This window comes from Aeromicrobium sp. SORGH_AS_0981 (assembly GCF_031453195.1).
Lineage (GTDB): Bacteria > Actinomycetota > Actinomycetes > Propionibacteriales > Nocardioidaceae > Aeromicrobium.
Window position 1 is genome coordinate 56407 of record NZ_JAVIZD010000001.1, and the last position, 112126, is coordinate 168532.

Here is a 112126-nt window from a genome sequence, read left to right on the forward strand (position 1 = left end):
GCGGACGCGACGCCGACCGTGCCGTCGCCACGCTCTCGGGGGGCGAGCGCCTGCGGGCCGCCCTGGCCTGCGTGCTGCTCGCAGAGCCCGCACCGCAGCTCCTGCTGCTCGACGAGCCCACCAACGACCTCGACCTGGTCAGCGTCGGGCACCTGGTCGACGCGCTGCGCGGCTACGAGGGCGCCCTGCTGGTGGTGAGCCACGACGAGCGGTTCCTCGACGACCTCGACCTCCACCGTCGCCTGGAGCTTCCCTCACCCGGCGAGGTGGTCCCCCTGGCCTGACACTGGACCCGTGGACCCCGACGGACCTGCCCTGCACGGACCCCGCCTCATGCGACAGACGTGGGCGGACATCGCGTTCGTCCACTGGGCGGTCGACCCCGCCGTCGTCGCGCCGTTCATGCCGGCCGGGGTCCGGCCCGACGTGCTCGACGACAGGTCGTACGTGGGCCTGATCCCGTTCCGCATGCAGCACGCGGGCTTCGGGCGCGGGCCGGCGGTCCCGTGGCTCGGCACGTTCCACGAGACGAACGTGCGCATGTACTCCGTGGACGACGCCGGACGTCACGGCGTCGTGTTCCTGTCGCTGGAGTCGACCCGGCTGCTCGTCTCGGCGCTCGCCCGACTCGTCTTCGGCACGCCGTACACCTGGGCGCGGATGCGGGTCGACGAGCACGACGGCGTGCACCGCTACACGACGTCGCGACGCTGGCCCGGGCCGCGCGGCGCGGGCGGTCGGATCGAGGTGCGGCCGGGCGAGCCCCTGGAGGAGCCGAGCGAGCTCGAGCACTTCGTCACGGCCCGCTTCGGGCTGCACACCCGGGTGCTCGGACGCACCTGGTGGGTGCCGAACACGCACACCGCCTGGCCGCTGCACCGCGCCGAGCTGACCTCGCTCGACGACACGCTGCTGGAGGCCGCCGGCTTCCCCGGCCTGGCCGGCACGACGCCGACGTCGGTGCTGTGGTCGCCCGGGACGTTCACGACGTTCGGGCTCCCGCGCCGTGGCGTGCCGGAGCGGGCAGCAGCCGTCGGGTGAGCAGCACGCCCCAGAGCGCCGCGAGCGGGAACATCAGCACGCCGTAGACCGCGCCCGGCACCGAGATCGCCGTCTCGCCGAGCACCTCCACCGCGACGTAGATGGCGAGGGTCGCGTTGTGCACGCCGATCTCGAAGGAGCTGGCCACCGCCTGCGCTGGGCCGAGCCCGACGAGGCGGGGCACCGCGAACCCGACCACGAGACTCATCACGCAGAACAGCGCGGCGGGGAGGCCGACCTGGCGCAGGTAGTCGCCCGCGTCGGACCCGGTGCTCGCGAGGATCCCGAGGACGAGCACGAGCAGGATGACGGCCGACGCGGTGCGCACCGGACGGTCGGCGCGGGCCGCGAACGCCGGTCGCCGGCGCCGCACGAGCATCCCGAGCAGCACGGGCGCCAGGACGACCACGAAGACCTCGACGACCTTCCGGAACTGCAGCGAGACCTCGTCGTCGAGGCCGTAGTGCGCGATCGCGAGGTTGGTGATGAGCGGCAGCGTGCCGATCGCGACGACGGAGTTGATCGCCGTCAGCGAGACGTTGAGCGCGACGTCGCCGCGGAAGAGGTGGCTGTAGAGGTTCGCCGACGTCCCGCCGGGCGACGCCGCCAGCAGGAGCATGCCCACGGCGAGCAGGGGATCGAGGTCGAAGGCGGTGACGAGGCCGAAGCAGAGCAGAGGAAGGAGGAGCAGCTGGCACGCCAGCGCGACCACCACCGCCCTCGGGTGGCGCCCGACCCGACGGAAGTCGTCGGGCGTGAGCGAGAGGCCGAGCCCCAGCATGATGATGCCGAGGGCGACGGGCAGACCGACGGTGGAGAGCGCGGAGTCCATGCCTCACCCTAGGGTGACGCAGGTCACTTTCCCACTCCCGACGCCGCGCGCCGGACGGCCGACTACGGCAGGGCGTCGAGGATGGCCGGGACGCGCTCGCGGAAGGCGGCGACGCGGTCGCGGGTGCGCTGCGGCTCGCCCACCTTCTGCAGGTTCGCGATGCCCGCGTCGCCACGGGCGATGCCGGCCGCGATCCGCTCGCTCGCCGTCGTCATGCGCTCGACCACGGCGTCCAGCAACGTCATCGGACCCCACTCGCCGTAGGCCTCCACGACGAGGTCGAGGCGACGTGCGGTCTCCTCCACGCCGATGTCGCGGTAGAGCGGGACACCCGTCCACGCCAGGAACGCGAGGTCGTCGATCGGCCGCCCGGGTCCGGCCATGTCCCAGTCGATCATCGCCACGAAGTGGCCACTCTGGACGATCCAGTTGTAGGCGCCGGGATCGTGGTGGCAGACGACCTGGTCGGGCGCGAGCGTCACCGGCTCCTCCCCCGTGCCCCGCCACCGCAACGGCTCGTCGGGCCGGAAGCCCTCGACGACGTCGTGGTACTCGCGCAGCCAGGTCACCGCCTCGACGAGCACGGTGTCGAGCACCACCTCGTCGTCGACCGGCACGCCGCGACCCTCGACGTAGCTCAGGACCTCCCGGCCCTCGTCGTCGAGTCCCTCGACCCGCGGCACGCCGCCGAGCCCCTCGTCGGCGAGGAAGGTGAGCAGGCGGGTGCACGGCCGGCGTCCAGGGACCCGTCGGTCGGCGGACCGTCCGGCCGATGCGCAGCGCGCCCCCCACCGCGCCCGGGAGGTGCTCGACATCGGGGCCGTCGGCGTCTGGTGCGTCGTCCACGTGGGTCATCGTGGCACGCTATCCCCCGTGGCTCACGGACACGCACACTCCCACGACGACCTCGACGCCGGACCGCCGCGGCAGGGCCTCGCCGCCACGCTCGCCGTCGTGGTCGGGGCCATCTCGGTGGCCGCGATCGTCGCGATGGTCGTGCTCTGGCCGTCGTCGTCGCAGGTGCCCAAGGCACCCAACCCGCTCAGCGGCGAGGGCGTGACCCTGCTCGACGGCACCGTCACCGCGGTCAAGCCGTTCGACTGCGGGTCCGGCGGCGTGGGACCGGACAACCAGCCCACCGTCGACGGCGACTGCGCCAAGGTGACCGCCGAGACCGACGACGGCGACGCCACGTTCACGCTCGACTCCGCGCGCTACCAGGCCGGCATCGACGAGGGCGACGAGATCGAGGTGCTGCGCATCGCGCCCCAGGGCCAGCCGGCGACCTTCGAGTTCTACGACTTCCAGCGCACCTTCCCGCTGCAGGCGCTGGCGATCGCGTTCGCGATCCTCGTGGTGGCCGTCGCCCGGTGGCGCGGCCTGTTCGCGCTCGTCGGCATCGGCGTCACGCTGGTCGCGCTGATGCAGTTCATCCTGCCCGCCCTGCTCGCGGGGAAGTCGGCGCTGCCGGTGGCGATCGTCGGGTCGACCGTGATCATGACGCTCGTGCTCTACCTGGCCCACGGCGTGAGTATCCGCACCACCAGTGCCCTCTTCGGCACCTACTTCGGCATCATCGGCACCGCCGTGATGGGGGCGCTCGCCACCGACTGGGCCAGTCTCACCGGCATCGGGTCCGAGGACGACCGCACGCTCGTGGCGACCGTGCCGACCCTGTCGATGTCGGGCGTCGTGGCCGCGACCATGGTGATCGCCGGGCTCGGCGTCCTGAACGACGTCACCGTCACGCAGGCGAGCGCCGTCTGGGAGATGCGGGCCCTGCAGCCCACCGCGCGGGCCCGTGAGCTGTTCATGTCGGCCATGCGGATCGGCCGCGACCACATCGCCTCAAGCGTCTACACGCTCGTGTTCGCCTACGCCGGCTCCGCCATGACCGTGCTGCTGCTGATCTCGGCCTACTCGCGACCGCTCGGGGAGATGGCGACCACCGAGGAGCTCGGCCAGGAGATCGTCCGCACGCTCGTCGGCGCGATCGGGCTCGTCCTCGCGGTCCCCGTGACCACGGCCATCGCCGTCGCCCTGGCCCCGCCGGCGGAGGACGAGCCCCTGCCCCAGAGCCGGCCCGCCGGGCGACGCCGCGCGACGTCGTGACCGTCGGGACGCCTGCCGTGCTCGCCGCCCCCGCGTAGGCTCGCGCCATGGAGTGGGTCGGCGTGGTGCTGTTCGGGGTGGGCGTGCTGGTCGCGCTCGTCGTGGCGCTGTGGCTGTTCCAGCGCTCCCTCGACCAGCCCGGCGGTCGCGACGGTCTCGGCACCATGGGCAACGGCATGGGCGTCATGGACAACTTCTTCAGCCCGTCGCGCGCCGACGCCGCCGAGGAGCTCGAGCGCCAGAAGCGGGCCGCCCACGTCATGCCCTCCCCGGACGAGGACGACGAGCTGCGGCACGGCCAGGTACGGCGCAACCCCGACGGATCACCGCGCTCGATCCGGCTCACCCGGCCACCCGAGGACGGCTGAGCGACCTCGGCTCCCCGGGCGTCCGGGTGGCGCGGACGCCCGGCGGCGGGGCGCTCGAGAGGCGCAGGTCACGAAACCGGCCTACCGTCGGTGCATGACCACCGCCCGCACGATCGTCGCCAGCACGCTCGGTTTCTACGTGTTCGTCGGTGCGCAGGCGCTGGACGCGCTGCGCGCCAACGGCCGTCGTCGCTGACGCCTGCCCCTCCTCAGGCGCGCATGGCCTCGCGCAGGCCACGCGTCGCGAGCTGGTCGGCCAGCTCGTTGTCGGGCACGCCCGAGTGCCCCTTGACCCAGAACCACTCCACCTCGTGCCGCTCGCAGGCCTGCTTGAGCCGCTTCCAGAGGTCGACGTTCTTGACCGGCTGCTTCGCTGAGGTGCGCCACCCGTTGCGCTCCCAACTGGTCATCCACGACGTGATGCCACCCCGCACGTAGGAGCTGTCGGTGAACAGGTGCACCATGGAGGGCCGGTTCAGCGTCTCCAGCGCCATGATCGGCGCCATCAGCTCCATGCGGTTGTTGGTCGTGCTCTCGCGCTCGCCACCGCACATCTCCCGCACGTGCGAGCCGTAGCGCAGCACGGCACCCCAGCCTCCCGGGCCCGGGTTCGGCTTGCAGCCGCCGTCGGTGTGGATGAGGACGGGGACGGTGGAGGATGCGGTCGTCATGGCGTCGCCCATCCTCGCACCTGGTCGCCGGGCCCTCGACGGTCGTACCGTGGCGCCATGAGCCTGCACACCGCCGACGAACGTTCCGTGCTCGAGGGGCTGCTCGACGTGCAGCGGGCGGAGATCGCGCTGCTGCTGGACGAGGTCGACGACGCCGAGGCGCGCACCCGGCTGGTGCCGTCGGCGACCACGGTGCTCGGGCTGGTCAAGCACGCGGTGTTCGTCGAGCGGGTCTGGTTCCACGCCCGCGTGGCCGGCGTCCCGCGCGAGCGTCTCGGCCTCCCTGCCTCGCCGGCCGACAGCTTCGTGCTCACCGACGCCGACACGGTCGCGTCGGTCCGCGCCGACTTCGACGAGGCCTGCGACATCTCGCGTGCCGTCGCGGCCGACCACGACCTCGACGAGGCCTGGCCGTGGCACGACGGGCCGGTGTCGTTGCGCTACGTCTACGGCCACATGATCGCCGAGCTGGCCCGCCACGCAGGGCACGGCGACATCCTCGTGGAGCAGCTGCTGGCGCGACGGACGTCCGGCGAGGTCTGAGGTCGTTCGTCGAGCGCGCCGGGTCGCGCCCTGGCTAGCGTCGGGTCCAGACCTCTGGAGGACCCGTGCCCGACGCCGTCGTCGCCCTGGCCGTGGTGGGTGCTGCGCACGCAGCGTTCCAGCTGACGGTGTCGGTGGTGGTCTACCCGGCGCTCGCATCGGTGGGCGCCGACCAGTTCGCGCTGGCGCACGACGCGCACTCGCGCCGGATCGTGGTGCTGGTCGGTCCGCTCCACGCGGCACTGGTGGTGGTGTGCGGGTGGGCCGTCGTCACCGAGCCACGTCCGCTGGTGCTCGCCGCGGTCGCCGCGCACAGCTTGGCGATGGTCACCACCGCACTCGTCGCCGCCCCCACGCACGGGCGGCTCGGCACGTCCGGCCCCTCCCCCGTGCTCCTGCGCCGGCTCGCGGTCTCCGACGGGGTGCGCACCCTCGCCGCGGTCGCCGGTCTGGTGCTCGCCCTGCTCGCCATCGCGTGACCCACGATTCTCCTTCTGCGCGGGCAGCGCTTCTCCCTTCTCGTGGACCGTGCCTCGCGAAGGGAGAATCTCTGCCCCTCAGGTCGCCGTCGCCACCCGTACCCGATTGCCGTCGGGGTCGGTGACCTCGCACTCCCGCGCCCACGGCACCTGCTCGACGTCGGCGCCCAGGTCGGCGGCGATCCGGTCGACGTCGGGCACCCACAGGTAGACCAACGCCGGGCCGGGCGCGTCACCCGTGTGCTCGGACAGGTACACCCGGCACCCTTCGCGCACGACGCCGACGAACCGCGGCAGACCCGGTTCGAACACGTGGCGGAACTCCTCGGCGAAACCGAGCCTCGTCCACCAGGGCAACGATGCGTCGACGTCGAGGACGCGCAGGATCGGGACGGCCTGGACCGGTGGGCGGCTCATGGGACGAGCGTCGCACCGCTGAGTCAGGCAGTCCAGGGGTCGAGGAGCCGGATTCCGGTGCCGTCGAAGTCGGCGACGTTCCGCGTCGCGCAGGTGGCGCTCGCGACGCGGCAGATCGCGGCGATCTGCGCATCCGCCGTGTGGATGGGGCGACCGTCGCGCTCGCGCGTCGCCAGCACCTCCGCGTACTCGCCGGCAGCGGCGTCGTCGAACGGCAGGATCGCCCGCGTCTCGCGGTACGGCTCGACCGCGGCGTCGATCGCGACCGAGAGACTCGTGCTGCGCCGACCGGCCGGCAGCCTGCGCACACCTGCCAGCAGCTCGGCGAGGGTGACCGCCGTGATGGCGACGTCGTCGGTCAGCGACTCCAGCCACGCGAGCACGCGCTCGTCGGGCTCACGCCGCAGGGCCTCGGAGACGACGTTGGTGTCGAGGACGATCACTCGAGGTCCGCCGCGCGGGCCTCGTCGGTGCGACCCGGCAGCCCGACGTCGTCGAACCCGCCTGCCTCCTGCCCCGCCTGCAGCAGGGCGAGCCCGATGTGGGGGCGCCGGGTGGCTCTCGTCAGGATGTCGCGCGCCTCGGCCTCCATCGACCTGCCGTTCTCCCGCGCCTGCTCGGCGAGACGCTTCTTGACGGACTCCTCGAGCCCGCGGACCACGATCGAGGTCACGACGACCACCTCCCCTCGTTGATATCACGAATGATAGCAACGAGGCGAGGACGTGCGGTCCGCCGACCCGAGCCCGGTCGGCTGGGCTTCACGTCGGCCGTCCCCGGCTCAGACGTTGAAGCGGAACTCCACCACGTCGCCGTCGGCCATCACGTAGTCCTTGCCCTCCATCCGGACCTTGCCGGCGGCCTTGGCGTCGTTCATCGACCCGGCCGCGACGAGGTCGTCGAAGGAGACGATCTCGGCCTTGATGAAGCCCTTCTGGAAGTCGGTGTGGATGACGCCGGCGGCCTCGGGAGCGGTGGCGCCCTGCTTGATCGTCCAGGCGCGCGCCTCCTTCGGGCCCGCGGTCAGGTAGGTCTGCAGGCCGAGGGTCGCGAAGCCGACACGGGCCAGCGCGTCCAGGCCCGGCTCCTCGACGCCCATCTCGGCGAGCATCTCCGCCCGCATCGCCTCCGCCTCCTCGTCGTCGCCGAGCTCGACCAGCTCGGCCTCGCTCTTCGCGTCGAGGAACACGGCCTCGGCGGGGGCGACCAGGTCGCGCATCTTCTGCTTGAGGGCCTCGTCGGCCAGCTCGTCGGCGTCGCAGTTGAACACGAACAGGAACCGCTTCGCCGTCAGCAGGTGCAGGTCGCGCAGGAGCGCGAGGTCGAGGCCCGCCTTGAGCACGCCCGTGCCCGACTCCAGCGCGGCCTGGGCCTTGCGGGCCTCCTCCAGCTGCGCCACGAGCTCCTTGTCCTTGCGCGACTCCTTCTCCAGGCGCGGCACCGCCTTCTCGACGGTCTGGAGGTCGGCGAGGATCAGCTCGGTCGAGATGGTCTCGATGTCGCTGCCCGGGTCGACCTTGCCGTCGACGTGCGTGACGTCCTCGTCGCGGAACACGCGGGTCACCTGGCAGATCGCGTCGGACTCGCGGATGTGCGACAGGAACGCGTTGCCCATGCCCTCGCCCTCCGACGCACCGCGCACGATGCCGGCGATGTCGACGAACTGGACCGTCGCGGGCAGGATCTTGGCCGACCCGAAGATCTCCGCGAGCTTGTCGAGCCGGGAGTCGGGGACACCGACCACGCCGACGTTCGGCTCGATCGTCGCGAACGGGTAGTTCGCCGCGAGGACGTCGTTCTTGGTCAGGGCGTTGAAGAGGGTCGACTTGCCCGCGTTGGGGAGTCCGACGATGCCGATGCTGAGTGCCACGAGGCACCAGCCTACTGGTGCGGGGCGCGGGTCCCGACCGCCGGGAGAGGCAGGACGAAGGCACGCAGCATGCGGTCGTACCAGTCGTCGCGCAGCCCGAGGTCGGTCATGCCGAGCCGGCGGCAGACGGCCTGCGACGGTGCGTTGTCCGGATGCGTCACGGCGACCACGTGGGGCAGCCCAGCCGACGTGGCCCGCTCCAGGAGCGCCGACGCCGCCTCGGTCGCGTAGCCCCTGCCCCAGGAGCGCGGGTGCAGGTGCCAGCCGACCTCCCAGTCGCCGACACCGCCGCCACGCTCCACGCCCGCCGACGCGGGGATCGGCACGAGCATCACCATGCCCACGGGCGGGGCAGACGCGTCGGGACAGACTGCGAGGATCGCGGCGGCCGGGTGCGTCCCCCTCCGTTCAGGCATGCGCGCGATCCGCGCCTCGGCCTCCTCGACGTCGCGCATGGGCTCGCCGGTACCGCTCCACCGCGCCACCTCCGGCAGCGAGAACCAGCCGAACAGCGCACGGGCGTCGTCCGGCTCGAACGGCCTCAGCAGCAGCCGCTCCGTCTCGATGACGTCGGGAAGCATGCGTCGACCCTATCCGCGCCCGGTGGGCGTGGACTCCGGTGCGACGATGGGCCCATGACCGTCATCAAGATCAACGCGATCACCGTCCCCGCCGAGAACGGCGACGAGCTGGCGCACCGGTTCGCCGCCCGCGCCGGCGCCGTGGACGGGTCGGAGGGGTTCGAGGGCTTCGAGCTGCTGAAGCCGACCGACGACCGCGAGCAGTGGCTCGTCGTCACCCGCTGGCGCGACGAGGAGTCGTTCCAGGCCTGGCTGCAGTCCCCGGCGTTCGCGCACGGGCACCGGTCGGAGTCCGAGCGCGCCGGCGGCGAGGAGCCCAAGCCGGTCGCCTCGCACAGCGAGCTCTGGAGCTACACCGTCGCGGGCGGCTCGCCCGGACACGCCTGACGCCCGTCGTTCCAGCGCGTTGCCACGGTTCTGTCGGCGTCATGGCCTAGCGTCGGGTCCATGGCCGCCACCGTGGCAACCGCACGCGTCGGGCTGGCCCCCAACGACGTCGGGGCCCGCCGGACGATCCTGCTCGCGTTCGTGGCGCTCCTGCTCGTCACGCTGCTCGACGTGAGCACCGACGGTCGCCTCGGCGCCGTGTTCTCGGTGGGCTTCGTGCTCACCGCGGTCACCGTGCCGCTCGCGATCGACGTCCGCTCGCTGCTGCCCGCAGGCGTGCTGCCGCCGATCCTGCTGGTTGTGTGCGTGGGGCTCGCGGCCGCGCTGTCGCCCGACGCGGTCGAGGTCGCGGGGCTGCCGGAGGGCACCGGCTGGTTCGGACGCACCCTCACCGGCACGATCGACCGGGGCGTCACGCTCCTCGTGGGCCACGGGCTCGCGCTGCTGACCATCGTCGCGCGCATCCTCCTCGACCCGCACCACCCACGTCGCACCCGCCGGGTGCGCTGACGTGGAGGAGTACCAGCGGCTCAACCGAGCCATGTGGGACAGCCGCGCCGCGCGGCACGCCGCCTCGACGTCCTACGACCTCGACCGGTACCGCCGCGACCCGTCCGTCCTCAGCGACGTCGTGCGCTTCGACCAGCCGCGGCTCGGCGACCTCACCGGACTCGACGTCGTGCACCTGCAGTGCCACATCGGCACCGACACCCTCAGCCTGCACCGCCTCGGCGGACGCGTCACCGGTCTCGACCTCTCCCCCGCCTCCCTCGCCGAGGCCCGACGTCTCGCGGCCGACGTGGGGGCCGAGATCACCTACGTCGAGTCCGACGTCCACGCCGCGCCCGACGTCCTCGGCCGAGGAGCCTTCGACGTCGTCTACACGGGCATCGGCGCGGTGTGCTGGCTGCCGAGCATCGACCGCTGGGCGGCCACCGTCGCGGCGCTGCTGCGCCCCGGTGGACGCCTGGTCTTCCGCGACTGCCACCCGATGCTCGGCACGCTCGAGGTCGTCGACGGGCGGATCGAGCTCGTCTACCCGTACGCCGAGCACGAGCAGCCGCTGGTCTTCACCGACACGGCCTCCTACGTCGACCCCGACGACCACTCGCTCCCCGGGCTGCCGTCGCACGAGTGGTCGCACGGCCTGGCGGAGATCCTCATGGCCCTCCTGGCGCACGGGATGCGGCTCGAGACCGTCCTCGAGCACGACTCCGTCCCCTGGGTCCCCCTGCCGGGCTTCATGTCGCCCCACCCCGACCTGCCGGGCGAGCACCGGCTCACCGACCGACCGGAGCGGTTGGCCGCCAGCTTCACGATCGTCGCGACGCTCAGCCGCTGAGGGCGTCGAGCACCTTCTGCACGCGGCGCGCCCTCGTGTCGTCGCCCTTCGCGTCGGCCACGCTGCGGGCGTGCTCCTTGCGTCGCGAGGGCGCGAGCGCGTCGAAGGCGGCTCGCACGCCGGCGGCGTCCAGCGCCTCGGCGAGCGCCACAGGGACCTCCACCTCGCGCGGCGCGGCGTCGGCCCGCAGCACGACGTCGACGACCTGCCCCACCTCCACACCGAGCTCGGCGCGCGCGGCCTTGCTCAGTCCGACGAGGTTCTCCCCACCCATGCGAGCCAGCCGCAGTCGAGCGGTCGAGGCGCCGATCGTCACGGTGACGGGGAAGGCCTTCGCATCGCCGAGCACGGCGACCTGGTCGTCGGACAGGACGATCGCGGCGGCGGGCCCCCGCGGCTCCACGGTGGTGGTCAGCTGCAGCTCGTCCACGATCTCCTCCTGGGGTCGGCGCCAGCCTAGGACCGCCACAGGACCACGGGGACCAGTTGCCCGTGTCCGACCTGCTGCCTACCGTGGGGCGGACCGGGCCCGCACCGGGCCGTCCTCGGGGGAAGAGGCTGCACCATGACCGCACGACCGACCGTCCGCGCCGTGACCGGGCTCGCCGCGGGGGCTCTCGCGGCCAGCGCGCTCGTCGCCACCACGACGTCCGCCGACGCCGGACCGCGACCGTCCCGACCACCCGCCGCCTCGCCGACCGCCTACGGGTCGGGCGGCGCCGTGGCCTCCGTCGACGCGGAGGCCTCGAAGGTGGGACTGGAGGTGCTGCGTCGCGGCGGCAACGCGGCCGACGCCGCGGTCGCCACCGCGTCCGCCCTCGGCGTGACGGAGCCGTACAGCGCCGGGATCGGCGGGGGCGGCTACTTCGTCTACTACGACGCGAAGCGCGGGAAGGTCAGCACCATCGACGGTCGCGAGACCGCACCCGCCGGCATCACGCGCGACGCGTTCATCGACCCGTCCACCGGCAAGCCGTACCGGTTCACGCCCGAGCTCGTCTCGTCCGGCGTCGCGGTCGGCGTCCCGGGGACGCCGGCCACCTGGGAGGCGGCCCTGCGCGACCACGGTCGCTGGTCGCTGCGCCAGGCCCTCGCCCCGTCCATCAAGCTCGCCGAGCGCGGGTTCACGGTCGACCGGACGTTCCGCAGCCAGACGCTCGACAACAAGGACAGGTTCGCGGCCTTCCCCGACACCGCCCGGCTGTTCCTGCCCGGCGGCGACGCGCCCCAGGTCGGCAGCACCTTCCGCAACCCCGAGCTGGCCCGCACGCTGTCGCTGATCGCGGCGAAGGGGCCGCGCGCCTTCTACACCGGGTCCGTCGCCCGCGACGTCGCGCGCACGGTCCAGGCGCCGCCGAAGGACCCCGCGTCCGACCTGCCGGCCCCGCCCGGCTCCATGACCGAGCGTGACCTCGCCACCTACCGGGTCGACCGCCAGGCACCGACCCGCGCGCCGGTACCGCGGTCTCGACGTGTACGGCATGGCTCCGTCGTCGTCGGGCGGCATCGCGGTCGGCGAGGCGCTGAACATCCTCGAGGGCTACCGCCTGGGCGGGGGCGCCCGCCTCGGCTCCTCGCTGCACCTGTTCCTCGAGGCGTCGGCACGGGCGTTCGCCGACCGCGCGGCGTACGTGGGCGACGTCCCCGACGTCCCCGTCCGCACCCTGCTCAGCCAGCGCTTCGCCGACTCACGGGCCTGCACCATCGACCCCACGCAGGCGTCGCAGCGGCCGGTGGCGGCGGGCGCGCTCGACGGCGCCCCCTGCACCACCCGGGCCGCCGAGGAGAAGCCGGACACCGAGAACATCTCCACGACCCACCTCTCGGTCGTCGACCGCTGGGGCAACGCCGCCTCCTACACGTTGACCATCGAGCAGACCGGCGGCTCGGCGATCACGGTGCCGGGGCGCGGATTCCTGCTCAACAACGAGCTCACCGACTTCACGGCCGTGTACGACCCGAAGGACCCGAACCGGATCGAGCCCGGGAAGCGGCCGCGCTCGTCGATGTCGCCGATGATCGTGCTCGACCGCGGCCGGGTGAAGTACGTGGTCGGCTCGCCCGGTGGCGCCACCATCATCACGACGGTGCTGCAGGTGCTCCTCAACCGCATCGACCTCGGCATGACGCTGCCGCAGGCGGTCGCCGCGCCGCGCGCGTCGCAGCGCAACGCGGCCGTCACGCCGGCCGAGCCGGCCTTCATCGAGCAGTACGGCGGCCTGCTCGCCCCCTTCGGCCAGCAGCTGACGCCGTCGGGCGACGCGTTCACGTCGCAGGCCGAGATCGGCGCGGTGGCCGCGATCGAGCAGGACCGCCGTGGCCGCCTCACCGCCGTCGCCGAGCCGCAACGTCGCGGTGGCGGCACCGCCCTGGTGGTGCGACCCGACCGCCGATAGCCACGTTCTGGAACCTCATCGCCCATCTCACGAGTCAGAATGGGCGATGAGGTTCCGAATCTGCGGGATGGTGCCGGGGTCCTCCAGCACGCGCCGCAGCATGGTGCGCGCCTCCTCCTGGTCCTCGGCGGGGTACCCGCTCCCGGTGTGGCCGTCGAGGAGCAGCAGCGCATCGGTGCCGTCGGCATGGACGATGCGTGCCGCCACCTCGACCGACGCCAGGGTGCTGCCCCAGCCTGTGGCCTCGGCTGCCGCAGCCCTGAGAAAGGCCCAGAGTCCGGGCTTCGACGTGCGACTCGTCGGCGCGGACACGAGCAGGTCGGTGACGTCGGCCCACGACCACGTCGCCTCGTCGACCATCGCCTCGGCATCGACGTCGAGCCGTCGGTGCACGAGCCCCTCGGTCGTGAGCATCAGGTGATCGCGCCACGGGTCGCCGACCGCCACCGCGTCGTCGGTGGTCACCAGCCAGGCCATGCGGTGCTCGCTCATGACATCTCCCCCTCCTCAGGCGCCGCTGCGGACGCCAGCTGGTCCAGCACGTCCGCGGCCCGTCGATCGGCGAAGGCCGCCCGTCCGCCGACGGCGCTGGCCACCCCCACGATCCCTGTGGCGGGACGCCACGCCACCACCGCCCCGCAGCGCATGAGAGCGCCGTGGTGGACGGCCAGGCCGTCGTCCACCCGCCAGGCGTGGGGCTGCCGAGAGGGATCGAGCAGGCCGCCGTCGGCCGAGGCCCGCACGAGCGCCGCCATGTCGTCGAGGGTGGCCACGAGACCCGCCGCCCCGACGAACGGGCCGTCGCCGATGACCCACTCGTCGAGGGGGCGGCCCCAGATGCTCAGCGCCTCGACGACGTCGTCACGCTCGCCGGTCCTCCGGGCGATGTCGAACGCGCTCGGGTCGAGACCGGCCGGCTCGACGAGCGTGCTCCGCACCTGCTCGATCCACGGCCCGCCGACCTCCTCCAGCATCCGCGTCAGCACCGCGTAGCCGAGGTTGGAGTACTCGCCCACCACCCGACGGTGCTGGTCGACGAGCGCGTCGAGCTCGGGCAGCACGTCGTGGTCGAAGCGCTCTCGCGTCCACCGCCGGTAAGGATCGAGGAGCTCGCGGCGCTGACCTGGGGCAGTGCGCGGCAGCCCCGACCGGTGCCGGACGAGCTCGGCCACGGTGATCGGCGACGTCGAGTCGAGCACCTCCTCGACCGTCGTGTCCCACCTCCACGTGCCGCGCTCGACCATCGCGTGGGCCAGCCCGGCCGTCAGGATCTTCGACACCGAGCCCCACCGGACCGGCTGCCCCGGCCGGTGCCAGCCCGAGCCTTCGCGCCGCTCCCCGTCCTTGGTCAGCAGAAGGGCCGCGACGCTCGTCCGGAGGCTCATCGCTCCACCTCCAGGGTCCGATCGGCGAGCATGAGGAGCCCCTCCGCGTCGCCGACGTCGCTGGTCGTGCGACCGGCGAACTGGGCCACCGCGACGGTGGCACCGCTGTCGTCGAACGTCCACCGCAGCTCCGCGACGACGCCGGGCGCCCCGCCCGGCTTCGTGAAGTCGTCGTCTAGGACGGCGCGGGCCTGCGGGCCGAACAACCCGCGATGCTCCAGCAACCATGCGCCCAGGGCAGCGATGTCGGTGGACCGCGCCGTCCAGTCCAGGCCGTCCTGCCATCGGGGCGTCGTCACGGCGCGCGGATCGACGTCGACCGTCGCCGCGGCGACCCGCCTCAGCACCTCACGAGTCTCCGCGTCCCCGAGATCCGCACCAGCGGGCAGGGGTTCGGCGCCCCATCCCGCCTGCAACACCTGCTTCGTCGAGAGGAACGGGCCGGACCAGCGGCGCCCGGTGGCTTCCTCCCAGGCCGCCGTCACGCCGTCCGGACCGACGACGCGGAGCAGGGCGTCCGTCGCGGTGTTGTCGCTGGTCTGCAGCATCAGGGCGACCAGTTCGTCGATCGTGCGGCGCTCACCGGCGGCAGGCGTGCGGGCAGTGACGGGGGCCGACTGGTCGCGGGCTCCCACGCGCACCGCCTGTCGCGGCGACAGGCGACCATCGTCGATCCCGCGAGCCACGCCCGCTGCGACCACCACCTTGGCCACCGAGGCCATGGGCAACAGGTCCTCCGGCGACGCGCCGACGACCTCAGCCCGGTCCTCGCCGACCCGCAGCGCGGCTGCGGACCACCGCACGGGCAGCGTGGAAGACACACGACGGACGTCCTGCACGTCGGCCGCGGCGACACTGCGGTCGACCGCTGGACCGAACCAGAGCACGTCGATCGCTCCTCCTTCGCCTCGCTCGAGGTGTAGCAGGAGCGTCCGGCCGGCGCTCGATCGCAGCACTCGGCGAGCCACCGGTCCCTTCGTCTCCTCGTCGACGACCTCCCACGGACCGTCGTCGACGACGGCCCGGACCGCACGGGTCACCTCCGGCCACTGAGCCCCGTCGGACAACGCACTGGAGAAGTACCGCCGGTCGGCAGTGGAGAGCCCCTCGCCGTTGAGACCGTCGACGAGCCACCTCGCTGCACTCGACGCGCTAGCGCCAGGGCGCGGTGCCGGGTCCGGGCTCTCGGAGCAGCCCGCAAGCACCAGGACGGTGGCGACCGCCAGCACCAGCGACGTCCTCATGCGTCGATCTCCACAGCCGATGGCCGCCCGTCCTCGGACCGCGGCCCGTCGTCCGCCCCAGCTCCGCCCCGGCCGCGCAGCCAGGCCACGAACCGTTCCAGGTGGGAGGACACGAAGATCGTGTCGCAGGCGATCATCACCAGCGCAAAGCTCGTCAGACCCATGAACAGCGCGATCGAGAGGTGGAACGTCACCATCATCAAGACGGCCCACGGCCGCACCGACCTGGAGACGACCAGGAACGGGAACCCGATGAGCGCCAGCATGGCTCCGTAGGTGCCGAGGACGACGACGTGGTCATGCTCAAGCACCAGCGGCGACAGGGCCGGGTGGAAGTACTCCGGCGTACGCATCACGTAGTAGAGCGCCGTGCCGTCGATCCACATGTCACCCTGGGCCTTGTACAGCCCGCTCATCAGGTAGACGAGACAGATCTGCAGTGCGATCGCCAGAGCCGCGGCGTTGCTGAGCATGGTCGCCCACCACGTGTGACCGACCCGCCGGACCCGCGCGATCGGCGGCCAGTTGCTGCGCACGGACAGCCGGTCCGTGCACCGGCTGACGGCCAGCAACGGCATGACGATCATCGACAGGTTGTCGCCGCCGTCGATGAGGAACGGATTGGCCCCCCACATCGTCCAACAGACCGCCCACGCTCCAGCGATCACGAGCCGACCGCCGACACCGACGACCATCGCTACGCAGAGCACGATCCCGAGGTGATAGAGGAGCTCGAAGGCGACCGACCCGTCACCGAGCGCTACGAACAGGTTGAAGCCGCCTGCGTGACCGACGTCCTCACGCGGGTAGAACGACTCCGCGCCGAACAACACGCGCCGGTCTCCGTAGTCGGACAGGAAGAGCGACAGCTGGGCGACGCCCACGCCGATCCGAGCGGCGGCCAACCCCACGAGCGCCCGGGGCCGGTCACCGACCGACTGCAGGATGCGATCCGTGGCCGAGATCAGAGGCGCGCCCATGCGGTCTCCAGTACGTCGACGTCGCCTGTCTCACTCCACCGGTCCCGCTCGGACCACCGCGGAAAGCGGTGGATCACGTACCTCAGGCGGACCTGCGAAACTTCGCCGGCCTCGGCACAGCGGTCGGCCAATGCCCATGCGGCGAAGCGGTGCAGAGTCCGCTCGCCCCGCGCACGGCTCTCGCGCTCCTGCGGCGAGAGCTGCTCGGCACGTGGCAGCGCTTCCGGAGCGTCGCTGTCGGGTGCGTCCTCGCGGAACCGCAGGAGGAAAGGGTCCTGCAGGAAGACGTGCATGATGCCGTTGCTGACCACACGCGACATCCGGGATGGGAAGAAGCGGCTACGGTGCACCGCCTCCACCGTCGGGGTCGTGACGTCGACGAAGGGTGACTCGGCTCCGTCGGCGCACCGCACTTGTGCGGCGATGCCGCGGTCCTCGCTGATCGGGTCGGGGCGCGAACAGCTGCCAGTTCTGCGAGACATATGGACTCAGCACCCGGTTCGCGCGCTCACCGTGCACGAGTGTGAGGGGGGTGATGGGCGCAGTCGTCAGGACGGCGCTTGCGAAGTACACGAAGCCCGCCACGACGACCGTAGCGAGCGCGAGGCCCCGCGTCAGGCGCGATCGCGCCGTCAACGGGGCCGCGCCGTCCTCCTGGACGTCCACGCGAGACGTCAGTCGAAGATGACGTCGACGGACGTGCCCGGCGCCGACGTCCTGGCGTAGCTGCTTCCGCCCAGGACTCCCTGGATGAAGCTGGCAGCGCGCGCCACCTCGCCGGCGTAGCGCGGAGCCTGCGCCGCGGTAAAGCCCCGACCAGCGGCGGTTGCCGCGGCGACGATGCCAGGGATGGCCTGCGGCCGAGCCTCCACGACGTCGTCCGGCTGGGCCTCGACTGCGGCCACGTAGGGCGACGCGATCACCTCGGAGTCGGCGGTGGCTGCCGACCCGAAGGTGGCGCCCGCTACGACAGTGGCGGCAGCAGCGGCCGTCACGACGATCCTCTTCTTCATCTTTCTCCCCCTCGTCCAGGGCCCCACTCCAGGACCCGCTGGGGAGAGAAACTAGCGAGACTTCCAGAACTCCTCAAGGAAAGTTGCACGTCACACCCACTTGCGGGACGCGCCGGCAGGTTCGCCTGCTTCGCGCCTCTCGCAGATCGCGCCGTCTGCCCTTCTCAGACCTGGCCGGCAGCCTTCATGTCGCGGCGCAGCTCGGGCGGGAGGGCGAAGGTGAGCGTCTCGTCGGCGGTGCGGACGGCGGCCGCGTCGGGGTGGCCGTGCTCGGCGAGGTAGGTGAGGACGTCCTGGACGAGGTCGTCGGGCACCGAGGCACCCGACGTCACGCCGACGGTCTCGACACCGTCGAGCCACTCCTCCTGGAGCTCGCTGACGTCGTCGATGCGGTAGGACGCCGACGCGCCCGCCTCGAGCGCGACCTCGACCAGGCGCACCGAGTTCGAGGAGTTCGAGGAGCCGACGACGATGACCAGGTCGGCGTCCTTCGCGATCTCCTTGACCGCGACCTGACGGTTCTGGGTGGCGTAGCAGATGTCGTCGGACGGCGGGTCCTCCAGCTGCGGGAACTTCTCGCGCAGCCGGCGGACGGTCTCCATCGTCTCGTCGACGCTCAGGGTGGTCTGCGAGAGCCACGACAGCCGGGTGCCCTCGGGGAACTCGAGGGAGTCGACGTCGTCCGGGCTCTCGACGAGGGTGATGTGCTCGGGCGCCTCGCCCGCAGTGCCCTCGACCTCCTCGTGGCCCGCGTGTCCGATGAGCAGGATGCGGTAGTCCTCGGCGGCGAAGCGGCGGGCCTCGTGGTGGACCTTGGTGACGAGCGGGCACGTGGCGTCGATCGTCTTGAGCCCACGCTCGGCGGCCTGCTCGTGCACCATCGGCGAGACACCGTGGGCGGAGAACACGACCGTCGCGCCCTCGGGCACCTCGTCGAGCTCCTCGACGAACACGGCTCCGCGCTCGGCCAGCGTGTTGACGACGTGCTTGTTGTGCACGATCTGCTTGCGGACGTACACCGGCGCCCCGTAGAGGTCGAGCGCCTTCTCGACGGTGATGACCGCGCGGTCGACGCCGGCGCAGTAGCCGCGCGGGTCGGCGAGGAGCACGCTCCCGCCGACGGGGGGCATGCCGAGGTCCACGTGGGTCGTCATAGGTGCATCGTACCGACCGGCGACAGACCGCGAGCCCGTCGGCGCGACCCCGCCAGCCGCCGACCGCCCGGTCGAGGCACGGGAATCTCAACGGAGCACGGAGAGCATTCCGTGCTTCGCTGAGGAAACCGTGCCCGGCGGGAGATTCCCAGGGCGACCTGGGAATCTCCCACCTCCTAGGCTGAGGCGCATGGCGCTCGACACGACGGCGGACTCCCCCGCGCCCCTGCGGCAGGTGTCGACGCTGATCGGGCAGTGGGTGGGGCGGCTGGGGGCGATCTGGGTCGAGGCCGAGGTGGCGCAGCTGACCCGACGTCCCGGCGTCTGCTTCCTCGTGCTCCGCGACCTGCGGGCCACCCTCTCGATCCGCGCCACCTGCCACGTGTCCGTCCTCGACGCGTCGGCCGCGCCCGTCACCGAGGGCGCGCGCGTGGTGGTCCACGCCCGGCCGGAGTTCTACGAGCCGAACGGCTCGCTCACCCTGCAGGTGCGGGAGATCCGTCCTGCCGGCGAGGGCGAGCTGCTCGCCCAGCTCGAACGACGCAAGCAGCTGCTCGCGGCCGAGGGGTTCTTCGACGCCCGGCTCAAGAAGCCGCTGCCGTTCCTGCCCGGCACCGTCGGGCTGGTCACCGGACGCGCCTCGGCCGCCGAGCGCGACGTGCTCGAGAACGCCCGCCTGCGGTGGCCGGGCGTCCGGTTCGTCGTCCGGCACGCGCTCATGCAGGGAGCCGGCTCGGCGCGCGACGTCGTGGCCGCCGTGCAGGAGCTCGCTCCGCAGGTCGACGTGCTCGTCGTCGCCCGCGGCGGAGGGTCGCTGGAGGACCTCCTGCCCTTCTCCGACGAGTCGCTCGTGCGCGCGGTGCACGCCTGCCGGGTGCCCGTGGTCAGCGCCATCGGGCACGAGCAGGACACGCCCCTGCTCGACCTCGTCGCCGACGTCCGCGCCTCCACCCCCACCGACGCCGCCAAGCGCGTGGTCCCCGACGCCGCCGAGGAGCAGGACCGGATCGCCCACGCGCGCTCCCGACTGCGCCGCGCCGTCACGACCTTCGTCGAGCGCGAGGCGCACGGACTGGCGCAGCTGCGCTCACGCCCCGTCCTCGCCGCGCCGCACGTGCTCGTGGACACGCAGCACGACGCCCTCACCCACCTGCGCGAGCGCGCCGACCGCGCCCTGCGGCACCGGCTCGACCGCGAGCACGACGCCGTCGGGCACCACCTGGCGCGCGTGCGGGCGCTGTCGCCGCTCGCCACCCTCGAGCGCGGCTACGCGGTTGCGCAGACCCCCGACGGGCACGTGCTGACCTCCGTGGCCGACGTGCCCGCCGCCTTCGTGGTGCGCCTCGCCGACGGCAGCGCCCACGTCACGACCGACCGCACCGAGGAGACCCCGCATGCCGACTGAGCCCGACCCCGCCCCCGACCTCTCCTACGAGCAGGCCCGCGAGGAGCTGGTGTCCGTCGTGCAGCGGCTCGAGACCGGCGGCGTCGGTCTCGAGGAGTCGCTCGCCCTCTGGGAGCGCGGCGAGCAGCTCGCCACGGTGTGCCAACGCTGGCTCGACGGCGCGCGTGAACGTCTCGACCGGGCCGCCCGAGGCGACGACGAGGCTCAGGACAGCGACGCGACGTAGCGTTCGAGCGTCGTCCGGTCGACGTCGCTCGTCACGACCGCCGTCGTGTCCTCCCGCGGTCCCGGGACCACGCGCGAGTACGTGGTCTCGTCGTCCGGCGACGACCAACGCGTCCACGTCTGGTCGCCGATCTCGACCTCGTCGACGCGCTCGCTGCCCGGCACCAGCTCCTCGACCGTGGCCTCCTCGGCCCCCGGGGCCTGCTGGATACCGATGAAGCGCTGGTCGTCGGTGAGCGTGCCGAGGCTCCACACCTTCTCGCGCACCCGCGACGAGGTCACCTTCCAGCCCTCGGGCAGCGACGTGGGCGCCAGCAGGTCGGCGCCCGTCTCACGCTCTGCCCCGGGCAGCACCGCCGCGTAGTCGACGGCCGGCACCCGCGGCTCCTTCGGGGCGTTGCCGTAGAAGAGGTGCGCCACCCCCCAGACGACGAGCAGGCCGACACCGAGCACGCCGACCGACCGGATGATGTCGCCGAGCTTCGGGTTGCCGCGGCTCGAGCCGGCCATGCGTCCTCCAGGATGTGATCTCGCCGCAGACGCGGCCCGTTCGTCGGCACACCGCCGCGAGTGCGGCTACGCTCCGCAGCATGGTCGTGCACAAGCTCTCCGACGCCGCAGCATTGATCGGCGTCAGCGATGACACCCTACGTCGCTGGCAGCAGCAGGGCCGGTTCAGCCCGGTCGACGTCGACGGCCGGGCGGGCATCGAGGGCACCGAGCTCGCGCGCCTCGCGGCGGAGCACGCGGCCACGCCCGACCACGGGCCGGAGCACATCAGCGCCCGCAACCAGCTGCGCGGGATCGTCACCCGCATCACCAGCGACACCGTGATGGCGCAGGTCGAGCTGGTCTGCGGTCCGTACCGCGTCGTCTCCCTCGTCAGCCGGGAGTCCGTCGACGCGCTCGGGCTCGAGCCCGGCAGCGTCGCCTGGGCGACCGTCAAGTCCACGAACGTCTCCCTGGAGGTCCCATCATGAAGAAGCTTGCGACCGCCGCGGCCGCCGCCGCGCTGCTGCTCCCCCTCGCCGCGTGCGGAAACGACGACGCCGTCGACCCGCGGGCCGACGTCGACAGCACGCTCGTCGTCTACGCCGCCGCATCGCTGAAGGGCACCTTCACCGAGCTGGCGAAGGAGTTCGAGGCCGCGAACGAGGGCGTCACCGTGCAGCTGAGCTTCGGCGGCTCCTCCGACCTCGTCTCGCAGATCAGCGAGGGGGCGCCCGCGGACGTCTTCGCCTCCGCCGACGAGAAGAACATGGACACGCTCGTGGGTGACGACCTGGTGTCCGGCGACCCCCAGGACTTCGCGTCCAACACGCTCGTCATCGTCACGCCTCCCGACAACCCGGGCGACGTCACGTCCCTCGACGACCTCGCGGACCCCGACCTCGACGTCGTGGTCTGCGCACCGCAGGTGCCCTGCGGCAGTGCCGCGCAGAAGCTCGCCACCGCCGCCGGCGTCACCCTCGCGCCCGACAGCGAGGAGCAGTCCGTCACGGACGTGCTCACGAAGGTGACGTCAGGCGAGGCCGACGCCGGACTCGTCTACGTGACCGACGCGAAGGGTGCCGGCGACAGCGTCCGCACCGTCGAGGTGCCGCAGGCCTCGCAGGTCGTCAACACCTATCCGATCGCGGTGCTCTCGGACGCCAAGCAGCCCGGACTGGCCCGCGACTGGGTCGAGCTGGTCACCGGCTCGCAGGGCCAGAAGGTGCTGCGCGCCGCCGGCTTCGCCCGACCGTGAGCCCTGGGGGCGCGCCGCTCGCACCCGAGGTGCCGCAGGGGACGAGTACCCGACGCACCCAGCGCACGGCCGGGGACCTCCCCCGGTGGGTCTGGCTGCCCGCGGCGCTCGGTGCCGCGCTCGTGGTCGTGCCCGTCGTCGCGCTGCTCACCCGCGTCGACTGGTCGGACCTCCCGGCGCTGCTGACGTCGGAGTCGTCGCGCGCGGCGCTCTGGCTCAGCCTGCGCACCGCCGCAGCGTCCACCGTGCTGTGCGTGCTGCTGGGCGTGCCCATGGCGTTCGTGCTCGCCCGCACCCGGTTCCCGGGCCAGGCCCTGCTGCGCGCGTTCGTCCTGCTGCCCCTCGTCCTGCCACCCGTGGTCGGCGGCATCGCCCTGCTCGCGACCTTCGGGCGCCGCGGACTGCTCGGCTCGAGCCTCGAGGTGCTCGGCGTGCAGGTGGCCTTCTCGACCACGGCCGTGGTCCTCGCCCAGACGTTCGTGGCGCTGCCCTTCCTGGTCATCAGCCTCGAGGGCAGCTTGCGCACCGCCGGGCACCGCTACGAGACCGTCGCCGCCACGCTCGGGGCGCGACCCTCGACCGTGCTGCGCCGAGTCAGCCTGCCGCTCGTCCTGCCCGGACTGGTGTCCGGCGCGGTCCTCGCGTTCGCGCGGGCACTCGGGGAGTTCGGTGCCACCATCACCTTCGCGGGCAGCCTGCAGGGGGTCACGCGGACGCTGCCGCTCGAGATCTACCTGCAGCGCGAGACGGACCCCGACGCCGCCGTCGCGCTCTCCCTGCTGCTCGTCGTGGTGGCCGTGCTCGTCATCGTGCTCGTGCGCGGCCGGGAGGGTCGCTCGTGAGCATCGCGCTGCGCCTCCAGGTGCCGGAACGCGACGTCGACCTCGCGCTCGACGTCGCCGCAGGCAGCACGCTGGGGCTGGTCGGGCCCAACGGCGCGGGCAAGTCGACCGTGCTCGCGGCGCTCGCAGGGACGCTGCGACCCCCTCACGCGCGCCTGGAGGTCGACGACCAGGTGCTCGTGGACACCGCGACGGGCCGGTGGACACCGCCGCACGTGCGCGGGGTCGGGTTGCTGGCCCAGGAGCCGCTGCTGTTCCCCCACCTCGACGTCGTCGCGAACGTCGCCTTCGGACCACGCAGCCGGGGGGCCTCGCGCGGCGAGGCGGAGAGGATCGCCCGCGACCGGTTGGCCGAGCTCGGGTGCACCGATCTCGCCGACCGGCGGCCCGGCACCCTCTCGGGCGGGCAGGCGGCCCGCGTCGCACTCGCGCGCGCCCTCGCCCCCGACCCTGGCGTGCTGCTGCTCGACGAGCCGATGGCCGCGCTCGACGCGGCCGTCGTGCCGCAGCTGCGCACGACCCTCGCACAGGTGCTGCGCCGACGTCGCGACGCCGGCCGCACCGCCGTGCTGGTCACCCACGACGTGCTGGACGCCCTGCTGCTCACCGACACGCTGGCCGTCGTCGAGCACGGCCGCGTCGTCGACGTCGGCCCCACCCAGCGCGTGCTCGAGCAACCGCGCAGCGTGTTCGCGGCCGAGCTCGCGGGGCTCAACCTGCTGCGGGGCACGGCGACGGCGCCGGGTCTGCACACGCCCGAGGGGCTCGTCGTCCACGCCTCCGGCACCACGCCCCCCGCCGGGGTCCCCGCGGTCGCCGTGCTCGACCCGGCCGCCGTCGCCGTGCACCTGGAGGCGCCCGCCGGCAGCCCTCGCAACGTCTGGCCCGCCACGGTCACGGCCGTCGAGCCACGCGGTCGCCGGGCCCTCGTCCGGACCGACGTCGTCAGCGCCGACGTCACGGTCGACGCCGTCGCCGACCTGCTCCTGGAGCCCGGTCGACGTGTCCACCTGGTGGTCAAGGCGAGCGAAGTGCAGGTGCACGGCCTCTGACCGGCGCCGACGCCGGTAGGGTGCGGAGCGTGGAAAGCCTGCAGCCCGCCGCCCAAGCCCCGGACCGCAACCTCGCCCTGGACCTCGTCCGCGTCACGGAGGCCGGTGCCATGGCCGCCGGTCGCTGGGTCGGGCGCGGCGACAAGAACGGCGCCGACGGCGTCGCCGTCAACGCGATGCGGAGCCTCATCAACACCGTCACGATGGACGGCGTCGTCGTCATCGGCGAGGGCGAGAAGGACGAGGCGCCCATGCTGTTCAACGGCGAGCAGGTCGGCGACGGCTCCGGCGCCGAGTGCGACGTCGCGGTCGACCCGATCGACGGCACGACCCTGTGCGCCAAGGGCATGCCCAACGCGATCTCGGTCATGGCCGTCGCGCCCCGCGGGTCGATGTACGACCCCTCGGCCGTCTTCTACATGGAGAAGCTGGTGGCCGGCCCGGAGGCCGCCGACCAGGTCGACATCCGCCTCCCGGTGTCCAAGAACATCGCCCTCGTCGCCAAGGCGAAGGGCATCAGCAACAGCGACGTCACCGTCTGCGTGCTCGACCGACCCCGCCACGCCGCCCTGGTGCAGGAGATCCGCGACGCAGGTGCACGCATCAAGTTCATCAGCGACGGCGACGTGGCCGGTGCCATCGTCGCGGCCCGCCCCGACACCGGCGTCGACCTGCTCGTCGGCACGGGCGGCACGCCCGAGGGGATCATCACGGCCTGCGCCATCAAGGCGATCGGCGGCGTCATCCAGGGTCGGCTCGCGCCCACCGACGACGACGAGCGCCAGCGCGCCATCGACGCCGGGCACGACCTCGACCGGGTGCTGCTCACCGACGACCTCGTCGTCGCCGACGACTGCTTCTTCGTCGCCACCGGCATCACTGACGGCGAGCTGCTCGACGGGGTCCGCTACGCCAAGGGCAAGGCGTTCACCGAGTCGCTCGTGATGCGCTCGCGCAGCGGCACGATCCGCAAGATCACGAGCGAGCACCAGCTGACGAAGCTCAAGGCCTACTCGGCCATCGACTACGAGCGCTGAGCCGACGTCGGGGGACGAGGTGCAGGAGCGACCACGGGCGCGGCACGTGCGCAGCGTCGACGACGTGCTCGCGCTCATGGACGACCTGTTCACGTCGACCGCCGACCGCTGGACCGACGGCGCCGGCGCGGCCTGGTGGGACGACTTCTACACCGACCGCTCCCGACCCGTGCCGTTCTTCGTCGACGCCCCTGACGAGAACCTGGCCGCCTGGGTCGAGTCGGGCGAGGTGCGGCCACGACACGCCCTCGACCTCGGCTGCGGAACGGGCCGCAACGCGCGCTACCTGATGTCCGTCGGCGCCGAGGTCGATGCCGTCGACCTCTCGGCGACCGCGGTCGCGTGGGCGCGGGAGCAGGAGGCCCACGCCGACGCGGCGCCGCGCTACCACGTGGGCGACGCCTTCGGCGGCGTCGGCGAGGAGCTCGCCGGGCCCTACGACCTCGTCTACGACTCGGGCTGCCTGCACCACCTGCCGCCGCACCGGCGCGTCGCGTACCGTCGCCTGCTCGACCGCGTGCTCGCACCCGGGGGCTGGTTCGGTGTCGTGTGCTTCCACGACGGCCTCATGGGCACGGGCGCCCCCGACGAGCAGCTCTACCTGCGAGGCGGGCTCGAGGGCGGGATCGCGTTCACGGCCGACGACCTGCGGTGGATCTTCGACGACCTCGAGCCCGTCGACGTCCGCCCCATGCGCGAGCAGCGCAGCACGGGTCGCTTCGGCGAGGCGTTCCTCCTCACCGCGCTGTTCCGCAGACCTGCCTGAGCGCGGGCGTCAGACGGGGTACCCGAGCGCCGCGAACATGCGGGCGTGGATCGCACGCACCACGTCCTGCTTGCGGGCGTTGTACTGCATGACGTGCTCGCCGGCGTCGCGCGCCGCGGCCGACGCGGCGCGCTTGGCGTCGGCGTAGAGGTCACGGTCGTCCGGGTGGGTGCGCAGCCAGTCGCGGAACATCCGCATGCGCGCGACCTCCGCCCCGTCCGCGTGGAAGACGTGCAGGTTCGTGCGCGGGTCGTGGTGGCGCAGCAGCCGGTGGCCCTCCCACCAGGGCTCACGGACGACGTGCCGGAAGCCCTGCGCCTCGAGCGCCGGCACGTAGGCGCCCTCGTCGTCAGGGTCGGGCACCACGAGCAGCAGGTCGAGCAGCGGCTTGGCCGCGAGGCCCGGCACCGACGTCGACCCGACGTGCTCGACGCTCACGGCAGCCCCGCCGAGCGCCGTCCCCACGGTGTCGACGAGCCAAGCCGCCTGCTCCGTCCAGGCCGGGTCGGGATCGACCACGACGACGTCGCGTCCGGGTCCGGCCCCGTGGACCCACGGCGACGCACCGGGCGGCGGCTCGACGTCGTCGAACCGCACGATCTCCTCGGGCGTGGCCATGTCGACGACCGTATCCGGTCTCGTCCGGCCTGCCCCAGCCCCCGACTCCTCGTACCATCACCTGCATGGCCGGCTCCGGAGAACAGTTCGCGCACCTGCCGTCGGGCATCGACCTCTGCTACGAGACGTTCGGCGACCCCACCGACCCTCCCGTGCTGCTGGTCATGGGCCTCGGCGGCCCGATGGGCTGGTGGGACGTGGCGTTCTGCGAGCAGCTCGTCGCCCGCGGCCTGTTCGTGGTGCGCTACGACAACCGCGACACCGGCCGTTCCACCAAGCTGCGCCAGCACCGCGTGAGCCGGATCGACCTCGCGAAGGCGCTGGTCGGCCTCACCACGCCGCCGTACACGATCGGCGACCTCGCCGACGACGCCTTCGGGCTGCTGGACCACCTCGAGATCGACGCCGCGCACGTCGTGGGCGTCTCGATGGGCGGCATGATCGCGCAGACGATGGCCGTGGCGCACCCCGAGCGGGTGCGCTCGCTGGTGTCGATCATGTCGACCACGGGCCGGCGCACCGTCGGCTACCAGAATCCCAAGCTGCTGCCCGCCCTGCTCAGCAAGGCCGGCCACACGCGCGACGAGTACGTGGAGCGGTCGCTGCGGGGCACGCAGATGATCGCGTCGCCGGACTACCCGACCGACCCCGAGTTCGCGCGCGACCGGGCCTACGAGACCTACGACCGCGGCTGGTCGGCGGGCGGCGTGACGCGGCAGGTGATGGCGATCCTGACCCAGCCCGACCGCACGGCCGACCTGGCCAGGCTCGACGTCCCCGCCACCGTCATCCACGGCACGCGCGACCCGCTGGTCCACCGGTCCGGCGGCAAGGCGACGGCCGCGGCGCTCCGGGGCTCCGAGCACGTCGAGATCGAGGGCATGGCCCACGACCTGCCGAGCCAGCTCTACGACCAGATCGTCGAGGCCATCGTCCGCACCGTCGAGCGCGCCCAGCACGCCTGACCACGCCTTCCCCCCGTTTCGGAACGTCATCGCCCGTTCCGGGCGAAGAAACGGGCGATGACGTCCCGAATCGTGGGGACTAGGCGTCGCTCCAGACGCCGAGCCGATTGCCCGCGGGGTCGGTGAAGTGGAAGCGGCGGCCGCCGGGGAACGCGAACACGTCGTCGACGACCGTGCCCCCGGCCTCGACGACGGCGTCGCGCGTGGCCTCGAGGTCGGCGGACCAGAGCTGGACGAGGGGCCCGGTGGTCGACGGCGTGCCGGTGGGGTCGAGGCCGCCCGCCTCGCCCTCCCCCTCGACACGCTGGATGCCGACGTAGTCCGGTCCGTAGTCGGTGAAGCGCCAGCCGAACGCGCCGCCGTAGAACTGCTGCGCGGCGGCGAGGTCGGGTGCCGGGATCTCGATGTAGTCGATGCCGTGGTGGGTGTGTGCCATGACCCGACGCTATGCCTCTCCCCCGACGTTTCGGCACGTCGTCGCCCGTTCTCCTGCCCGGAACGGGCGATGGTGTTCCGAATCGTGGGGACTGGCTAGGGTCCTGACGTGGACGAACCAGGCGAGGTGGTGGTGCGGGTCCGGGCCGACGGGGCCACGGAGCTGCGGGTCAACGGCGTGTTCGTCATGGACGACGTCGAGACCTCCAGCGAGCGGCTCCTGGCCGACCTCGTCCTCGACCTCGGCGCCCGCGAGGTGCTCGTCGGCGGGCTCGGCCTGGGCTACACGGCCCAGGCGCTCCTGGCCGGCGACGTCGAGCGCCTGGTGGTCGCCGAGCTGCACGCCGACGTCGTCGCTGCCGTGCGCGCCGGAGCCGGAGCCGGCCCGTCCGTCCTCGACGACCCGCGCTGCACGGTCGAGGTCGGCGACGTGCGCGACGTCGTCGCCGCCCAGCCCGACGCCTCCCTCGACGCCGTCCTGCTCGACGTCGACAACGGCCCCGACTTCCTCGTGCACGAGACGAACGCCGCCGTCTACGCCGCCGACGGTCTCGCCGACGCCGCCCGCGTGCTGCGGCCCGGCGGGACCCTGGCCGTGTGGTCGATGGCCGACTCCGCGCCCCTGCGCGCACGGCTCGCGGGCCTGCTCGACGACGTCGGGGCGGTCGCCGTCCCCGTCGACCTCCAGGGACGCTCCGAGCACTACTGGGTGCTGACCGGCCGCGCGCGCTGAGCGCGGACGCTATCGTCTGCCCGTGGCCGACGCAGACTTCCTGTACTCCGACCTGCTCCCGACGGGTCCTGACGAGACCCCGTACCGCCTCGTCACGACCGAGGGCGTCTCGACCTCCGAGGTCGTGCTCCCCGACGGCAGCACCCGCACCTTCCTGCACGTCGAGCCCGAGGCGCTGCGCCGGCTCACGGCCGAGGCGATGCACGACATCAGCCACTACCTGCGGCCCGCGCACCTCGCACAGCTCCGGAAGATCATCGACGACCCCGAGGCGTCGGGCAACGACCGCTTCGTCGCGCTCGACCTGCTGAAGAACGTCAACATCTCCGCCGGCGGCGTGCTGCCCATGTGCCAGGACACCGGCACCGCCATCGTCATGGGCAAGAAGTCCGAGGGCGTGCTCACGGGCGCCGACGACGCCGAGGCCATCAGTCGCGGTGTGCACGACGCGTACACGCAGCTCAACCTGCGCTACAGCCAGCTCGCGCCGCTCACCACCTACGAGGAGAAGAACACCGGCACCAATCTGCCGGCCCAGATCGAGCTCTACTCCGCCCCCGGCACCAAGCCGACGCCGGAGTACTCGTTCCTCTTCATGGCCAAGGGTGGCGGGTCGGCCAACAAGTCCTTCCTCTACCAGGAGACGAAGGCGATCCTCAACCCGAAGCGGCTGCTGGAGTTCCTCGACGAGAAGATCAAGGGCCTCGGCACCGCGGCGTGCCCGCCGTACCACCTGGCCGTCGTCATCGGCGGCACGTCGGCGGAGTTCGCCCTCAAGACCGCCAAGTACGCCTCCGCGCACTACCTCGACGAGCTGCCCACGGAGGGCTCGATGAGCGCGCACGGGTTCCGCGACCTCGAGCTCGAGCAGCAGGTCTTCGAGCTCACCCAGTCCTTCGGCATCGGCGCCCAGTTCGGCGGCAAGTACTTCTGCCACGACGTCCGCGTCGTGCGCCTGCCGCGCCACGGTGCGTCGTGCCCGGTGGCGATCGCGGTGTCGTGCTCGGCCGACCGTCAGGCGCGCGCGAAGATCACGCCCGAGGGAGTGTTCCTCGAGCAGCTCGAGACCGACCCCGCGCAGTACATGCCCGACGCCGGCACGGCCGAGGACATCAGCGGCGGCGAGGTCGTGCAGGTCGACCTGACCCGGCCGATGGACGAGATCCGGGCGCAGCTGTCGCAGTACCCGGTCAAGACGCGGCTGTCGCTCACCGGCCCGCTCGTCGTCGCCCGCGACATCGCCCACGCCAAGATCGCCGAGCGGCTCGAGGCCGGCGAGCCGATGCCGCAGTACCTCAAGGACCACCCCGTCTACTACGCCGGACCGGCCAAGACGCCCGAGGGCATGGCGTCGGGCTCGTTCGGGCCCACCACCGCCGGCCGCATGGACTCCTACGTGCGGCGCTTCCAGGAGGCGGGCGGGTCGCTGGTCATGCTCGCCAAGGGCAACCGCAGCAAGCAGGTCACCGAAGCGTGCGGCGCCTACGGCGGCTTCTACCTCGGCTCGATCGGCGGTCCCGCCGCGCGCCTCGCGCAGGACTGCATCCGCAGCCAGGAGGTCATCGAGTACCCCGAGCTCGGCATGGAGGCGGTCTGGCGGATCGAGGTCGAGGACTTCCCGGCGTTCATCGTCGTCGACGACAAGGGCAACGACTTCTTCACCGACCCGTCCGGCACGGTCACCGTGCCCGTCACCGGCCTGCGGGTGCGCTCAGCCGAGTAGCCCCGCGCCGCCCCTCCCCCTGCGCGACCTCCCCCCTCCACCCCGCTGAGCGTGACGTTCGCGGGGTGGATGGCCCGGATCCGGCCCGCGAACGTCACGCTCAGCGGGTGGGCGGCCGGGTCGCCGTCCGGCCGGCTCGCGCTAGCGTGGGGGCATGAGCGAGAACGACACGGCCTGGCGCATCGAGCACGACACCATGGGCGAGGTGAGGGTCCCTGCCGACGCTCTCTGGCGGGCCCAGACGCAGCGCGCGGTCGAGAACTTCCCCATCTCCGGCACCCCGATCGAGCCGGCCCAGATCAAGGCGCTCGCGCAGATCAAGGCCGCCTGCGCCCGCGCGAACGCCGAGCTCGGCATCCTCGACGGCGACCTCGCCGACGCGATCGTCGCGGCCGCGCAGGAGGTGGCGACCGGCGCCCACGACGCGCACTTCCCCATCGACGTCTTCCAGACCGGCTCCGGCACGTCGAGCAACATGAACACCAACGAGGTCATCGCCACGCTCGCGACCCGCTCGCTCGGTCGCGACGTGCACCCGAACGACCACGTCAACGCGTCGCAGTCGAGCAACGACGTGTTCCCGACGTCGATCCACGTGGCCGCCACCGCCTCCACCGTCAACCAGCTGCTGCCCGACCTCGACCACCTCGCGCAGTCGCTCGAGCGCAAGGCCGAGGAGTTCGCCGAGGTCGTCAAGTCGGGCCGCACGCACCTGATGGACGCCACGCCCGTGACGCTCGGCCAGGAGTTCGCCGGGTACGCCGCGCAGGTGCGCAAGGGCATCGCCCGCGTCGAGCGTGCGCTGCCGTCGGCGGCCGAGGTCCCGCTCGGCGGCACGGCCGTCGGCACCGGCATCAACACGCCTTCCGGCTTCCCGCAGCGCGTCATCGAGATCCTCGCCGCCGACACCGGCCTGCCGATCACCGAGGCCACCGACCACTTCGAGGCACAGGGCGCGCGCGACGGGATCGTCGAGCTGTCCGGTGCGCTGCGCACGGTCGCGGTCAGCCTCACGAAGATCTGCAACGACCTGCGCTGGATGGGCTCGGGGCCGCGCACCGGCCTGGGCGAGATCAACCTGCCCGACCTGCAGCCCGGGTCGAGCATCATGCCCGGCAAGGTGAACCCCGTCCTGCCGGAGGCGACGCTCATGGTCTGCGCGCAGGTCATCGGCAACGACGCGACCATCACCTACGCCGGCGCGTCGGGGTCGTTCGAGCTGAACGTCCAGCTGCCGGTCATCGGCCGCAACGTCCTGGAGTCGATCCGGCTGCTCGGCAACACGTCGCGCGTGCTCGCCGACCGGTGCGTCGACGGCATCACCGCCAACGTCGAGCGCTGCCTCGAGCTGGCGGAGTCGAGCCCCTCGGTCGTGACGCCCCTCAACCGCCACATCGGCTACGAGAACGCCGCGAAGGTGGCCAAGAAGGCCGTCAAGGAGCGCAAGACGATCCGCGAGGTCGTGGTCGAGGACGGCTACGTCGAGCGCGGCGACCTCACCGAGGCCGAGCTCGACGCCGCCCTCGACGTCATGAGCATGACCCACCCCTGACCAGCGAAGGGTTCCCGCTGGTCGAGTAGGCGCCGCGCGTGAGGAACGAACGCCGCGGCTGCGATGGAGCCGTCGCAGTGGGGGCGTAGCCGCGACGGAGCGAGACCACCCGGCAACGGACCGGCGCAGGCCGACTCCAGCGACGCAGCGCTCAGGCGCGGCGGGCGAGCTGGTAGCCGTCGGCGTCCCAGACCGTCACCCACGTGCCGCCGAAGGTCTGCTCGGCCCAGGTGCGGGCGTCCGGGGGCGAGCCGACGCCGGCCCACTGGTCGAGGAGGACGTAGTTCGGGTCGCCCTCGGGGAGCGGGGCGGTGCCGACCGTGCCGAGCCAGTACACGTCGTGGTCCGTGGCGAGGTGGGTGATGACGCCGATGTCGGTCACGACCGACGCGCCCTCGGGAACCATGTCGACCACCCGCTGCGCGACCGCTGCCCGGTCGGGCACCTCGTACGTCTCCCCCTGGATCAGCGCCCACAGCGGCGTCGACGGGAGCAGGGCGAGCGACACGACGAGGGCGGGCACCGCCGTCCACCGCACGGGCGGGTAGCGCCGCATGGTGTCGACGGCCGCGACGAACACGATCGGCATGAGGAGCAGCGAGTAGTGCCAGTCGGTGCCCCAGTAGTACGGGTTGTCGCCGACGAAGCGCCAGGCGAACGTCGGCAGGACGAGCAGGACCCAGGGCGAACCGAGCGCCGCGAGACCCGTCACCGCGAGCGTCACCAGCACCGTGAGGGCCTTGCGACCCGGCTCGTCGAAGAGGGTCGCGACCACGCCGCGGTCTCCCCCGACGCTGGACGCGTAGTCGTAGACGCCGCCGGGGTTCACCGACGGCAGCACGACGAGCACGACGAGCGCCGCACCGACCACGCCCGCCGCCGCGAGCAGGGTGCCGCGGCGACGCTCGCCGGCGAGCATCAGCACGAGCCCGATGACGAGCACCGTGGCGCCCATGTCCTCCTTGACGAGCAGGAGCGGCAACGACCAGCCGACGACGGCGTTCCACCGGCGGTCGAGGTACGCCGAGCCGGCCAGCGCGAGCAGCGGGGCGCCGAACGCGACCTCGTGGAAGTCCGACTGCACGGCCGAGGAGATGCCGAAGGAGATGCCGTAGGCGACGGAGAGCATCGCCCCCGCCCACGGACCGGCGTGCCGCACCGCGAGCCGGGAGACCACCAGCACCGACAGCCCGATCAGGACAGCCTGCGCGACGAGCAGGGTCTGCGCCGACGGCCACAGCCGGTAGAACGGCGCCACGAGCGCCGTGATCGGCGAGAAGTGGTCGCCGAGGATGTTGAAGCCCGGACCCTTGATGTCGACGATCGGCAGCCCGAGGTGCGCGTAGCCGCGGATCGCCTGCTCGAAGATCGCGTTGTCCCAGGAGGTGGGGTCGAAGCGGCGGAACCGCAGCAGCGACAGCGTCGTGTAGGCGGCCGTGCACAGCAGGGCCCAGAGGAACGGGAGGGAGCGCGCGACGGCCCCGAGGCGCGCGGTCACGACGTGCGCAGGCGCGCGCCGGTCGCGACGTCGAACACGAGCACCTGCGACCGCGGAACGGCCAGGCCCACCGTGTCGCCCGCCCGGCGGCGGTCGGCTGCCGGCAGCTCGGCGACGAAGAAGTTCTGGAAGAGGTCGAAGTCGAGCTCGTCCTCGACGTCCTCGAGCATCGCCTGGACGTCGTCGTCGAGGTCGTAGCCGACGTAGACGAGCTGCGTGCCTCCGCGCCACTCGACGTCGTCGACCTCTCCGACGACCTCGACCTTGCTCTCGGCCTCGGCCTGGGCCGCGATCGCTCCGGCGGTCAGGGGTGCGTCGGTCGGGGCCGCAGCGGCAGCGGGAGCCGCCTCCTCGCAGTGCTCGGGGCGCACCCCCACGACGACGTGGCTGCGCTCGCCCAGGGCCTGCCGCGACGCGGCGTCGAGCGGGATGCTCAGGACCGGCGTCACGAGACGGTCGTCCTCCACGGAGGCCGGCAGCAGGTTCATCGCGGGCTGTCCGAGGAAGGCGGCGACGAAGAGGTCGGCCGGGTCGGCATAGACCTCGTCGGGCGTCCCCGTCTGGTGGACGACGCCGCGGTGCATGACGGCCACGCGGTCGGCGAGGGTGAGCGCCTCGTCGGGGCGCGACGTCGTGAACAGCGACGTCCGACCCTCGTCGCGCTGCCACTGCAGGGTGACCGAGCGGACGTGGGTGCGCACCCGGTCGGCCTGCGCGCTGAACGGGTCGTCGAAGAGGTAGCCCAGGGCGTCGCGCACGAGCGCACGGCCGATGGCGACGCGCTGACGCTGCGCCGGCTCGAGCTCGGCGGGCTTGGCGTCGAGGAGCGAGTCGAGCGCGAGGAAGGCGGCGACCTCGTCGATCCGTTCCGCGAGCGCCACCTTGTCGTGCCCGCGGCGCAGCCGGGTGGCGAAGGCCAGGTTGTCGTGGACGTCGAGGTGGGGGTGGAGCACGTAGTCCTGGAGCACGAGCGCGAGGTCGCGGTCGCGCGGACCGACCGCGTTGACGACGATGTCGTCGAGCAGCACGTCGCCCTCGGTCTGCTCCTCCAGGCCCACGAGCACCCGGAGCACGGCCGACTTGCCGGCACCGGCCGGGCCGCAGAGCGCGGTCGTGCTGCCGTCGGGCACCACGAGGTCGAGCCCGTCGAGCAGCGGCGTGCCGTCGAGGGCGTCCAGGCGCACGCCCCTCAGCTCCATCGAGGTCATGGGTGGTCCCTTCCGATCAGGCGGCGGACGCGGCGGGGCGCGACCGCGACGAGGACGATCACGGGCAGCAGCCACAGCAGTCCGACCGCCGCGGCCTGCGCGGGCGGCACCTGGCCGAGCAGCAGGGTGGCGGGCAGCGTGCGGGCGTCGGGCGTGGGCCCGAGGGCGGCCCCGAGCACCACGTCCTGGGCCGACAGCACCCACACGAGCGCGCCGACGACGAGCAGGTCGGGCAGCAGCACCGGCACGGCGAACGCGCGCAGCTCCTGCCGACGGTCGGCGCCGTCGCTGCGGATCGAGTCGCGCAGCGACCACGGGGCGTCGCGCAGGACGGGGATGCTGAGGAACACGGCCAGTGGCACGGCGACGAGCAGCAGGACGGGTGCGACCGCCCAGCGGGAGCCGAGCAGACCGAGGGCGTCGGCCGTGTCCGACCACGGTCCGGCGAACGCGACCAGGGGCAGGAGCAGGACCCCCACCACGACGACGGGCACCGCCCGCCCGCCGCGCACCCGACGACGCGCCAGTGCGTACGCCGCCGGCACGGCGACGAGCATGGCGACGACGGTGGCCGCGGTGGCGACGACGACGCTGGTCAGCGCGGCCTCGCGCACGTCGTCGCGCCGCAGAGCGTCGCCGAGGACGGACCAGCGCGGGCTCGACGGCAGCATCGACGTCGCCGTCGTGCCCGACGGGGTGAGGGCGACGGCCGCGGTCCACCACAGAGGCGCGACGGTGCCGACCACGGCCAGCTCGAGCCCGAGAACCGCCCAGAGCGACAGCCGACGACGCGTGTCGGCGACGAGCACGCCGACGGCGCCCGTGCCCATGAGGACGGCCGCGACGGCGACCCAGAGCCAGCGGTCGGCGCCCGTGACGACGAGGACGCCGACGTTGGCCAGCACGAAGCCGACGACGAACGCGGTGCCAGCGGCCCACAGCCGGGAGCGGACGGTGGGGTTCATGCCCGCCTCCCCGGTCGGAGGACGGCGACGAGGACGGCCGCCACGACGCCCGCCAGCACCAGCAGCAGCACGCCGGAGGCTGCTCCGAGACCTCGTTCGAAGCTCTCGAACGTCGTCTCCCACGTCAGCACGGGCACGGTGCGCACCCCGCCGGAGGGCGCCGCGAGCAGCGGACCCTCCAGCGCCCGGAGCGCGTCCGTCGCGCGGTACAGGACGGCGACCGCCACGGCCGGCGCAGCGGCGGGCCAGGTGACGCGCAGGAGTCGCTGCCACGAGGTGGCACCGTCGGCCACGGCCGAGTCGATGAGCCGACGGTCGACCCGCGTCAGTCCGACGAGCAGGATCACTGCCGTCACGCCCGTGCCGCGCCACACCTCGGCCGACACCACGGCGAACGCCGCCGCCGCGCTCGACCCGCCGTCGTAGCCGAACCACGCGGGACCGACACCCGAGGTGACGGCGTCGCGCCACACCGAGGCCGTCACGACGGGCAGCAGCGCGAACGGTGCGAGCAGCAGGACCGACACCACGGCCAGCGGCAGGCGGAGTCGGCGGATGCTGGCCGCCACGACGGAGGCGAGGACCAGCTGCAGGACGACGGCGACCACGACGAGCAGCAGGGTCACCGAGACGGCGACCCACCACGCGCGGTCGCCGAGCAGACCCGTCAGGTTGTCGAGGCCGACGAAGGTGTCGTCGCCGACGGTGCTCGACGAGCGGCGCAGGGAGGTCCAGAGCAGGAGCCCGAGCGGCCAGAGCGTCAGGGCCGCGAGGACCAGCACCGTCGGCGCCAGCAGCGGCCAGCCCGAGCGGCGACGTCCGGGCGACGCCGCCGCACGCCGACGGCGCCGACGCCGCGTGGGCGCCGGGCCGATCGGGGCGAGGTCGTGCTCGTCGTCCACCGTGACGGCCGTCGACGCCTCGACCACGTCGGCCTGGTCCGGCTGCCCAGGGTGCCCAGAGCGCCCAGAGTTCTCAGGGTTCTCGGGGTCCTCGGGGCGCTCGGCGCTCACGGCAGCCTCCCGGCGACGGCGTCGCGGACCGCGGCCTGCGAGCGACGTGGAGTGGCCGACCCGACCGACGAGATCGGGGTCCAGGTCTGCACCAGCGCGGCGCGGGCCTGCATCCAGTACGGCGTGGACGGCAGCGTGACGGCCGTGTCGACGGCCGGACGGGTGACGTCCGCGAGCGGGTACCCGGCCTTCACGGCATCGAGGTCGTACGCGCTCAGCCGCGCTGCGCTGTGCCCCGAGCCGGTCATGACGGAGGCGAGGAGGTCGTCGGACGTCAGGCAGGAGATCGCCTCGTACGAGAGCGACGTGTCGGGCGCGAACAGCGGCACCGCCAGCGCGACACCGGTGCTCGGGGCCGCAGCCGTGCCGTCGACCTCCGGGAACGCCGCCCACTGCAGGTCGCTGGCCACGGGGGCGACGGCGGGGTCGGAGACGAAGGAAGTGGGGGCGAGCACGAACCCGCCGCGACGGGCGAGCCCCTCCGCAGCGTCGGCCGACGGGTCGGCGCCGAGGCCGGACCGGCCCAACCGGCCCACGATGCGGGCGGCCGTACGACCGGCCGCGGTGTCCAGACCCACCTCCGGGCTGCGTCCACCGCCCTTCAGCAGGGTGCCCCCCGCACCGGCGACGAGCGCGTCCACCCACGCCGGCAGGCCCTCGCCGTCGGGGTCGTCGACCAGCACCTGGCGCCCGGTGCGCTCGGCACCCGTGAGCAGGTCGTCCCACGACACCGGCTCGGTCGTGTCGAGCCCGGCCCGCTCGGCCGTGTTGCCCCGCCACCACAGCAGCCAGGGGTCGAAGGTCCAGGGTGCGGCGACGACCAGGCCGTCGACCGTCACCGAGCGCAGCGCGGCCGGCGCGACGTCCTGCGCGAAGGGCGTCTTGAGGTCCTCCGGGACGGGCGCGAGCACCTGCGCGGCCGCCATCTCCGCGCTCCACGCGGTGTCCATGCTGAACAGGTCGATCGAGTCGTCCTTGGCGAGCAGCCGTCGCATCAGCGTCGCGTGCCGCTCCTCGGCGTCGTCGGGCAGCCGCTCCACCTCGATGCGGTAGTCGCCGCCCGAGCCCTCGCTGCAGGTCTGCGCGAGCGCCTCGACGTCGGCTCGCTCGGGGCCGACGTACCAGTGGAGCACGGGCACGTCGTCGACGGCGCTCTCGTCGGGTGACCCGCCGCAGGCGGCCGCGAGCAGCATCGAGGCAGCGACGAACGCCGCGGACACGCCCCTCCTGGTCACGGGGTCACTCTGCCACAGCAGACCGCGTGCCGGACGTCGTTGCGACGTCCGGCACGCGGTGTCCGCGTCCGCCTCCGGGCGGGCGTCAGATGCCGATGTCCTCCAGCATCTCGGTCACGAGCGCGGCGACCGGCGACCGCTCGGACCGGGTGAGGGTGACGTGCGCGAACAGCGGGTGGCCCTTGAGCTTCTCGACCACCGCGACGACACCGTCGTGGCGCCCCACGCGCAGGTTGTCGCGCTGCGCGACGTCGTGGGTCAGGACCACCTTGGAGTTCGCGCCGATGCGCGAGAGCACCGTCAGGAGCACGTTGCGCTCCAGCGACTGCGCCTCGTCGACGATGACGTACGCGTCGTGCAGCGACCGACCACGGATGTGCGTCAGCGGCAGCACCTCGAGCATCCCCCGGTCGAGGATCTCGTCGACGACGTGCGGCGACGCGACGGCGCCGAGGGTGTCGAACACCGCCTGCGCCCAGGGCCCCATCTTCTCGTCGGAGCTGCCCGGCAGGTAGCCGAGCTCCTGCCCGCCGACCGCGTACAGCGGACGGAACACGACGACCTTCTTGTGCTGTCGACGCTCCATCACCGCCTCGAGACCCGCACAGATCGCCAGCGCCGACTTGCCGGTGCCGGCGCGACCACCGAGCGACACGATGCCGACCTCGGGGTCGAGCAGCAGGTCGAGCGCGACACGCTGCTCGGCCGAGCGGCCGTGCAGCCCGAACGCGTCGCGGTCGCCGCGGACGAGCTGGACCCGCTTGTCGGGCGTGATCCGGCCGAGCCCGCTGCCCTTGTCCGACAGCAGCACCAGACCGGTGTGGCACGGCAGGTCGCGCACGGTCTCGTCGTCCAGGAGCGCGACGTCGAGGCTGCCCTCCTCGTACAGCGCGTCGAGGTCGGCGGAGTCGACCTCGAGCTCGCGCATGCCGGTCCAGCCGGACTCCAGGGCCAGCTCGGCGCGGTACTCCTCCGCCGACAGGCCGACCGCCGACGCCTTGACCCGCATCGGCAGGTCCTTCGAGACGAGCGTGACGTGGCGCCCCTCGTCGGCGAGGTTCTTCGCGACGGCGAGGATGCGGGTGTCGTTGTCGCCGAGGCGGAAGCCGGCAGGCAGGGCCTCGGGGTTGGTGTGGTTCAGCTCGACACGGATGGTGCCGCCCTCCGTCCCGATGGGCAGGGGGACGTCGAGCATGCCGTGCTGCACCCGCAGGTCGTCGAGGAAGCGCAGGGCCGTGCGGGCGAAGTAGCCGAGCTCGGGGTGGTGCCGCTTGCCCTCGAGCTCGGTGATGACGACGACCGGGATGACGACCTCGTGCTCGTGGAAGCGATGCACCGCGCCTGGGTCGGCCAGCAGGACGCTGGTGTCGAGGACGTAGGTGCGGACCGCCTCGGCAGAGGCGGCGGCGGCGCTGACGGGCTGCTTGACAGTCATGTCTGACTCCCTGCGAAGAACCCGCGCGCCCCTGCGCCGGCCCTTCCCTACTCGGTGGGTGTGGGGCGGCTGGGCTCCGGGGCGAGCATCAACACCCTCGCAACGTACGTCCGCCCCCGGGCCCGGGCGCGGCGACACGCTGCGCGTCATGTAACGCCGAGATGAACTCTGCACGGCCCGCTCTCCCCCGAGCGAGACATTCCGCTGGTCGAGTAGCGGCACGCGCGACGAAGGAGCGCCGTGCTGCGTATCGAGACCACCCGGCAACGGATCAGCGCGAACCAACCCCCAGCGACAGCGCAGAGTGGTCTCGATACGTCGGCCCCAGGCTCGTACCTCGCCAGGCCCGACTACTCGACCAGCGAGACGTTCCGCTGGTCGAGTAGCGGCACGCGCGACGAAGGAGCGCCGTGCTGCGCATCGAGACCACCCGGCAACAGCCCAGCGCGAACCAACCCCCAGCGACAGCCCGGAGTGGTCTCGATACACCTCCCCTCGCTGGCGCTCGTGGAGGCACTCGACCAGCGAGACACTCCGCTGGTCGAGTAGCGGCACGCGCGACGAAGGAGCGCCGTGCCGCGTATCGAGACCACCCGGCAACAGCCCAGCGCGAACCAACCCCCAGCGACAGCCCGGAGTGGTCTCGATACACCTCCCCTCGCTGGCGCTCGTGGAGGCACTCGACCAGCGAGACGTTCCGCTGGTCGAGTAGCGGCACGCGCGACGAAGGAGCGCCGTGCCGCGTATCGAGACCACCCGGCAACAGCCCAGCGCGAACCAACCCCCAGCGACAGCCCGGAGTGGTCTCGATACACCTCCCCTCGCTGGCGCTCGTGGAGGCACTCGACCAGCGAGACGTTCCGCTGGTCGAGTAGCGGCACGCGCGACGAAGGAGCGCCGTGCCGCGTATCGAGACCACCCGGCAACAGCCCAGCGCGAACCAACCCCCAGCGACAGCCCGGAGTGGTCTCGATACACCTCCCCTCGCTGGCGCTCGTGGAGGCACTCGACCAGCGAGACGTTCCGCTGGTCGAGTAGCGGCACGCGCGACGAAGGAGCGCTGTGCCGCGCTGGAGCCGTCGCAGTGGGGCGTAGCCGCGACGGAGCGAGACCACTCCGCAACGGACCAGCGTCGCCACCTCACGGCCGGCCGGTCTTGGACACCCACCCGGTCTCGATACAGAGAGACGCCTCCGGCGTGCACCACTCGTCCGTCGCGGCTACGCCCCGTGGCGACGGCTCCACATGCCTGGACCGCTCCCTCGCTGCGCTCGGTCGGGTTCAGGCACCGAAGCGGCGCTCGCGGGCGGCGTAGGAGCGCATCGCGCGGAGGAGGTCGACGCGGCGGAAGGCCGGCCAGAGGACGTCGGAGAAGTAGAACTCGCTGTGCACGCTCTGCCACAGCAGGAAGCCGGACAGGCGCTGCTCGCCCGACGTGCGGATAACGAGGTCGGGGTCAGGCTGACCCTTCGTGTACAGGTGGTCGGCGATGTGGTCGACCTCGAGCGTCGCCGCCACCTCCTCCAGCGTGCGCCCCTTGGCCGCCTCAGCGAGCAGGAGGGCACGCATGGCGTCGGTGAGCTCCTGCCGGCCGCCGTAGCCGACGCACACATTGACGTGCATCAGGCCCTCCCCCGACGGCGACGCCGCCGCGGCGCGCTGCAGGCGCGCGGAGGAGTCCGCCGGCAGGAGCTGGAGGTTCCCGATGAGCCGCACGTGCCAGCGTCCGTCCTCGGCGAGCCGTCCGACGAGATCCTCGACCGCGTCGAGGATGCTCGCCAGCTCCGCCTCGGGGCGCTGCAGGTTGTCGGTCGACAGCACCCAGAACGTGACCGTCCCGACGCCCAGCTCGTGGCACCAGTCGAGGAACTCGTCGACCTTCGCCGCACCCGCCCGGTAGCCCTGGTCGAGGCCCATCCGGGCGTCCTTCGCCCAGCGTCGGTTGCCGTCGACGATCGCGCCGACGTGGCGTGGCAGGCGATCGGGGTCGAGCCGTCTGAGGAGCCGTCGCTCGTACGCGCCGTAGGCGACCTGGCTCAGACCCATGGACCTCATCTCATCACATCGGATGCTCAGGGCGAGGGGCTAGTCTTCCCCCTATGCCACGGACCGATCTCGAAGCCACGACCGACGAGGTGTCCGACCGCATCCGGGACAACCTGGAGGAGATCAAGCCGAGACTGCGCGGCTGGCTCCACGCGGGGACCGCACCCCTCGCCTTCATCTCCTTCCTCGTGATGATGGTGATCGCCGACGACACGCTCGTGCGGGCCGGCGTCGCGATCTTCATGGTGAGCGCACTGCTGCTGTTCGGCTGCTCGGCGCTGTACCACACGCGCACCTGGTCCGACGAGGCTCGGATCGTGTGGAAGCGCATCGACCACGCGAACATCTTCCTGCTCATCGCCGGCTCGTACACACCGTTCAGCCTGCTGCTGCTCAACACGGAGCAGGCCGTGATCATGCTGTCGCTCGTGTGGGGCGGGGCGCTGCTCGGCGTCGCGTTCCGCGTGTTCTGGGTGGGAGCACCGCGCTGGATCTACGTGCCGCTGTACGTGCTGCTCGGCTGGGCCGCGGTGCTGTACTGGGGCGAGTTCGTCGACCAGGCCTCGACCGCGGTGCTGGTCCTCATGATCGTCGGCGGCGGTCTGTACACGCTGGGCGCGCTGGTCTACGGCTTCAAGTGGCCCGACCCGTTCCCGCGCTGGTACGGCTTCCACGAGGTGTTCCACACGCTCACGATCGCCGCGTTCATCGTGCACTACATCGGCGTGAGCCTGCTCGCCTACCAGCAGCGGTGAGCCCCGCGCTCCACGTCCCGGACGCCGCCCACCCCCGACGACGTGTTCGACGCCGTCGAGGCGTGGGTCGACGCGCGCGGGATGAGCATGTACCCGGCGCAGGAGGAAGCGGTCCTCGAGCTGCTGTCGGGCTCGAACGTCGTGCTCGCCACGCCGACGGGCTCCGGCAAGAGCCTGGTGGCGACGGCGGCGATCGCGGGCGCCCTTGCCCGTGGCGAGTGCGCTGTGTACACGGCTCCGATCAAGGCGCTGGTGAGCGAGAAGTTCTTCGACCTCTGCGAGGTGTTCGGCGCCGACGACGTCGGCATGCTCACGGGCGACGCCTCCGTCAACGCCGACGCGCCCGTGGTCGTGGCGACGGCGGAGGTGCTGGCGAACCTGGCGCTGCGCGAGGGTGCCGCCGCCGACATCGGCTTGGTGGTGATGGACGAGTTCCACTTCTACGCCGACCCCGACCGCGGGTGGGCCTGGCAGGTCCCGCTCGTCGAGCTGCCACGGGCGCAGGCGCTGCTCATGTCAGCCACGCTCGGCGACACCACCACGTTGCGCGACGACCTCGCCCGCCGCACCGGTCGCGACACCGCGCTCGTGGCGTCGTCCGAACGCCCCGTCCCCCTGGTGAACGAGTACGTGGTGTCGCCGGTGCAGGACGTCGTGACCGAGCTCGTGCAGACCGGACAGGCGCCCGTCTACATCGTGCACTTCACCCAGGCGTCAGCACTGGAGCGGGCGCAGGCGCTCAGCAGCGTCGCCCTGGCGACGCGGGCGGAGCGCGACGAGATCGCCGAGGCGATCGGCAGCTTCCGCTTCACGTCGGCGTTCGGGAAGACGTTGTCGCGCCTGGTGCGCATGGGCATCGGCGTGCACCACGCCGGCATGCTCCCCCGCTACCGACGTCTGGTCGAGCGGCTCGCGCAGCAGGGTCTGCTCAAGGTCGTGTGCGGCACGGACACGCTCGGCGTCGGCATCAACGTGCCGATCCGCACGGTGCTGTTCAGCGGGCTGACGAAGTACGACGGTCGACGCCAGCGGCAGCTGCAGGTGCGGGAGTTCGCCCAGATCGCGGGTCGGGCCGGGCGCGCCGGCTACGACACCGTCGGCCACGTGGTGGTGCTCGCGCCCGAGCACGACATCGAGAACGCGAAGGCCATCGCGAAGGCCGGCGACGACCCGAAGAAGCTGCGCAAGGTGCAGCGCAAGAAGGCGCCCGAGGGGCACGTGTCGTGGAACGAGGCGACGTTCGACAAGCTCGTGAACGGCACGCCCGAACCGCTCGTGCCCCGCATGCAGATCACCCACGCGATGGTGCTCGACGTCGTGCAGCGTCCGGGTGACGCCATCGCGGCGCTCGACCACCTCATCGAGGAGAGCGTGGTGCGCCCCGACGAGGTCGAGCGGCTGCAGGGTCGGGTGCGCGAGATCGTGGAGGCGCTGGTGGCCGGCGGGGTCGTCGAGCGGATCGGCGGGGGTGCCGGGCCCGGGGTGGCAGAAGGCACCGACCCTCCGGACGACGAGGGACGCACGCTGCGCCTCACCGTCGACCTGCAGCGCGACTTCGCGCTCAACCAGCCGCTCTCGCCGTACGCGGTGGCCACGCTCGAGCTGCTCGACGTCGAGTCGCCCGAGTACGCGCTCGACGTGGTGTCGGTCATCGAGGCGACGTTGGAGGACCCGCGTCCGATCATCGCCGCCCAGGTCCACCGGGCCCGTGGCGAGGCCGTGGCGCAGATGAAGGCCGACGGCATCGAGTACGACGAGCGGATGGAGCTGCTCGAGGAGGTCGAGCACCCGAAGCCTCTGCAGGACCTGCTCGAGGCGGCGTACGAGACCTACCGCCAGGGTCACCCGTGGGTGGCCGACCACCCGCTGCGACCCAAGTCGGTCGTGCGCGAGATGGCGGAGCGCGCCATGACGTTCTCCGAGCTGGTGTCCGACTACGGCCTCGCACGGTCGGAGGGCATGGTGCTGCGCTACCTGTCCGACGCGTACAAGGCGCTCGAGCGGACCGTCCCGGCCTCGGCGCGCACCGAGGAGCTGACCGACCTGACGGCCTGGCTCGGCGAGCTGGTGCGCCAGACCGACTCGAGCCTGCTCGACGAGTGGGAGGCCTTGGTGAACCCCGCCGACCCCGAGAGCCTCGACCGCGCGCACGCGGTGGCCGACGGCGAGCAGGCGATCCGTCCGGTCACGGCGAACGAGCGCGCGTTCCGGGTGCTGGTGCGCAACGCGCTGTTCCGGCGGGTGGAGCTCGCGGCGCTCGGCCGCTGGGACGCGCTCGGCGACCTCGACGGCGAGGCCGGGTGGGACGCCGACGCGTGGCGCGAGGCCCTCACCGCCTACCGGGCCGAGTACGACCACCTCGGCACCGGGCCCGAGGCGCGGGGCCCGAAGTTCCTCGACATCACCGCCGAGCACGGGCCGGACGGCCGACGCTGGCGGGTGCGGCAGACGTTCGACGACCCCGAGGGTCACCGCGACTGGGGCATCTCCGCGGAGGTCGACCTCGACGCGAGCGACGCGGCCGGCGAGGCGGTCGTGACCGTCACCGACGTCGGCCCCGCCTGACGACCGTCAGCGGGCACCGTCGGCGACGCTCGGCAGGGCGTCGCCGACGGCCCCGTGCCCGTGCCGTGTCCCCTGGAGCACCTCAACACCGAGGTTCGCGGCACAGGTCCGGCGCCGGTCCCCTCGGGGGTGGGGCAGGCCGACGCCGGAGCTCAGGACGCGGCGGGACCCGTGCGGGCCTCGCTACGTATCCGTCTCGTGCAACGACGTTACGGGGCGTCGCAGCCCACCACCAGCGTCGTTCACGGAACCCGAAGAAGGGTTGACGCGCGCCGCCGCAGCGACTACGGCAGGAGCGCCGCCGGGTCGGTGACGGGCAGCGCGCACACGTGGTCGCGGCACACGTAGGCGGTGGCCCGCCCGTCGACCGCGACCCGGTCCGCGAGCAGCGGCACGGCCGGCGTCGCCGTCTCCGCGGCCACGACGACCGCCGGCGACGTGCGCAGCAGCGCGGCCCGATGGACGGCCTCGCGCTCCTGGGCGTCCGGTCCGACCACGGCGATCTCGTCCGGCCCCGCCAGCAGGGCCTCCGCCGCTGCCAGCGTCCACCCGGCGAACCGGGGCACCTTCTCCCCCAGCTGCGCCGCGGCCCGCACCGCGCGCTCGGCGGCGTCGCGGTAGCGCGGCTCGCCGGTGACGACGGCCAGCGCGACGAAGGCGTGCGCCGCGGCCGACGTGCCGGACGGGTAGGCGTTGTCGGAGGCGTCCTGCGGGCGCACGACGAGGTCGGACGCGTCGTCGGCGGTGTCGAAGAATCCGCCGTCGGGGGCGCCGAAGTGGTCGAGCACGCGGTCGAGCACGACTCGCGCCCGCTCCAGCCAGACCGCGTCGCCCGTGACGCCAAGGGTCGCCACGAACGCCTCGGCGACGGTCGCGTGGTCCTCGAGGACACCGGCGTGCTCGCCCGCGACCCCGTCGCGGGACGCGCGCAGGACGCGCCCGCCGTCGCTCAGGTGCACGTCGGCCAGCAGGGTCGCGGCCCGCACGGCTGCCTCGGTGTACCGCTCGTCCTCCAGCAGCACCCCCGCCTCGGCGAGGGCGATCACGGCCAGGCCGTTCCACGCGGCCACGACCTTGTCGTCGCGCGCCGGTCGGGTCCGCTGGGAGCGCGCGGCGAGGAGCCGCGCCCGGATCGCCGCCCACCGGTCCGGGTCGTCGGGGTCCTCCAGCAGCTGCAGGGTCGAGAAGCCGCGCTCGAACGTCCCCGCGCCCGTGACACCCAGGAGCCGTGCCGTCCACGCCCCGTCGGAGGCACCGAGCAGCCGCATGAGCTGGTTCGGGTTCCAGGCGTAGAACGCACCCTCGTGGACGGCACCGGACGGATCGGCGCTGTCGGCGTCGAGCGCCGACGCGAAGCCGCCCTCCGGCGTGCCCAGCTCCGCGAGCAGGAAGTCGGCCGTCTCGGCGGCCACCCGACGGGCGAACGCCTGACGTCGCTCGTCGCCGGAGGCCAGCTCGGCGCGCCACCAGTGGAGGTAGACGCGCAACAGCTGGGCGTTGTCGTAGAGCATCTTCTCGAAGTGCGGCACCTGCCAGTACCGGTCGACGCCGTAGCGGGCGAACCCGCCGCCGAGCTGGTCGTAGGTGCCGCTGCGCGCCATCGCCTCGCACGTCGTGCGCACCATCTCGAGCGAGCGCTCGGTTCCCGTGCGCGCCCAGTGGCGCAGGCAGGCCTCCAGCACCATCGACGGCGGGAACTTGGGGCTGCCGGCGTAGCCGCCCGCCTCGTCGTCGTGCTGGCTCGACAGCACCGCCTGCGCGGCGTCGAGCGCGCCGGCGTCGAGGGCCGAGCCACCGGCGTCGACGGTCTCGCGCAGGTGCGCGAGCACGTCGGCACCCACCTGCATGACCTCGTCGCGGCGGTTCTCCCAGGCGTCGGCCAGGGCCTGCAGCACCTGCGTGAACGCCGGGTGCCCCTGACGCGGCTCCGGCGGGAAGTAGGTGCCGGCGAAGAACGGCTCGCCCGACGGCGCCAGCACGACGGTCATGGGCCAGCCACCCTGGCCGGTCATGGCCTGCGTGGCCCGCATGTACACCGCGTCGACGTCGGGGCGCTCCTCGCGGTCGACCTTCACGTTCACGAAGTGGTCGTTCATGAACTGCGCCGTCGCCGGGTCCTCGAACGACTCGTGCGCCATCACGTGGCACCAGTGGCACGCGGCGTAGCCGACGCTCAGCAGGATCGGGCGGTCGAGCGACTCGGCGAGCGCGAGCGCCTCCTCGCCCCACTCCCACCAGTCGACAGGATTGTCGGCGTGCTGCAGCAGGTACGGGCTGGTCGCGGCGCTGAGTCGGTTCGGCACACCTCAACCCTGCCAGGCACGCGCCCACCTCGCGCGCGGCGCGGGTCGTTCCTCTGCGACCTGCGGCTGCGCTGGCTGCTGTCGTCGTGACCTTGCTGGTGCGCTGCCGTGGCTGGCGCTGTCCGGTCTCCGCAAGAGCCTCGACCGGACGGCTGGCAGCTGCGCTGGTCCGGGGGCTCGGGCTGCGGCTCCCGTCGTGGAGGCAAGAATCTGCGTTCGCGCGGTGGAAGGCCAAGGATTCTGCGTCTGCGACGGGGTTCCGTCGTCACCGCAGAAGTGTCCGACGCTGGACGCGTGAATGCAGAATCTTGCGCGCTCTTGGGGCGGGAATGACGGAGGCGTCGTCCCGGTACCGTTCGGCCATGACACCCACCCAGGTCTGGACGACGGCCGTGGTCACGGCGGCGGCGTCCGTGGCCCTCGGAGGCATCCTGCTGCCCGTGGCGTTCTTCTTCGCCTATGCCTTCCAGGACCCGATCGGAGTCGGGCAGCACGCCGTCTTCCTCACCGGCGTGCTCGTCGCGGCGGGCGTCACGGCGGGGATCGCGTGGGTCGTGGCGGCGGCCGCGACGGGCAAGCCTCGCGCCGCAGGAGTCGTGGTGGGCGCCGCGACCGCGACCACCTACGCCACAGCGCTCGCCGTGGGCACGCTGGTCTGCTTCGCCTACGAGAGCCAGGGGTCCGTGACGGCCGACCAGCCGAGCCTGCCGTTCGTCGCCCTGGTCGGGCTGTGCCTCGTCGTCGCGGCCGTCGGCGTACGCGCTCTCCCGCGCGCCGGACGGCCGAGCGTCAGTCGCGGCTGACCGGGCCGTCGTCCGCCGACGTGCGGGTGGAGGTCGGCGACGTCGCGTCGTCGGCGTCACCCTCCCAGGGCTGGGCCGCACGCCTGGTGTGCTTCGCGAACGACTTGGCCAGGAAGAACACGGCCACGGCGAGCAGCGCGACGATGCCGAGGGCGAGCCAGCCGGGACGCACGATGTTCGGGTCGAGACCACGCGGCCGCTCGGCCGTCACCAGGTACGTCACGAGCTCGTTCATGCCGCCATCCTACGGGGCGGCGACGCCGGGGAGGTCAGCGCAGTCCGGCGAAGAGGTCGTCCTCGGGCACCGTCGTCTCGACCTTGGAGTCGACGAGCTGGTAGTCCTCCGTGGGCCACGCCTCGGCCTGCACCTCGTTGGGGACGGAGAAGAACCAGCCGTCCGGGTCGATCTGCGTGGCGTGGGCGAGCAGCGCGGCGTCGCGCACCGGGAAGTACTCGGCGCACTCGACCCGCGTGGTGAGCCGGGCCTCGTCCTCGGGCTTGCGCTCCCACTCCTTCATCCGCTCGGCGTACGGGTTCTCCAGGCCGTGCCGCTCGAGCGCCTCGGAGATGGCCGTGAGCTTCTGCCAGTTCCAGCCGAGGTGGTAGTACAGCTTGCTGACCTGCCACGCCTCGCCCAGCTCGGGGTGCCAGGTCGGGTCGGCCGCCTTCTCGTAGGCGAACACGCTGATCTCGTGGCACTTGATGTGGTCGGGGTGCGGGTAGCCGCCGTTCTCGTCGTACGTCGTGAGCACGTGCGGACGGAACGAGCGGACCAGGCGCACCAGCGGGACCGCCGCCTCCTCGACCGGGACCAGGCCGAAGCAGCCCTCCGGCAGCGGCGGCTTCGGGTCGCCCTCCGGCCAACCGGAGTCGACGAAGCCGAGCCAGTCCTGCTTCACGCCCAGGATCTCGCGCGCACGGTCCATCTCCTCGCGACGGATCTCCGTGATGAGCTCGGGGTTGTCCTCGATGCCCGGGTGCTTGAACTGCGGGTTCAGGATGCTGCCGCGCTCGCCGCCCGTGCAGGTGACGACGTGCACGTCGATCCCCTCGGCGACGTAGCGGGCGGTCGACGCCGCACCCTTGCTCGACTCGTCGTCGGGGTGCGCGTGCACGTGCATGAGGCGCAGCTTCTCGGTCACCCGTCCAGTCTTCCATCGGACGGAGCACGATGCGGCGCGGGGCCCATCGTCCGAGCGACGACGGCGGCAGCCGATGCCGTGGGAGCGCCTGGAACAATCGAGGGGTGAGCACCCTCGACGCACGCTACGGCCGACGCACCCGCGGCCGCTGGCTGTGGCCCACGGTCGCTGCCGTCGGCGTGCTCCTCGGCGTGGCGTGGGCGGCATGGGTCGCGCTCGACACCGACCCTGTCTCCGGGGAGATCCACGGATACTCGGTCGAGTCGCCCACCCGGGTCGTGGCCACGCTCGACGTGCGTCGGCCCGACCCCGTCGCCGCTCGCTGCACGCTCTACGCCCAGGCGCTCGACCACTCCGTCGTGGGCGAGCGGACCATCGACGTCCCCGCGGGCCGGCGCGAGCGGACCCGGGTGACGGTGCCGATCACCACCGAGCGCGAGGCGGTCACCGCCGTCGTGAGGACGTGCCAAGTCCTGGACTGACTGCTAGGGTGGTCGTTCAACCCCGGGCTCGACGCCTGGGGTTCCGCTTGTCTTCACCTGCATGTCGGCCAGGAGGTTGCATCATGTCGCAGTCCAGCACCGAGACCATCTGGGTCACCCAGGAGGCGTACGACCGGTTGAAGGGCGAGCTGGCGAACCTCAAGGAGGTCGTCATGCCCGACATCACCGAGAAGATCGCGGCCGCACGCGACGAGGGCGACCTCAAGGAGAACGGCGGCTACCACGCCGCCCGCGAGGAGCAGGGCAAGGCCAACGCCCGCATCCAGCAGCTCGAGGACATGCTGCGTCGCGCCGAGGTCGGCGAGAAGCCGGCCGACGACGGCATCGTCGAGGCCGGCATGGTCGTGGGTGTCACCTTCGCCGGTGACGACGAGGTCGAGCGCTTCCTGCTCGGCTCGCGTGAGCTGCTCAGCCTCGACTCCGCCGTCGACCTCGACGTCTACTCCCCCACCTCGCCGCTCGGCGCCGCCATCCTCGGCAAGAAGGTGGGCGACGACGCCTCCTACGAGGCGCCCAACGGCAAGACGCTGACGGTCTCGATCGTCGAGGCCAAGCCGTTCTGAGCACCTGACCGAAGGCCGGCTCCCGTCGTGGAGCCGGCCTTTCGTCATGCTCCGCGACGGGGGTAGGTTGCGGAGCATGAGCGTCGATGCGGGCAAGCGGGGCTACACCTCGCCCCTGCGCGCGCAGCGGGCGGCCGAGACCCGACGTCGGGTGATCGAGGCTGCCGCGGCCGGCTTCGCCGAGCGGGGCTTCGTGGGCACGACCCTGGCGAGCATCGCGGCCCAGGCCGGGGTGTCGGTCGACTCCGTCGTGTCGGTCGGCAGCAAGGCCTACCTGCTGCTGGAGGCGTTCCGCACCCGCTACGCCGGCACGGGCGACTGGGAGTCGCTGCTCGACGCGTCGACCGCCCAGGAGATCCTGGCCATGACCGACCGCGACGAGGGCCTGGAGGCGATGATCGCCTTCCTCGCCGACGGGCACGCCCGCTCGGCCGACCTCTGGACCGCCCTGCGCGCGACGGCGCAGTTCGAGCCGGTCGTCGCCGAGGGGCTCGCCGAGCTCGTGCGGCTGAAGGGTGAGTCCTTCGAGGTCACGACGCGGTGGATGCTCGACCTCGGGATCCTCGAGCCCGTCGGCGAGGCCGACGTGTGGGCGCTGACGGTGCAGATCAACCTGGTGTCGGCCGCGGAGACGTACACGACCCTGGTGCGCGACTACGGGTACACCGACGAGCAGTACCGCGCCTGGCTGCGCCGCACCCTGCCCGTCGTGCGTCCCTGACCACTCGGGCCCGACGACCAGCCCCGACGACGGGACTCAGACGAGCCGGTGCCCGAGCCCGGCAAGCCGGTGCAGCGCGTCGGCCGCGTGGTCGGGGCCGCGGGTGGCGACCTGCACGGCCACCTCGACCTCACGCACCCCGAGGGAGTCCGCCGCCCGGTCGTGCGCGACGTCGAGCACGTTCACCTGCAGCGCCGCCAGGTCGGTCAGCAGGCGCATCAGCTCGCCGGGACGGTCCGAGAACCTGACCCGCAGCTGCATGAACCGACCGGCCGCGGCCAGGCCGTGCCGGATGACGTCGAGCAGGAGCAGGGCGTCGATGTTGCCGCCCGACAGGACCGGCACGACGGGTCCGGCGAACCGGTCGGGGTCGTCGAGCAGCGCCGCCACGCCCGCGGCGCCGGACGGCTCGACGAGCATCTTGGCGCGCTCGAGCAGCCCGATGAGCGCGGCGCTCATCGCGTCCTCGCTGACGGTCACGACGTCGTCGAGCTCCTTGGCGATCACCTCGAAGGGGATGAGCCCCGGCTCGGCGACCGCGATCCCGTCGGCCATCGTCGGGCCCATCACGCCCGCGACCGGGTGGCCCTCGGCGAGCGAGCCCGGGTAGGCGGCGGCGTCGGCCGCCTGCACGCCGACGACCGACACGTCGGGTCGGCGCTCGCGCAGCAGCGCGATGCCCGCGGCGAGTCCCCCGCCCCCGAGCGGCACGAGGACGGTGCGGACCTCGGGCAGCTGCTCGATGATCTCGAGCCCGACGGTGCCCTGCCCGGCGAGCACGTCCTCGTGGTCGAAGGGGTGGATCAGCACGGCACCGGTGCGCTCGGCGAACGCCTTCGCGTGCACCAGCGCCTCGGTGACGCCCGTGCCGGCGAACTCGATGTCGGCCCCGTAGCCGCGGGTGGCGGCCACCTTCGGCAGGGCCGCGCCGTCCGGCATGAAGATGGTGGCCCTGGTGCCGAGGAGCTGCGCCGCGAGGGCGACGCCCTGCGCGTGGTTGCCGGCGCTCGCCGCGACGACGCCACGGGCACGCTCGGCGTCGGACAGTCCGGCGATGCGCACGTAGGCGCCGCGGATCTTGAACGACCCGGTGCGCTGCAGGTTCTCGCACTTGAGGTGCACGTCGGTGCCCACCCGCTGGCTGAGCCACCGCGAGTGCGCCATCGGCGTGCGCTCCACCACCGGCGCGAGCAGGTCGCGCGCGGCCTCGACGTCCCTCAGGTCGACCATGACGTCAGCCTAGGCGCTCACGTCCGGTCCCCCGACGGGCGACGGCAGGCGTCAGGCCTGCTCGGCCTTGACCTCGGGCGGGTCGTCCTCGGGGAGTCCGTCGTCGGCGACGGGTGTGCCCGACTCCTCGACGAGGTGGCGCACGATGCCGTTCAGGCAGGCGACGAGCGGCACGGCCACCAGCGCGCCGACGATGCCGGACACGGTGATGCCGGCGGCGATGCCGATGATGATCGCCAGCGGGTGCACCGCGACGAAGCGGCCCATGAGGAACGGCTGCAGCACGTGCGACTCGAACTGCTGCACCGCCACCACCGCGGCCAGCATGATCAGCGCGACGATCGGGCCCTGCGCCACCAGCGCCACGAGCACGGCGACCATGCCGGACACGAGCGCTCCGACGATCGGGACGAACGCGCCGAGGAAGACGAGGACACCGATGGCGAACGCCAGCGGCACGCCGAGCAGCCAGGCGGAGACCGCGATGCCGATGGCGTCGGTGAGGGCGACCAGCACGGTGGCTCGGACGAAGCTGGTGAGGCTGGCCCAGGCCGTCTCGCCGGAGCTGTGCACCTTCGCACGCGCCGACCGCGGGAAGAGCGCGACGGCGAACGCCCAGATGCGGTTGCCCTCGTAGAGGAAGAAGAACGACGCGAACAGCGCGATGAAGAAGCCGGCGACGAAGTGCGTCAGCGTGGTGCCCACGGCGGCCAGCTGGTCGACCGCGGCCCGCTCCCCGAAGGTGCGGATGGCGTCCTCGACCTGGTCGACGTAGCGGTCGAGCTGGGTCTCGCTCAGCCCGAGGGGTCCGTTCTGGGCCCAGTCCTGCACCTGGGCGATGCCCGCGATGACCTGCGCCTTGAGGTCGTAGAACTGGGTCGACAGCTGCTGGCCCACCAGGGTCAGCAGCCCGAAGAACCCACCGAGCATGACGAGGACGACGATCGCGGTGGCCAGCAGGCGCGGCAGCCCGCGTCGGTCGAGCCAGTCGACGGCACCGATCGTGAGCGCGGTGCCGAGCAGCGCCACCGCGATGGGGACGGTCACCTCGGAGAAGAAGCTCAGCAGCCAGTACAGCGCGTAGCCGGCCACGCCGAGGACGAGGAGGCGCCACGCCCAGGCCGTCGCGATCTCCACGCCGACAGGGATCTCCGGCCGCGTGCTCACCTGCGTGCTCCCGTCACAGGACCGACACTAGCGGGAACAGCCAGCCGCGCAGTGTCGTTGACCCCGGTGGACCCAAGGAGAGTGACCCGATGATCTTCGGAACCCGCAAGACAGAGCTCCCCGACGCGCAGAGCGCCCTGCCCGGACGCTCCGAGCGTCCGTTCGCCGTCGGCACCACGCACCGTGTGCTCGGCACCCCGATCGAGACCCCCCTCGACTCCGGCGTCGTGCCGGACGGCTTCGAGGTCGCGGTCGTCGGGCTGGGCTGCTTCTGGGGCGAGGAGAAGACGTTCTGGGAGGTTCCCGGTGTCTGGTCGACGTCGGTCGGCTACGCCGGCGGCCTCACGCCGAACCCCACCTACGAGGAGGTGTGCACCGGCCGCACCGGTCACGCCGAGGTCGTGCGCATCGTGTTCGACCCCGCGAAGGTCAGCTACGCCGACCTGCTCAAGGTGTTCTGGGAGAACCACGACCCGACGCAGGGCATGCGTCAGGGCAACGACCGCGGCACCCAGTACCGCTCCGTCCTGCTCACCACGAGCGACGAGCAGCAGCGCCAGGCCGAGGAGTCGCGCGAGCGCTACCAGGAGCAGATGACCAAGGCCGGCTACGGCCGCATCACCACGGCCATCCAGCCCCTGCAGGACTACTACTACGCCGAGGAGCTGCACCAGCAGTACCTCGCGAAGAACCCGTTCGGCTACTGCCCGCTGCACGCCACGGGCGTCTCGTACGCCTGAGACCCGCACGGCCGAGGTCCCGTCACGCCGACGCGTGGCGGGACCTCGTCGTTTCTGCGGCGCGACGGTGACCGCCTGCCCTACGCTCGCGCCGTGGACATCGGCATCCTGATCCTCCTCGGCGTGCTCGCCACGTCCGCGGCCGGCCTGGGTGCGTACCGGGTCCTCGACGCCGCGCTCGGGCGACGCGCGGCGAACGGCCTGCTGCTCCTCGTGCTGGCCGTCGTGCTCGCCCTCACCACCATCGCCTTCGTCTTCGTCGCGGCCGCACGGCCGAGTGACGGACTGTAGAACGATCGCGAGGCCTTGCCCGCCTTCCCACGAGCGTCGCCGGCTGCGCTGAGGAGTGGGACGGACGTTCCGATCCGTCGCCGGTCGGTGGAGAACATGGCCATGAGCCCCGACCGCCCGAACCGCGCCGACGGCGCCTCCGTCCTGCTGCTCGTCCGTTCGTCGTCTCGTTCTTCCTCGGCGAGAACGCCTGGCTCGGGGCCATCGTGGTCGCCTTCCCGACGATCGTGTTCCTGCAGGCGTCGCACTGGATCCGCCGCTGACCACCCTGCGTCCCGGCGTGTCGCGCCGCTCGAGGGGTGCGACCGCACGGTCCGGCTGACCTGTCGCGGATCGTCAACTCCCTGTCGCTCGACCCAGCGACGGACGGGGGGTCCACGACCCAGGCTTGAGAGATCCCTACTCAAGCCCAGGAGTGATGATGACCCTGCTCGACGACTCGACACCCGAGACCGCGACCCGCGAGCTGACCGTCCTGGGGGCGTGCCCCCAGGACTGTCCCGACACCTGCGCGATGGTCGTCACCGTCCGCGACGGCGTGGCCGTCGACGTGGCCGGCAGCAAGGAGCAGCCGTACACCAACGGCGGCCTGTGCGTGAAGGTCGACAACTACCTCGACAAGGTCTACCACCCCGACCGCGTGCTCTACCCGCTCCGCCGCACGGGCCCGAAGGGCGCCGGTGAGTTCGAGCGGATCACCTGGGACGAGGCCATCGCCGAGATCGCCGCCCGGTTCACGCAGGTCAAGGAGGAGCACGGCCCCGAGGCGATCATGCCGGTCAGCTACCTCGGCACCCAGGGCATCATCAACGGCCTCAACGTCGGCGACCCGTTCTTCAACCGGCTCGGCGCCACCGTCGCCGAGCGCACGTACTGCGACTCCGGCTCCTGCACCGCCTACGCGATGACGATCGGCGACACCGCCGGTGTCGACCCCGAGTCGCTCGTGCACTCGAGGTTCATCCTCATCTGGGCCGCCAACATCATGAGCACCAACCTGCACCTGTGGCCCTACATCGCCGAGGCCAAGAAGCGCGGTGCGAAGGTCGTCGTCGTCGACCCTGTGCGCACCAAGACCGCGCGCCAGGCCAGCCAGCACATCCCCATCCGCCCCGGCACCGACGGTGCGCTCGCGCTGGCGATGATGCACGTGATCATCGACGAGGGCCTCACCGACGACGAGTACATCGCGAACCACACGATCGGCTACGACGAGCTCGTCGAGCGCGTCCAGCAGTACACCCCCGAGTGGGCGTCGCAGGAGACCGGGATCCCGGTGGAGACGATCCGCACCCTCGCGCGCGAGTACGCGACGTCGCAGCCCTCCGTCATCCGCATCGGCGTCGCCGTCGAGCGGCACGCCGGCGGCGGCCAGACCGTCCGCACCCTGTCGTGCCTGCCCGCCCTCGTCGGCGCGTGGCGCAACCCCGGCGGCGGCATCCTCCAGCTCCCGCTCTGGGCGTTCCCCGTCAACTGGCCCGCCTTCATGCACCCGGAGCTGCAGACTCCCGGGACGCAGGTCGTCAACCAGTACCTCCTGGGCCAGGCGCTCACCGGCGAGCTGGAGCTCCGGACGCCGCTGCACGCGCTCATGGTCTACAACTCCAACCCCGTCGTCGTCGCGCCCGACCAGGCGCGGCTGCTCGAGGGGCTCTCGCGCGAGGACCTGTTCACGGTCGTCAGCGAGCACTTCATCACCGACACCGCGCGCTACGCCGACATCGTGCTGCCCGCGACGACGCAGCTCGAGCAGGAGGACATCATGTTCTCCTGGGGCCACCTGTACGCGACGTACAACAACCCGTCCATCGAGCCGCGCGGCGAGGCCGTCCCCAACACCGAGCTGTTCCGACGGCTCGCCGCGGCCATGGGCTTCGACGACGACCCGATCTTCACCCGCACCGACGAGCAGATGATCGCGGAGGCGTTCGACTGGTCGGCCCCCGCGATGGAGGGCATCACCGTGGCCTCGCTCAAGGAGAAGGGCTGGGCCCGGCTCAACGTCCCGTCGCCGGACGAGTACGCCCCGCACCGCGAGGGCAACTTCCGCACGCCGTCCGGGAAGACCGAGTTCCTCTCCTCGGCCGCAGCGGGCGGCAACTTCGTGGTGCCGCTGTTCCGCCAGGGGTCGAACGACCACCAGCCGGGCCAGCCCGTCGACCCGCTGCCCCACTACATCCCGCCGCGGGAGACCACCTCGGCCGACCCCGACCTCGCGGCGAGGTACCCGCTCAACCTCATCTCGCCGAAGTCGCACGCGTTCATCAACTCCAGCTACGCGAACATCGAGTTCCACCAGAAGGTGCAGAAGCCCGCGACGCTGATCATCAACCCCGACGACGCGGCCGAGCGTGGCATCGAGAACGGCGCCGTCGTCCGCGCCTTCAACGACCGCGGCAGCGTCGAGCTGCTCGCCAAGGTCGACGCATCCACGATGCCCGGGGTCACGGTCTGCTACGTCGGCCACTGGCGGTCCGACTCGCTCGGCCTCTCGACGTTGAGCTCGCTGAACCCGACGCGGTTCGCCGACCTCGGCAACGCGCCGACCTTCTCCGACACGCTCATCGAGGTCGCGCCGGTCGGCGCGGGAGAGGCCTGAGCCATGGCGTACGTGATCACCGAGGCCTGCATCGACGCGGCAGACAAGGCGTGCCGCGAGGAGTGCCCCGTCGACTGCATCTACGAGGGCGACCGGATGCTCTACATCCACCCCGACGAGTGCGTCGACTGCGGGAAGTGCGTCACCGCGTGCCCCAACGGGGCCATCGCGTCGGAGTACAAGCTGACCGGGGAGCTCGAGCAGTTCAAGGACGTGGCCGTCGAGTTCTTCGAGACGTTCCCGCACGCGGAGGGCGGCGCCGAGGACATCGGTCCCCTGGGCGCCGACCACCCCGTGGTCGCGTCGTGGCCGAGCGGCGGAGCCGCCGGATGAGCGCCGACGTGGCCGGCACCGTCGACACCACGGGCTTCGACGTCGACGTCGACCTGGTCGTCGTCGGCGGCGGACCCGTCGGCCTCTACGCGGCGTACTACGCAGGATTCCGCGGGATGTCGGTGGCCGTCGTCGACGCGCTCGACCACCTCGGCGGCCAGACCGCGGCGATGTACCCCGAGAAGCAGGTCTTCGACGTCGCCGGGTACGCCGCGGTCAAGGGGCAGCACCTCGTCGACGCGCTGGTCGAGCAGGCGGAGTCGGCCAAGCCGCACTACGTGCTGGGCGAGCAGGTCGTCGACCTCGTGACCGGCCCCGACCACGCGCTGCTGACGACGGCGGCCGGCACGGTGCTGCGCGGACGCGCCGTGCTGCTGGCCGCGGGCATCGGCAGCTTCGCACCCCGGCCCCTGCCGGTCGGCACGGAGTACGTGAGCCGCGGCGTCGTCCACTTCGTGCCGCGACCCTCGGACTACGCCGGCGGCGACGTCGTGGTGGTCGGTGGGGGCGACAGCGCCGTCGACTGGGCCACGACACTCGAGCCCGTGGCCCGCAGCGTGGCCCTCGTGCACCGCCGCGACGCGTTCCGCGCCCACGAGGCGAGCGTGGCGCGACTGCGGTCGAGCACGGTCGAGGTGCTCACGCCGTACGAGGTGGCCGAGGTGCACGGCGACGACGTCGTCACCGGCGTGTCCCTCGCCCACGAGTCCGGCACCGTCGTGCGGCGCGACGCCGACGTCGTCGTCGCCGCCCTCGGGTTCAAGGCCGACCTCGGCCCGCTGAAGCGCTGGGGCGTGGACCTCGACCGCCGCCAGGTCGCCGTCGACCGGGCCCAGCGCACGTCACTGCCCCGCGTGTTCGCCGCCGGCGACTGCTGCGGCCACCCCGACAAGGTGACGCTGATCAGCGTCGGCTTCGGGGAGGCGGCGACCGCCGTCAACCACGCCGCTCCGCTCGTGCACGAGGGTGCCGCGGTCACGCCCGGCCACTCGAGCGACGACCAGCACTGATCCCCACCACAAGACCCTCGCCGACCGTCCGCCGCTCCCCCGGTGGGCGGTCGGCGAGGCTCCGGCCACCGGCCGCACGAGCAGTCGGCAAGCTCAGCGGTGCGGGCGCGTGACCGCGCGCGGGTCGCCCGAGACGGCGCACATCAGCTGACGGTACTCGCGCGGGCTCGTCCCGAAGGCCTGCCGGAACGCGCGCCCGAACACCGCGAGGTCGACGAAGCCCCAGTTGCGGGCGATCTCGCGCAGCGACTTGTCCCGCGCGATGCTGCTGCGGATCTCGCGGCGCGCCCCGTGCAGGCGGCGGCTGCGGATGGTCTGCGCGACCGTCTGGTCGCGGGTCGCGAACAGCCGGTGCAGCTGCCGGGTCGAGACCGCGATGGCGTCGGCCACCTGGGCCGGACCGAGGTCGGGGTCGGCGAGGTTCGCGTCGATGAAGGCGTCGGCCCGCGCCAGCAGGGAGACGGCGGACCCTCCGCCGGCCGCGCCGAGCGCCGTCGCCCCGCGCGGGAGCGACTGCGCGGCGACGGCGATGAGGTCGCCGATGTGGTCGGCCACCTCACCGTCGTGGCCGAGACCCAGCGTCTCCTGCTCGTCGAGCACGCTGCACAGCAGGTTGCTCAGCACCCGTCCCATGCCCTCGTCGGCCACGAAGGCACGGGCCGTCACGTCGCGCGAGAACCCCTCGCTCAACCGGAAGTCGTCGCGCCGCCACGAGTACACGGACAGCTCCCACTGCGGCGAGCCCGTCGGCGCGCGCAGGTTCCAGTCGAACGGTCGCGCGGACTCGTAGAGCACGAAGTCGCCGGGGCGCAGGTGCGCCCTGCGTCCGTCCTGCTCGACGACGGCCTCGCCCGAGCGGACCAGGCCGACCTGCATCAGGGCCTCGCCGTCGCGCAGGAGCGACGCGGGCCGGCTGATCTCCTGGTCGACCGAGCTCACGGTCGAGACCTGGACGTGCCCGAGCATCCGGCTCTCGACGGCTCCGCTCAGGTCGGCGCGTCGGTGCCCGACGTCGAGCGGGACGAAGTGCTCGCGGAGCAGCGACCGCCACCCGCGTTCGTCCTGGACGCGATGGTGGGTCGCCGGCGTCGACTCGCTCAGCATGGGAACAGGCACCTCCCGGGCACAGGTCCTGCGGTGTCGGCCAGGTTATCGCGCGCCGAGAGGGCCCTCAAGGAGTTCGGGAGCCTCCTGGGCACCCGTCACACAATTGTCACGTGCCAGCGCGCACGTGGCACGGAACGTCGACTTCCCGGCGCTGGCCGTGCGCACGACGTGCGCCTTCCGCGCGACGCTGGTCTCCCGACCGACAGGAGGCCCTCGTGACCCTCAGCGCATCGCGCCCTGACTTCGCCGGACGCCAGACCGCGCACACCTGGACCCTGGTCGCGACGACCCTGCCGGACTCCGCCGCGGCCGAGTCGTGGGCGGGGCGACCGGAGACGGGCGCGGTGGTGACGTTCCGGGGCCTGGTGCGCGACCACGCCCCGGGCCACACCGGGGTGACGGCGATCGACTACGAGGCCTACGACCAGGTCGCGCACGAGCGTCTGTCGCAGCTGGCCGAGCTGGTCCGGGCCACGTGGTCCGACGTGAGCACGGTCGCACTGTGGCACCGGACCGGCGTGGTCCGGCTCGGCGAGGCGAGCGTGCAGGTGACGGTCGGCGCGGGCCACCGCGACGCCGCCTTCGACGCCGCACGGTTCGGCATCGACGTCCTCAAGGCCTGCCTGCCGGTCTGGAAGCGGGAGCACGCTGCCGAGGGCCTGGAGTGGTCGGCCTCCGGCGTGGCGGCGACGTCCGTGGAGGAGGCCGCCAGCGCATGGCTGTCGCGTCACGGGGTCGGCGCGGCGACGGCCGGGGCGACGGACGGAGCAGGCTCGTGAGCACGCTCGACCTGCGCGGCCGGCCCCTGCGCGACCTGCGCGTGTCCCTCACCGACCGCTGCAACTTCCGGTGCGGCTACTGCATGCCCCGCGAGCTCTTCGGCGCCGGGCACCAGTACCTCGCCGCCGACGAGCTCCTGACCTTCGACGAGGTCGAGGAGGTCGTGCGGACCGCCGTCGACCTCGGCGTGCGCACCGTGCGGCTCACGGGCGGGGAGCCGCTCCTGCGGCCCGGGGTCGCCGACCTCGTCGCTCGTCTCGCCGCCATCGGCGACCTCGACCTGGCCATGACGACGAACGGCGTGCTGCTCGGGCGCCACGCCGCCGCGCTGCGAGCGGCGGGGCTCGACCGGGTGACGGTCAGCCTCGACGGCATCGACGACGCGACCTTCCGCCGCGCGAGCGACAGTCCCTTCGGCGTCTCGGCCGTCCTCGACGGCATCGACGCCGCGGTGCAGGCCGGGTTCCCGCAGGTCAAGGTCAACGCCGTCGTCCGGCGCGGGATCAACGAGGACCAGGTCGTGCCGCTCGTCGAGCACTTCCGCGGCAGCGGCCACGTGCTGCGCTTCATCGAGTTCATGGACGTCGGGAGCACCAACGGCTGGACCGGGTCGGAGGTGGTGCCCGCGGCCGAGATCAGGGCCGCGATCGAGGCGCACTGGCCGGTCGAGGAGCTCCCGCCGACCCGGCACGGCGAGGTGGCCCAGCGTCTCCGTCTGCGTGACGGCAGCGCCGAGGTCGGGCTGATCAGCTCGATGTCGTCGCCCTTCTGCGGCACCTGCACCCGGGCGCGCCTGACCGCCGACGGACGCGTCCACACCTGCCTGTTCTCCTCCACCGGGACCGACGTCCGCGGCCTGCTGCGCGGCAGCCGTCGCCCCGGCGACCTGCACACGCTGCTGCGCCGGGTGTGGGGCGGGCGCGACGACCGCTACTCGGAGGTCCGGTCGGCCCTGACCCGCCGGGCCGACGCCCCCGTCGAGATGTCGTACATCGGTGGATGAGATGAGATGGACCCCGAGAGCCTGTGGAGGAACCCGTGCCGACCCTGTTGATGTTCGCCCTCGCCCGTGACGCCTCGGGCCGGACGCACGACCGCTTCGACGCCGGCACGCTCGACGGCCTGCTCGACGAGGCCGTCGAGCGGTACGGCGACCGGTTCGGCGCCGTGCTCGACGCGAGCCGCGTCTGGGTCAACGGCGCCCAGGCGGCACGAGGGGCCGCGGTGGAGCTCTCCGACCACGACGACGTGGCGGTCATCCCGCCCGTGGCAGGGGGGTGAGGTGACCGCACCCGCCGCGGGACGCTCCTCCCCCGTCGTCGAGGACGAGATGCTGCACCGGCCGAAGTCGTGGTCGAGGAGCCTGACCGTCGGCGACGCCCGTGAGGTGCTCGCCGACGACCACCTGCACGCGATCCTCGTCGTCGACGGGGCGGTGCTGCGCGGCGTGATCGTGGAGGGCGACGTCCCGGACGACGCCGAGGACGACCAGCCCGCCCTCGTCCACGCCCGACTGGACGGTCGGACCGTGCGGGTCGGCACCACGCTGGACGAGGCCCGGGAGCTCCTCGAGCGGTCCCGATCGCGCCGGCTCGCCGTCGTCGACGCGGCAGGCCTCCTCGTCGGGCTGCTGTGCCTCAAGCGGCACGGCCGGGGATTCTGCTCCGACGCGGGCGTCGAGGCCCGGCGCGCGTCCCGCGCGAGCGAGCGTCCCGCCTAGGAGAGACCCCGCACGACGCCCCACTGGTTCGGGAATGCAACGACCTGGATCGACGTTGTCGCCGTTCGGGCCCGACGCGTCGGCCGCCCGCTCGCCGTCGACCTGATCCGAGGAGACCCATGACCACCACCCGGCCCGTCCAGCGGTGGGCGTTCGGCATGCTCCTGGCCCTCGTCGCGGTCTCGCTCGGCGTCTCCGGTGCGCCCGCGCCCCTCTACGCGCTGTACGCGCAGGAGTGGGGCTTCGCACCGCTCACGACGACCGTCGTGTTCGCGGTCTACGCGGTGGCCGCGCTCGCTGCCGTGCTGGTCACCGGGTCGATCTCCGACCGCTACGGCCGACGCCCCGTGCTCATGGTCGCCGCGCTGCTGATCCTCGCCGGCCTGGGCCTGTTCATGGCCGCCGACTCCGTGGTGTGGCTGCTGGCCGCCCGCATCCTGCACGGGCTGGGGGTCGGTGCGGTGGTGGTCGTCGCCTCGGCCGCGCTGCTCGACCTGCGGCCCGACGAGGGCGACCGCACCGGCCGGATCACGGGCGTCGTGTTCAACAGCGGCATCGCGGTCGTGCTCGTGGCGGTGTCGCTCATCGTCGACCGCGGGCCGGCGCCCACGGTGCTGCCCTACGCGATCCTCGCCGGCATCGTCGCGGTGCTCCTGCTGGGGCTGCTCGTCATGCGCGAGCCGCACACGGAGGAGCGCGCCGTCCGCCTGCACGTGGCGCGACCCCGCGTCCCGCGGGAGATCGCCGCGCACTTCCGGTTCTCGGCGCTGGGGGTGATGGCGTCCTGGTCGGTGCTGGGCGTGCTCCTGTCGCTCTACCCGCGGATCGCGTCGGAGGCCATCGGTGCCACGTCGGTGCTGTTCGGCGGTGCGGTCGTCGCCGCGTCGGCCGCGGCGTCGGCGCTGAGCCAGGCCGTCGGGGCGCGCTGGCCCGCCCGCACGAGCGCCATCGTCGGCGACTTCGGCACCGCCGCCTCCCTCGTGCTCTGCGTGCCCGCGGTCGCGTGGGGCCACGCCTGGGGCATCGCCGCAGCCTCGACGCTCGTCGGCCTGTTCTTCGGCCTCGCGTTCGGCGGGTCGCTGCGCCACCTGACCCAGCACGTGCCGTCGGCCCACCGCGGCGAGGTCATGTCGGCGTTCTACGTGCTCGCCTACAGCGCCATGGCCGTGCCGACGGTGCTCGCCGGGTGGGCCGCCACGATCTGGAGCCCGCGGACGATCTTCGCGCCGTTCATGGTCACGGTCGCCGTCGCCTGCACGGCGGCGGCGGTCATGGGGCTGCGCTCGCGCGCCGAGCAGCGCGCCGCCGAGGTCGAGGCCCCGGTCGCCGTCGCGTCGTGAGCGAGTCGCTCGACGACCTGCCCGAGGTGCCCGACCTGGCCGGCCCCGGCATGCGGCTGCTGCTGGTCGGCATCAACCCCAGCCCGCTGACCGCCCGCACCGGGTACCACTTCGCGCACCCGGGCAATCGCTTCTACCCGGCTCTGCGGCGGGCCGGGGTGCTGCCCGAGACGGCCACGACGCCCGAGCTGGCGGCCCCCGTCCTCCTCGCGCGCGGCGTCGGGATCACCAACCTCTCGCCCCGACCCACAGCACGGGCCGACGAGCTGGACGACGAGGAGGTGCGCGCCGGTCGCGAGCGCGTCGCCTCCGCCGTCCGTGTGTACGGTCCGCGGGTGGTCGCCGTCGCCGGGGTCACGAGCTACCGCGTCGCGTTCGCCGACCGCCGGGCCCGGCTCGGCCGCCAGTCGCACGACCTCGAGGGGGCCGAGCTCTGGGTCGTGCCGAACCCCAGCGGCCTCAACGCGCACGCGACGATCGACTCTCTCGCGAAGGACTACCGCGAGGTCGCGCAGGCTGCCGGCGTCGCGCTCGACGACGTCCCGACCCGCACCTGACGCTCGTTCGCCATCGGCGAACGCACACGGTCCTTGTCAGGGGAATTGAGTCGACTAGACTCAAGTTGAACTGGATGTCCGGTCGCGGTGGCCGGACCGAACGACCCACCAGGAGGACCATCATGAGCAACGTCTCCGTCTTCACCCGCCGTGACCCCTTCGCCGAGTTCGACTCGCTCGTCCGCAGCGCGTTCAGCCCGACCCAGGGCTCGGCAGCCCGCCTCGACTTCACGCCCGCCGTCGAGACCGTCCGTGACGGCGACGACGTCGTCGTGCGGCTCGAGCTCCCCGGCATCGACGTCTCCAACGACGTCTCCGTCGAGGTGACCGGCGGACGCCTCGTCGTCAAGGGCGAGCGTCGCGACCAGCGCACCGAGGAGGACGGCGAGAACAGCCGCCGGATCAGCGAGATCCGCTACGGCTCGTTCGAGCGCACCTTCGGGCTCCCCGGCCACGTCACGGCCGACGCCATCAGCGCCTCGTACGACGCCGGCATCCTGTCGGTCCGCGTGGCCGGTGTGTTCGCCGGCACCGAGCCGACCCGGATCGAGATCACGCAGGGCTGATCCAGCCCGCGTACCGCGCCCCCGTCACCCCTGGTGGCGGGGGCGCTGCACGTCAGAGGCCGAGTCGGCGCCCGGCGGCCGCGAACACGCTCTGGTAGCGCGAGCCGAGCAGTCGCACCGAGAGGTCGAGGACGTGGGCGTCGGCGCCCACGAGGACGCGCGCCTTGCCCTTCTCGACGCCGGCGAGGATGACCTGCGCCGCCTTCTCCGGCGACGTGCGGGCCACCTTGTCGAAGGACCGCGCGAGCTCGTCGTGGTCGCGCCCCTCGGCCTGGTCGGCGTTGCGGGCGATGTTCGTGGCGATGCCACCGGGGTGCACGCACGTGACCTTGACCGGTCGTCCGGTCAGCGCCATCTCCTGGCGCAGCGACTCGGTGAACCCGCGCACCGCGAACTTGGCGGCGTTGTAGGCGCTCTGCGACGGCATCGCGAACATGCCGAAGATGCTGGAGATGTTGACGACGTGACCGTCACCGGACTCCACGAGGTGCGGCAGGAACGCCTTCGTGCCGTGGACGACGCCCCAGAAGTCGACGTCCATGATCTTCTCGACGTCCTTGTACGACATCTCCTCGACGGTGCCGGAGTACGCGATGCCGGCGTTATTGAAGACCAGGTTCACGCGACCGAGGTCGCCGACGACGTCGCGGGCGTACTCCTCGACGCGCTCGCGCTCGGCGACGTCGACGAGGTCGCCGCGCACGCGCGCCCCGGTGGCCTCCACGAGACGCTGCGTCTCGGCCAGACCAGCGGCGTCGACGTCGCAGACGGCGACCGTGGCGCCGCGTCGGCCGAGCTCGACCGCGAGCGCGCGCCCGATGCCGGAGGCGGCCCCCGTCACGACGGCGACCTTGTGGCTGTAGTGGGTCATGCGCTGCGTCCTCTCAAGTCCAGATACCGTCGGTATCCGAAATGAGCGTAGGGCACGCCGCCCGCGCAGGGCAACCCCGTGACGCGTTCACCGCACGGCCCGGGTCTTTCGGCCCTACGCTCGTCGCGTGACGACGTTGCTGATGCCGCCCGGAGTGCGGGAGGCCCGCCCCGAGGACGTGGCCGACATCGTCGCCATGGTGCGCGAGCTCGCCGACTACGAGAAGGCCGTCGACCAGGCCCGGATGACGTCGGTGCAGCTCTACGAGGCGCTGTTCGGCGCCGACCCGCCGGCCCACGCCCTCGTCGCGCAGTCCGGGGAGGGCCGGGTCGTGGGCTTCGCCCTCTGGTACCGGACGTTCTCGACCTGGGACGGCGTGCCGGGCATCCACCTCGAGGACCTCTACGTGCGACCCACCCGGCGGGGCAGCGGCATCGGACGGGGACTGCTCGTCGCCCTCGCGCGGATCGCCACCGAGCGCGGCTACTCGCGCGTGGAGTGGGACGTGCTGCGCTGGAACTCCCCCGCGATCCGGTTCTACGAGTCGCTGGAGGCGGTGCCGCAGGAGGAGTGGCTGGCCTACCGGCTCACCGGCAAGACGATCGCGCGCCTCGCGGAGTCCTGAGCCCTGGACGCGTGCCTCAGACGAGGAACGCGGTGCGCAGCCGCTCGACGGTCCTGGTGTCGCCACCCACCGAAGCGAACCATGCGTCGACCCCGCCGGGGTGCTGCTGCCAGCGGTCGAGGACGTGCTCGATCGCCTCGCGCGGCACCGTGAGGAAGGCTGCGGGCACGGGCGGGTGGTCCGAGCCGGGGGCGCGCAGCCGCGCGTCGATCGCGGCGGTGGCGTGCTCAGTGAGCATGTAGTCGGCGGCGACGTCGTCGCGCGGGACGCCGAGCAGCCGCAGCAGGAGTGCGACGGAGATGCCGGTGCGGTCCTTGCCTGCCGCACAGTGCACCAAGGACGCGCCGCCCGCGGCCGCCGTGCTCGCGACCTCGTCGACCAGCTGGACGAGCAGCGGACCCGCGGTGTCGAGGACCTTGCCGTACAGGTGCGTCAGCGTGGGCGTGTCCTCGTGCCAGCCGGGCGCGAGCGACGACAGCAGCGACAGCGTGACGACCCGTGGGCCGAGGGGCGCGAGCGGGTGCGACCCGCCGTGCTCCATCGAGGAGCGCAGGTCGACGACCAGGGCGGGCGGCCACGGCGTGCCGTCGGGCACGGTGTCGGTGGGCTCGGGGACGCCGCTGCGCAGCAGCAGACCGGTGCGCACGGTGGCGCCGTCGTGGCCGACCACGCCGCCCACGTCGCGGAAGTTCGGGAGGGTGACGCTCACGCGGCTCATCGTAGGTGTGAGCACCCACACGCCCGCTGGGCGGCGCCTGGGGCGGCTCCCCGTCGCACGGACCTCTAGCATGGCGACGTGAGAGCCCCGAACAAGATCGCGTCCCAGGTCGCGGTCGGAGGGCTCGCCGCCGTCACCGGCTACTGGGGCGTCGTCTTCGGCGAGATCATCGTCGCCAAGCGGGCGATCGGCGTCACCGACGCCCGACCTCCACGCGCCGACGGCGTGTACGGCGAGGACCTCCCCCGCGATCCCGTCCGCTGCCTGGTGCTGGGCGACTCGGCCGCCGTCGGGTACGGCATGAGCCGCGCCGACGCGACCCCGCCGGCCATGCTCGGCATCGGTCTGGCGCACGTCCTCGACGCCCAGGTCGAGATCCGCTCCGAGGCTGTCGTCGGTGCCGTGACCTCGGACCTGCGCGACCAGATCGAGGCCGCGGGCGACTTCGACCCCGACCTCGTGGTCATCATCATCGGCACGAACGACGTGACCCACCGCGTGCCCGCCTACCAGTCGACGCGACTGCTCGGCTCGGCAGTCCGGCGTCTCGTCGACGGCGGCGCGCAGGTGGTCGTGGGCACGTGTCCCGACCTCGGCACGGTGCGCCCGATCCCTCAGCCGCTGCGCTGGATCGCCCGCCGCAAGAGCCGCGCGCTCGCCCGCAAGCAGACCATCGCGGTGGTGCGAGCCGGTGGTCGCGCGGTCTCGCTCGGCAGCCTGCTGGGCGTCCTGTTCACCGAGAAGTACGACGTCATGTTCGGCGAGGACCGCTTCCACCCGTCGGAGACGGGCTACGCCAACATGGTGTCGGTGCTGGTGCCGTCGCTCGCCGCGGCCTGGCGGGAGCGCGACCGTGACTTCGCCGTCGCCCACTTCGGCGGCTCCCCCGGCACGATGTCGCTGACCGACGCCGCGGAGCGCGCCGGCGAGCGCGACGGCACCGAGGTCACCCGCGACGGCCGCTGGGCCCGCATCCTCCGCCGCCGCTGACCCCAGCGACCGGTCAGAGTGGTCTCGATACGTCGGCCAGCGCACGATTCCGCTGGTCGAGTAGTCCGAGCGAGCTTGCGAAGCTCGGACGTATCGAGACCACCCGGCAACAGACCAGCGCGTGCCAACCCCCAGCGACCGCCCAGAGTGGTCTCGATACGCCCGGAGCACGCTCCTTCGTCACGGCTCCGCGCTACTCGACCAACGGAACCGCTGGTCGAGTAGGCGCCGCGCGTGAGGAACGAACGCCGCGGCGCCGTATCGAGACCACCCCGCAACGGATCAGCGCGATCAGGCCCCCAGCGACAGCCCAGAGTGGTCTCGATACGTCGCCGCCAGCTCCTTCGTCGCAGCGGCGACTACTCGACCGGCGGCGTCGCTGTCGCGTCGAGACCACGGAACGCCGACGGCCGGCCACCCCGAGGGGTGACCGGCCGTCGGTCGGGTACTGCGGTGTGTCAGTCCTGTCCGCGCAGGATGGCGAGGATGCGCAGGATCTCGATGTAGAGCCAGACCAGCGTGACCGTGAGGCCGAAGGCCGCACGCCAGGACTCGCGCTCCGGGAGACCGGCCTCGACGCCGCGCTCGACGAAGTCGAAGTCCATGATCAGCATGAAGACGCCGAGGACGACCGCGACCGCGGACACGATGAGCGAGAGACCGGGGTTGTCGAAGCTGCGCAGACCGCCCGACTCGAGGACGCCCGTGATGCTGAGGACGAAGTTGACCAGCATGACGCCGACGAAGGCGAACATGGAGATCATGACGACCTTGCGGAACTTGTCGGTGACCTGGATGTTGAAGAACTTGTAGGCCGCGAGCGTGGCACCGAAGGCGACCATGGTGGCCAGGACGGCCTGGAACACGATCGTCGGGTCACCCACGTAGGCGGCGATGATCTTCGAGAAGGCGCCGACGAAGACGCCCTCGGCCGCCGCGAAGGCCAGGACCAGGGCGGGGCTGACGACCTTCTTGAACGAGTTGACCATCGACAGCGCGAAGCCCGCGAGAGCGCCGACCGTTGCCAGCATGCCGATCGTGGCGAATCCGGTGGAGTCCACCGAGAGATCCGGGGTCATGAACCAGGTGACAGCCGCGACAGCGACCACGACAGCGAGGGAGATCGCGGTCTTCTCGACCGACGACTCGATGGTCATCAGACCATTGCCACGCCCGGTGGTGTGGGTCGGGCTGGGCTGCGAGGCCGAGCCGTCGAGGTCGATCTTCCACTGCGACGGATCTGCCGAGCGGGTCGTGGCCGCACCACGGCCGTTGAACCCCTCGGCTCGGTTGAAGACGGGGTTGTTGCTCTGCATGGTTCCCTCCAGGGAATCAGTACTCAGCACTTCTGAGGAGGTCGATGTGACCTCACCCTACATAACGAGGGAGATGCGCGAATCTATCCCGATCAGGACTGGTTTCTTCCTGAAACCAAAGGAAGCGCGGGGGTCATGCGTCGACGTCGACGAGGTGGTGCGCGACGTCGTGCCAGAGGTACTGCAGGAGGGTCTCCACGGTGAAGGTCGAGCCGTTGCTCCGCTCCCCGGTGCGGCCCCAGGCGTCCGCCGGCACGGTGTCGACCGCTGCCGCGAGCCGCTCGCCCGCGACCGTGAGCGCGGGCGCCACGACCGCAGGGCTCTGGGCGGCGTAGTCGTCCTCGACGGCCGTCGCGTCCTGGTCCCAGTTGGCGAAGCGTGCGTCGTCCTCGAGGAGCATCAGGCGGAGCCGGTCGTGCATGACGGAGAAGACGTCGCGCACGTGGCACGCGTACTCGAGGTCGGACCAGACGTCCGGGCGACGACGCCGAGCGACGTCGGCCCGGTCGAGCACCTGCCGCCAGCGCGGCAGCGAGTCCCGCACGAGCGTGCCGACGGCGGCTGCCTCGACCTCGCCCGTGACGAGCCCGCACTCGGGGCACGGCCGGCGCAGCACCCACGTCCAGTCCTTCTCGTCGGGGGCGATGGCGGGGTCGCGGGAGGCGTCGGCGGTGCTCATGCCGACGATCGTGGCGGACGTCCTAGGGTTCGAGCCATGTCCGACGCTGCCGACCTGCCGCAAGATCCCGCCACCTCCTCCGACGAGGCGCCCCGCTACCGCCGCGAGCCGGTGTCGTTCACGCGACGCGGAGGGCGTCTGACGGAGAAGCAGCAGTCGGCGTGGGACGAGCTGGCCGGGGCCTACGTGCTCGACGTGCCACGCGCCGGCCCGAGCACGTCGGTCGACCCCGGCTGGCGGATCGACCCCGCGTCGACATTCGGCCGCGACGCGCCGCTGGTCGTCGAGATCGGCAGCGGGCGCGGAGAGAACGTCGTGGCAGCCGCGGAGCGACACCCGGACTGGAACTTCCTCGCGCTGGAGGTGTGGGTGCCCGGCGTCGCGCAGACCCTCGTGCAGGCGCGCGCGACCGGGGTGACGAACGTGCGCCTGGCCGTCGCGAACGCGACCGAGACGCTGGCGACCGCGCTGGAGCCGGAGTCGGTGCACGAGCTCTGGACCTGGTTTCCCGACCCGTGGCACAAGAAGCGGCACCACAAGCGGCGCCTCGTGACCGTCCCCTTCACCGAGCTCGTCGCGCGCGTGCTGGAGCCGGGCGGCACGTGGCGCCTCGCGACCGACTGGGCCGACTACGGCGAGCAGATGGCCGAGGTCGTCGCCGACAGCCCGCACGTCGAGGGCGGTCCGGTCGAGCGGTTCGACGGGCGGGTGCTCACGAAGTTCGAGCAGAAGGGCCTGGCGAAGGGGCGCGTGATCCACGACCTCGCGGCCCGGCCGACGCGCTGAGCGACCCTAGACTGGCGCGATGAGCGAGACGACCGCCGACCTGCTCGGCATCGGCGAGGGCTTCCGCGTGTGGGCCGTGGGCGGGACGACTGCGGTGACGTCGCTGCTGCGCCCGCTGCCCGAGGGCGTGGAGGTCTTCGACCACGACGCCGACGACCTCGACGCGACCGTGCTGCTCGCCGACGACCTCGACGTCCTGGCCGACCAGCTCGACGACACGCTCCCGCGGCTCTCGACCGTCCCGCTCGTGTGGGCCTGCTTCCCGGTGGCCACGGTGTCGCCGGAGACCGTCGGGGAGGCCGTGCACGACCACGGCTGGGGTGCCACGGCACCCCTCATGCTCGACGAGACCCACGCCGCCATGCGGCTCGCGCAGGACTGAAGGCGCCCCGCCGGCGACAGAGAGGTCGCGGGGCGCGTCGCGGCGGTGGCTGGCGCGCGTCACGCAGGCTCGATGACGCGCGCCAGCCACCGCTGAGGCTCCCGGAGGACGACGTCGACGCCCTCCGGTCAGACCCGTCCTACACGGCGTCGGGCAGCCACACCTGGTAGCCGGTGTAGGCCGTCGTGCCCTCGGCAGCACCCTTGCGGTGCTGGGCGATGTGCACGTGGTCCTCGTGGCGGATCGTGGGGCTCGAGCTGGTGCTGCACGGTCCGTAGGGGCGCACACCCTCGTCGGCGCGGGCCGCCGTCCAGATCTTGCAGTTCCAGATGATCTCCTGCACGCCCCACCGTTGCGCGAGGCCGGCGGGCACCGCGTTCTTGTCCTTCTTCGTGAAGGCGTAGAAGATCGCGTCGCCGGCCTTCTTCTGCGCCGCGTTGTTCACGTTGACGAAGTGGTCTACCGCGCGGCCTTCGGCGTGGAGGCTCCACTCGTTGCTGTTGGCGATCTTGCGGCAGTCGTAGAGACCGCTGGCGCGGGTGGTCGGGAAGTAGTGCTGCAGGTAGTTCTTGAGCCGGATCGTGCCGGGCTGTGTCTTGCCGGCGCAGTAGGTCGACCGGTTGCTGCCGAGCCCGTCGATCCCACCCCGGGTGACCCGGTTGTCTCCGGGGCCGATCTGGCTCGGGTCGTAGCCGGGCTTCACCGTGACCCACCGGCCGCCGGCGGCGTCAGGCTCGGCGGCCTGCGACGACGCGGCCGGGCCGGCCACCAGGGCCAGCGGCGCGACGACCGCCGCGAGGGTCGTGAGCAGCTTCTGTCGGGACGTGGACATCGGTCCTCCTTCGCGTGGCCGGTCCGTCCGTCCACCCAGCAGAGGTTCGTCGCGGTGGCTGCGAGACCGCTGCGACGCGACTGCGAACCAGGCGTCAGGCCCGACGACGCCGCTTCTCGACGAAGGTCATCACGTGGAACACGACGAGCGCGGCGATGGTGCCGAGGGCGATGCCGTTGAACACCATGTCGCCGACCTTGAGCTCGGGGTTGCCGATGCCGATGACGAGGGCGATGCCGGCGGTGAGCTGGTTCACCGGGACCGAGAAGTCGACGTGGTTGTCGATCCAGATCTTGATGCCGACGATGCCGATGAGGCCGTAGAGGGCGATGGTGACGCCGCCGAGCACGCCCGTGGGGATCGTGTTGATCAGCGCCCCGATCTTCGGCGAGAACGACAGCAGGATCGCGATGGCGCCGGCCACCCAGTAGGCGGCGGTCGAGTAGACGCGCGTGGCGGCCATGACGCCGATGTTCTCGCCGTAGGTCGTCGTGCCCGAGCCGCCCCCGGCGCCGGCGATGGTGGTGGCGATGCCGTCGGCCAGCAGCGCGCGACCGGTGCGCTCGTTGATCGTGTCGTCGCCGGTCAGCTGCGCGACGCTGCGCACGTGGCCGACGTTCTCCGCGATCAGCACGAGCACCACGGGCAGGAACGCGGGGATGAAGACCCAGCTGACCTCGGGGGTGCTGAAGTCGGGCAGCCCGAACAGGTCGGCCCGCCCGACGGGCTTGAAGTCGAGCGCGCCGGTGACGGCCGCGTAGACGTAGCCGGCGAGCACACCGACGATGATCGACAGCCGTCCGACGAGACCCTTGAACACGACGACGGTGAGCACCAGGACGACGAGGGTGACGACCGCCATCCAGGGCCCGGCCTTCGCGTTCGTGACGGCCGTGGGCGCGAGGTTGAAGCCGATGAGCGCCACGATGGAGCCCGCCACGACGGGCGGCATGAGGGCGTTGATCCAGCCGATGCCGGTCCGGACGACGATCGCGCCGACCACGGCGAGGAGCACGCCCGTGACGAGGATGCCGAACATGGCCACCTCGATCGACGCACCCGATGCGGCGACCGCGCCGATGGGTGCGAGGAACGCGAACGACGACCCGAGGTAGCTGGGCAGCCGATTCTGCGTGAGGACGAGGAACAGGATCGTCCCGAGGCCGGAGAAGAACAGCGTGGCCGTGACCGGGAACCCGGTGATCGTCGGCACCAGGAACGTCGCGCCGAACATCGCCACCACGTGCTGCGCACCGAGCCCGATGGTCCGCGGCCACGTCAGCCGCTCGCCCGGCCGGACGATCTCGCCGTCGGGGATCGTCTTGCCGTCGTGGTGCAGGGTCCAGTTCAGGGGCATGGGGGGATTCTGGCGGAACGACGGCTCCCGCCGCGCACCGCCCTCGCGTCCTCCGAGGTCAGCGGGCCGCCCCGGCGTGCACCCCGGCCCCCGCCCAGAGGGGTCCCCACGACCGGTGCAGGAACAGCGCCAGCCTCACGCCTGATTGCAGCGGCGACTCGCCCGAGCGCCAGACGACGTGCCCGTCGGGACGCACCACCACGGCACCGCGCTCCCCCACCTCGAGGAGCCGGACCGCGTCGGGTCGCGGGCCGGCCGGTCGCACCTCCCGCACGGCCACCGAGAGGGGCAGCCGCTCCGCCGACGCCTCGACCCACGACTCCCACCCGTCGGGGTCGAACGTCAGCAGGGTGAGGCCGCGGTCCTCGACGAGCGCGTGGACGGAGCGTCCGTCGTCGAGCGGCAGGTGCGGCAGCCTGCAGCCGGGCCAGGTGGTGGGTCGGTGCCGCAGGACACCCTCGTCGACCACGGGCTGGGCTCCGGGCTCGCGGTCCACCAGCCGGCCAGCGTAGGCGTACCCGAACTCCAGCCCGGTGGCCACGAAGTGCTCGATCTGGCCCGGCACGGTGTCGACGACGTGCTGTCGGGCGCGCTCCCCCGCCGCCGTGATGCCCCGGAGGGCAGCGGTGCGCCCGAGCTGCAGGCGGGTGGCGCGCTCGGCGAGAGGCGCCATGACGCGGGCCGGTAGCCACGAGAGCGGCGGGCTGCTGACGGCGCGTGTGGCCTGCAGCAGCGACCGGTTGGTGACCCCCACGACCTTCGTGACCTCGTCGAGCCGCAGGTGGTTCGCGACGCTGTACTCCGCGAAGCGCTGCACGACCGGGCGCCGCTCCTGCTCGTAGGTGTCGAGCAGCGACGTGCTCGCCTCGCCGCTCAGCACGGCGTCGAGCTTCCAGGCCAGGTTGTCGGCGTCCTGCACGCCGCTGTTGAGCCCGAAGCCGCCCGTGTGCGGGAAGCGGTGCGCCGCGTCGCCGACGAGGAGCAGACGACCTCGACGGAACGAGGTGGCGACCTGCGAGGTCATCTCCCACGTGCCGGTCGAGCGGATCTCGACGTCGTGGTCGCGGCCGAGGACGGTGGGCACCATCCGCTCCCAGTAGGTCCGGCTCGACTGCGCGACCTCCTGCCCCGGGTGCAGGTAGACCGTCATGAGGACGTAGCAGTCGTCGGCGTGGGCGATCATCACGCCGGCGAAGTCGGGCCGGTAGATCCAGGTGAGCAGCGGTCGCGTCGCGCCGGCCGGGTAGAGACCTGGGGCGCGGAAGAAAGCGCTGCCCATGCGCGCGAGCACGGGGCCCTCGAGCCGCAGGCGGGCGACGTCGCGGAGTCGGCTGTTGGCGCCGTCGGCCGCCACGACGAACGCGCTGTCGACGTCCTCGCGACCGAGGTCCGACGACAGGCTGACGCGCTGCGTGCCGCCCGGGAGGACGGTCAGGTCGTCGACCTCGACACCACGCACGAACGTCACGAGCGGTGCACGGTCGAGCGCGGCCCACAGCTCGCGCATCAGCTGGTGCTGGCCCACGTGGGAACGCAGGTACGGGCTGTACGTCCGCACCGCGGCCACCTCGTCGGCCTCCTCGAGGAAGTTCAGGTCGGCGATCGGGTCGTGCAGGTCCGACGCCCACCGGATCGTGCCCAGCTCCGACAACGGCGGGCTCAGGGCGGCCACCGTCGACGCGAGCAGCGGGTCGGCCTTCTCCCAGATCTCCAGCGACGTCGCGTTCACGACGTGGGCCGCGGGATGCGTCAGGGGCCGACGTCGTCGCTCGAGGACGGTGGTGGCGATGCCGCGGCTGGCCAGCAGGAGAGCGAGGGTCGAGCCGGCCGCGCCCGCACCGACGATCGTCACGGGCGGGCCGGGCACCGTCAGAGCGTCTTCCACGTGATCGTCTTCTTGTTGGTCCGCGGCTTCTGCCCGGGCGGGGTGCCTGCTCCCGGCACCAGGAGGTCGGCAGGGTCGTCGCCCCGGCGCAGCCGGGCGAGCAGGTAGTCGGGGTCGAACATCGTGCCGATCGGGTTCTTCTCGAACGCCTCGGTGCCGAAGAAGGCCGCCGTCTCCTCGATGGTCGAGAAGTTGTCGACTTGGAACTCCAGACGGATGCCGTCGGGGTCCTCGTAGTACAGCGACGTGGTCGGTCCGTGGTTGATGGCCCAGACCGGGTCGATCCCGCGACCCTTCAGCCGCTCGTAGGTGTCGAGCAGCTTCTCGATGGAGAGGAACTGCACGGCGAGGTGGTCGACGCCGTAGATCTTGCGGCGGTACCGCGCGAACGGGAACAGGAACCGCACGAAGCCGGGCACGCCGATCAGCGCCAGCCGGTGGTGCTCGTGGTCCCAGCTCAGGAACGTGAGCTCGGAGTCCTCGTGCACGACGCGCGCGCCGAAGACAGTGGCGTACCACTCGGTCATCTCGCGACGCCGCGCCGTCTTGACCACCCAGTGGGCGAGGAAGTCGGGTGCCTCGTCCCAGGGACCGGGGGTGCGCTCGGCGGTGCGCTCGTCCTGCTGTGCCATGGTCGTCCTCTCGGGGGCGTTAGACGTCGCGCGGGGCGACGATGGTGGTGCGCTGGGTGCCGAGGTCGGCGGCGCCCCGCGGGTGGCTGATGGACGCCGTGACGACGTCACCCGGCGCCAGGTACGGCTTCTTCAGGTTGGTCCGCACGAACGCCTGCCAGAGCCGACGTTCGCCGAGGATCGCGGTGGCCAGACGGCGCACGACCGCTGGCGGCGACCCGGCGGTGATCCCGGACGGCGTGCCGGTGAGCAGGAGGTCGCCGGGATCGAGGTCGCAGAAGGTGCTCAGCTCGGTGAGGGTCTTGGCCGGCTTGTGGAGCAGGTGGCGGGTGTTGTCGTGCTGGCGCACCTGGCCGTTGACCGCGAGCGTCAGGTCGAGCTCCTCGACGAGACCCATCTCGTCCCGCTCCAGGACGGTGAGGAAGGGCCCCACCGGGCAGAAGCCCCGGTAGCTCTTGCCCTTGAGGAACTGGCCCTGCGGCAGCTGCACGTCGCGGGCGGAGAGGTCGTTGGCCACGGTGACGGCGAAGACGTGGTCGGCGAGGTTCTCGCGCGTGACGGTGACCGGGCCGCGCACACGGCTGCGCAGCACCAGGGCCAGCTCGATCTCGTAGTCGAGCAGGCGCACGTGGGCCGGCCGCACGACGTCGTCGAACGGTCCGGTGACCGACGCGTCGGTCTTGTCGAAGAACAGGTTGAAGTCGAGGGCGTCGGGGTCCATCCCCGACTCGATCGCGTGCTCGCGGTAGTTCACGCCCTGGCACATCACGCGGCACGGCGTGGTGACCGGCGAGAGCACCTCGACGTCGTCGAGCGCGACCGAGCCGGACTCGCCGACGCGGGCCCGCCAGTCGTCCTCGCCGTGCTCGACGAGGTCGCCGGTGGTGGCGTAGGCACCGTCGAGCGGAGCGACGAACCCGTCGACACCGAGCACGCCCCAGGCCGGGTCGGCGGACGCGGCGGTCCGGTATCGCAGCAGGTTGGTCGCCACAGGTGCTCCTTCGTCGGCGGGTCTGCCGTCGACCGTACGCCGGAGTTTGATCGTCAGTCAAGAACTTGACCAGTCGTCAAGAACGCGCCGTGTGACCTAGGGTGATGCCGTGACGACGCAGGACCACGGACGGACACCGAGACCACCCCGCGTGGACCGACGGCAGGCACTTCTCGACGCCGCCATCGCCCTGTTCGTCGAGCGTGGCTACGACGACGTGGGCGTCGGCGACGTCGCCGCGCGCGCAGGCGTGGCGCACGGGCTCGTGTCGTACTACTTCGGCGGGAAGCGCGGGATCGCGGCCGAGGCGCTGAGGCAGGTGCTCGCCGAGGTGAGCGCGCACCAGGCGCCTCGCCCCGACGAGACCACCGTGCGGGAGCGGCTCGAGGGCTTCGTCGGGCGCCACCTGGAGTTCCTCGCCACGTTCCGCGAGGGGTACCTCGCGCTCCTGCACGGCGCCGCCGCGGCGCAGCCGGAGGTGCGGCAGCTGCTGCGCGAGGCGCGCCTGGAGGGCGCGGCCACCGTGGCCGGGATCGTTGGCCTGCCGCAGCCGCTCACGCCGCTGCACCGGGTGGCGATGAGCAGCTGGGTGGCCGTCCTCGACACGTGCGCCGAGGAGGTGGCGGCCGACGACACCCTCGACGTCGCCACGCTCACCACGTGGGCGGTCGACGTGCTGCTGACCAGCCTCGACGCCCTGCCCGAGCCGCCGGCCTGACGTCTGCTCCGGTCAGTCGTCGAGGTCCTCGCCGCGGGCCCAGTCGCGCATGACGATGAGCGTCTTCGTGTGCGTGGTGCGTCCGGTGCGGCGGATGCGGTTGACCACCCGCTGCAGGTGGTCGACGTCGTGCACGCGCAGGCGCACCAGCACGTCGGGGTCACCCGCGATCGTGAAGACGTTCTGCACCTCCTCGATCCCGCGCAGCAGCTGCTCGAGCTCGCCGGTCTCGGTGTCGCCGGTGAGCCGGATCTCGGTGAACGCGTCGAGGTCGCCGGCGGCCCGGTCGTCGATGACGGTCACGTAGCCCCGGATCACGCCGATCCGCTCGAGGCGGTCGATCCGGCGGCTGACCGGCCCGGGCGACAGGTTGACGGCGCGCGCCAGCTCGCTGACAGGAGCCCTCGCGTCGCGGCGCAGCAGGTCGAGCAGCCGGCGGTCGACGTCGTCGAGACGTGCCGCCCGTGGGGTCGCCCGCGACCCGTCGCCGGACTCCGGCATCACGCACCTCCCTGTCGGAGCACCCAGGGTAGGGCAGCCCTGCCGCCGGCCAGCCGTGTCGGCGCCCGCGGCCGCTCAGCGTCCGGCGAGGGTCAGCGCGGCGTCGACGATGGAGGCGGTGTCGATGCCGTGCAGGCGGTAGGCCTCGTCGACGTCGCTCGACTGCCCGAACTCGCGCACGCCCAGCCCGACCAGCCGGTCGCCGCGCAGGCCCGCCAGGAACGACAGCGTGTGCGGGTGGCCGTCCAGCACGGTGACGAGCGGGGCAGGGTGGGCGGCCGGGAACAGCACCTCGGCGATGTCGCTCGCGTGGTGAGCGCCGACGCGACCCCGCGCGTCGAAGGAGCGGTAGACGAGGTCGGGGCTGGTCAGGCACACGACGCCGGCCCGGACACCGACGGACGCGAGCCGGTCGGCGGCGGCCAGCACCTCGGGCATGATCGCGCCCACGCCGACGAGCGTGACGTCGTCGCCTCCCGCCGGGTCGCCCAGCCGGTAGCCGCCCGCGACCGCGTGCCGTCGACGTCGCTCGAGCAGGTCGGGGTCGTCGGGGAGGCGAGCAGCCGCTTGGTCGAGCGGGCGGGTGGACAGCCGGAAGTACGCGGACGAGCCGCCGGGCCTGCCGACCTGTCCCATCGCGGCGAGCAGGCACCACTCGAGGTCCTGCGCGAACGCGGGCTCCCACGCGACGCAGCCGGGCTGCTCGAGCCCGATCGACGGGGTGGTGATCGACTGGTGCGCGCCGCCCTCGGGCGCGAGCGTGACACCCGAGGGAGTGCCGACCAGGATCGACTGGCCGCCGGCGTACATGCCGTACGACCACGGCTCGAGCGCCCGGGCGACGAAGGGGTCGTAGAGCGTCGCGAGCGGGATGAGCCGCTCGCCCCACCGGCTCCAGGTGGTGCCGAGCTCGCCGAGCAGGCCCACCAGGTTGACCTCGGCGATGCCGAGCTCGATGTGCTGACCTCCGGTGCCCTCGGCCCAGCGCAGCGTGCGCTGCGCGTCGTCGGCGAACCAGTCGCGTCGGTCCTGCGCCGACCAGACACCGGTCTTGTTGATCCAGCCGCCGAGGTTGGTGGAGGAGGCGACGTCGGGGCTGCAGGTGACGACCTTCCCCGCGACCTGGGGCGCCTCGCGCGTGAGGTCGACGAGGAACCGGCCGAGTGCGGCCTGCGTCGACACCGGGGCGCGGTGCGACCGGCCCAGGGCCACGGGCAGGGCGTCGACGGTCGGTGTGGCGACGGGCTCGCGGCGCAGCGCCTCACCCCGTCGGCGGCAGAGCTGGTCGGCGGCGGAGCCGGGCTCGAACGCCCGCCACGGGTCGGCGCGGTCGGCACCGACCTCCGCAGCGTAGGCGTCCATCTGCTCCTCGGTGAGCAGAGCGGAGTGGTTGGCCGGGTGGCCCTCGATCGGCAGCCCGCGGCCCTTGATCGTGTAGGCGAGGACGACCGTCGGTCGGTGCGCGTCGACGTGGCGGAACGTGTCGACGAGGAGGTCGAGGTCGTGGCCGCCCAGGTCGCGCACGGCCTCGGCGAGGTTCGCGACGGACAGCGACCCGACGAGCGCCGTCAGCTCCGCGCTGGCGTCGTCGCCGAGGATGCGGTCGGGCAGCTCGGCCGGGTCGGCGCGCAGCATCCGCTGGTACTCCTCGTTGGGCATCGACTCGAGCCTGCGGCGCAGGTCGGCGCCTCCGGGGCGCTCGAAGAGGGACGTGATCGTCCGGCCCCACGCCAGGGTGAGCACCTGCCAGCCCGCGGCCTCGAACATCCCCTCGAGGCGGTGGACCTGAACGTCGGGCACGACACGGTCGAGCGACTGGCGGTTGACGTCGACCACCCACAGCACCTCGCCGAGCCCGGCGACGGCAGGGTCGGCGACGGCCTCCCACACGGCACCCTCGTCGAGCTCCGCGTCGCCGACGAGGCTGATGAATCGTCCCGCGGGGGCGACGTCGGGGACGCGCGAGTCGAGGTAGCGGTGCGCGAGCGCCGCCCAGATCGCCGCGGTCGCGCCGATGCCGACGGAGCCGGTGGAGAAGTCGACGGTGTCGGGGTCCTTGAGCCGACTGGGGTAGCTCTGCAGGCCGCCCTTCTCGCGCAGCCGCCCGAGGTAGGAGGCGTCGAGGTCGCCGAGCAGGTAGTTGACGGCGTGCAGCACCGGCGACGCGTGCGGCTTGACCGACACCCGGTCGTCCCGCTCCAGCTCGGAGAACCACAGGGCGGTCATGATGTCGACCATCGACGCGCTCGACGCCTGGTGCCCGCCGACCTTCACGCCCGACGTGTTCGGCCGGCCGTGGTTGGCGGCGTCGACGATCGCCGTGGCGATCCAGCGGACGCGCTCGGCCACCTCCCGCAGGGTCGCGGAGGTGTCGGCGGACGTGGGGGCAGGGAGCAGCTCGGTCATCGGGGCCTCGCTCGGTCGCAGGACGGGCGGTCGCCCAGCGGGTCGCCGCGAGCCTTCTGGGCCCGCGTCCACGACCACGTGGCGTACCGCGACGGCGTCCGGGGATCGCCCGGAGGTCCAGGGTGGGGTCGCGTCGCCGGCGCGCGCCACGATCGAGGGCGGATGCTCCCTCGAACGATTGATCATTGCTTGCAGCAGCGCTCATCCAGATTGATTCGCTCGCGGTGCGCACGGATCGGTGGTGCAGGTTCAGCCGTCTGGGCCGTCCTGGGAGGCGAGGATCCTGCGCCGCAGCTCGTCGAAGACGTCCGAGTGCAGCGGGTCGTCCCCCTGACCTGCACCCCACGGCGTCGACCACTCTCCGCGCACCCACGACGGCACCGCGCCCGGGTCGAGGTGGCAGCCGGTGAGACGCTGCGCCTCCACGACGTCGCCGAGGTCCATCCCGTCCTCGACCCGCTGCCAGCCGATGCCGTCGCCGCCGCGGGTGTAGACCAGCCACGTCGGCGCGTCGTCGTCCGTGTCGCAGGGGCAGAGCCAGATCGCGTGCGACGCCATGACACGCCCCGCCCGTCGCTCGACCTCGCCCGACGACCGCGACGCTGCCGCGTCGAGCAGCTCCTCCACCGGCCCGACGCTCGGGTCCATCGAGACGCGCCGACGGGAGGGCATGCGCTCAGGCTAGGGGGCGAGGTCGGCGGGACCAGGATCTGCGAATCGTGCGAGCGCGTCGATGTAGCGACCGCCGATGTAGATGCTCACGACCTCGTCGTACTTCCACCGGTCGTCGGCGTCGGCCCACGTCCCGTCGGCGTCGATGAAACGATGCCTCGCCTGCTTCCTGCCGGCCTTGAGGAGCCGGCCGATCATGAGCGCCTCGTCGCCGTCGTCCTCGACCGCGAAGGCGCTGAAGGGATGCAGCCCTGCGGCCAGGATCAGGAGGTCTCGCGCGTCGGCCCCGGTCGGGATCGCGAACGACGCGAGAGACTGCTCGAGCCGCTCCAGCGCTCGCGCGACGTAGGTGCTGTGCGCGTCCCGCACGGCAGAGATGTCCTGGACCCGCAGCAGCACCACGCCGTCGACGTAGACACCGTCGGCGAGCACCTGCAGGGCGACCCAGCCTTCCGAGAGACTCAGCACGAAGCCCCTGTCGTCCTGGCCGAGACTGTCGCGCACCAGGTCCACGACGCGTCCACTCCCGACGGCCCGCTCGAGACGTCGCCGCACCTTCTGGGGCTTCATCGGGCCAGTATCGCGGCAGCCGACCCGCAGGCCTCCATCTCGGACCCGCCGCACACCTGCGCCGTCTGTTCGATCAACGAGAGCTCACCGGCGAAGATCCTGCGGTTCAGCTCGTCGTAGACATAGGAGTCCTCCGGGAAGTCGGCCAGACCGCGACGCCATGGTCTGGGTCGCTCGCCGCGGAGCCACATGAGCACTCCCTCAGGATCGGGGTGGCAGCCGGTCAGGTGCTCCGCGTCGATCACGTCCTCGATGTCCACCTGCTCCGGGATGCGCTGCCACCCGACCCCGTCGTCGCCGACGGCGTAGATCAACCACGTGGGGGCGTCATCGAAGGTCTCGCAGGCGCACAGCCAGAGCGCGTGCGGGGCCACGACACGCCCCGCCCGCGACTCCACCTCGCCCGTCGACCGCGACGCTGCCGCATCGAGCAGCTCCTCCACCGGCCCGACGCTCGGGTCCATCGGCGGGATGTACCGACCTCGTCTCACGGGTCTCACGCTAGTGCTGCCAGGCCCCGGAACGGTCCGCAGGCGGGGGACGTCCGGCACACTGCACACGTGCCCGACCCGCTCCACAGCCTCCTCGCCGCGCCGCCCGACCTGCCGGTCGTCGCGGGGCTGGCCGCGCTGGACGAGGCGGTGCGAGGTCGGGGCGTCGCGGTGGTCCAGGCTCCGCCCGGGACCGGCAAGACGACGCTGGTCCCGCCTGCGGTCGCGGTGACCGTGGAGGGTCGCGTGGTCGTCACCCAGCCGAGCCGGATCGCCGCCCGCGCTGCTGCGCGGCGGTTGGCGCACCTGCTCGGGGAGCCGGTCGGCGAGACCGTCGGGTACGCCGTCCGCGGTGACCGGAAGTCGAGTCGGCGCACGCGGGTCGAGGTCGTCACCACCGGGCTCCTGCTGCGACGCATCCAGCACGACCCCGAGCTGGCCGGCGTCGGCGCGGTCGTGCTCGACGAGGTGCACGAGCGGCACCTCGACGCCGACCTGACCCTCGCGCTGCTCGTCGACGTGCGCGCCAACCTGCGCGACGACCTCGTCCTCGTCGCGATGTCAGCCACCGTCGAGGCGGAGCGAACTGCAGGGTTGCTGGCCTCGGTCGAGGAGCCGGCGCCGGTGGTCGACGTCCCAGGCGCCCTGCATCCGGTGCAGTCAGTGTGGTGTCCGGCGCCTCCTGGCGTGCGGCGCACCGACGACCGCGGCATCACCCCGGCCTTCCACGACCACGTTGCGGCGACCGTCCGCCGCGCGCTCGCCGAGCACGAGGGCGACGTGCTCGTCTTCGTGCCGGGCGTCGCGGAGGTCGACGCGACCATGCGACGGCTGCACGACGTCGACGCCGACGTGCACCCCCTGCACGGACGCCTGCCGGGCGCGGAGCAGGACCGTGCCCTCAGCGCGGGTCCGCGTCGCAGGGTCGTCGTCTCGACGGCGGTCGCGGAGTCGTCGCTGACCGTGCCGGGCGTGCGCGTCGTCGTCGACGCCGGCTTCTCCCGCGAGCCGCGCACCGACCACCGCCGCGGACTGTCGTCGCTGGTGACGGTCGCGGTGAGCAAGGCGGCAGCGGAGCAGCGGGCGGGCCGCGCCGGACGTCTCGGACCGGGTGCCGTGCTGCGCTGCTGGTCGAAGGAGGAGCACGCTCGCCTGGCCGACCACCCGGAGCCCGAGATCGCCACCGCCGACCTCACCGCGTTCGCGCTGGAGGTGGCCTGCTGGGGCAACGACGACGTGCGCGACCTGGCCCTGCTCGACCAGCCGCCCGAGCACGCCCTGGCCACGGCACGGCAGACGCTGCTCGAGCTCGGCGCGACCACCGACGACGGACGGGCGACCGCCCGCGGTCGCGTGATGGCGGGCGTGCCCGTCGACCCGCGCCTCGCGCGAGCGCTCATCGACGGGTCGGCGCTCGTCGGGGCCCGACGCGCGGCCGAGGTGGTGGCGATGCTGGGCGAGGACGTCCGCGCACCCGGCGGGGACCTCGTCGCCGCGCTCCGCTCGCTGCGGTCGGGCCACCGGTCGGGGTCGTGGCGCGAGCAGGTGAAGCGGCTCGAGGCCATCGCGAAGGAGCACGCGAACGAGGCGACCGGCGCGCGGTCGCTCACCGACGACGTCGCCGTCGGCCTGGTCGTGGCCCTCGCCCACCCCGACCGCATCGCGCGGAAGCGCGCGGGCGGATCGGCGTACCTGATGACCGGCGGCACCGGCGCTGCCTTCGACCCCCGCGACCCCAGTCCGCTGTCGGGCTTGGAGTGGCTGGCTGTCGCCGACGCCGACCGACGGTCCGGGGAGCGCGAGGCCCGCATCCGCTCGGCCGCGCCCCTCACCGAGGACCTCGCCCTGGAGGCAGCGGGATCGTCGTGGACCGAGGTCGACGAGGTCACCTGGGCCGACGGTCGGGTGCGGGCACGCCGCCGCACGCTGCTCGGCGCGATCGAGCTCTCGTCGGTCCCGATCACGGACCCACCGGCCCGCGCGGTGACCGCAGCCATCCGGGAGGCGTTGGAGGTCGAGGGCATCGACCTGCTCACCTGGTCGGACTCGGCCACCGCCCTCCGCGCCCGTCTCGACTTCCTCCACCGAGCCATCGGCGACCCGTGGCCCGACGTCGGCGACGACGCCCTGACCGAGACCCTCGAGTCGTGGCTCGGGCCGCAGCTCGCACGCGTCCGCTCCGCCCAGGACCTCCGCCGCATCGACGTCACCTCGGCCCTCCGCGCCCTCCTCCCCTGGCCCGACGCGAGCCGACTCGACGAGCTGGCCCCCGAGCGGGTGGAGGTCCCCAGCGGATCGAGCGTGAGGATCGACTACACCCAGGAGCAGCCCGTGCTCGCGGTCCGGCTGCAGGAGGTCTTCGGCTGGACCACGACGCCGACCCTGGCGGACGGCAGGGTCCCCGTGCTGCTGCACCTGCTCTCCCCCGCCCGACGCCCGGCTGCGGTCACCGCCGACCTCGACTCCTTCTGGGACAACGGCTACCCGGGCGTCCGGGCCGACCTGCGTGGTCGGTACCCGAAGCACGCGTGGCCCGACGACCCTCGCAGCGCACCCGCGACCCGACGGACGAAGCCGACGCGCGACCAGCGGTGACGCCGTCCGCCGTGGCGACGATACGCGACGCCTCGGGGCTTGCGCTGCGATGAAACGTGCCCGTACTATCAAATGGAACGGTACCGTTTCGTTTCATCTTTGACCCGCGCACCAGGAGCACCATGACCCCGGCCGAAGCAGCAGCCGCCCGTCCTCGCGTGGAGGGCGAGCGTGAGCACGAGATCCTCGAGGCCGCGCTCGACGTCCTGGCCGACGTCGGCTACGACCGCCTGACGATGGACGCCGTCGCCTCGGCCGCGCGAGCATCCAAGGCCACGCTGTACCGCCGCTGGGACACCAAGGCCAGCCTCGTCCTCGAGGCCGTCCTCGCCCAGAAGGGTCCGCTCGCGGCCGTGCCCGACACCGGCAGTCTGCGGGGCGACCTCCTCGCCTCGCACTGCGGCCGCGGGGGCCTGACCGACGAGCGTCAGATCGCGATCTTCAGCGCCGTGCTCACCGCCCTCGGGCGCGACACCGAGTTCGCCGACGGCTTCCGCACCCGGATCCTCGGCCCGAAGGTCGAGGCGACCCAAGAGCTGTTCGCCCGGGCCCGCGAGCGCGGCGAGGTCCGCGACGACGTCGATCTCGACATCGTCGGGCCGGCCCTCGCCGGCATCGTGCTGCACCGCGAGTTCGTCCTGGGCGAAGTGCCCACCCCCGAGAGGGTCGCCGCCGTCATCGACCAGGTGATCCTCCCCGCCGTCCTGCGCCACTCCCCCGACCAGACCCCCAAGGACCCCTCATGACCGACACCACCCCCGACGCCGAGGGCCACCTCACCGAGCCGGAGGACCTCACGCCCGAGACCAACCGCCGGCTGGGCTGGGCGCTCGTCATCATCTGCATCGCGCAGCTGATGGTCGTGCTCGACGCGACGATCGCCAACATCGCCCTGCCCTACATCGCGACCGACCTGAAGATCGGCGAGGCGAACCTGCAGTGGATCGTGACGGGCTACGCCCTCGCGTTCGGCGGCCTGCTGCTCCTGGGCGGTCGCCTGGCCGACCTCTACGGCCGTCGCCGGATCTTCATGACCGGCCTCGTCGTGTTCGCCGTCGCCTCGGCGCTGGGTGGCCTCGCCCAGAACGAGCCGATGCTGCTCGCGTCGCGCGGCCTGCAGGGCATCGGCGCGGCGCTGGCCGCTCCCGCCGCCCTGGCGCTCATCACGACGACCTTCCCCGCGGGCCCCCTGCGCAACCGCGCGTTCAGCGTCTACGCCGCGCTGTCGGGCGTGGGCGCCGCGATCGGCCTGATCCTCGGCGGTTGGCTGACCGGCCTGGAGCTGGGCAACCTCGAGGGCTGGCGGCTGACGTTCCTCATCAACGTGCCGATCGGCCTGGTGGCCGCGTTCCTCGCCCCGCGCTTCCTGCCCGAGAGCAAGCCGCAGCGGCTGCCGCTGGACATCCCCGGCGCCCTGAGCGGCACCCTCGGTCTGGCGGCGCTGGTCTTCGGCCTGTCCCGCGCCGGCGACGAGCGCTACGGCTGGGGCGACACCTCGACCATCGTGCCGCTGGTCGTCTCGGCGGTGCTGCTCGTCGGCTTCGTCGTGATCGAGCGCTCGGTGAAGAGCCCGCTGCTGCCCCTGAACATCTTCGCCAGCCGCGCCCGCTCGGTGGCGTTCGCCTCGATGATGATCACCCCGGCGGCCATGTTCGCGATGTTCTTCTTCCTGTCGCTGTTCGTGCAGAACGTGCTCGGCTACAGCCCGCTGCACACCGGCTTCGCGTTCCTGCCGTTCACGGTCGGCATCGTCATGGGCGCGACTCTGTCGTCGAAGCTGATCGCGCGCATGGACCCGCGGTTCATCGCCGGAGTCGGCACGATCCTCGCCGGCATCGCCCTGTTCGGCTTCTCGCGGATCAGCGTCGACGACAGCCCCGCCCACCTGCTGCGCATCGCCGGCGGCAGCGGGTCGCTGAGCGACGACGTGAACTACTGGACCGCCATCGCGCCGTTCATCATCCTGATGGCGTTCGGCATGGGCCTGGTGTTCGTGACGATGACCCTGGTGGCCGTGCACGGCATCCCCTCGGAGGAGTCCGGCATCGGCTCGGGCGTGCTCAACACCATGCAGCAGGTGGGTGGCGCCATCGGCCTGGCCGCACTGTCCACCGTCGCCCTGCACTTCTCCACCAACCGCGGCGAGGAGATCGGCGGCGCCCTACAGGCCGCGTCCGGCTCCGGTGCCGCGCCGTCGCCCGACGCCGCCGACCGCCTGAACGCCCTGATCGGACAGGCCGCCTTCACCGAGGGCGCGACCCACGCGTTCCTCGTCGGCGCCTTCATGATCTGGACCGCGTCCGCCATCATCTGGCTCCTGCTCAACGTCAAGCACGACGAGCTCGCGACGGACGGGCCGGAGGGCGTCGCCGTCTGACACCAGAGGGTCGGGGCGCCGCTGCGTGAGGGCGCCCCGACCACCCGGCCGGTCCTCAGGTCTCAGTCCCAGGCGTCGGAGTCGCCTCCGGAGGGTCGGGAGCTTGTCGGCGAGGACGTCGATGGTCTCGATCTGCGGCTTCGAGAACAGGACGCCGGTGTTCGGCCCGAGGACCTGTCCCACACCACCTGCGAGGTGGGCGTTGCGGGCGTCGTCGTCGGGGAATACGTCGAACACGCCGAAGCTGGTGGGGCTGAGCTGGATGGCGAACCAGGCAGTGGTTGCCGGGCTCGTCCATCACGATCGACCGGGCGCCCGTGAGGAACGCGGCGAGCTCGGCCTCCTTGCCGGGCAGAGCATCCAGACGGACGAGAAGCGCTTTGGTCACCATGGTCGGACTCCTTCGGTAGAGGGGTGCGCCACGGCCGGTCAGCCGGTGCGCCGCCCCGAACACCTGTCTCCTCCATGCTGTCGACCACAGCTGTCACCCGGCATCCCGCGAACGGGGTATCCCTGCGCTCTCGTCCCGGCAGTCAGCCCATCGAGGCGCGGTGCTGCATCGCGATGACCGTCAGCTCGACGCGGGAGTGGATGCCGAGCTTGGTGTAGACGTGCTTGAGGTGTGCGTCGACGGCGTGGGCGACACGACGAGCTCGCGGGCGACCTCCTTGTTCGTCAGTCCTCGCGCGACCAGCTCGGCCGCCCGAATCTCGCTGCGCCTGAGCGACGGCCACTGGTTCGCTCGCCGCTGACAAGATAGAAGGCGTCGCCAATGGGCGCCGATGGATCGGGGTGCCTGCACGCTCGGGCAGCGCCTCGGCCTATTCGGAAACCTCAAGTCAAGACTGCCCGTGCAGCGCTCGATGAAAAGCACGCGCCGCTGCGTCGGGCAAATCGGGTTGCGATGGTGAAAACTCCCACATCGCAGACCGCCCTGACATACGCTTCAGGCGTGAGCCTAATTGCCCAAAGCGCGTACAAGTCTTTGCCGCCCGCCGCTGTGAGCGGAATCAGTTTGCCTATCTTTACGGTGTTGACTGGACCGAATGGCTCTGGGAAATCGAATCTCTTGGAGGCACTGCAGGCCGGCACGTTCTACTTCGACGAGCTCGGGCCACTGCCCTCGGACCAGATCCGATTATTCGCGCTGGGCCAGCTTCTCGCGGCTGCGGAAGGACCCACGCAAGCAGCGTCGTTCCGCGAGCCTTGGGCGAATCTATACAACGCGATGCAGTCATGGTTACAAGAAGCGCCCAGACCCCACGGGATGGATGCAGGACCCGACTACCTCGAGCAGTGGATTATTGAACAAGCCGTATCTTCGAAGTTGACGACGCTTTCCGCAATCACTCGAATGAAAACAGAGGCTAAGAAAGACTTGCACACTTTCCATATCGACGATTTCCAGAAGCACGCGCCGCTTCTCGCTGGCGTGAAGGACCCATTCGCCGCCTCCATCGCCGAGGTGTTTTTAAGTTACCGGCAGCGTAAGACTCAGAACGATATGGCTCAGTGGAGACTCGAGAAGAAAGGGCAGGGCGAAGCCCTTACAGACGACGAATTCAGCGCACGATTCGGTCCCTCGCCATGGACTCTACTGGATGAGACACTTCGGCTCGTCGGCCTGAACTACCAATTCATACCTCCACCGGAGTTCTCCGAGAACGCGAACTACGAGGTCTTGCTCAACCGTCCGGATAATGTCCAGATTCGTCCCGGCGAGTTGTCGTCAGGAGAGCGCGTGCTGCTCGCCGTGGCGATGAGCTTGTTCACAGGATCTCGCCTGAGCGAAGCCATCGAGCTGCCACGGGTCCTCCTCCTAGATGAGGCGGACGCAAGCCTCCACCCGTCGATGGTCAAAAGCCTGCTGACTGTAATCGAGGAGGTGTTTGTCGCCCAGTACGGCGTCCGAGTCATTCTCTCAACTCATTCTCCATCGACCGTTGCCCTGGCCCCTGAGGATTCACTCTTCGTCATGAACCCCTCTGGCGTGCGGCTTCGTAAAGCGTCCACGGACGAAGCCCTAAATATGCTGACCGTGGGTATCTCCACATTGAGTGTTCGTTTAGAGAATCGCCGGCAGGTTCTAGTCGAGAGTGAGTACGACCAAGCCGTTTACCAGGAGCTGTTCTCCATAGTGAAACAACGGCTCCACGCAGAGCGGTCGGCAGAATTTATTTCGGTCGGCAAAGAAAGTTCCGGGGGCGGATGCGAGAACGTGAAGCGCCTCGTAATCTCTCTGAGTACCGCGGGCAGTGGTACGGTGCGCGGGATCGTGGACCGCGACAATAGGTCTGACGCTCCTACGAACGTCCATTTCACGCAGGAACGGCATTCTCTAGAAAACTTCGTACTCGATCCCCTTCTTCTCGGCACCTTATTGATTCGTGAAAATATTGTCGCGGCTGCCGATATGGATTTGCCTGAAGGACTTCGGCATTTCGAACTCGCCGCTCATCACGCGCCGCAAATTGTCAACCACATCGCGGGAAGATTGGAGTTTAGTTCCAGCGGCACTGAGATTGAGTACGCCGGAGGTTTCTCGGTCCAAGTCCCCACTGACTTCCTTGAGACGCGCGGACATGACCTAGAAACCTTGATCTTGAATACTTTCCCTCAACTTCGTCGATTCAGATCTGACCTGAAAATTGAGACAGTGAGAAGAGCGGCCGCAGACAGGCCAGACTTCGTGCCAAGGGCGCTGATAGACCTGTTCGAGACGGTACTCGCTTGATCATTCTGCTTCGAAACTGTCAAGCTCTCTCCCGCGATGCTGTTGACCGAACGACCTCTGGTTGCCGGCGATCAAGAACAGTGCTCCCGGTGGGGGTCGAACCCACACTGGGGCGGGTTTAAGCCGCCTGCCTCTGCCATTGGGCTACGGGAGCGCGGTGCCAGACTAGGCGTTTTATGCGCCGACGGGGCACGGCTACTCCTGGGGCCACACGGACACGATGCCCTTGCCGCCAGGCTTGACCCAAAGGGCCACCGTTGCCTCGCCGCTCTTTGTACCAAGGGTCCTTCGGTACTCAGCAGCGTTCGCGCGCGACAGGTAGGCGACGACGTGATGGTCGACAACCACAGCGACGGCGTTCGGGTCGTGAGGATTGCGCGCCTCGGGAGTCAGGCGGGCGAGAAAGGGCTCGTTGATCGGCAAGCGACAGTTCTTGAGGGACGCAGGCGCGTGCCCCCGGGTCTTCAACAGTCCGACGAGTGACGGTTGATAAAACGACTCCCCCACGAACAGCTGCTCACCACGCACCGGGGTGAAGGTCACTGATCGCGGTGGCTGGTTGAACAGCTGGCTGAAAAATCCCATCCCCGGAACCTACGTGCCTTCGTCCGCTCAGGAGTCTGTATCGCAGATTGTTTCTTCGATGTAGGCGGCGCACCTGAAGCGGGGCGGCAATCAAGCCTCGAGCCGACGTGAGATGGCGTCGAAGGCGTGCTGGTCGTAGGCGACAAGGAGGGCTGCCGCGACCTGCGTGGGGGTGGAACGGAGGGTGTCGACGGCCGCCGCGACGGCGTCGTCGAACGGCCAGCCGTAGGAGCCCGCGCTGATCAGCGGGAAGGCGATGGACGTGGCGCCGAGCTCGTCGGCCACGGCAAGCGCGTTGGCGTAGCAGGAGGTCAGGAGCGTGCGGTCGCGCTCGCCGCGGTTGTGGTTCGGTCCGACGACGTGGATGACCCACCTCGCCGGCATGCGGCCAGCGGTCGTCCAGCCGCCCTGGCCCGTCTCGAGTCCGTGCGGGAAGCGGCGACGGCAGTCCTCCAGCACCTCCGGGCCGCCCGCGCGGTGGATCGCGCCGTCCACCCCTCCCCCGCCACGCATGGCACGGTTCGCCGCGTTGACCACGGCGTCGACGTCCTGGGCCGTGATATCGCCCTGCACCACCTCGAGTTCCATCCCCCTACTACACCACCCACGGCGGTGGGAGAAGCGTCGTTCACGAGTTCGAGGGGTACGGCAGGGGTCGCCGCCGGCGTCAGCGGGAAGTGGCACCCTTGCCGAGGAGCACCGATCGACGCGTGCCTGGAGGGAGATTCGTGGAGGTCACGCGAGCGCACGTCTCGGTCGTCGTGGTGGCTGCCGCCAGCGCGGCCGCCGTGTGGGCGATCGCCGGACGAGCCGAAGGTCTCGGGGCTGTCGTCACTGCAGTGGCCGTCGCCGCCTGGACGGCCTGGGTGATCGTCGGTCGACCTCGACGCGACGCGCGACACGCACCCGCAGACGGCGCGACCGCCCGACGCGACGACCTGAGTGTCGACGACTGTCTGAACATCCTCTTCGTCGCGGTGGTGTGCCAACCATTCCTGCGCTACGTCGCGCGCGCGGAGGCTGCGACGGACGGCGCCCTCGGGGTCGGCACCGCGGTCGCCGTCTACCTCGTCTGGGCCTCCTACGGGCGCCCACGACTCAAGCGGCGGGCGGCGCCGGAACCTGCAGCCGACTCCTGACGGTCAGACCACGCCCAGCCACGCGAAGAACTCGTCGGCGGAGATCACCGGCTTGCCGTACTCACGGGCCTTGCGCGCCTTGCCCGACTGCGTCCCGACTTCGGCGACGACGAGGAGATCGCACCTCGTCTTCGTGACGTTGGCGGCAGGAGCGAGGCCGGCGTCGCGGGCGAGGCGCTCCATCTCGTCGCGCCCGTACGTCCGGCCCGACGGCGACGTCGCCGTGCCGGTGAAGCACACGCGCGCGCCGGGCTGCAGCACGTCGGACGCCGACGGGTTCGCCTCCGCGACGGACGCGAGGAGGTCGTCGACGAAGCGCTCGTCGAGCAGTGACTCGACCGCGCGCAGGCGCTCGACGAGCTGGGGCGAGAGCCGCGACGCCTTCGTCGCGACGTTGGCCAGCCGCGCCACCACGGCGTCGGCCACCACGCGCGGAGGGCGCTCCCCCGTCCCAACGGAGGCGCCGCCGAGCAGCGCCGCGCTCACCCCGACGCTGGCCTCCACCAGCGCGGAGAGGGTGGGGAGGCGGTCGGTCGACGGGGGCGGGAGGTCGGGGTCGCGGGTGAGCAGGTAGCTCGGGTCGGGCAGGCCCTCGGCCGGCTCGAACGGCGTGCTTGCAGCGACGGCGAGGCCCTCGTCGCGCATCCGCGTGAACGCCGAGAGCGCCGCCCGCGCCTGGTCGGCCGCACGGCCCGACGACATCGCCATCCGCTCCGCCGACGACAGCCCACCGAACGGCAGCTCGACGCCGAAGCCCATCGGCACCACGTGCTGCAAGCGCTTGAGCTCGAAGTCGACCTTGCCGAGGGCGTCGTCCACCCGCGAGCCGACGAGCGTGACGCCCTCGAGCAGCGGCGCGAGCACCGCCCAGGCCTCCGGCAGGGTCGGTGCGAGCAGCACGTCGTCGGCAGAGATGCCGAACCGGGAACGCGCGTCGGCGAGGTCGCGCTCGGGATTCACGAGGGTGCTCACCGCGGTGCCGTCGTCGAACGCAACCGCCAGCTCCACCGGGCGCGGTCGCGAGAAGGTGCCCTCGTCGCCGACGAAGCAGACCCCCAGCGCCGCGAAGCGGTCCGGCGCCGTGCGCGCCACCTCGCCCGACAGGAACCGCGTGACCCGACGGTCGGTGCGCAGGTGGCGCGGCTCGACCGGCCGCTTCAGCACCAGCCCCGCCATCGACGTCGCCCGGCTCAACGCCACGTACACCTGGCCGGTCGCGAACACGCCGCCCGTCAGGTCGACGACGAGCCGGTCGAGCGTCTGCCCCTGGCTCTTGTGGATCGTGATCGCCCACGCCAGCCGGCACGGCAGCTGCCGGTACGTGCCCACCACCTCGCGGCTCAGCGTGCCGCCGTCGACGACCGGCCGCGTCACCTCCCAGGTGTACTCGTCGACCGTGACGACCGAGCCGTCGGCCAGCTCCACCTCCAGCTCGACGTCGCCCGAGACGTCGTCGGCCTCGATGCCCACCACGCGCGCGAGCGAGCCGTTGACCCACCGGTCGCTCGGGTCGTTGGTGAGCATCATGACCTGCGCGCCGACCTTCAGCCGCAGCACCGTGTCGGTCGGCGGGTCGAAGCCGCCGAGGTCGCCGCTCTCCCGCGCGACGCTCGTGACGACGTCGCCCGGCAGCCGCTCCAGCCGCTCCCGGTTGCGGGCCGTGACGATGGAGTTCGACGGCGCGAGCGTCAGCCACAGCTCGTCGTCCGGCGGCTCGAAGTCGCGGTCGACGCGGCTGTTCAGCTCCTCACGCGCCTGCTCCAGCAGCACCCCCTCGCGCACCGCGTTGAGCAGACCGGTGAGCGTGTCGTCGCCGAGCTGGCGGAACACCGTCGTGAGCGCGACGGTCGGGAACGCGTCGCGGTCGAAGCAGTGCGCGGAGTAGAAGTACTCGGTGTCGTACTGGGTGCGGAAGAACTCGGTCTCGCGGTCGCCGACGATCGGCGGCAGCTGCAGCAGGTCGCCGACCAGCACCACCTGCACCCCACCGAACGGCTCGCCCTCCCGCGGCCCGAACCGACGCAGCGCGGCCTCGACCATGTCGAGCACGTCGGCACGCACCATCGACGCCTCGTCGACCACGAGCGTCTGCAGGCCGCGGATGGCGCGCGTGAACCGTCCCGGCCGGTAGGTGCCGGAGCGGACGTCGTCGAGCGTCGTGGTCGGGCGGAAGCCGAACAGCCGGTGGATCGTGTAGCCGTCGACGTTCAGCGCGGCGATGCCGGTCGGTGCGGCCACCACCACGCGGCGCTCCGTCGTCTCCAGGAAGTGCCGCACGAGCGTCGACTTGCCGGTGCCCGCCTTGCCCGTGAGGAACAGGTGGCTGCCCGACTCCAGGAGCTCCAGCGCGCGCTCGATCTCCGGCGTGATGGTCAGGTCGGGCACGGGGCCAGGGTGCCACGTCGGGTGTCGGCGAGGGCGAGGGAACGGGTGTCGATACCGGATGTCGCGCCGTTTGGGAAGGCTTCTTCAGGAGATCGAGAGAAGGGCGCGCCGAGCCTGCCAGCCCTGCGAGTGTCGCGATCGCAGCGCTGCTCACCCGGCGGCGCCCGACACGAGAGAGCGGCCCCATGCCCCCTTCCGCCCCCTTGACCGCGGTCACGACGGTCACCGCCACCGCGGTGCTCGCCAGCCTGCTCGCGGCCCCCTCCACCCGCCCGCCCGTCCTGCAGGGCGCGTCCGACACGTCGGTCGCGACCACCACGCAGCGCGTCGACGACGGCTCCACCCGCACCGTCGACACGACCGACCCGTCCGACGACCGACTCCCCCTCAACGGCGACCTGACCACCACCACCCCCACGCCGGCGCCGGTCTACCCGGGCGGCTCCGGCTGGGAGCCGATCCGTCGCTCGACCACGCAGCAGATCACCATCGGCGGCGTCGGCACCGTGCCCGCCGACGCCTTCGGCGCGCAGCTCAAGGTCACCGGCCGCTGGCTGACGAAGAAGGACCCCGGCGTGCTCGCGGTCCGCGACCCCGAGCTGGGCGGCGACGTCATGTGGATCGAGCCTCCCACCGCATCGAGCCACGTCTCGACCGAGACCTTCGCGACGACGCTCTCGCAGGACGGCACGATCGAGATCCAGAACTCCTCGCGCACCGACATCGACGTCAAGGTCGAGGTGCTCGGCTGGTACGCCGACCCCGACCCGCAGAGCGACGTCGGCGCGGGCGTCGAGGACGGCTTCTCGCTGATCGAGCAGATCCCCGACGCCGAGACCACCACGCAGGACGACATCGACGCCTGGCTCGCCGACCAGGGCCTGGCCCGCGAGGAGTCCGTCTCCGACGCCGACTCCACCGAGGCGAGCCCCGCGGTCTTCGACCCGCGCACCGACCGCCCGGCCCTCGCGACCGGCGCGGCCGCCTGCGTCCGCTCCATCATCATCGCCGTCATCAGCAACATCTTCCTCGTCGCCAAGCTGGCGAAGGTGAAGGCGGCGATCAAGGCCGTCGGCGGTGCGAAGAAGGCCTACCGCGCGCTGCGCAAGGCGTACAAGGCCTACCGCAAGGCGGGCTACGGCCGGTCGTCGTCGGCCAAGTACGCCTTCCGGAAGGTGTTCAAGCGCGACGGCGTCGGCAAGGAGGCGCAGGCCGTCTTGCTCGAGATCGCGTCCGTCCAGGGCGTCATCGACAACTGCTTCTAGGGGGCACCGCGTCATGAAGAGCATCGACGACTACATCGGCGTCCTCGCCGTCACTGCCGTCACGTGCGTCGTGATCGGCTACGTCGACAGCGACGAGGCCACGTCGGGCGCCTACACGCTCGGCTGCGTCATCGCGATCTACCTGCTGGTCGTCTACGTCGTGCGACGGCTGCGCGACCGACACCCGGTCGACGACGAGCCGCCCGCGACGTAGCGCTCGACTGCCCCGCGGCCCCGTCCTCCACCGAGGGCGGGGCCGTCGGACGTCGAGGAGCAGCCGGTGACCTGGACGTCCCACCCACTACGCTCGCCGCGTGGACACTGCGACGCTGCTCCTGCTCGGCCTCCTCCTCGTGGCGTGCGTCGGCCTCAAGCAGCTGGTCGACATCAAGCGGGCGTCGCGGGCGGCTGCGAGCAGCGCCTACGTGCAGCGGTACTGGCAGATCGCGGACGACCTCCGTCGGGCCGGCAGCGATCCGCACCGGATCCACGAGGATCCTCGATACCTGCAGCTGCTGGACGACGAGCTCGCCGTCGCGGCCATCGGCCTGCTCGACGAGCAGCAGTGGGCAGGATGGCACGGCGTGCTCGACGAGGAGCCGCCGCGGACGAGGGTCGTCGACGCGCTCCAGGTCTGCGATCCCGAGGCGGTCGCGTTCCTGCGCCTGCGCCGCTGCCTCGACCAGCGGCAGCGCGACGGCGCCCGCCACGACATCTCGCGCTGCGCCGGCGCCTGAACGTGCCGCGGCCCCGCCCTCAGGAGGACGGGGCCGCGCTGCGGACGAGGTCAGGCTTCGAGGCCGGACTCGATCGTCTTCAGCTCGTCGTCGGTCAGCTCGAGGTCGGCCGCCTCGGCCGAGTTCTTCGCCGACTCCGGACGCGAGGCGCCGGGGATCGGGACCACGACGGGCGCCTGCGCGAGGTGCCACGCGAGCGCCACCTGGTGCGGGCTCACGCCCCGCGCGTCGGCCACCTCCTGGAAGGCGGAGTGGTCGGAGCCGAAGTCGCCGGCCTTCTTGATGCCGCCGAACGGGCTCCACGGCAGGAACGCGACGCCGATCTCGGCGCAGTGCCGCAGCTCGTCGCGGCTCGACAGGAACGCCGGGCTGAACTGGTTCTGCACCGACACGAGCCGGCCGTCGAGCACCTCGTTCGCCTCGTCGATCTGCGCGACCGTGGCGTTGGAGATGCCGGCCTGCTGGATGACGCCCTCGTCGAGCAGCTCCTTCAGCGCGCCGATCGACTCCGCGTACGGCACCTCCGGGTCGGGGCGGTGGAACTGGTAGAGGCCGATCGACTCGACGCCGAGCCGCTTCGCCGACGCCTTCGCGGCGTCCTTGAGGTAGTCGGGGTGGCCGTTCTGCGTCCACGAGCCGTCGCCCGGACGCAGGTGACCGCCCTTCGTCGCGACGAGCACGTCCTTGCCGGCCGCGTGTCCCTTCAACGCCTCCGCGATGAGCTCCTCGTTGTGACCGACCTCGTTCGCGTCGCGGTGGTACGCGTCGGCGGTGTCGATGAAGGTCACGCCGGCGTCGAGCGAGGCGTGGATCGTGGCGATCGAGCGCTCACGGTCCGGCCGCCCCTCGATGGACATCGGCATGCCGCCGAGTCCGATCGCGCTGACGGTCACGTTGCCGATGGTGCGCTGCTGCACTGGGTCCTCCTGAGGTCGATGGAAGTCGTTGAACCTTCACCTTCGACCGTACGCCTCGTGCGCGAGCGCGCCAGCCGAGCGACCTCAGGAACCCGACACGTCGACGACGTTCAGCAGAGGCTCCCCCGCTGCGATGCGTCGCACCTGCTCGCGCACCAGTGGGCCGACCCGCTCCATCCGCGTCGCCACCGCGCCGCCGACGTGGGGCGCGACGAGCACGCCCGGCGTGGACCAGAGCGGGTGGTCGTCGGGCAGCGGCTCGGGGTCGACGACGTCGAGCGCCAGGCGCACGTGGCCGGACTGCGCGTGCCGCACGAGCGCGTCGGTGTCGGCGACCTTGCCGCGCGCGACGTTCACCAGCAGGGCGCCGTCCTGCATCGCCGCGAGGAAGGCGTCGTCGACGAGATGGTGCGTCGACTCGCCGTAGGGCACCGCGACGACCACGACGTCGACGTCGGCGAGCAGGTCGTGCACCTCGTCGATGCCGTGCACGTGGCCCCGCTCGTCGTCGCGCGCCGACGACGCGACCCGCACGAGGTCGACGCCGAACCCGTCGAGGCGACGTTCGACCTGGTGGCCGATGCCGCCGACGCCGAGCAGGAGCACCCGCTTGCCGAGCAGCCCGGGGCGCGCCGCGCCCTTGTCCCACCGGCCCTCCCCTCGGGCGGCGTTGCGGACGAAGTCGTCGAGCCCGCGCAGCGACGCCAGGGTGAGCGCGACCGCCAGCTCGGCGGTCGGCTCCTCGTGCACGTCGACCGCGTTGCACCAGGTGATGCCGTCGGGCACGTTGCCGATCGCGTCGTCGTAGCCGAGCGACTGCGCCTGCACGGCCTTGATCCGGTCGGCGTCGAGGACGGACAGGTCGCCGGTGAGCTGGTAGGGACGGACGGCGAGGTCGAGCACCACGTCGGCCGGGGGTGGTCCGGAGAAGTCCCAGACGTGGAGCTCGGCCGTCCCGTCGGACTCCAGGTCGGCGAACAGGTCGCGGGTCTCGTCGTCGGGGAGGCTCAGCTGCACGGGCATGGGTCCGATCATGCCGGTCCCTCGCCGACGTGCACGCCGTCGGTACGCGCACCTACCGTGGCTGCATGAGCACCTGGAGCGTCGTCGCGGCCGTCGTCGGCGGCCTCGTGCTGCTCTGGGCGGTCCTCGTCGGGCTGCTGTGGGTCGCGGCGCGGCGCACGTCGCAGCGGGTCGACCTGCGCGACCTGCTGCGCCTCGTGCCCGACCTCGTCCGCCTCACGCACCGCCTCGCCCGCGACCCGTCCCTGCCGCGCGGCGTCCGGCTGAGGCTCGTCGCCCTGCTCGTCTACCTCGCCCTCCCCCTCGACCTCGTCCCCGACGTCGTCCCGGTGGTCGGGTACGCCGACGACGTGGTCGTGGTCGCGCTGGCAATGAGGTCGGTGGTGCGCCGCGCCGGACCCGGGGCCATCGAGCGGCACTGGCCGGGCACCGACGTCGGGCTCGCCGCCGTGCTGCGCCTGGCCGGCGTCACGTCGGGGGCTGCGTCGTGACCGACGCAGCCGCACGTCTGGAGGAGGAGCGTCGACGCCTGCTCGCGTCGATCACGTCGCGCGACGCCGACGTCGCCGGCATCGTCGCCGCCCGCGAGGGGTCGAACGTCGACGACGAGCACGACCCCGAGGGAGCCACGATCGCCTTCGAGCGGTCGCAGGCCGACCACGCCGCCGACAGCGCACGTCACCGGCTCGCGGCCGTCGAGTCGGCGCTGCGCCGCGTCGAGGACGGCACCTACGGCGTCTGCGAGGTGTGCGGTCGCCCGATCGGCGAGGGTCGGCTCGAGGCCCTCCCGGCCACCACCCTCTGCGTCGTCTGCGCGTCCCGGCCCCGCTGAGTGTGACGTTGGGGGCCCAGATCGCGTCGATCTGGGCCCCCAACGTCACACTCAGCGGGGTGGGGGGCTACTGCCCGCGGCCGCAGCACTGCGCAACGCCGACACGACGACCGACAGCACCCCCTGACGGTGGGCGTCCACTCGGACGTGGGCGGTCACGCGCCGCGCGACCGCGGGCCTGACCACCCGCCGGACCTCGAGCCCCGGGGGCCTGCCTGTCAGGGCCAGGTCGGGGATCACCGTCACGCCGAGTCCCGATGCGACCAGGGCGAGGGCGGCGTGGTGGTCGTCGAGCCGGGCGGCGAAGAAGGGAGAGAACCCCGCGGCACCACAGGCGTCCCGGATGATCCGACCCGTGGGGCTGTCGTAGATGTCGTGGTCCACCCACGCCTCGTCCCGCAGCTCCGCCATCGGCACCTCGTCCCAGGACGCCAACGCGTGCCCTGCAGGAAGCACGACGCTGAACTCGTCGAAGGCCAGCACGTGCCGTCGGTAGCCCTCGTGGTGCAGCTCTCGTCCGTCGAGCGGCTCGGTCTGGACGATCACGTCGGGCGGTCGCCGCCCCCGACCGTCGTGGGGCTCGTTGAGGCTGACCTCGAGCGTGGTCCGGGGGTGCTGCTGCGCCAGCGCCGTCGCGACGGCCGGGATCCACGCCTGCGCCACCGAGGCGAAGCAGGCGATCGCCACCCCCTCGACACGACCTTCCCGCAGGTCCAGGGCGACCCTGTCGAGCCGCTCCAGATCGGCCAGGACCGGCGCCGCACGCTCGACCAGGTGCAGTGCAGCCGCGGTCGGGACGATGCCTCGGCCCTGCTTCTCGAAGAGGACGAGGCCGCTCTCGCGAGCCAGCAGAGCGACGTGCTGGCTGACCGTCGCGGGTGCGTAGCTCAAGTTTCGCGCTGCGGCGCTGACCGAGCCCGCCGCCACGACCGCCTGGAGCACTCGGAGTCGTTGCACGTTGAGCACACGACCATCGTACGGCCGAGACGAACGTTTCCACGTTTTCTTCTGCTTGTCTCGACGCGTTCTCTTCCGGAGACTCGTGACCACGACCCGGCCGAGGAGGAACGTGTGACCAGCAGTGAGCTGCTCCCCATCATCGGCTTCGCCGCGGTCCTCGCGGTCACACCAGGACCGGACACGTTGCTCTCCCTGCGCTACGGCCTCCTCGGCCGTCGGGCAGGCGTGGCCGCGGCGACAGGCACCTCGCTCGCCCTATTCGCGTGGGCCGCACTCGCCGGGACCGGCGTGGCCGCGACGCTGCGCGCCTCGCCCACGCTCTACGAGTCGCTCAAGGTCGTCGGCGGCGCCTACCTGGCGTACCTCGGCGTCCGCACCCTGCACGACGCGCGGGCGAGCACGCCAGCCGTCACCCCGCGGCCCGACGGGGACGGTGACCTTTCGGCGCGCGACACCCTGACACGTCGTGGGACGCGGACCGGTCGCGCGTTCATGACCGGCGTGCTCACGTGTCTCACCAACCCCAAGACCGGCCTGTTCTTCGTCGCGCTGCTGCCTCAGCTCGCGCCTCCGCACGCGAGCGTCGGCTTCATCGTCCTCGGTCTCGGCGGCGTGGTGGCCCTCGTGGTCTACGCGTACCTCCTCCTGGTCGCCGTCTCCGCCGACGCCGTCCAGCGCCATCCCTCCGCCCCTCGACTCACGAAGGCCCTCGAGACGATCAGCGGCGTCGCCCTCCTCGGCATCGGGCTCGTCACCGGCGCGAGCGCCGCCGTCCAGCTCCTGACGACCTGACCGCACACCGACCCTCGGGGGAACACCATGCACAGCATCCACAAGGTCCTGCTCGTGAACGCCGGCACGGACGAGCACGTCAGCTCGATCGCCAACGACGGCACCTTCCCCGCGCTCGGCGTGGTCTCGCTCGCCACGGCGCTGCGTGTCCACCTGCCCGAGCTCGACGTCCTGGCCGTCGACGGCCAGGTCACGCCGATGGCCGAGCTCCTCGACCTCGTCGACACCTACCGACCCGACCTGCTCGGCGTGAGCGCGCTCAGCACGTCCTACCGGAGCTCGATCCGCCTGATCGAGGCCGCGCGCGACGTCGACGCCGTCACCGTCCTCGGCAACGACCAGGCAGCCGCCAAGGCCGAGCAGATCCTGCGGCACCAGCCCGCCGTCGACTACGTGTGCTCAGCCGACGTCGGAGAGTTCGCGCTGATCGCCCTCGTGCGACACCTGCGAGGCGAGGTACCGGTCGAGACCGTCCCTCGGCTCTGGTGGAGGGACGGCGCGACGGTGCGGCGCACGGAGGGCGTCGAGATTCCTGACGAGTCGGAGCGGGGTGGCGCCATCCAGCGTCACGTCCTGGACGCGATCCCGATCCCGGACCGCACCCTCATGCCCCGGTCGAACTGGGACCGCTACCTCGCGAACTACCTCGACCGCTACGGCCGGCTGCACGCGGACGAGACCATCACCGGTGTGACGACCATGAACCGCGCCCGGGGGTGCGCCCGTGTCCGTCACCCGTGCCACTTCTGCGGCATCGCGGACCTGACCCTCCGCTTCTCCTCGGCGGAGATGTTCTGGGAGGACGTCCGACGGGCGCAGGACCAGGTCGGCGCGAGCATCTTCTACGAGGCGTTCGACAGCATGAGCAGCGCCCCGCGGTGGCTCGAGGAGCTGGCCGCCGCGAAGCCCGACGACGTGGGAGAGCCGCGCTTCTTCGTCTACACCCAGGCGTCGGAGACGACCCCGCGCCTGATCGACCTGTACCGACGGATCGGCGTCTACCGGGTCAACATGGGCCTGGAGTCGGGCGACAGCCGGATGCTGAAGCTGCTGAAGGGGCCGCGCGACAGCCTCGAGAGCAACCAACGTGCCGCGATGCTGCTGAAGGAGGCCGGGATGCCGATCTACGGCTCCTTGGTCCTCGGTGGTCCCGACGAGACCACCGAGAGCCTCGAACGCACCGTGGACTTCGCTCGGTGGCTCATCGACAACGACATGATGGCCGCGCTGGAGGCTCAGCCGCTGTACCCGGAGTTCACCGCGCTCACGGGCACGTGGCTGATGAACCCGTCCGTCGCGCACGCCGCAGCACGCGAGAAGGGGTTCACGATCCGTCGGCCAGACCTGCTCGAGACGATGCCCGCCAAGTACGGACCGATCGACCTGGTCGACTTCGACGAGGCGTCGATGGACTGGAACGCGATCTTCTCCGCGGCGAGCTGGGACGAGGTGACGTCGGCCGCGGTGGAGATCCGCGACTACGCCCGGACCCACAACACGGCCTACGGGTCGGCCTTCGCGTCGAAGGAGGTCGTCGCCTAGGCCGTGCGGCCGTCGGACCCTGCGCACCCCCACCCGCTGAGTGTGACGTTTGGGGCCCCGATCGACGCGATCGGGGCCCCAAACGTCACACTCAGCGGGTGGGGGTCGGCGGGGTGGGGGCTACGCCGAGCGCTGCGCCGCGCCCCAGGCGATGCCGTCGAGGATGTCGTGCTCGCTCACCAGCACCTCGTCGGTGGCGAGGGGGACGGAGGCGAGGACGGCGTCGAGGATCATCGCGCCCGCGCCGATCACGTCGGCGCGACCCGGGTGCATGAACGGCAGGGCGCGGCGGTCCGCCACCGACATCCGCAGCAGCGACACGCAGGCGGTGCGGACGTCGTCGACCGCGATGCGGGCGCCATGGATCTGCGAGGAGTCGTACGACGGGAGCTCCAGGGCGTGGGCCGCGACCGTCGTGATGGTGCCCGCCACCCCCACGAGGGTGCTCACCGGGTCGAGCCCGGACAGGCGGGGCGTCAGCACGTCGTCGAGGTAGGACTCGAGCGCGGTCACCTCGTCGATCGAGGCGGGGTCGCTGCGCAGGAACCGCTCGGTGAGCCGCACCGAGCCGACGTCGAAGGAGTGCGACCAGCCGACGTCGCCGTCGGCACCGACCACCAGCTCCGTCGAGCCGCCGCCGATGTCGACGACCAGGGCCGGTCCCGACACCGAGCGCGTCGCCCCGAGGAACGAGGCGCGGGCCTCCTCCTCGCCCGACAGCACCTCGAGGTCGATGCCCAGCACCGACCGCACGCCGTCGCTCAGCTCGTCGGCGTTCGACGCGTCGCGGGCGGCCGACGTCGCGCAGAAGCGCACCCGCTCGGCGCCCAGCACCGTGGCCAGCTCGCCGAACTCGCGGGTGACCGCGAGCGTGCGCTCGAGCGCGTCGGGGTGGAAACGACCGGTCTCGTCGACGCCCTGCCCGAGGCGGACGACCCGCATCTCGCGCACGACGTCGCGCTTCTGGTCGCCACGCACGTCGGTGACGAGCAGGCGCAACGAGTTCGTCCCACAGTCCATCGCGGCCACGCGGAGGGCATCCGGCATGCCCCGACCCTACCGACGACACAGGGCCCGGACGGTGTCCGGGCCCTGTGGGTCGTCCCACGTCGCGTCAGCGTGCGACGTCGAGCTCCTCGTCCTTGCGGGGCGTGTAGCCGTGGTCGTCATCGACCATCGTCGTCTCGTCGAACGGGTCGTCACCGGCCAGGACGGCGTCGAGCTTCTGCCGGTCGATCGAGTGCGTCCAGGTGCCGATGAGCACCGTCGCGACCGCGTTGCCGGCGAAGTTCGTCAGCGCACGCGCCTCCGACATGAAGCGGTCGATGCCGACGATGAGGCCGACGCCGTCGACCAGGTCGGGACGGTGCGACTGCAGGCCGCCCGCCAGCGTCGCGAGACCGGCGCCGGTCACGCCTGCCGCACCCTTGGACGCGATCATCATGAACAACAGCAGGGAGAGCTGCTCGCCGAAGCTCAGCGGGTCGCCGGTGGCCGCCGCGACGAACAGGGTCGCCATCGTCAGGTAGATCGCGGTGCCGTCGAGGTTGAAGGAGTAGCCGGTCGGCACCACGACGCCGACGGTCGACTGCTGCACACCCGCGTGCTCCATCTTGGCGATGAGGCGCGGCAGGGCCGACTCCGACGACGACGTCGAGACGATGAGCAGGAACTCGCGGCCCAGGTACTTCAGCAGGCTGAAGATGTTGATGCCGGTGACGGCCTTGAGCAGCGCACCCAGGATGCCGAAGACGAACAGGAAGCACGTGATGTAGAAGCCGATCATGAGGACGGCGAGGCTGCGCAGGGCGTCCATGCCGGTCTCGCCGACGACGGCGGCGATCGCGCCGAAGGCGCCGATGGGGGCCAGCCACATGATCATGGCGAGCACGCGGAACACGAGCTTCTGCAGGTAGCCGACGCCGACGAGGATCGGCTCGCCCGCGCGACCCATGGCCTGCAGCGCGAAGCCGACGAGCAGGGCGACGAAGAGCGCCTGCAGCACGTCGCCCGACGTGAGTGAGGAGACCATCGTGTCGGGGATCATGTGCAGGATGAACTCGGCGGTCGTCTGCTTCTCACCGCCGGCGGACTCGGCCGCCTTCGCCGCACCCTCCGGCGTGATCTGCAGGCCCTCGCCCGGGTGCAGGATGTTGCCGACGGCCAGGCCGATGGCCAAGGCGAACGTCGACATCGTGATGAAGTAGCCGAGCGCCATGCCGCCGACCTTGCCCACCTGCGCGGCGCTGCGGACCGAGCCGACGCCGAGCACGATGGTGCAGAAGATGACGGGGCCGATCATCATCTTGATGAGCTTGACGAAGCCCTCGCCGAGCGGCTTGAGCTCCTTCGCGACGTCGGGGGCCGCGAAGCCGACGGCGATGCCGGCGAGCACCGCGACGATGACCGCGATGTAGAGGTAGTGCGTGCGGTCGCGCCGGGTGCGCGCCTGCGGGGTCGTGCTGGTCATGGTTCCTCCTGTGGGACGACCTGCCCACCGTGCCCGGTCACGTGACCCCGGTCACCGTTGCGTACATAGAGTTCGGTGACCGCGGTCACAACGGCTTCGTCGAGGTGGGACGATGCGGTCGTGCCCCGCCCGTCGTCCGTCGCGCGCCAGATCCTGCTCTGGCAGGTCGTCGTCGTGTGCGTGCTGGTGCTCGGCGGTGTGACGGCCGCCTGGTTCGACGCGCGCGCCGACGCGACGGCCTCGGCCCGGCAGCGGGCGCTCGACCTCGCCGTGGCCGTGGCCGACTCCCCCACGGTGCGGGAGGCGGTGCGCACGACGGACCCGTCGGCGGTGCTCCAGCCGTTCGCCGAGCAGGTGCGGCGCGACAGCGGCACCGACTTCGTCGTCATCATGTCGCGCGACGGCATCCGCTACTCCCACCCCGACCCGACCAACATCGGCAAGCGCTTCCTCGGCTCGATCACCCAGGCCCAGGCCGGCCGGACGTACAGCGAGGAGTACGTCGGCACGCTCGGACCGTCGGTCCGGGCGGTGGTGCCGGTGCGCGCGGGGGCCGGCGACGACGACGTCGTGGCGCTCGTGTCGGTCGGGATCCGCACGGCGAAGCAGCGCGACGAGGTCGTCGACGCGCTCCCCCGGATCCTCGGCGCCGCAGCGCTGGCCGCCCTCGTGGGCATCCTCGGCGCGTGGCTCATCCACCGGCGCCTGCGCCGCCAGACGCACGGGCTGGGCGAGCAGGAGATCACCCGCATGTACGAGTACTACGACGCGGTGCTGCGCGCGGTGCGCGAGGGACTCGTGCTCGTCGACTCCGGCGGACGGGTGAGCCTCGTGAACCGGGAGGCGGAGCGTCTGCTCGACGTCGAGGCATCGCGGGCCGTGGGCCGCGACGTCGCGGAGCTCGGCCTGGAGCCGACCCTGACCGACGCGGTCCGCGCGGGCGGACCGCTCTCCGACGTGGTGGTGGCACTCGCCGACCGCGTGCTCATCGTCAACGCGGCCCGCGCCCGCTGGGAGGGCCGCGACGTCGGCACGGTGCTCACGGTGCGCGACCGCACGGAGCTGCAGGGCGTGACGGCTGAGCTCGACACGGTGCGCAGCCTGGCCGACTCGCTGCGGTCGCAGAGCCACGAGTCGGCGAACCGGCTGCACACGATGGTCTCCCTCGTCGAGATGGGCCGCACGGACGAGGCGGTCGAGTTCGCGACGCACGAGATGCGCCTCGCGCAGGGCCTGACGGACCAGATGGTGGCCGCGGTGGAGGAGCCGGTGGTGTCGGCGCTGCTGCTCGGCAAGTCGGCGCAGGCGCACGAGCGCGGCGTCCGGCTCGACGTCGACCCCGGGTCCGTGGTCACCGGCCTGCCGCTCGGTCCGCACGACGCGGTGACGGTGCTGGGGAACCTGCTCGACAACGCGATCGACGCGGCGCAGGGCACGACGACGGCGACCGTGGCGGTGCACCTGCACGCCAGCGACACGCACCTCGACGTCGTGGTCGAGGACTCCGGCCCGGGCATCCCCGAGGAGGCCCGCGACCAGGTCTTCGAGCGGGGCTGGTCGACGAAGGTCGACGACCGTCCGCACGGCCGAGGTCTGGGTCTGGCACTGGTGGGTCAGGTGGTGCGCCGCCACGGAGGTAGCGTGCGCGTCGGCTCCGGTGCGCTCGGCGGGGCCATGGTCGAGGTGGAGATCGGGGAGGACGCGTGATCCGCACGCTGGTCGTCGAGGACGAGAGGGTCGCGGCGCAGGCGCACGCTCAGTACGTGCGCGACGTACCCGGCTTCGAGCTCGTCGCCGTCGCGATGTCGGCGCAGGACGCGGCGCGAGTGCTGCGGGAGGAGCCCGTCGACCTCGTGCTGCTCGACATGCACCTGCCCGACGGGCACGGCCTGCAGCTGCTGCGGCGGTTGCGGGCGGCGGGCAGCCGGGTCGACGTGATCGCCGTGACGTCGGCGCGCGACGCCGAGGTGGTGCGCGACGCGGTGGCGCAGGGCGTGGTCGGCTACCTCATCAAGCCCTTCGCCTTCGGTGCACTGCGGGAACGGCTGCTGGCGTACCGGACCTTCCACGAGGGCCTGCAGGGCTCCGACGACCTCGACCAGGGCGCGGTCGACCGGATGCTCGAGTCGTTGCGGCCCACGTCCCGACCCGCCCTGCCGAAGGGGCTCGGGGCGGAGACGCTGGAGCAGGTGCGTGCGGCGCTGGCCGAGCACGGTCCGTCGTCGGCGAGCGAGGTGGGCGAGCACCTGGGCTCGTCACGGGTGACGGCGCGTCGCTACCTGGAGCACCTCGCCGAGACCGGCGAGGTCGCCCGGGTCACGCGGCTGGGTCGGGCTGGGCGTCCTGAGGTCGAGTACCGGCCGGGGCGCAGCTAGAGCTGCCCCAGTAGTCGCCGAGCAGCTCGACGGCCTCGTCGCCGAGCGGGTTCACGCCGGGGCCCTTGGCGAGGGCGTGGCCGACGAGCACGTGCAGGCACTTGACCCGCGTGGGCATCCCGCCGGCGCTGATGCCGTCGATCTCGGGCACGTGCGCGACCGCCTCGCGCTCGGCGAGGTACTCGGCGTGGGCCCGTGCGTAGTGGTCGGCGAGGTCGGTGTCGTGGGTGAGCCGCTCGCTCATCTCGGCCATCAGGCCGGACGCCTCGAGGGTGCCGATGGCGCCGGCCAGCCTGGGGCAGGTGACGTAGTAGAGCGTCGGGAACGGCGTGCCGTCGGGCAGCCGCGGCTCGGTGCGGACCACGTTGGGGTGGCCGGACGGGCAGCGTGCGGCGATGCCGAGGACACCGCGGGCGGGCCGCCCGAGCTGCTCGGCGACGATCTCCAGGTCGCTCGGGCTCGGGTCAGTCACGGTTCTTCAGCACCTCGTCGGGGTCGGGGACGGGCTGCTGGGCCGACGAGGTGCGTCCGGACGCCTCGACGCTGCCCCACAGCGTGTCGTACCACTGCTTCTGGGTGGGGTCCGGTGGGTCGTCGAGCCGGGGCGCGTCGCCCTCGACGGTGCCGTCGGCGCCGATGACGCGGTATCCGACCTCACCGGGCATGACCCAGCCGAAGCGCTCGCGCGCCTGCTGGCGGACGTAGGCGTCGTCGTTCCAGCGCGCCTTGGTGTCGCCGAGGTCCTCGATGGACGCCTGCCGCGTGGCGATCTCGGCCTTCAGCTGCTGCACCTCGCCACGCTGCTGCCACCAGGCGTGCAGCGCCGAGGTGTACGACGCGAGCAGCAGGAGCAGCACCGCGAGCAGCAGCACGGCGCGGGTCGTGAAGCGCGACCCGACGCCGCGGGCGGTCGTCGCGCCCGACCGGGGTCGGGTCGGGCCGGGGCGGCTGGCTCCCGCGGCACCGGACGGCCGCCCCGCAGGACGTCGTGTCCTGGGGGTGGGTCGTCCGGGTCCGCGGGAGCCGGCCATGCTCAGAGCGCGAGGCGGGGGAAGGCCGACGCGCCGGCGTACACCGCGGCGGACCCGAGGGCCTCCTCGATGCGCAGGAGCTGGTTGTACTTGGCGACCCGGTCGGAGCGGGCGGGGGCGCCGGTCTTGATCTGGCCGCAGTTCGTGGCGACGGCGAGGTCGGCGATCGTGACGTCCTCGGTCTCGCCCGAGCGGTGGCTCATCATGTTGCTGAAGCCGTGGCGGTGGGCGAGCTCGACGGCGTCGAGCGTCTCGGTGAGCGAGCCGATCTGGTTCACCTTGACGAGCATCGCGTTCGCGGCGCCCTGCTCGAGGCCACGCGTGAGCCGCTCGACGTTGGTGACGAACAGGTCGTCGCCGACGAGCTGGACCTGGTCGCCGATGCGCTCGGTGAGCGCGACCCAGCCCTCCCAGTCCTCCTCGTCGAGCGGGTCCTCGATGGACACGATCGGGTAGGCGGCGACGAGCTCGGCGTAGTAGTCGGCCATCTGCTCCGACGTCTTCGGCGACGCCTCGAAGGTGTAGCTGCCGTCGCCGAAGAACTCCGAGCTGGCGACGTCGAGCGCGAGGCCGATGTCGGTGCCGAGCGTGAGGCCGGTCTTCTCCACGGCGGTGGCGATGAGGTCGAGTGCCGCGCGGTTGGACGGCAGGCTCGGCGCGAAGCCGCCCTCGTCGCCGAGGCCGGTGGACAGGCCGTCCTTCTTGAGGACCGACTTGAGCGCGTGGTAGACCTCGGTGCCCTGGCGCAGCGCCTCGGCGAACGTGGGCGCACCGATGGGCGCGATCATGAACTCCTGCACGTCGACGTTGGAGTCGGCGTGGGCGCCACCGTTGAGGATGTTCATCATCGGGACGGGCAGCACGTGCGCGTTGGGTCCGCCGACGTAGCGGAACAGCGGCAGGCCGGCGGAGTCGGCGGCGGCCTTGGAGAGCGCGAGGGAGACGCCGAGGATGGCGTTGGCGCCGAGCTTCGCCTTGTTGGGCGTGCCGTCGAGGGCGATCATGGCGGCGTCGACGGCGCGCTGGTCGTCGGCGTCGAAGCCGACGATCTCGGCGGCGATGGTCGTGTTGACCGCCTCCACGGCCTTGCGGACGCCCTTGCCGAGGTAGCGGTCGCCACCGTCACGCAGCTCGACGGCCTCGAACTGGCCGGTGGAGGCACCGGAGGGGACGGCGGCGCGTCCGATGGTCCCGTCGTCGAGGGCGACCTCGACCTCGACGGTGGGGTTGCCGCGCGAGTCGAGGATCTCGCGTGCTCCGACGGCTTCGATGCTGGCCATGCTGCTCCTGCTGCTGTGGTGGTGCGGTCGGTGCCCAGCCTAGTGCCGCCGTGCGGCCGTCCGTGTCAGGCGCGGGGTCACGCAGGATTCTGCGTTCGCGTGCCGGACGTCGAACGATGCTGCGTTCGTGGCGGGATCCGGTCGCGAACGCAGCGTCGTCGGGTGCTCCGTACCCGAACGCAGGATCGTGCGTGTCACGCCAGCCGGTCGCGGACGGCGCGGCGCAGCGCCTCCTCCGCGTCGACGCCCTGATCGCGGGCCTCGGCGACGAGGCGCAGCAGGCGCGAGCCGACGTCGTCGCCGCTGGTGTCGAGGTCGGGCACGCGGTCGAGAGCCTTGCGGGCCGTCGCCAGGGCCGGCAGGTCACGCGCGATGCCGTCGAGCGGGTGCGCGTCACGCGTCCCCGACGCCGCCTTCTCCTGCGCCTTGACCGCCTGCCAGGCGGCGTCGATCTCCTCGGGTGTGCGCGCGGTGCCGTCGGCGAACACGTGCGGGTTGCGTCGCACGAGCTTGTCGGTGATGCCGGCGGCGACGTCGTCGACGTCCCACCCCTCCCCCGTGTCGGCGGCGACGGCGGCGTGGAAGACGACCTGCATCAGGAGGTCGCCGAGCTCCTCGCGGAGCAGGTCGGTGTCGCCGTCGTCGAGTGCCTCGAGGGTCTCGTAGGTCTCCTCGAGCAGGTAGCGGCTCAGGCTCTCGTGGGTCTGCTGCCCCGTCCAGGCGCACTCGGCGCGCAGCCTTCCCATGACGGCGACGAGGTCGAGCAGCCGCTCGCCGGGGCGCGGGTCGCTCACGAGCACCGCTGCGTGGCCGGCGCGATCAGCGGACGGTCGCGGGTGTCGGCGGCGGCGGGGACCGACAGCGAGCCGGTGGCTGCCACCTGCTGACCGTCGTCGCCGAGCCCGAAGCGGGGGTCGATGCTGACGTCGGCCTTCCGCAGGGCGTCGGCGAGCACGCTGCGCCCGGCCTGCTGCAGCTGCTGGGCGTTGGTGTCGTCGGCGCGCTGGCCGGTGGCGGCCTCACCGAGCTTCTCGGCGATGGCGTAGGTTCGCTGCCCGGCCTCGAGCACGCGCACCGCCTCGTCGACGTCGACGTCGGGGAGCGCCTGCTCGACCTGGGCGCGCTGCTCGCCGGTGAACACGTACGCGCTGCGGGGCACGCGGATGCCCTCGCGAGCGGCCACCTCGCGGGCGACGACGCCGCTCACCAGCTCGCTGACGGCCTGGCGTCGTACGTCGGCGTTGTCGATCGTGCTGCCGCCGCCGGACTGGGCGGCGGAGAACAGCGACACCTCGCAGAGCACGTCGGCGGTGCGGTCCGCCTGGGCCATCGTGATGGTGGTGCCGTCGACGGTGGCGGCGGCACCAGGGCTGATCGACCCGCCGCAGCCGGCGAGCAGGACGGCCGACAGCACGAGCGTCGGGACGAGGGACCCGGCGGACCGGGACCACCGACGGGTGACGGGCATCACAGGACGCGACCTCATGGCGGCCAGACTACTGGTCGTAGGCCTCGAGGATGAGGTCCGCGGCGCTGGCCGCGGGCAGCTCGCCCGAGAGCACCGCCTCGCGCACCTCGTCGCGCACCCGCGCCACGCCCTCGTCGGTGCGCAGACGCTGGTCGAGCTCGTCGCGCACGAGAGCCCACGTGAAGTCGAGCTGCTGCTGGGCGCGCTTCTCGCGCAGGCCCCGCTGCCCGAGGAACTCGCGGTGCCGCACGAGCCGGTTCCAGACGGTGTCGATGCCCTGGTGCTCGAGCGCCGAGCAGGTGACGACCGGTGGCACCCAGCCCTGGGTGCCGGCGTACACGAGGCGCAGGGCCCCCGCGAGGTCCTTGGCCGTCACCTCGGCCTCCCGGGCACGCTCGCCGTCGGCCTTGTTGACGGCGATGACGTCGGCGATCTCGAGGATGCCCTTCTTGATGCCCTGCAGCTGGTCGCCCGTGCGGGCGATCGTGAGGAACAGGAAGGTGTCGACCATGCCGGCGACCGTGATCTCGGACTGGCCGACCCCGACGGTCTCGACGAGCACGACGTCGTAGCCAGCGGCCTCCAGGACGGTCATCGCCTGCGACGTGGCGCGGGCGACGCCGCCGAGCGTTCCCGCGCTCGGCGACGGGCGGATGTAGGCCTGCGGGCTGACGGCGAGCTGCGCCATGCGGGTCTTGTCACCGAGGACGGACCCGCCGGTGCGGACGCTCGACGGGTCGACGGCGAGCACGCCGACCCGGTTGCCCTGCTCCACGAGATGCGTGCCGAGCGCCTCGATGAACGTGCTCTTGCCGACACCGGGCACGCCCGAGATGCCGACCCGCACCGCTCCCCCGGCGTGCGACGCGAGCGTGGCGAGCAGCTCCCGGGCCGCGGCGCGGTGGTCGGCGCGGCTCGACTCGACCAGGGTGATGGCGCGCGAGACCCCCGCGCGACGTCCGTCGAGGACGTCCGCGGCGAGCTTCTCGACGTCGGTCACCTCGAGACCCCCTTCGTGTCAAGGCATCCACAGGAATGGTGTCGACTCATGCGCGGCGTCCCCCGAGGCTGACACGCTCGTCCTGAGAGCTCCTTGGGAAGGGAAGTCCGCCTGTGGCCGCATCGGTCCGCGCAACTGCACTCATCGCCGCCACCGCGACGACACTCGGCTCTGCCGTGCTCGTCCTCGCCGTCGCGCACGGGACGCGACGGGAGCACGCTGCCCTGGCCAGGCACCTGCGCGGGCTCCGCCGCGAGGTGGTCGACCTTCGACTCGAGCTGCGCGACGAGGTCCGTGACGCCCGGCGCGCCCTGGAGCTCTCATAAGCCCCCGCGCATGACCGTGCCGCCGGCATCTAGTGCTGCAGGCTCGCGCGGAGCCGCTCGAGCAGGCTGAGCGCGGAGTCGGCGATGACCGTGCCGGGCAGGAACACCTCGGCGGCGCCCATCTCCTTCAGCGTCGGCACGTCGTCGGGCGGGATGACGCCACCCATGACCACCATGACGTCCTCGCCGCCGAGCTCGGCCAGCGCCTTCTTCAGCTCCGGCAGGAGCGTCAGGTGGCCCGCCGCGAGGCTCGAGACGCCGACGATGTGCACGTCGGCGTCCACGGCCTGCTGCGCGACCTCCTCGGGCGTGGAGAACAGCGGTCCGACGTCGACGTCGAAGCCCATGTCGGCGAAGGCGGTGACGATGACCTTCTGGCCACGGTCGTGCCCGTCCTGGCCCATCTTGGCCACCAGGATGCGGGGACGGCGACCCTCGGCCTTCTCGAACGCCTCGGTGGCGTCGATGACCTTCTGGACGTTGCCGCCCTGGCCCGCCTCAGTCCGGTACACACCGGAGATCGTACGGATGACGGCCTGGTGGCGCCCGTAGACCTTCTCGAGGGCGTAGGAGATCTCGCCGACCGTCGCCTTCGCGCGGGCCGCGTCGACGGCCAGGGCGAGCAGGTTGCCGTCGAGCGAGCCGTCGCGGCTGGCGCCACGCTCGGCGCTGGCCGTCAGGGCGTCCAGGGCGCGCTCGACCTCCTGCGGGTCGCGCTCGGCGCGCAGCCGCTCGAGCTTCGCGACCTGCTGGGCGTACAC

The 112126-nt window shown here is 72.1% G+C and carries 119 protein-coding genes, 1 tRNA gene and 2 pseudogenes (2 of these 122 running past the window's edge); 60 read left to right on the forward strand and 62 right to left on the reverse strand.

From position 1 onward, the window contains the following. A protein-coding gene (locus QE370_RS00285) for an ABC-F family ATP-binding cassette domain-containing protein (RefSeq protein WP_309633004.1) crosses the window boundary here: on the forward strand, window positions 1-284 show its 3' portion. 1321 nt of this gene lie to the left of the window's left edge; the window shows 284 of its 1605 coding nt (coding positions 1322-1605); its start codon lies off the left edge, out of view; the stop codon is at window positions 282-284. Window positions 285-294: 10 nt separating this feature from the next. Further along, window positions 295-1041, forward strand: coding sequence for a DUF2071 domain-containing protein (locus QE370_RS00290; RefSeq protein WP_309633005.1), 747 nt, complete (start codon window positions 295-297; stop codon window positions 1039-1041). On the opposite strand, the gene QE370_RS00295 is transcribed toward QE370_RS00290, so the two are convergent. Then, a complete protein-coding gene (locus tag QE370_RS00295) occupies window positions 983-1873 on the reverse strand; it encodes a bile acid:sodium symporter (RefSeq protein ID WP_309633006.1) in 891 nt (296 codons plus the stop codon). The genes QE370_RS00290 and QE370_RS00295 overlap by 59 nt on opposite strands. Window positions 1874-1935: 62 nt before the next feature. Then, entirely contained in the window at window positions 1936-2688 is a 753-nt protein-coding gene (locus QE370_RS00300; protein WP_309633007.1) for a phosphotransferase, read from the reverse strand. A gap of 58 nt (window positions 2689-2746) precedes the next feature. Here QE370_RS00300 and QE370_RS00305 point away from each other — a divergent pair, with 58 nt between their 5' ends. Both QE370_RS00305 and QE370_RS00310 read left to right on the forward strand, forming a co-directional pair. Further along, a complete protein-coding gene (locus tag QE370_RS00305; RefSeq protein ID WP_253026102.1) occupies window positions 2747-3985 on the forward strand; it encodes a YibE/F family protein in 1239 nt (412 codons plus the stop codon). Window positions 3986-4032: 47 nt separating this feature from the next. After that, window positions 4033-4353: a hypothetical protein gene (locus QE370_RS00310; protein WP_253026100.1), complete on the forward strand. Its 321-nt coding sequence runs from the start codon at window positions 4033-4035 to the stop codon at window positions 4351-4353. 209 nt (window positions 4354-4562) lie between these two features. Here QE370_RS00310 and rnhA read toward each other — a convergent pair whose 3' ends face one another. Further along, window positions 4563-5024 carry a ribonuclease HI gene (gene rnhA, locus QE370_RS00315; RefSeq protein ID WP_309633008.1) on the reverse strand — a complete coding sequence of 154 codons (462 nt, stop codon included), beginning with the start codon at window positions 5022-5024 and terminating at the stop codon, window positions 4563-4565. A gap of 57 nt (window positions 5025-5081) precedes the next feature. Between rnhA and QE370_RS00320 the strand changes: the two genes are divergently transcribed. Both QE370_RS00320 and QE370_RS00325 read left to right on the forward strand, forming a co-directional pair. Next, a complete protein-coding gene (locus QE370_RS00320) occupies window positions 5082-5567 on the forward strand; it encodes a DinB family protein (protein ID WP_309633009.1) in 486 nt (161 codons plus the stop codon). Between the two features lie 65 nt (window positions 5568-5632). Beyond that, window positions 5633-6046, forward strand: coding sequence for a hypothetical protein (locus QE370_RS00325; protein ID WP_309633010.1), 414 nt, complete (start codon window positions 5633-5635; stop codon window positions 6044-6046). Window positions 6047-6124: 78 nt separating this feature from the next. Here the strand turns inward: QE370_RS00325 and QE370_RS00330 are convergent, their stop codons facing one another. From QE370_RS00330 to QE370_RS00350, 5 genes are all read right to left on the reverse strand, one after another. Beyond that, a complete protein-coding gene (locus QE370_RS00330) occupies window positions 6125-6463 on the reverse strand; it encodes a glyoxalase superfamily protein (RefSeq protein WP_309633011.1) in 339 nt (112 codons plus the stop codon). Window positions 6464-6486: 23 nt separating this feature from the next. Beyond that, entirely contained in the window at window positions 6487-6906 is a 420-nt protein-coding gene (locus QE370_RS00335; RefSeq protein WP_309633012.1) for a type II toxin-antitoxin system VapC family toxin, read from the reverse strand. Further along, a complete protein-coding gene (locus QE370_RS00340) occupies window positions 6903-7136 on the reverse strand; it encodes a FitA-like ribbon-helix-helix domain-containing protein (protein ID WP_253026088.1) in 234 nt (77 codons plus the stop codon). The genes QE370_RS00335 and QE370_RS00340 overlap by 4 nt, the downstream gene beginning before the upstream one ends. 108 nt (window positions 7137-7244) lie before the next feature. Further along, on the reverse strand, window positions 7245-8333 hold the full coding sequence (ychF, locus tag QE370_RS00345; RefSeq protein ID WP_253026086.1) for a redox-regulated ATPase YchF: 1089 nt from the start codon (window positions 8331-8333) through the stop codon (window positions 7245-7247). 11 nt (window positions 8334-8344) lie between these two features. Continuing rightward, window positions 8345-8914 (reverse strand): GNAT family N-acetyltransferase, encoded by a 570-nt coding sequence (locus QE370_RS00350; RefSeq protein WP_309633013.1) that lies wholly within the window; start codon window positions 8912-8914, stop codon window positions 8345-8347. A 54-nt stretch (window positions 8915-8968) separates the two neighbouring features. On the opposite strand from QE370_RS00350, the gene QE370_RS00355 reads away from it, so the two are divergent. The 3 genes from QE370_RS00355 to QE370_RS00365 are packed head-to-tail and all read left to right on the forward strand — an operon-like array spanning window position 8969 to window position 10643. Further along, on the forward strand, window positions 8969-9301 hold the full coding sequence (locus QE370_RS00355) for an antibiotic biosynthesis monooxygenase (RefSeq protein WP_286690106.1): 333 nt from the start codon (window positions 8969-8971) through the stop codon (window positions 9299-9301). Between the two features lie 60 nt (window positions 9302-9361). Then, entirely contained in the window at window positions 9362-9811 is a 450-nt protein-coding gene (locus QE370_RS00360) for a DUF6542 domain-containing protein (protein ID WP_253026070.1), read from the forward strand. Window position 9812: 1 nt separating this feature from the next. After that, complete coding sequence (locus QE370_RS00365; protein ID WP_253026068.1) at window positions 9813-10643, forward strand: class I SAM-dependent methyltransferase; 831 nt, start codon at window positions 9813-9815, stop codon at window positions 10641-10643. On the opposite strand, the gene QE370_RS00370 is transcribed toward QE370_RS00365, so the two are convergent. Further along, complete coding sequence (locus tag QE370_RS00370; protein ID WP_253026066.1) at window positions 10633-11073, reverse strand: YdeI/OmpD-associated family protein; 441 nt, start codon at window positions 11071-11073, stop codon at window positions 10633-10635. The two genes, QE370_RS00365 and QE370_RS00370, sit on opposite strands and share 11 nt — an antisense overlap. A gap of 135 nt (window positions 11074-11208) precedes the next feature. Here QE370_RS00370 and QE370_RS00375 point away from each other — a divergent pair. Both QE370_RS00375 and QE370_RS00380 read left to right on the forward strand, forming a co-directional pair. After that, window positions 11209-12036: pseudogene (locus QE370_RS00375) on the forward strand (gamma-glutamyltransferase); the annotation flags it as partial. A gap of 88 nt (window positions 12037-12124) precedes the next feature. Further along, a complete protein-coding gene (locus QE370_RS00380; protein WP_309633014.1) occupies window positions 12125-13039 on the forward strand; it encodes a gamma-glutamyltransferase in 915 nt (304 codons plus the stop codon). A 27-nt stretch (window positions 13040-13066) separates the two neighbouring features. Here QE370_RS00380 and QE370_RS00385 read toward each other — a convergent pair whose 3' ends face one another. The 7 genes from QE370_RS00385 to QE370_RS00415 all read right to left on the reverse strand — a co-directional run bounded on the left by QE370_RS00385 (window position 13067) and on the right by QE370_RS00415 (window position 18815). Beyond that, the gene (locus QE370_RS00385; RefSeq protein WP_253023823.1) at window positions 13067-13531 is read right to left on the reverse strand and encodes a hypothetical protein; all 465 of its coding nucleotides are present in this window, start codon (window positions 13529-13531) and stop codon (window positions 13067-13069) included. Further along, on the reverse strand, window positions 13528-14424 hold the full coding sequence (locus QE370_RS00390) for a serine hydrolase (RefSeq protein WP_253023822.1): 897 nt from the start codon (window positions 14422-14424) through the stop codon (window positions 13528-13530). Before QE370_RS00390 ends, QE370_RS00385 begins: the two co-directional genes overlap by 4 nt. Further along, the gene (locus QE370_RS00395; protein WP_253023821.1) at window positions 14421-15263 is read right to left on the reverse strand and encodes a serine hydrolase; all 843 of its coding nucleotides are present in this window, start codon (window positions 15261-15263) and stop codon (window positions 14421-14423) included. The genes QE370_RS00390 and QE370_RS00395 overlap by 4 nt, the downstream gene beginning before the upstream one ends. 401 nt (window positions 15264-15664) lie before the next feature. Beyond that, window positions 15665-16552, reverse strand: coding sequence for an HTTM domain-containing protein (locus tag QE370_RS00400; protein ID WP_253023820.1), 888 nt, complete (start codon window positions 16550-16552; stop codon window positions 15665-15667). An 80-nt stretch (window positions 16553-16632) separates the two neighbouring features. Then, window positions 16633-17130, reverse strand: coding sequence for a DUF5819 family protein (locus QE370_RS00405; protein ID WP_309633015.1), 498 nt, complete (start codon window positions 17128-17130; stop codon window positions 16633-16635). A gap of 192 nt (window positions 17131-17322) precedes the next feature. Further along, window positions 17323-17661: a hypothetical protein gene (locus QE370_RS00410; RefSeq protein ID WP_253023818.1), complete on the reverse strand. Its 339-nt coding sequence runs from the start codon at window positions 17659-17661 to the stop codon at window positions 17323-17325. Window positions 17662-17825: 164 nt separating this feature from the next. Next, the gene (locus tag QE370_RS00415; RefSeq protein WP_309633016.1) at window positions 17826-18815 is read right to left on the reverse strand and encodes a 4-hydroxy-3-methylbut-2-enyl diphosphate reductase; all 990 of its coding nucleotides are present in this window, start codon (window positions 18813-18815) and stop codon (window positions 17826-17828) included. A gap of 190 nt (window positions 18816-19005) precedes the next feature. Here QE370_RS00415 and xseA point away from each other — a divergent pair, with 190 nt between their 5' ends. Both xseA and QE370_RS00425 read left to right on the forward strand, forming a co-directional pair. Beyond that, on the forward strand, window positions 19006-20220 hold the full coding sequence (xseA, locus tag QE370_RS00420; protein WP_309633017.1) for an exodeoxyribonuclease VII large subunit: 1215 nt from the start codon (window positions 19006-19008) through the stop codon (window positions 20218-20220). Beyond that, the gene (locus QE370_RS00425) at window positions 20210-20446 is read left to right on the forward strand and encodes an exodeoxyribonuclease VII small subunit (RefSeq protein WP_253023815.1); all 237 of its coding nucleotides are present in this window, start codon (window positions 20210-20212) and stop codon (window positions 20444-20446) included. The genes xseA and QE370_RS00425 overlap by 11 nt, the downstream gene beginning before the upstream one ends. On the opposite strand, the gene QE370_RS00430 is transcribed toward QE370_RS00425, so the two are convergent. Next, a complete protein-coding gene (locus tag QE370_RS00430; RefSeq protein WP_309633018.1) occupies window positions 20425-20955 on the reverse strand; it encodes a DUF4245 domain-containing protein in 531 nt (176 codons plus the stop codon). The two genes, QE370_RS00425 and QE370_RS00430, sit on opposite strands and share 22 nt — an antisense overlap. A gap of 80 nt (window positions 20956-21035) precedes the next feature. Between QE370_RS00430 and QE370_RS00435 the strand changes: the two genes are divergently transcribed. From QE370_RS00435 to QE370_RS00460, 6 genes are read left to right on the forward strand one after another with little or no spacing between them, the layout of a single operon-like run. Next, a complete protein-coding gene (locus QE370_RS00435; protein ID WP_309633019.1) occupies window positions 21036-21425 on the forward strand; it encodes a TOBE domain-containing protein in 390 nt (129 codons plus the stop codon). Then, window positions 21422-22192, forward strand: coding sequence for a molybdate ABC transporter substrate-binding protein (gene modA / locus QE370_RS00440; protein WP_309633020.1), 771 nt, complete (start codon window positions 21422-21424; stop codon window positions 22190-22192). Before QE370_RS00435 ends, modA begins: the two co-directional genes overlap by 4 nt. Next, window positions 22189-23034 carry an ABC transporter permease gene (locus tag QE370_RS00445; protein ID WP_309633021.1) on the forward strand — a complete coding sequence of 282 codons (846 nt, stop codon included), beginning with the start codon at window positions 22189-22191 and terminating at the stop codon, window positions 23032-23034. Before modA ends, QE370_RS00445 begins: the two co-directional genes overlap by 4 nt. Next, window positions 23031-24086 carry a sulfate/molybdate ABC transporter ATP-binding protein gene (locus tag QE370_RS00450; RefSeq protein WP_253023807.1) on the forward strand — a complete coding sequence of 352 codons (1056 nt, stop codon included), beginning with the start codon at window positions 23031-23033 and terminating at the stop codon, window positions 24084-24086. The genes QE370_RS00445 and QE370_RS00450 overlap by 4 nt, the downstream gene beginning before the upstream one ends. Window positions 24087-24115: 29 nt before the next feature. Continuing rightward, on the forward strand, window positions 24116-25123 hold the full coding sequence (glpX, locus tag QE370_RS00455) for a class II fructose-bisphosphatase (protein ID WP_144433772.1): 1008 nt from the start codon (window positions 24116-24118) through the stop codon (window positions 25121-25123). A gap of 19 nt (window positions 25124-25142) precedes the next feature. Further along, window positions 25143-25889, forward strand: coding sequence for a class I SAM-dependent methyltransferase (locus tag QE370_RS00460; protein ID WP_309633022.1), 747 nt, complete (start codon window positions 25143-25145; stop codon window positions 25887-25889). Window positions 25890-25898: 9 nt separating this feature from the next. Here the strand turns inward: QE370_RS00460 and QE370_RS00465 are convergent, their stop codons facing one another. Continuing rightward, window positions 25899-26507 carry a GrpB family protein gene (locus QE370_RS00465; protein WP_309633023.1) on the reverse strand — a complete coding sequence of 203 codons (609 nt, stop codon included), beginning with the start codon at window positions 26505-26507 and terminating at the stop codon, window positions 25899-25901. Window positions 26508-26572: 65 nt separating this feature from the next. On the opposite strand from QE370_RS00465, the gene QE370_RS00470 reads away from it, so the two are divergent. Then, window positions 26573-27472, forward strand: coding sequence for an alpha/beta hydrolase (locus tag QE370_RS00470; RefSeq protein ID WP_309633024.1), 900 nt, complete (start codon window positions 26573-26575; stop codon window positions 27470-27472). A gap of 79 nt (window positions 27473-27551) precedes the next feature. On the opposite strand, the gene QE370_RS00475 is transcribed toward QE370_RS00470, so the two are convergent. Next, on the reverse strand, window positions 27552-27908 hold the full coding sequence (locus QE370_RS00475; RefSeq protein ID WP_253023797.1) for a VOC family protein: 357 nt from the start codon (window positions 27906-27908) through the stop codon (window positions 27552-27554). Window positions 27909-28016: 108 nt separating this feature from the next. Here QE370_RS00475 and QE370_RS00480 point away from each other — a divergent pair, with 108 nt between their 5' ends. From QE370_RS00480 to QE370_RS00490, 3 genes are all read left to right on the forward strand, one after another. Then, a complete protein-coding gene (locus QE370_RS00480; RefSeq protein WP_309633025.1) occupies window positions 28017-28640 on the forward strand; it encodes a methyltransferase domain-containing protein in 624 nt (207 codons plus the stop codon). Window positions 28641-28662: 22 nt separating this feature from the next. After that, entirely contained in the window at window positions 28663-30363 is a 1701-nt protein-coding gene (locus tag QE370_RS00485) for a fumarate hydratase (protein WP_309633026.1), read from the forward strand. Between the two features lie 154 nt (window positions 30364-30517). After that, window positions 30518-31915, forward strand: coding sequence for a class II fumarate hydratase (locus tag QE370_RS00490; protein ID WP_309633027.1), 1398 nt, complete (start codon window positions 30518-30520; stop codon window positions 31913-31915). A gap of 151 nt (window positions 31916-32066) precedes the next feature. Here the strand turns inward: QE370_RS00490 and QE370_RS00495 are convergent, their stop codons facing one another. The 7 genes from QE370_RS00495 to uppS form a co-directional block, all read right to left on the reverse strand. Continuing rightward, the gene (locus tag QE370_RS00495; protein WP_309633028.1) at window positions 32067-33413 is read right to left on the reverse strand and encodes a DUF2079 domain-containing protein; all 1347 of its coding nucleotides are present in this window, start codon (window positions 33411-33413) and stop codon (window positions 32067-32069) included. Beyond that, window positions 33410-34621, reverse strand: a complete 1212-nt coding sequence (locus tag QE370_RS00500) for an ABC transporter ATP-binding protein (RefSeq protein ID WP_309633029.1) — start codon at window positions 34619-34621, stop codon at window positions 33410-33412. The genes QE370_RS00495 and QE370_RS00500 overlap by 4 nt, the downstream gene beginning before the upstream one ends. Continuing rightward, window positions 34618-35586 carry a hypothetical protein gene (locus tag QE370_RS00505; protein ID WP_253023791.1) on the reverse strand — a complete coding sequence of 323 codons (969 nt, stop codon included), beginning with the start codon at window positions 35584-35586 and terminating at the stop codon, window positions 34618-34620. The genes QE370_RS00500 and QE370_RS00505 overlap by 4 nt, the downstream gene beginning before the upstream one ends. Next, entirely contained in the window at window positions 35583-36599 is a 1017-nt protein-coding gene (locus QE370_RS00510) for an ABC transporter permease subunit (RefSeq protein WP_309633030.1), read from the reverse strand. Before QE370_RS00510 ends, QE370_RS00505 begins: the two co-directional genes overlap by 4 nt. Further along, a complete protein-coding gene (locus tag QE370_RS00515; RefSeq protein WP_309633031.1) occupies window positions 36596-37834 on the reverse strand; it encodes an extracellular solute-binding protein in 1239 nt (412 codons plus the stop codon). Before QE370_RS00515 ends, QE370_RS00510 begins: the two co-directional genes overlap by 4 nt. A gap of 85 nt (window positions 37835-37919) precedes the next feature. Continuing rightward, a complete protein-coding gene (locus tag QE370_RS00520) occupies window positions 37920-39269 on the reverse strand; it encodes a PhoH family protein (protein WP_253023788.1) in 1350 nt (449 codons plus the stop codon). Window positions 39270-40550: 1281 nt separating this feature from the next. Next, the gene (gene uppS / locus QE370_RS00525) at window positions 40551-41324 is read right to left on the reverse strand and encodes a polyprenyl diphosphate synthase (RefSeq protein WP_083516438.1); all 774 of its coding nucleotides are present in this window, start codon (window positions 41322-41324) and stop codon (window positions 40551-40553) included. Window positions 41325-41368: 44 nt separating this feature from the next. Between uppS and QE370_RS00530 the strand changes: the two genes are divergently transcribed. Then, the gene (locus QE370_RS00530; protein ID WP_286690887.1) at window positions 41369-42070 is read left to right on the forward strand and encodes a hemolysin III family protein; all 702 of its coding nucleotides are present in this window, start codon (window positions 41369-41371) and stop codon (window positions 42068-42070) included. 81 nt (window positions 42071-42151) lie between these two features. After that, on the forward strand, window positions 42152-44635 hold the full coding sequence (locus QE370_RS00535; protein ID WP_309635219.1) for a DUF3516 domain-containing protein: 2484 nt from the start codon (window positions 42152-42154) through the stop codon (window positions 44633-44635). A 284-nt stretch (window positions 44636-44919) separates the two neighbouring features. Here the strand turns inward: QE370_RS00535 and QE370_RS00540 are convergent, their stop codons facing one another. Next, window positions 44920-46938: a thioredoxin domain-containing protein gene (locus tag QE370_RS00540; RefSeq protein WP_309633032.1), complete on the reverse strand. Its 2019-nt coding sequence runs from the start codon at window positions 46936-46938 to the stop codon at window positions 44920-44922. Between the two features lie 362 nt (window positions 46939-47300). Between QE370_RS00540 and QE370_RS00545 the strand changes: the two genes are divergently transcribed. Further along, the gene (locus tag QE370_RS00545) at window positions 47301-47741 is read left to right on the forward strand and encodes a hypothetical protein (RefSeq protein WP_309633033.1); all 441 of its coding nucleotides are present in this window, start codon (window positions 47301-47303) and stop codon (window positions 47739-47741) included. On the opposite strand, the gene QE370_RS00550 is transcribed toward QE370_RS00545, so the two are convergent. Next, complete coding sequence (locus QE370_RS00550; RefSeq protein WP_309633034.1) at window positions 47728-47976, reverse strand: hypothetical protein; 249 nt, start codon at window positions 47974-47976, stop codon at window positions 47728-47730. The two genes, QE370_RS00545 and QE370_RS00550, sit on opposite strands and share 14 nt — an antisense overlap. Before the next feature lie 34 nt (window positions 47977-48010). Next, window positions 48011-48883, reverse strand: a complete 873-nt coding sequence (gene mca / locus QE370_RS00555) for a mycothiol conjugate amidase Mca (RefSeq protein WP_067859391.1) — start codon at window positions 48881-48883, stop codon at window positions 48011-48013. 104 nt (window positions 48884-48987) lie between these two features. Between mca and QE370_RS00560 the strand changes: the two genes are divergently transcribed. The 3 genes from QE370_RS00560 (at window position 48988) to QE370_RS00570 (ending at window position 50670) form a co-directional block, all read left to right on the forward strand. Beyond that, entirely contained in the window at window positions 48988-49365 is a 378-nt protein-coding gene (locus QE370_RS00560; RefSeq protein WP_309633035.1) for a DUF4307 domain-containing protein, read from the forward strand. A gap of 83 nt (window positions 49366-49448) precedes the next feature. Continuing rightward, window positions 49449-49949 (forward strand): transcription elongation factor GreA, encoded by a 501-nt coding sequence (greA, locus tag QE370_RS00565; RefSeq protein ID WP_067859396.1) that lies wholly within the window; start codon window positions 49449-49451, stop codon window positions 49947-49949. A gap of 76 nt (window positions 49950-50025) precedes the next feature. Beyond that, window positions 50026-50670, forward strand: coding sequence for a TetR family transcriptional regulator (locus tag QE370_RS00570; RefSeq protein WP_309633036.1), 645 nt, complete (start codon window positions 50026-50028; stop codon window positions 50668-50670). A 36-nt stretch (window positions 50671-50706) separates the two neighbouring features. Here QE370_RS00570 and ilvA read toward each other — a convergent pair whose 3' ends face one another. Both ilvA and QE370_RS00580 read right to left on the reverse strand, forming a co-directional pair. Then, complete coding sequence (ilvA, locus tag QE370_RS00575) at window positions 50707-51900, reverse strand: threonine ammonia-lyase (protein WP_253021551.1); 1194 nt, start codon at window positions 51898-51900, stop codon at window positions 50707-50709. Window positions 51901-51951: 51 nt separating this feature from the next. Continuing rightward, window positions 51952-53067: an AI-2E family transporter gene (locus tag QE370_RS00580; RefSeq protein WP_309633037.1), complete on the reverse strand. Its 1116-nt coding sequence runs from the start codon at window positions 53065-53067 to the stop codon at window positions 51952-51954. Window positions 53068-53156: 89 nt separating this feature from the next. Here QE370_RS00580 and msrA point away from each other — a divergent pair, with 89 nt between their 5' ends. The 5 genes from msrA to QE370_RS00605 all read left to right on the forward strand — a co-directional run bounded on the left by msrA (window position 53157) and on the right by QE370_RS00605 (window position 58040). Next, window positions 53157-53807, forward strand: a complete 651-nt coding sequence (gene msrA, locus QE370_RS00585) for a peptide-methionine (S)-S-oxide reductase MsrA (RefSeq protein ID WP_309633038.1) — start codon at window positions 53157-53159, stop codon at window positions 53805-53807. A gap of 93 nt (window positions 53808-53900) precedes the next feature. Beyond that, window positions 53901-54098, forward strand: coding sequence for a hypothetical protein (locus QE370_RS00590; protein WP_309633039.1), 198 nt, complete (start codon window positions 53901-53903; stop codon window positions 54096-54098). A gap of 421 nt (window positions 54099-54519) precedes the next feature. Further along, the gene (locus tag QE370_RS00595; RefSeq protein WP_309633040.1) at window positions 54520-56697 is read left to right on the forward strand and encodes a molybdopterin-dependent oxidoreductase; all 2178 of its coding nucleotides are present in this window, start codon (window positions 54520-54522) and stop codon (window positions 56695-56697) included. A gap of 3 nt (window positions 56698-56700) precedes the next feature. Further along, window positions 56701-57030 (forward strand): ferredoxin, encoded by a 330-nt coding sequence (fdxA, locus tag QE370_RS00600; RefSeq protein ID WP_309633041.1) that lies wholly within the window; start codon window positions 56701-56703, stop codon window positions 57028-57030. Then, window positions 57027-58040, forward strand: coding sequence for an NAD(P)/FAD-dependent oxidoreductase (locus QE370_RS00605; protein WP_309633042.1), 1014 nt, complete (start codon window positions 57027-57029; stop codon window positions 58038-58040). Before fdxA ends, QE370_RS00605 begins: the two co-directional genes overlap by 4 nt. A gap of 93 nt (window positions 58041-58133) precedes the next feature. On the opposite strand, the gene QE370_RS00610 is transcribed toward QE370_RS00605, so the two are convergent. After that, a complete protein-coding gene (locus tag QE370_RS00610; RefSeq protein ID WP_309633043.1) occupies window positions 58134-59144 on the reverse strand; it encodes a helix-turn-helix domain-containing protein in 1011 nt (336 codons plus the stop codon). A gap of 218 nt (window positions 59145-59362) precedes the next feature. On the opposite strand from QE370_RS00610, the gene QE370_RS00615 reads away from it, so the two are divergent. From QE370_RS00615 to QE370_RS00645, 7 genes are all read left to right on the forward strand, one after another. Beyond that, a complete protein-coding gene (locus QE370_RS00615; protein ID WP_309633044.1) occupies window positions 59363-59926 on the forward strand; it encodes a molybdenum cofactor biosynthesis protein MoaE in 564 nt (187 codons plus the stop codon). Further along, window positions 59923-60930, forward strand: coding sequence for a GTP 3',8-cyclase MoaA (gene moaA / locus QE370_RS00620; protein WP_309633045.1), 1008 nt, complete (start codon window positions 59923-59925; stop codon window positions 60928-60930). Before QE370_RS00615 ends, moaA begins: the two co-directional genes overlap by 4 nt. A gap of 35 nt (window positions 60931-60965) precedes the next feature. Then, window positions 60966-61208 (forward strand): MoaD/ThiS family protein, encoded by a 243-nt coding sequence (locus QE370_RS00625; protein ID WP_309633046.1) that lies wholly within the window; start codon window positions 60966-60968, stop codon window positions 61206-61208. 1 nt (window position 61209) lies between these two features. Beyond that, entirely contained in the window at window positions 61210-61647 is a 438-nt protein-coding gene (locus QE370_RS00630) for a CBS domain-containing protein (RefSeq protein WP_309633047.1), read from the forward strand. A gap of 119 nt (window positions 61648-61766) precedes the next feature. Further along, window positions 61767-62987, forward strand: a complete 1221-nt coding sequence (locus QE370_RS00635; RefSeq protein ID WP_253021588.1) for an MFS transporter — start codon at window positions 61767-61769, stop codon at window positions 62985-62987. Then, window positions 62984-63544, forward strand: a complete 561-nt coding sequence (locus QE370_RS00640) for a mismatch-specific DNA-glycosylase (protein WP_309633048.1) — start codon at window positions 62984-62986, stop codon at window positions 63542-63544. Before QE370_RS00635 ends, QE370_RS00640 begins: the two co-directional genes overlap by 4 nt. 122 nt (window positions 63545-63666) lie before the next feature. Then, window positions 63667-64110 (forward strand): Hsp20/alpha crystallin family protein, encoded by a 444-nt coding sequence (locus QE370_RS00645; RefSeq protein ID WP_067859422.1) that lies wholly within the window; start codon window positions 63667-63669, stop codon window positions 64108-64110. A 52-nt stretch (window positions 64111-64162) separates the two neighbouring features. Here the strand turns inward: QE370_RS00645 and QE370_RS00650 are convergent, their stop codons facing one another. Next, entirely contained in the window at window positions 64163-64981 is an 819-nt protein-coding gene (locus QE370_RS00650; RefSeq protein ID WP_253021592.1) for an SDR family oxidoreductase, read from the reverse strand. Between the two features lie 127 nt (window positions 64982-65108). Here QE370_RS00650 and QE370_RS00655 point away from each other — a divergent pair, with 127 nt between their 5' ends. Continuing rightward, the gene (locus QE370_RS00655) at window positions 65109-65606 is read left to right on the forward strand and encodes a GNAT family N-acetyltransferase (protein ID WP_309633049.1); all 498 of its coding nucleotides are present in this window, start codon (window positions 65109-65111) and stop codon (window positions 65604-65606) included. Between the two features lie 16 nt (window positions 65607-65622). On the opposite strand, the gene QE370_RS00660 is transcribed toward QE370_RS00655, so the two are convergent. Then, window positions 65623-66315: a tyrosine-protein phosphatase gene (locus QE370_RS00660; protein WP_309633050.1), complete on the reverse strand. Its 693-nt coding sequence runs from the start codon at window positions 66313-66315 to the stop codon at window positions 65623-65625. Between the two features lie 87 nt (window positions 66316-66402). Between QE370_RS00660 and QE370_RS00665 the strand changes: the two genes are divergently transcribed. Continuing rightward, a complete protein-coding gene (locus QE370_RS00665; RefSeq protein WP_253021598.1) occupies window positions 66403-67314 on the forward strand; it encodes an SGNH/GDSL hydrolase family protein in 912 nt (303 codons plus the stop codon). 458 nt (window positions 67315-67772) lie between these two features. On the opposite strand, the gene QE370_RS00670 is transcribed toward QE370_RS00665, so the two are convergent. Then, on the reverse strand, window positions 67773-68630 hold the full coding sequence (locus QE370_RS00670; protein WP_253021602.1) for a Bax inhibitor-1/YccA family protein: 858 nt from the start codon (window positions 68628-68630) through the stop codon (window positions 67773-67775). 133 nt (window positions 68631-68763) lie between these two features. Further along, complete coding sequence (locus tag QE370_RS00675) at window positions 68764-69309, reverse strand: DinB family protein (protein WP_309633051.1); 546 nt, start codon at window positions 69307-69309, stop codon at window positions 68764-68766. 36 nt (window positions 69310-69345) lie between these two features. Here QE370_RS00675 and trmB point away from each other — a divergent pair, with 36 nt between their 5' ends. Together trmB and QE370_RS00685 are read left to right on the forward strand one after the other, a co-directional pair. Further along, window positions 69346-70095: a tRNA (guanosine(46)-N7)-methyltransferase TrmB gene (gene trmB / locus QE370_RS00680; RefSeq protein ID WP_309633052.1), complete on the forward strand. Its 750-nt coding sequence runs from the start codon at window positions 69346-69348 to the stop codon at window positions 70093-70095. Between the two features lie 19 nt (window positions 70096-70114). Beyond that, the gene (locus QE370_RS00685) at window positions 70115-70477 is read left to right on the forward strand and encodes a hypothetical protein (RefSeq protein ID WP_253021608.1); all 363 of its coding nucleotides are present in this window, start codon (window positions 70115-70117) and stop codon (window positions 70475-70477) included. Window positions 70478-70616: 139 nt separating this feature from the next. Here QE370_RS00685 and QE370_RS00690 read toward each other — a convergent pair whose 3' ends face one another. The 5 genes from QE370_RS00690 to QE370_RS00710 form a co-directional block, all read right to left on the reverse strand. Next, window positions 70617-71309: a hypothetical protein gene (locus QE370_RS00690; protein WP_309633053.1), complete on the reverse strand. Its 693-nt coding sequence runs from the start codon at window positions 71307-71309 to the stop codon at window positions 70617-70619. A gap of 94 nt (window positions 71310-71403) precedes the next feature. Further along, window positions 71404-72666 carry a solute carrier family 23 protein gene (locus QE370_RS00695; RefSeq protein WP_309633054.1) on the reverse strand — a complete coding sequence of 421 codons (1263 nt, stop codon included), beginning with the start codon at window positions 72664-72666 and terminating at the stop codon, window positions 71404-71406. Window positions 72667-72724: 58 nt separating this feature from the next. After that, window positions 72725-74551 carry an FAD-dependent monooxygenase gene (locus QE370_RS00700; RefSeq protein WP_309633055.1) on the reverse strand — a complete coding sequence of 609 codons (1827 nt, stop codon included), beginning with the start codon at window positions 74549-74551 and terminating at the stop codon, window positions 72725-72727. Next, a complete protein-coding gene (locus QE370_RS00705) occupies window positions 74536-75183 on the reverse strand; it encodes a VOC family protein (protein ID WP_309633056.1) in 648 nt (215 codons plus the stop codon). The genes QE370_RS00700 and QE370_RS00705 overlap by 16 nt, the downstream gene beginning before the upstream one ends. A gap of 19 nt (window positions 75184-75202) precedes the next feature. Then, window positions 75203-76174: a fumarylacetoacetate hydrolase family protein gene (locus tag QE370_RS00710; RefSeq protein ID WP_309633057.1), complete on the reverse strand. Its 972-nt coding sequence runs from the start codon at window positions 76172-76174 to the stop codon at window positions 75203-75205. Between the two features lie 151 nt (window positions 76175-76325). Here QE370_RS00710 and QE370_RS00715 point away from each other — a divergent pair, with 151 nt between their 5' ends. Continuing rightward, complete coding sequence (locus QE370_RS00715; protein ID WP_309633058.1) at window positions 76326-76892, forward strand: TetR/AcrR family transcriptional regulator; 567 nt, start codon at window positions 76326-76328, stop codon at window positions 76890-76892. Window positions 76893-76904: 12 nt separating this feature from the next. Here QE370_RS00715 and QE370_RS00720 read toward each other — a convergent pair whose 3' ends face one another. The 5 genes from QE370_RS00720 to QE370_RS00740 form a co-directional block, all read right to left on the reverse strand. Further along, on the reverse strand, window positions 76905-77393 hold the full coding sequence (locus QE370_RS00720) for an Lrp/AsnC family transcriptional regulator (RefSeq protein WP_253021622.1): 489 nt from the start codon (window positions 77391-77393) through the stop codon (window positions 76905-76907). A 75-nt stretch (window positions 77394-77468) separates the two neighbouring features. After that, window positions 77469-79799, reverse strand: a complete 2331-nt coding sequence (locus QE370_RS00725) for a transketolase-like TK C-terminal-containing protein (protein WP_309633059.1) — start codon at window positions 79797-79799, stop codon at window positions 77469-77471. Between the two features lie 249 nt (window positions 79800-80048). Further along, entirely contained in the window at window positions 80049-80471 is a 423-nt protein-coding gene (locus tag QE370_RS00730; protein ID WP_309633060.1) for a hypothetical protein, read from the reverse strand. 9 nt (window positions 80472-80480) lie between these two features. Beyond that, entirely contained in the window at window positions 80481-81041 is a 561-nt protein-coding gene (locus QE370_RS00735) for a hypothetical protein (RefSeq protein WP_309633061.1), read from the reverse strand. Further along, the gene (locus QE370_RS00740; protein WP_309633062.1) at window positions 81038-81532 is read right to left on the reverse strand and encodes a hypothetical protein; all 495 of its coding nucleotides are present in this window, start codon (window positions 81530-81532) and stop codon (window positions 81038-81040) included. Before QE370_RS00740 ends, QE370_RS00735 begins: the two co-directional genes overlap by 4 nt. A 69-nt stretch (window positions 81533-81601) precedes the next feature. Here QE370_RS00740 and hrpB point away from each other — a divergent pair, with 69 nt between their 5' ends. From hrpB to QE370_RS00760, 4 genes are all read left to right on the forward strand, one after another. Beyond that, a complete protein-coding gene (hrpB, locus tag QE370_RS00745; protein ID WP_309633063.1) occupies window positions 81602-84127 on the forward strand; it encodes an ATP-dependent helicase HrpB in 2526 nt (841 codons plus the stop codon). A gap of 122 nt (window positions 84128-84249) precedes the next feature. Next, window positions 84250-84873 carry a TetR/AcrR family transcriptional regulator gene (locus tag QE370_RS00750; RefSeq protein WP_309633064.1) on the forward strand — a complete coding sequence of 208 codons (624 nt, stop codon included), beginning with the start codon at window positions 84250-84252 and terminating at the stop codon, window positions 84871-84873. Beyond that, window positions 84870-86504 carry an MFS transporter gene (locus tag QE370_RS00755; RefSeq protein WP_309633065.1) on the forward strand — a complete coding sequence of 545 codons (1635 nt, stop codon included), beginning with the start codon at window positions 84870-84872 and terminating at the stop codon, window positions 86502-86504. Before QE370_RS00750 ends, QE370_RS00755 begins: the two co-directional genes overlap by 4 nt. Window positions 86505-87456: 952 nt before the next feature. Next, the gene (locus tag QE370_RS00760) at window positions 87457-89238 is read left to right on the forward strand and encodes an ATP-binding protein (RefSeq protein WP_309633066.1); all 1782 of its coding nucleotides are present in this window, start codon (window positions 87457-87459) and stop codon (window positions 89236-89238) included. A gap of 81 nt (window positions 89239-89319) precedes the next feature. On the opposite strand, the gene QE370_RS00765 is transcribed toward QE370_RS00760, so the two are convergent. The 3 genes from QE370_RS00765 to QE370_RS00775 all read right to left on the reverse strand — a co-directional run bounded on the left by QE370_RS00765 (window position 89320) and on the right by QE370_RS00775 (window position 90411). Continuing rightward, a tRNA-Leu gene (locus QE370_RS00765) sits at window positions 89320-89392 on the reverse strand. Between the two features lie 41 nt (window positions 89393-89433). After that, window positions 89434-89823: a hypothetical protein gene (locus QE370_RS00770; RefSeq protein ID WP_309633067.1), complete on the reverse strand. Its 390-nt coding sequence runs from the start codon at window positions 89821-89823 to the stop codon at window positions 89434-89436. 90 nt (window positions 89824-89913) lie between these two features. Continuing rightward, window positions 89914-90411, reverse strand: coding sequence for an O-acetyl-ADP-ribose deacetylase (locus QE370_RS00775; RefSeq protein ID WP_309633068.1), 498 nt, complete (start codon window positions 90409-90411; stop codon window positions 89914-89916). Between the two features lie 140 nt (window positions 90412-90551). Between QE370_RS00775 and QE370_RS00780 the strand changes: the two genes are divergently transcribed. Continuing rightward, on the forward strand, window positions 90552-90962 hold the full coding sequence (locus QE370_RS00780) for a hypothetical protein (protein WP_309633069.1): 411 nt from the start codon (window positions 90552-90554) through the stop codon (window positions 90960-90962). Between the two features lie 3 nt (window positions 90963-90965). Here the strand turns inward: QE370_RS00780 and QE370_RS00785 are convergent, their stop codons facing one another. Beyond that, window positions 90966-93347 carry an AAA family ATPase gene (locus QE370_RS00785; protein ID WP_309633070.1) on the reverse strand — a complete coding sequence of 794 codons (2382 nt, stop codon included), beginning with the start codon at window positions 93345-93347 and terminating at the stop codon, window positions 90966-90968. Between the two features lie 185 nt (window positions 93348-93532). Here QE370_RS00785 and QE370_RS00790 point away from each other — a divergent pair, with 185 nt between their 5' ends. From QE370_RS00790 to QE370_RS00800, 3 genes are all read left to right on the forward strand, one after another. After that, window positions 93533-94612 carry a hypothetical protein gene (locus QE370_RS00790; protein ID WP_309633071.1) on the forward strand — a complete coding sequence of 360 codons (1080 nt, stop codon included), beginning with the start codon at window positions 93533-93535 and terminating at the stop codon, window positions 94610-94612. Window positions 94613-94625: 13 nt separating this feature from the next. Continuing rightward, window positions 94626-94826: a hypothetical protein gene (locus tag QE370_RS00795; protein ID WP_309633072.1), complete on the forward strand. Its 201-nt coding sequence runs from the start codon at window positions 94626-94628 to the stop codon at window positions 94824-94826. 100 nt (window positions 94827-94926) lie between these two features. Beyond that, entirely contained in the window at window positions 94927-95349 is a 423-nt protein-coding gene (locus tag QE370_RS00800; RefSeq protein WP_309633073.1) for a hypothetical protein, read from the forward strand. 50 nt (window positions 95350-95399) lie between these two features. Here QE370_RS00800 and QE370_RS00805 read toward each other — a convergent pair whose 3' ends face one another. Together QE370_RS00805 and QE370_RS00810 are read right to left on the reverse strand one after the other, a co-directional pair. Continuing rightward, window positions 95400-96266, reverse strand: coding sequence for an aldo/keto reductase (locus QE370_RS00805; RefSeq protein ID WP_309633074.1), 867 nt, complete (start codon window positions 96264-96266; stop codon window positions 95400-95402). Between the two features lie 84 nt (window positions 96267-96350). Then, window positions 96351-97289, reverse strand: coding sequence for an NAD(P)-dependent oxidoreductase (locus QE370_RS00810; RefSeq protein ID WP_309633075.1), 939 nt, complete (start codon window positions 97287-97289; stop codon window positions 96351-96353). A gap of 65 nt (window positions 97290-97354) precedes the next feature. Here QE370_RS00810 and QE370_RS00815 point away from each other — a divergent pair, with 65 nt between their 5' ends. Together QE370_RS00815 and QE370_RS00820 are read left to right on the forward strand one after the other, a co-directional pair. Beyond that, the gene (locus QE370_RS00815; RefSeq protein ID WP_309633076.1) at window positions 97355-97780 is read left to right on the forward strand and encodes a DUF1232 domain-containing protein; all 426 of its coding nucleotides are present in this window, start codon (window positions 97355-97357) and stop codon (window positions 97778-97780) included. Beyond that, window positions 97777-98121 carry a TraR/DksA C4-type zinc finger protein gene (locus QE370_RS00820; protein WP_309633077.1) on the forward strand — a complete coding sequence of 115 codons (345 nt, stop codon included), beginning with the start codon at window positions 97777-97779 and terminating at the stop codon, window positions 98119-98121. The genes QE370_RS00815 and QE370_RS00820 overlap by 4 nt, the downstream gene beginning before the upstream one ends. A gap of 51 nt (window positions 98122-98172) precedes the next feature. Here the strand turns inward: QE370_RS00820 and QE370_RS00825 are convergent, their stop codons facing one another. Then, window positions 98173-99171, reverse strand: coding sequence for a LysR substrate-binding domain-containing protein (locus QE370_RS00825; protein WP_309633078.1), 999 nt, complete (start codon window positions 99169-99171; stop codon window positions 98173-98175). 21 nt (window positions 99172-99192) lie between these two features. Here QE370_RS00825 and QE370_RS00830 point away from each other — a divergent pair, with 21 nt between their 5' ends. Next, window positions 99193-99873, forward strand: a complete 681-nt coding sequence (locus QE370_RS00830) for a LysE family translocator (RefSeq protein ID WP_309633079.1) — start codon at window positions 99193-99195, stop codon at window positions 99871-99873. A 27-nt stretch (window positions 99874-99900) separates the two neighbouring features. Beyond that, window positions 99901-101415, forward strand: coding sequence for a B12-binding domain-containing radical SAM protein (locus QE370_RS00835; protein ID WP_309633080.1), 1515 nt, complete (start codon window positions 99901-99903; stop codon window positions 101413-101415). Window positions 101416-101535: 120 nt separating this feature from the next. Here the strand turns inward: QE370_RS00835 and QE370_RS00840 are convergent, their stop codons facing one another. Continuing rightward, window positions 101536-102462, reverse strand: a complete 927-nt coding sequence (locus tag QE370_RS00840; protein WP_309633081.1) for a Ppx/GppA phosphatase family protein — start codon at window positions 102460-102462, stop codon at window positions 101536-101538. Between the two features lie 67 nt (window positions 102463-102529). After that, window positions 102530-103885 carry a cation:dicarboxylate symporter family transporter gene (locus QE370_RS00845; RefSeq protein ID WP_309633082.1) on the reverse strand — a complete coding sequence of 452 codons (1356 nt, stop codon included), beginning with the start codon at window positions 103883-103885 and terminating at the stop codon, window positions 102530-102532. A 120-nt stretch (window positions 103886-104005) separates the two neighbouring features. Between QE370_RS00845 and QE370_RS00850 the strand changes: the two genes are divergently transcribed. Together QE370_RS00850 and QE370_RS00855 are read left to right on the forward strand one after the other, a co-directional pair. Next, window positions 104006-105592 carry a sensor histidine kinase gene (locus tag QE370_RS00850; protein ID WP_309633083.1) on the forward strand — a complete coding sequence of 529 codons (1587 nt, stop codon included), beginning with the start codon at window positions 104006-104008 and terminating at the stop codon, window positions 105590-105592. Next, window positions 105589-106260: a response regulator gene (locus tag QE370_RS00855; protein WP_253021675.1), complete on the forward strand. Its 672-nt coding sequence runs from the start codon at window positions 105589-105591 to the stop codon at window positions 106258-106260. Before QE370_RS00850 ends, QE370_RS00855 begins: the two co-directional genes overlap by 4 nt. Here QE370_RS00855 and QE370_RS00860 read toward each other — a convergent pair. The 7 genes and pseudogenes from QE370_RS00860 to scpA all read right to left on the reverse strand — a co-directional run. After that, complete coding sequence (locus QE370_RS00860) at window positions 106202-106732, reverse strand: DUF501 domain-containing protein (RefSeq protein ID WP_253021677.1); 531 nt, start codon at window positions 106730-106732, stop codon at window positions 106202-106204. The genes QE370_RS00855 and QE370_RS00860 overlap by 59 nt on opposite strands. After that, window positions 106725-107291: a septum formation initiator family protein gene (locus tag QE370_RS00865; protein WP_309633084.1), complete on the reverse strand. Its 567-nt coding sequence runs from the start codon at window positions 107289-107291 to the stop codon at window positions 106725-106727. Before QE370_RS00865 ends, QE370_RS00860 begins: the two co-directional genes overlap by 8 nt. Window positions 107292-107293: 2 nt before the next feature. Next, a complete protein-coding gene (eno, locus tag QE370_RS00870) occupies window positions 107294-108571 on the reverse strand; it encodes a phosphopyruvate hydratase (RefSeq protein ID WP_253021681.1) in 1278 nt (425 codons plus the stop codon). 194 nt (window positions 108572-108765) lie between these two features. Continuing rightward, complete coding sequence (locus QE370_RS00875) at window positions 108766-109365, reverse strand: MazG family protein (RefSeq protein WP_309633085.1); 600 nt, start codon at window positions 109363-109365, stop codon at window positions 108766-108768. Beyond that, window positions 109362-110057: a hypothetical protein gene (locus QE370_RS00880; protein ID WP_309633086.1), complete on the reverse strand. Its 696-nt coding sequence runs from the start codon at window positions 110055-110057 to the stop codon at window positions 109362-109364. The genes QE370_RS00875 and QE370_RS00880 overlap by 4 nt, the downstream gene beginning before the upstream one ends. Window positions 110058-110067: 10 nt before the next feature. Further along, window positions 110068-111039: a methylmalonyl Co-A mutase-associated GTPase MeaB gene (gene meaB / locus QE370_RS00885; protein WP_309633087.1), complete on the reverse strand. Its 972-nt coding sequence runs from the start codon at window positions 111037-111039 to the stop codon at window positions 110068-110070. Between the two features lie 355 nt (window positions 111040-111394). Beyond that, window positions 111395-112126, reverse strand: a pseudogene (scpA, locus tag QE370_RS00890) (methylmalonyl-CoA mutase); its annotated part runs 1386 nt beyond the window's last position; the annotation flags it as partial.

Bases quoted from the DNA above. Each gene is read 5' to 3' on its own strand.
- QE370_RS00295 (WP_309633006.1), bottom strand. From the start codon at position 1,873: ATGGACTCCGCGCTCTCCACCGTCGGTCTGCCCGTCGCCCTCGGCATC.
- QE370_RS00300 (WP_309633007.1), bottom strand. From the start codon at position 2,688: ATGTCGAGCACCTCCCGGGCGCGGTGGGGGGCGCGCTGCGCATCGGCC.
- QE370_RS00310 (WP_253026100.1), top strand. From the start codon at position 4,033: ATGGAGTGGGTCGGCGTGGTGCTGTTCGGGGTGGGCGTGCTGGTCGCG.
- rnhA (WP_309633008.1), bottom strand. From the start codon at position 5,024: ATGACGACCGCATCCTCCACCGTCCCCGTCCTCATCCACACCGACGGC.
- QE370_RS00320 (WP_309633009.1), top strand. From the start codon at position 5,082: ATGAGCCTGCACACCGCCGACGAACGTTCCGTGCTCGAGGGGCTGCTC.
- QE370_RS00330 (WP_309633011.1), bottom strand. From the start codon at position 6,463: ATGAGCCGCCCACCGGTCCAGGCCGTCCCGATCCTGCGCGTCCTCGAC.
- QE370_RS00350 (WP_309633013.1), bottom strand. From the start codon at position 8,914: ATGCTTCCCGACGTCATCGAGACGGAGCGGCTGCTGCTGAGGCCGTTC.
- QE370_RS00355 (WP_286690106.1), top strand. From the start codon at position 8,969: ATGACCGTCATCAAGATCAACGCGATCACCGTCCCCGCCGAGAACGGC.
- QE370_RS00360 (WP_253026070.1), top strand. From the start codon at position 9,362: ATGGCCGCCACCGTGGCAACCGCACGCGTCGGGCTGGCCCCCAACGAC.
- QE370_RS00380 (WP_309633014.1), top strand. From the start codon at position 12,125: ATGGCTCCGTCGTCGTCGGGCGGCATCGCGGTCGGCGAGGCGCTGAAC.
- QE370_RS00385 (WP_253023823.1), bottom strand. From the start codon at position 13,531: ATGAGCGAGCACCGCATGGCCTGGCTGGTGACCACCGACGACGCGGTG.
- QE370_RS00390 (WP_253023822.1), bottom strand. From the start codon at position 14,424: ATGAGCCTCCGGACGAGCGTCGCGGCCCTTCTGCTGACCAAGGACGGG.
- QE370_RS00405 (WP_309633015.1), bottom strand. From the start codon at position 17,130: ATGTCTCGCAGAACTGGCAGCTGTTCGCGCCCCGACCCGATCAGCGAG.
- QE370_RS00410 (WP_253023818.1), bottom strand. From the start codon at position 17,661: ATGAAGAAGAGGATCGTCGTGACGGCCGCTGCTGCCGCCACTGTCGTA.
- QE370_RS00415 (WP_309633016.1), bottom strand. From the start codon at position 18,815: ATGACGACCCACGTGGACCTCGGCATGCCCCCCGTCGGCGGGAGCGTG.
- xseA (WP_309633017.1), top strand. From the start codon at position 19,006: ATGGCGCTCGACACGACGGCGGACTCCCCCGCGCCCCTGCGGCAGGTG.
- QE370_RS00425 (WP_253023815.1), top strand. From the start codon at position 20,210: ATGCCGACTGAGCCCGACCCCGCCCCCGACCTCTCCTACGAGCAGGCC.
- QE370_RS00430 (WP_309633018.1), bottom strand. From the start codon at position 20,955: ATGGCCGGCTCGAGCCGCGGCAACCCGAAGCTCGGCGACATCATCCGG.
- QE370_RS00435 (WP_309633019.1), top strand. From the start codon at position 21,036: ATGGTCGTGCACAAGCTCTCCGACGCCGCAGCATTGATCGGCGTCAGC.
- modA (WP_309633020.1), top strand. From the start codon at position 21,422: ATGAAGAAGCTTGCGACCGCCGCGGCCGCCGCCGCGCTGCTGCTCCCC.
- QE370_RS00465 (WP_309633023.1), bottom strand. From the start codon at position 26,507: ATGGCCACGCCCGAGGAGATCGTGCGGTTCGACGACGTCGAGCCGCCG.
- QE370_RS00470 (WP_309633024.1), top strand. From the start codon at position 26,573: ATGGCCGGCTCCGGAGAACAGTTCGCGCACCTGCCGTCGGGCATCGAC.
- QE370_RS00475 (WP_253023797.1), bottom strand. From the start codon at position 27,908: ATGGCACACACCCACCACGGCATCGACTACATCGAGATCCCGGCACCC.
- QE370_RS00490 (WP_309633027.1), top strand. From the start codon at position 30,518: ATGAGCGAGAACGACACGGCCTGGCGCATCGAGCACGACACCATGGGC.
- QE370_RS00500 (WP_309633029.1), bottom strand. From the start codon at position 34,621: ATGACCTCGATGGAGCTGAGGGGCGTGCGCCTGGACGCCCTCGACGGC.
- QE370_RS00505 (WP_253023791.1), bottom strand. From the start codon at position 35,586: ATGAACCCCACCGTCCGCTCCCGGCTGTGGGCCGCTGGCACCGCGTTC.
- QE370_RS00520 (WP_253023788.1), bottom strand. From the start codon at position 39,269: ATGACTGTCAAGCAGCCCGTCAGCGCCGCCGCCGCCTCTGCCGAGGCG.
- uppS (WP_083516438.1), bottom strand. From the start codon at position 41,324: ATGAGGTCCATGGGTCTGAGCCAGGTCGCCTACGGCGCGTACGAGCGA.
- QE370_RS00530 (WP_286690887.1), top strand. From the start codon at position 41,369: ATGCCACGGACCGATCTCGAAGCCACGACCGACGAGGTGTCCGACCGC.
- QE370_RS00535 (WP_309635219.1), top strand. From the start codon at position 42,152: ATGAGCATGTACCCGGCGCAGGAGGAAGCGGTCCTCGAGCTGCTGTCG.
- QE370_RS00545 (WP_309633033.1), top strand. From the start codon at position 47,301: ATGACACCCACCCAGGTCTGGACGACGGCCGTGGTCACGGCGGCGGCG.
- QE370_RS00550 (WP_309633034.1), bottom strand. From the start codon at position 47,976: ATGAACGAGCTCGTGACGTACCTGGTGACGGCCGAGCGGCCGCGTGGT.
- greA (WP_067859396.1), top strand. From the start codon at position 49,449: ATGTCGCAGTCCAGCACCGAGACCATCTGGGTCACCCAGGAGGCGTAC.
- QE370_RS00570 (WP_309633036.1), top strand. From the start codon at position 50,026: ATGAGCGTCGATGCGGGCAAGCGGGGCTACACCTCGCCCCTGCGCGCG.
- ilvA (WP_253021551.1), bottom strand. From the start codon at position 51,900: ATGGTCGACCTGAGGGACGTCGAGGCCGCGCGCGACCTGCTCGCGCCG.
- msrA (WP_309633038.1), top strand. From the start codon at position 53,157: ATGATCTTCGGAACCCGCAAGACAGAGCTCCCCGACGCGCAGAGCGCC.
- QE370_RS00595 (WP_309633040.1), top strand. From the start codon at position 54,520: ATGACCCTGCTCGACGACTCGACACCCGAGACCGCGACCCGCGAGCTG.
- fdxA (WP_309633041.1), top strand. From the start codon at position 56,701: ATGGCGTACGTGATCACCGAGGCCTGCATCGACGCGGCAGACAAGGCG.
- QE370_RS00605 (WP_309633042.1), top strand. From the start codon at position 57,027: ATGAGCGCCGACGTGGCCGGCACCGTCGACACCACGGGCTTCGACGTC.
- QE370_RS00610 (WP_309633043.1), bottom strand. From the start codon at position 59,144: ATGCTGAGCGAGTCGACGCCGGCGACCCACCATCGCGTCCAGGACGAA.
- QE370_RS00635 (WP_253021588.1), top strand. From the start codon at position 61,767: ATGACCACCACCCGGCCCGTCCAGCGGTGGGCGTTCGGCATGCTCCTG.
- QE370_RS00645 (WP_067859422.1), top strand. From the start codon at position 63,667: ATGAGCAACGTCTCCGTCTTCACCCGCCGTGACCCCTTCGCCGAGTTC.
- QE370_RS00650 (WP_253021592.1), bottom strand. From the start codon at position 64,981: ATGACCCACTACAGCCACAAGGTCGCCGTCGTGACGGGGGCCGCCTCC.
- QE370_RS00670 (WP_253021602.1), bottom strand. From the start codon at position 68,630: ATGCAGAGCAACAACCCCGTCTTCAACCGAGCCGAGGGGTTCAACGGC.
- QE370_RS00675 (WP_309633051.1), bottom strand. From the start codon at position 69,309: ATGAGCACCGCCGACGCCTCCCGCGACCCCGCCATCGCCCCCGACGAG.
- trmB (WP_309633052.1), top strand. From the start codon at position 69,346: ATGTCCGACGCTGCCGACCTGCCGCAAGATCCCGCCACCTCCTCCGAC.
- QE370_RS00685 (WP_253021608.1), top strand. From the start codon at position 70,115: ATGAGCGAGACGACCGCCGACCTGCTCGGCATCGGCGAGGGCTTCCGC.
- QE370_RS00690 (WP_309633053.1), bottom strand. From the start codon at position 71,309: ATGTCCACGTCCCGACAGAAGCTGCTCACGACCCTCGCGGCGGTCGTC.
- QE370_RS00695 (WP_309633054.1), bottom strand. From the start codon at position 72,666: ATGCCCCTGAACTGGACCCTGCACCACGACGGCAAGACGATCCCCGAC.
- QE370_RS00705 (WP_309633056.1), bottom strand. From the start codon at position 75,183: ATGGCACAGCAGGACGAGCGCACCGCCGAGCGCACCCCCGGTCCCTGG.
- QE370_RS00720 (WP_253021622.1), bottom strand. From the start codon at position 77,393: ATGCCGGAGTCCGGCGACGGGTCGCGGGCGACCCCACGGGCGGCACGT.
- QE370_RS00725 (WP_309633059.1), bottom strand. From the start codon at position 79,799: ATGACCGAGCTGCTCCCTGCCCCCACGTCCGCCGACACCTCCGCGACC.
- QE370_RS00730 (WP_309633060.1), bottom strand. From the start codon at position 80,471: ATGCCCTCCCGTCGGCGCGTCTCGATGGACCCGAGCGTCGGGCCGGTG.
- QE370_RS00735 (WP_309633061.1), bottom strand. From the start codon at position 81,041: ATGAAGCCCCAGAAGGTGCGGCGACGTCTCGAGCGGGCCGTCGGGAGT.
- QE370_RS00750 (WP_309633064.1), top strand. From the start codon at position 84,250: ATGACCCCGGCCGAAGCAGCAGCCGCCCGTCCTCGCGTGGAGGGCGAG.
- QE370_RS00755 (WP_309633065.1), top strand. From the start codon at position 84,870: ATGACCGACACCACCCCCGACGCCGAGGGCCACCTCACCGAGCCGGAG.
- QE370_RS00770 (WP_309633067.1), bottom strand. From the start codon at position 89,823: ATGGGATTTTTCAGCCAGCTGTTCAACCAGCCACCGCGATCAGTGACC.
- QE370_RS00775 (WP_309633068.1), bottom strand. From the start codon at position 90,411: ATGGAACTCGAGGTGGTGCAGGGCGATATCACGGCCCAGGACGTCGAC.
- QE370_RS00790 (WP_309633071.1), top strand. From the start codon at position 93,533: ATGCCCCCTTCCGCCCCCTTGACCGCGGTCACGACGGTCACCGCCACC.
- QE370_RS00795 (WP_309633072.1), top strand. From the start codon at position 94,626: ATGAAGAGCATCGACGACTACATCGGCGTCCTCGCCGTCACTGCCGTC.
- QE370_RS00810 (WP_309633075.1), bottom strand. From the start codon at position 97,289: ATGCCCGTGCAGCTGAGCCTCCCCGACGACGAGACCCGCGACCTGTTC.
- QE370_RS00815 (WP_309633076.1), top strand. From the start codon at position 97,355: ATGAGCACCTGGAGCGTCGTCGCGGCCGTCGTCGGCGGCCTCGTGCTG.
- QE370_RS00835 (WP_309633080.1), top strand. From the start codon at position 99,901: ATGCACAGCATCCACAAGGTCCTGCTCGTGAACGCCGGCACGGACGAG.
- QE370_RS00840 (WP_309633081.1), bottom strand. From the start codon at position 102,462: ATGCCGGATGCCCTCCGCGTGGCCGCGATGGACTGTGGGACGAACTCG.
- QE370_RS00845 (WP_309633082.1), bottom strand. From the start codon at position 103,885: ATGACCAGCACGACCCCGCAGGCGCGCACCCGGCGCGACCGCACGCAC.
- QE370_RS00865 (WP_309633084.1), bottom strand. From the start codon at position 107,291: ATGGCCGGCTCCCGCGGACCCGGACGACCCACCCCCAGGACACGACGT.
- eno (WP_253021681.1), bottom strand. From the start codon at position 108,571: ATGGCCAGCATCGAAGCCGTCGGAGCACGCGAGATCCTCGACTCGCGC.
- QE370_RS00880 (WP_309633086.1), bottom strand. From the start codon at position 110,057: ATGAGGTCGCGTCCTGTGATGCCCGTCACCCGTCGGTGGTCCCGGTCC.